Raw genomic sequence first — 111,528 nt, forward strand, 5'->3', positions numbered from 1 at the left:
ATCAAAAAACAACTGCCGGAGATCGTTGATCTTAATCTGCCGGTGGAAGGCGTTTTTCACAATCTGGCGTTTGTCTCGATTGACAAACGTTATCCCGGCCAGGCCCGCAAAGTCATGCATGCCCTGTGGGGCTTGGGCCAGATGATGTTTACCAAAATTATCGTCATTTTCGATAAAGAAGTAGATGTCCAAAATCTGTCGCAGGTGCTCTGGCGGCTGGGGAGTAATATCGACCCGCGGCGGGATCTGGTCCTGGTCGACGGACCGGTGGATGTGCTGGACCATGCCTCGCCCCTGCCCCACTACGGCTCCAAGATGGGCATTGATGCCACCCGCAAATGGCCCGAAGAGGGCTTTACTCGGGAATGGCCGCCAGTCATTACCATGGCCCCTGAGGTGGTCAAGAAGGTGGATGAATTATGGCCCCGCCTCGGACTGGAATAAACCGCTACGCTATCGCCCTGACCGGGGCCAGCGGCATGATCTATGCCCGGGAACTTTTTGCCTATTTCCAGAGCCGCCCTGATTTAGAAGTGCATGCTGTGTGTTCCGCGGCCGGGGAACAGGTCCTCGGTTTGGAATTGGGCCTCAGCCTGCCGGAACTGATCGGCCCGCAGGCTATCCTCCACTCGGTTAAAGACTTCGCTGCCCCTCTGGCCAGCGGTTCCTTTCGCCTTCAGGCTCTGGTAGTGATCCCCTGTACTATGGGTACTCTTGGCGCTATTGCCCAGGGCCAGTCGCAGAACCTGATTCATCGGGCTGCCGAGGTCTGTCTGAAAGAACGGCGGCCGCTGCTGTTGGTGGTGCGGGAAACGCCGCTTAACCTGATCCATCTACGCAATATGACCCAGGCGGCTCAAGCCGGGGCGACGATTTTCCCCGCTATGCCGGGCTTTTATCACCAACCTCGGACGCTGGAGGACTTGGCCCGCAATTTTGTCGGCCGCCTCCTGGATCATCTGGGTCTGGCACATGATCTGACCAGGCGCTGGGGCGAGTAATGGACCGTTCCTTTTCCCCACTACAGAATTTTCTTAAACGAAAACCGAAAACCGAAAACCGAAAACCATTTTTCCCGTCGATCCTCATCCTGCTGCAGATGATCAAGATCGAACACACCGTCTTTGCCCTCCCTTTTGCCTTCATGGGGGCGCTGCTGGCGGCGCGGGGCTTGCCCAGCGCACGGCAGGCGCTGTTCATTCTGTTGGCCATGATAGGAGCCCGGAGTACCGCCATGGCCTTCAATCGCCTGGTGGATGCGCCCTATGACGCCCTCAACCCCCGCACCCAGAAGCGGGCCTTACCCCAAGGTTTGATCAGCCGGGCGGCCACGATCCAATTTATTCTGGTCAGCACCCTGCTGTTTTTCTGGGCCGCGGCGCAACTCAACCGCTTATGCCTGCTGCTCTCGCCCCTGGCCCTGGCCGTGGTCCTGCTCTATTCTTTTACCAAACGCTTTACCTGGGCCTGCCACCTGTTTCTAGGAGCGGCTCTGGCTATAGCTCCCAGTGCTGGCTGGATCGCGGTGCGGGGTGATCTGACCGTAGTGCCGGTGGTCCTCTCCTTGGCGGTACTGCTGTGGGTGGCGGGTTTCGACATCCTCTATGCCCTGCCGGACGAGGAATTTGACCGCCAGGTGGGGCTATATTCCTGTCCAGGCCGGTTTGGCCGGGTCAAGGCTATGCGGTTGGCTGCGGTATTACATCTCGGTGCCGGCGTAGGATTCGTCCTGACCGGCTGGCTGGCCGGGTTGAGTTGGCTTTATTGGGGCATGGCGTTGATAACCGGGGTTTTATTGCTGGCCGAACATATTTTGCTGTCCCCCCATGATCTTTCCCGCCTTAACCATGCCTTTTTCACCCTCAACAGTCTGGTGGGAGTGTTGTTAGGACTGGCAACTCTGTTCAGCCTCTGGCCTTAAGTTGGCCATTAGACAGCCGATATAATATTGAAGCTTTTTTTCCGATTTTTTTTAACTTTGTGCTTGACAATTTTTTCCCACTGGCCTTAAAATTGTGACATTAGAATTATATGGGGTAGGAACTTATATTGGGAGGCTTATAACAGAAAGGGGGTGGGGGAAAAAGTTTCGACTTGTATACAGAGTATTATTCCAATTGTTTAACTACTTTGTTTAAGGGGGGAAATTATGAGAAGTAAGGGGAAAATTATTCTGCTGGCAGCCGTTGCTGCCTTGGTATTGGTCCCAGCTCTCTGCTGGGGCGAAATGTATGTGGAGGGCTATGTCGGCGGTAATTTGGGAGCCAATACTGACATTGACATTACTGCTGGCGCTACTGCAACTGCCAAAGATGCCAAAGTAGACCCTGCGGTCATTGGCGGCGTCAAGTTTGGCTATTGGTTTACCAAAGAGGGTTTTTTAGGCTATGACTACCCAGATTGGATGAAGTATCTGGGCTTTGCTCTCGATCTCAGTTATAATAATCTGGATTTCAAGCGTCAAGAGGTTCAGGTAAATGGTGGCCGGGCTTTTATTTGGGACCAGGGTCGAGCCTTCACCATCGGCTTCATGTTCAACGGCCGTTACGGCTTCCTGCCTGACTCGGAAGTGCCCTTTGGCCGGTTGCAACCTTATGTCGCCGTCGGCCCGGCGTTATTTATCTCCAGCATGGAACTTGAGGGCTTGGGTTCCGACAGTACGACCGAAATCGCTCTGATGGTCGATGCCGGAATGCGTTATATGTGTCTGAAAAATGTCTCCCTGGATCTAGCCTTCCGGTACCGCTATACCCAACCGTCGTACGATTTCAGAAATGTCTCTGTTGAGCCGGATTTCAACCTCTTCAGCTTTTACCTAGGCGCGGCTTACCACTTCTAGACGAGCCACCCAGGAAACCTCGGGGCGGCCTGCGGGCCGCCTTTTTTATTGGCTCAGACCCAAGCTCTCCCAGTAATTTGATTAAGGGGTTTTTTCAAGATCAACAAAAACACGCACGGTTGGATTTCCTCGGGAGTCCAGAATTTCCAATGCACGTATCGCGGAAATAATTGTTCGTTGTGGACACATTGGTGCCAGCGGGTAAAATTCCTGGCGGAACGGCCGGTGCCATGTTCCCGGTCGAGTTTGTCAAATACATGTCTAGGAATAAATTTGAGCAGCAGTGTATCATATTATAAAAATAGCTATTATTAAGCAGTAGATTCCACTATAAAAGACGGCGGGGATAGGTGTTGGATTAGGACAGGCGGCGGGCAGCGACCGCCAGATCGTGCAACCCCGGGCGGTCGATGATCCTGATCCGGGGACCTTCGGCCTCGATCAGCCCTTGTCGGATCATTTTGGCCAGAATGCGCGATAGGGTTTCGGGAATGGTACCCAACAGACTGGCCAGGAGGTTTTTCGGGATATCTAATTTTACCTCATCGGTTCCGCCCTGTTGGTGGCTTAAATATAGCAAATAGGCGGCCAGCCGGCCGGGGACCTCCTTAAGGGACAAATCTTCGATCAACTGGGTAAACTGTCGCAGCCGCCGCGACAGCACCGCCAACATATTCAAGGCCAGGGAGGGATTTCGTTTGATCAGCTCCACGAAGGCGTTCCGGGGAAAAAAGAACAATCGGCAATCGTCCAGGGCCTCGGCGTTGGCTGGAAAGCGCTGACCGGCAAACACCGGCACCTCGCCGAATGGTTCCCCCGCTCCAAAGATGTGTAAAATCTGCTCCTTGCCCTCCAGGGAGAGCTTAAAGATTTTTACCCGGCCGGCCACCACCACGTAAAAGCCATCGCCGTCATCGCCCTCGGAGAAAATCGTCTGCCCGGGGTGGAATACTTTATCCAAAACGATGGCGGCCAGCTCATCGTATTGCTCCTCAGAAAGACCTTCGAATAGGGGAATATTTGCCAGTTCCTGTGGTATTCTCATCGACCAGCCTAAAAAAATGCAGGCGCTTGACCTAAGTCAAGGCATTTTTGAGCCTGGTAATTATATTAAAGGTAAAAAGTCTGGCTGGAAAGTAAAAGTTAGCATGGTGGCCGGCTGATATCATTAAACCGAGGTCAGAGCGTAAAGATGTTTTGTTACCAATGTGAACAGACTGCCAATTGCCAGGGCTGTACGGTATTAGGAGTTTGTGGCAAGTCCCCCGAAGTTGCGGCGCTCCCGGGTTTCCCAGAGGATACCAACGGCCCTTATGTAATGGTGGGGTTTTGCCATCAGTGGGGAGGGTCGGGGGACTGCTGGCCCCCCGCTTCCCCCAAGAACAGTTTTTTTCGGACTACAATTTACCAATTTTATGACCTAAGCATTAAATTCTAAAGGGAGAAAACCATGCAATGTCCGGGACAGGATAGACGCTACTGGAAACCGGGGGCCATCTTTGAGAGCAAATGCCCGGAGTGCGGCGCCGATATCGAGTTTTTCAAAGATGAACCCAGCCGCCGGTGCAAGAATTGCGGTCATCGGGTGTTGAACCCCAAAATCGATTTCGGTTGCGCTTCATATTGCAAATACGCTGAACAATGCCTGGGAGAGCTGTCGCCAGAACTGCTGGCCCAGCGGGATGATCTGCTCAAGGACCGGGTGGCCATTGCCATGAAGCGTTATTTTGGCCAGGATTTCCGCCGCATCAACCATGCCCGGCGGGTGGCCCGCTATGCCGAAGAGATCGGCAAGAATGAGCAGGGCAATATGGCGGTGATTCTGTGCGCTGCTTATCTCCATGACATCGGCATCAAAGAATCGGAAAGAAAATATCGGAGCCCCTCGGCCCGGTACCAGGAGCAGGAAGGGCCGCCGGTGGCCCGACAGATTTTGGAGCAATTAGGTGCTCGGGCTGAGCTGATCTACGAGGTTTGCGACATTATCGGCCATCATCATCACCCCCGGCCTGAGGAAACCGTGAATTTCAAGGCGCTCTATGATGCTGACCTGATCGTCAATCTGGAGGAGCAACAGGAAAAAGCTCCTGTCGACCGGGATCGACTGGCCGCCAGGATTGACAAGGCGTTTTTGACCGACAGCGGCCGGGCGCTAGCCCGGCGGGTGTTACTTAAATAACCGGGCCAGGCAGTTAAGGAGAAAAACATGAAAATCAGGCGTAAAATAATCGAGATCGATGAAGACCTCTGTGACGGCTGCGGCCAGTGCGTGCCGGCCTGTGCGGAGGGCGCGATTCAGGTGATTGACGGCAAGGCCCGATTGGTGGCGGAGAAATTCTGCGACGGCCTGGGGGCCTGCCTGGGAGATTGCCCGACCGGGGCCTTGCACATTGTGGAACGGGATGCCGAAGACTTTGACCCCGAGGCGGTGGAGGCCTACTTGCAGTCCACACCCCCGGCCGAGTCACTGGCTTGTGGCTGCCCCTCGGCTCAGGTGCAGACTTTTCGCCCGCCTCAGCCGGCGCCAAGCCCGGAAGCCCCGGTGGGCTCGGCGCTGTCCCACTGGCCCATCAAGATTAAACTGGTCCCGGTTAAGGCCCCGTTTTTACAAGGGGCTGATCTTCTAGTCCTGGCCGATTGCGCCGGGGTCGTCTATCCCCGGCTGCACCAGGAGCTGCTGTCCGGCAAGGTGGTGCTGCTCGGCTGCCCCAAATTTGATGACCCTCAGGAATATCTAGATAAATTGACCCAGATCTTCCAGAATGCCGACGTCCGGAGCATTACCGTGGCGATTATGGAGGTGCCCTGCTGTTCCGGCCTGACCGGTATAGTGGAAAAGGCCCTGGCCGCGGCGGGCCCAAAAGTTCCCCTGGAGCAAATAGTCATCAGCCGCCAAGGCCAGGTGACCCACCGGCAACAGTTGACCGCGTGATATTACTCCGAGCATTTAAAAGGTTAATATGAGGGGAGGAGTTAGGGGTCTGCGACCCCTAACCCCCCAGTGATTTATCTTATTACCTGTGTAATAAGTCTCCGGGTTGGGTAAATATACCGGTAGGTATATTCGGTAATCTAGATACGGGCGGTGATGGCCTGAGCCGCAAGCAGGCCGCTGACCGAGGCCTGGACCAGACCGCGGGTGATGCCGGCCCCGTCGCCGATGATAAACAGATTGCGTATACTGGATTCCAGTTGCGAGGTCAGTTTGAGGCGGTGGGAATAGAACTTGACTTCGACGCCATAGAGCAGGGTATGGCGGGAATTGATGCCCGGAGCCAGATGGTCCATGGCCTCTAGCATCTCTAATATGTCGAACAGGTACCGATAAGGCAGGACAAAACTCAAATCCCCGGGAGTGGCCTGGGCTAAAGTAGGGGTAGTGATGCAGCGGGCCAGCCGGGTCAGAGTGGAGCGGCGGCCGGATTGCAGGTCGCCCAAACGCTGCACCAGCGCGCCTTTGCCTAGCAGGTTGGCCAGCCGGGCAATATAACGGCCATAGCTGATCGGGTCATCGAAAGGCTCGGTAAAGGTCGAACTGACCAGGATGGCAAAATTGGTGTTCTCTGATCTGCGGTAGGTGTAGCTGTGGCCGTTGACCGTTAGCAGGCCGTCCAGATCCTCCAGCACCACTTCGCCGTAGGGATTCATGCAAAAGGTGCGCACTTTATCATCGAAGGTGCGGGAATAATAGATGAGCTTGGCCTCATAGGCGGCGTCGGTTAAGGGGGCCAACACCGGGGCCGGGGCCTCCACCCTAACGCCGATATCCACCGGACTGGGGATGGAGGGAATGCCCAGACGCCGGGTCTCTTGCCTGATCCATTCGGCCCCTGCCCGTCCCGGGGCCGCAATAACAAAGCGGGCTGAGAGGCTCTCACCGCTGGCTAGTTCGACGCCCTGGACCTCTCGATCATTTGCCAAAATCCGGGTAACGCGACAGTTGGTGCGTATGTCAATATGCCCTTCCAGGTGCTCCCGCAGGCCGGTCAGGACATGCAAGCAATTTTCAGTACCGATATGGCGCAGGCGAGTAGGCACCAGGGTCATCCCGGCGTGGCGGGCCCGGACCTCCAAAAGCTCCAGGGCTTCGGAATCGCCGCCGTAGAGGCGATCCGGGGCCCCGAACTGGACATATATGGCGTCAGCCTCCTGAATCAGCTCCTGGAGGGTCGTCAGGGGCAGCAGTTCGGCTAAAAAACCGCCCACTTCCGGGGTGAGCATGAGTTTGCCGTCGCTGTAGGCCCCGGCTCCACCCCAGCCACAGAGCAGGTCCCCCGGACCCCGGTGCTGGCGAGCCTCAAGGTCTTTGCCCTGCTCTAGCAGCAATATCCGGTAGCGGTTTGGTTTAGCCAGTGTTAGCGCGGCGAACAGACCGGCCGGACCGGCGCCGATGATGACGATGTCATAATCAGGGTTCATCAGGTCAACCAGTCGTCAGATCGATTATGAGGCCAGGGCCTGTTGATTGCCGGGGCCTTCCTTCAACCGGTGTCCACAGGCCGGGCAGAAGGTGAAGTCGTGACTGAGACTCTGGTGGCATTGGGGGCAGACCTGCTCCTGATAATGACTGTGTGGAGAGGGGCTATCAGTCTGCTCGGAGAGCGAGGGTAGGGCGGATTGCAATTCAGCGCTGGCCTGCTTGAATTTTTTGACCATCTGCGCCAGAGTTTGAGCAAATTCCGGCAGTCTCTGGGGACCAAAGAGGATTAAAGCGAGTAGCAGAATGACCAGTAATTCAGGGAATTCAATCCCAAACATGGAGCGCTATCCTTATTTTGGCGGTTCCGCATCCTCCTGGAGGCGATGGCCACAATGCGGACAGAAGGCAAAGCCGGTCAAACTCTCCTGGTGGCATTGAGGGCAGACTTTGGTCTTGGCGGCAGTCTGGTCAGTCTGGCTGTCAGTTGCGGCGGATTGGTTTTCCTTGGGCAAAGGTTCCGGCGCATCTTCGGTGGCCCGCTTGAAGCCGCGGATCGCCTTGCCGATGCTGTCCCCCAACTCCGGTAGCCGCTTGGGGCCGAACAACAGCAGGGCAATGACCAGAATAATGATCAGAGTGGTGAGATTATAACCGAACATGGATAGATATCCCTTTAGGATCATTCTTTTGCTTGCCAGTATATCAGAGAAAAGATAAGATAACAAGCAGTAACCGTGCATGAGAGAATTACCGCAGTCAATGACCGACTGCCAGCGACGAAAAACTCCGACATTCGCAGTTTAGCTTCGATTATGAAAGATTGGAATGTAGTTCTGACCGCCTTCATGAATCAAGGCCGCCGCCTGCTCCGGATGATTGATAGTCTGGGAGAATTTCAGGATTCGGGATTTCATGAAGTATTCTTGGGCAAGGTGCCGGATATGGAAGCCTTTTTAGAAGATTTGCGCCGGCGCTGGGAGGAGGAACCGGAATTTTCAGAGGTTCTCAGTACAGTGGTGCCCATTCGCCAGGTTTTTCCCTTCACCCTGGAAAACCTCCTGTCCCGGCTTCAAGAAGCGACCCAGGTTCTACTTGATGACATCGGCGAATCATCGTTTTATGTGCGGATGAAACGGCGGGGGCACAAGGGCGAGCTCTCCAGTCTGGCCGTGGAGCAACAGTTAGACGCCTTTCTGAAACAGGAGTGTGAGCGCCGGGGCCAGAAATGTCATATCGACTTTGACCAAGCAGAAAAAATCGTGGTCATTGAGACCATTCACAATCAGTGCGGCATTGGGCTGGTCACCCGGGAGATGAAAGCCCGCTATCCTTTTATTAAGGTCAAGTAATATTTTTATCGTAATGCAATATTAAATCCATCCATTCGGTGCTTGAGAAACTGCGATCTGCTCAAATCAGGAGTGCCGAACCCCGGAGGGTTAATAATTCTCAGTAATAAAATTAAAAAACCGGGGAGGTCTTTATCTCCTCCCAACTTATTGCCGGGGGTAGGCCCGGAAACCATGCCCCTGGCGGCCCGGATGCGGCCTCGGAATCTGGAAGAATTTGTCGGCCAGGAGCATCTGGTGGGGCGGGGGCGGTTGCTGCGGCGGGCCATCGAGGTTGATCGCTTATACTCCTCGCTGATCTTTTGGGGGCCGCCGGGTTGCGGCAAGACCACCCTGGCCCAGGTGATCGCCGCGGTTACCCGCAGCCATTTTGAGAGTTTGAGCGCAGTGATGAGCGGGGTCAAAGAGATCCGGCAACTGGTGAGCGAGGTCCAGCAACGCCGCCCCCGCGGAGTGCGGACCTTGGTGTTGATCGATGAAATTCATCGCTTTAATAAGGCCCAACAGGATGCCTTGCTGCCCCATGTGGAAGCAGGGACCTTGACACTTATCGGCGCCACCACCGAAAATCCATATTTTGAAATTATCGGGCCATTACTTTCCCGGGCCCGAATCTTTGTGTTTCAGCCCTTAAGCGAAGCCGACATTCTGGTGCTGCTGCGCCGGGCTTTGCAGGATCAGGAGCGGGGGTTGGGCACCTATCCGGCTGAGGTAGATGACGAGGCCCTGTGCCATCTGGCCCGAATGGCTGGCGGCGATGCCCGGAATGCCTTGAATGCCCTGGAACTGGCGGTGTTGAGCACTTCCCCAGGTTCAGATGGGCGCATCCGGGTAGATCTGGCGGTGGCGGCTGAGTCGATTCAGCAGCGGGCCATCTTTTATGACCGGGATGGCGAGGCCCATTATGACACCATCTCGGCCTTTATCAAAAGCGTGCGCGGCTCCGATGTGGATGCCGCTCTCTATTGGTTGGCCCGCATGGTGCAGGCCGGGGAGGATCCCAAATTTATCGTCCGCCGCCTTTTTATCCTGGCCGCCGAAGATATCGGCCTGGCCGATCCCCAGGCCCTGGTCCAGGTGGCGGCCGCAGCTCAAGCGCTCTCCTGGGTGGGGCTGCCGGAGGCCCAATACCATTTGGCCCAGGCCACCATCTATCTGGCCCTGGCGCCCAAGAGCAATTCCACCCAGGCCTATTTTCGGGCTCTGCAAGTGGTCAGCGAACAGGGGATAACAGAGGTCCCTTTACATTTGCGCGACCCCAAACGGGATGGCCGAGGCTTGGGACACGGCCGGGACTATAAATATCCCCACGATTATCCCGGCCACTACGTGCCGCAAACCTACCTGCCGGAAAGACTGGAGGGGGAACGGTTCTACGAACCGGGGGAAGAAGGGGTGGAAAAAGATTTGAGCGCCCGGTGGAAGCAATTGCGCCAGCCAGATTCTGGGACCTGATAGCCCCGTCCAAGAAAAATTGATCTGTGGCTGGACAAAAATTAAATTCGTAATTATAATTAAAATGATAATTTTTTCATTAGAAAAGATTTTTGTGAAATATTTTTTCCAAGCCCCCTAATTTTTTAAATTTGTCTTATATTTCTGGGAAATCCCTAAAAGTGCAGTTTGTCAAGCACCAGGAACCAAACTTTGCCGAAGTAAACACTTTGCAGGGGAAGGAATGGGGCCGGCCAGCGGTTGGCGAATCTGAGGAACTATCCAGGATTAAGTCCCGGAGCATGCCAACCCAGAGCCGGTTTTATAAGTATCCGATTATCGGTGTTTTATTAAGATTTTTCAGATGGTGGCTGGTCTTTTCGGGAATCTACGCCATGTCCTCGGTATGCCCTTTTTGCGGTCAATTCGGATGTCCTGTGGGAGGTGGTGCTGCCGGTTTAGTGGGCGGATTATTTGCCGTATTAGTTCAACAGGGCAAAGCAATCTCACGTTTCGCTAAAAATTTTTTACTAAAACCATCAAACTAATTAGGCCAGGAACAAACATGGGCTGGTTCTTAAACTGGGACCAACCTTGGTAAGGGAGGACCACATGGCCCGGATTCTGTTTGGTGATAGCGACCCGCATATCCAACTGCTCTGTCAAGAGGAATTTCTTGACGAAGGATATGAGGTGATGGTCGCTTCTGATGGTCAGGAACTAATTCGCCTGATGGATGCGGCGCATCCTGATCTCGTGGTTATGGAGTTGTTATTGCCCGATATGTCAGGGTTGGAGACCATGCGTATTATTAAGGGTACTGCCAAAGAGACCCCGGTGATCTTTTATTCTGCTTATAATCTCTCGCTGCCGGCAAATGCCATTGGGGCCGATGGCTTGGTGTTGAAAAGTTCGGATATGGAGCTCCTGAAGAAAGCAGTCCGCAAATTCATTAAGGTTAAGAAAGTAGCCCAATTTTCAAATGGAAACTCCTGTAACTAGCTCAGGAGGAAATAATGGCGATTATGGAAATCAGTGTAGTTCCCCTGGGGTTGGGGCAGACCAGTGTCGGTGATTACATTGCGGCGGTAGTGCAATACTTGCAGAAAGAGCAAGTTCCTCATTATCTGACGGATATGGGCACCATTGTCGAGGGCAGCATCGAGCAGTTGCTCCAAGTGGCTCAGGCTTTGCACGAACTGCCTTTTAACCGGGGAGTGAAGCGAGTTCTTACTCACCTGACCATTGATGATCGACGCGACAAGGAAGTTCACCTGGATGACAAGATCCGCGCTGTCAAGCAGCGGCTTGTTTAGAAATAAATGGTTCAATTTAATAAAGATTATTATCAGATCCTAGGGGTCCCCAGGGACGCTAAGGAAGAAGACATCAAGAAAAAATACCGGCAACTGGCCCTGAAATATCACCCGGATCGCAATCCCGGTGATAAAGAGGCCGAAGAACGGTTCAAGGAAGCTTCCGAAGCCTATGAGGTGTTGCGAGACCCTCAGAAACGGCGGCTGTACGATCAATACGGCCATGAAGGGCTGCGCGATACTGGCTTTACCGGCTTCCATGATTTTTCCGATATCTTCGGGGCCTTCAGTGATATCTTCGAAGACCTCTTTGGTTTTGGAGGTCCGCAGGCCCGTCGATCTGGCCCCCAGGCCGGTGTTGATCGGCGTTACGATTTAGATCTGGATTTTGTCGACGCGGCCCTGGGAACCGAGATCAACATCGAAATAACCCGAACAGTCAATTGCCGATCATGCCAAGGCAGTGGTGTCCGGCCGGGCACCCGTAAAATTCCTTGTCCCCAGTGTGGCGGTCGGGGACATATTATCCGTAGCCATGGGTTTTTAAGGATTAGCACTACCTGCCCCCGGTGCCAGGGGCGGGGCGAAATCATTGCCGAGCCTTGCCCCAAATGTCGAGGAACCGGCCGGATACCGGAAAAAAAGAAGCTCTCAGTCAGAATTCCACCCGGGGTGGATAACGGTACCCACCTGATCATGTCCGGAGAGGGCGATGAAGGTATTAATGGCGGCCCGCCGGGCGACTTATATATTGTTATGCATGTGCGGCCCCATGAACTCTTTGACCGAGAGGGCTATAACCTGCGCTTAAAACTGCCCATCTCCTTTGTTCAAGCCGCTCTTGGAGATAAAGTTCCCATACCTACCCTCAGCGGCCAAAAGGAAATGATTATTCATCCCGGCACCCAACCGGGGGAAATAATCCGCTTGAAAGGTGAGGGCATCCCCATCTTGAAAGGCTACGGGCGGGGGGATTTGCTGGTTGAAGTCCATGTCGTTATCCCACGCCACCTTAGCCCCAAACAACAAGAGTTGTTGGAAGAATTTGCTGCCTTAGATGATTCCCAGCTAGCAAGTAGTCATCGATCCCTGCCTCAGGAAGGACTCTTAAAAAAATTATGGCGGTCAATTCGGGCCATGGTCTGAGATCAGATGCTGGCTTGGGGTCGGGCTATCTGCCAGATAACTCAATAAATTTAGGCTATCGAATCGAAAAATGCTTTTTTTCTCTTTTTTTGCTAGATTTAATGATATAATTCACAAGACCGCTGATTCTATAAGGTAGCGAAAAATTTTTGAAACACAGGTCACTGGTGCTAGTTAGTTAAGCGGGAAAGGAGTCACAGACGATGGCCACCTTAGCAGATCGTAGCTCTTGGGATATTTTACGCGAGCCCAACCGCATCTTGTTTGAAGAAGATTATGGCTCTCGTATGGAGTTGTTGATCTACTTTCTCACCTTCAGCGTGGAGTTCGGGCTGGCTCTGGTTCTGGCCCTAACTTATTTGCGTCATTGAGTTGGCTTAACGCTTATTCCGGGGTTTTGCCGGTTAGTGGTGACCGAGCATTAAGGAAAGTAAACTGCCGTTTTACTTGAATACCAGGCCCAAAGGGCCGGGGAAGATTATGAAGCCCGGCCCCTAAGAAAAACTATTCACCTTCAGAGTACTGTGCTAAAATCTAAGTTTATCAGGCTGGAACCCAAAGTTGCCATTGGTTCATTAAAAGCAGGTCCCGACGCTTGACTTTTGCGGGATCAAGGTTAAAATATAAAAAGGGAAACCAGGACACTTGTCTGAAATGCACAAGGCCCTAGGTAAAGACAAAACCATATCGGCAAATTTTTGATATGGCAATGTGTGAATTAGAAACCTATGGGAGGCCTTGGGAATGACCAATGAATTATTAGCACCAGGTGGAAACCTGGACATGGTGGACGCGGTCTTTAAAAACGGCGCTGACGCGGTCTATGTCGGGTCCAAGGGTTTTAGCCGGCGAAAGTGTGCTTGGGAATTAGAAGATAGTCAAATCGCTGAAGCAGTGAAAATCGGGAATAAGTATCACCGCAAGGTGCGGGTGGCGTTGAATGCTGAGGTTCCGGAAGAGAAATTAGAGCTGGCACTGAAGAAAGTGGGCAAGTACGCCCACTTTGGGATTGAGGGAGTTATTGTCAAAACCCCGGCCTTGATTAAATTAATCAGCCGGCATTACCCGGAATTGGTTATTCATGCCAGTGTGGGATGTAACATCCGCACCAAGGAAGAGATGGCCCGGTACAAGGCACTGGGAGTCACCCAGATCGTGGCCTCCACCGAGATCAAGACCGTGGAGCAACTGCGGCGCTTCAAGCAGGAGGCCGATACCTTGGGGATCAAAACCGAGGTGCTGATCCATGGCAATCGCTGCATCGGCGGCGTGGGTAACTGTATGTTCCACGAACTGATCGCTGATTCCTACATCCGTAAGGTTTATTACGATGAGGACGGCAATGAAATCGTCGAATACGAGGGTTGGCCGGACCGCAGTGGTAGTTGTTTCCGCCTCTGCCTGCTGTCGGATGAACAGCGGCGCAAAGTTTTATCCCGCCGGGGGGTGAGCGAAGCGCGGATCGCCGAGATCAATGAGCGGGTCCGCCGCGATCCCAACGTCGCTTTCGCCATCATGGGGGACGAATTAAAACAATACATAGATTTAGGCCTGGCTACGCTTAAGGTCCAGGGCCGGGAATACGCCGTCTCCATGATCGGTAAAATGATCTGTTGCTATCGGAAATTAATCGACGGCCATTTGCGCGGCGATGACATCAATGGGCCAATCTATCAACGCATTCAGGACCGGTTAGCCAATCTGGTGGCCGACCGGGATCGGGCCCGCTGGGAAAAAACCAGGGAACTGCACCGCAATATCGTTGGCCTGTAAGGAGGCCAACGAGATAGCTTGGGCCCCCCAAAAGCCTGTCCTCGCTGAGGATAGGCTTTTTGCTTAAGGGAGGATACCACCCCCACGCTTACCCGCAGAAGCTGATCCGGGGACGGTTCAATGAAGTAGTTGAATGGCGATTTTTCGCCTTTCGTAGGCTTCCGGGATTCCCGGCAAAAATGCTCCAACTCCTTATGCCCGTCATCCCAGAAGACCGACATCAGCGTCAGGATGAAATCCGCCTGGCTAAGCGGCGTACCCTTGCTGTTGATGCGAACCAAGACAGCCGAGACATCCTCTCCCAACCCCTTAAAGGGGGGATGGGAGGGGAAGCTTGAGGGGAGGCTGGCGGTCCCCCAGCCCTCCCCTCAGATTAACCTTTTAAATGCTCGGAGTAATAAAAGTTTGAAAAAATGTTTCTTGCCATTAACAGGCAAATGGCCTGATTCCCGGCAGCAATCGGGAGATGGTAAACGGGCTGGACACGCAAGCAGCCGCAAACCCATCCGCAACCGGCCAAAATGCAAAAGGCGTAATCTTAAGAGGTTACGCCTTTTGCATATCATCTGGTGCCGAAGGCGGGATTTGAACCCGCACGGGTCTCCCCACCACCCCCTCAAGATGGCGTGTCTACCAGGTTCCACCACTTCGGCACTAAGGTCTATTTTTGCTGCGGCCCGGATTCACTCTGGGCTGGGGGCGCGGCCGGAGTTGGCTGGCTCTCCACCCCGGTCATCACTGACGGCCCGCCATGGTGGCTCAAGAAGGTCAGCCCCAATGAGGTGAGCATAAAAATAATGGCGGCGGCGGCCGTCACCTTCGCCAGAAAGGGGGCAGCCCCGGAACTGCCGAACACCGTCTGGCTGGTTCCCCCAAATACCGCGCCGATCTCCGAACCTTTGCCTTTCTGGAGCAGGACAAAAAAGATCAGGGCGACACAGACAATTACATGGACGATGATAATTACGGTTGTCATATTTTAATTGTAATCTATAAGCATTAAAAAAATCAAGCCAATTAGCTTGCCGGGCCAATCCTGACGTTAATGGCCCAAAGCAGCAATGCGCAAAAAGGTCTCGGCCTTTAGGGAAGCCCCTCCTACCAGAGCCCCATCGATGTCTGGTTCCCGGATTAGCTCGCTGATGTTTTCCGGGGTAACGCTGCCGCCATAGAGCAAACGCCGATTTTTAGCGACCTCATCTCCGAAGCGGGTCCGTAACTGTTGGCGGATGAAAGCGTGGACCTCTTGGGCTTGCTCGGGGGTGGCGGTGCGGCCGGTGCCAATCGCCCAGATCGGTTCATAGGCTACCACCAGGCGCGCGATCTGATCGGCAGCCAAACCTGCCAGCCCCTCTTCCAGCTGCTTTACCACCCGGGTCAAGGTCTGTCCGGCCTCTCGTTCCTCCAGGGTTTCCCCAATACAGACAATGGGGTTCAGACCGACGCTCAGGGCGGCTTTGATTTTGCGGTTCACCGTGTCATTGGTCTCGCCGAAATACTGCCGCCGCTCCGAGTGGCCGATGATCACATACTGGCAGCCGACATCAGCGAGCATTAAGGGAGAGATCTCGCCGGTAAAGGCCCCTTGCTTTTCCCAAAAGGTGTCCTGGGCGGCCAGCTTAATCTGGGAGCCGGCCAATACCTGGGCCACTGCCGCCAGGGCCGTGAAAGGCGGGGCCAATACCACTTCCGCGGCCAGCGGGGTGGCCATTTTCTCCCGCACCTCTTGGGCTAAAGCGGTGGCCTCCGCCAAGGTCTTGTGCATCTTCCAGTTACCGGCGATGAGCGGGAATCGTTTCGGCAAAGGCATCATCATTATAAATCCGGATGCTTTTTATGCCATTCCTGCAAGGCAACGATGCCGGGGAGTTGTTTGCCCTCCAGCAGTTCCAGGAAGGCCCCACCGCCGGTGGAGATATAAGAAAACTTCTGTATTTCTCCACTCTTATGAATCGCCACGTCGGTATCCCCGCCCCCGACAATGGTCAGGGCAAAGGAATTGGCGACGTTGTGCACCATGGCCTGGGTGCCCCGGCTGAAGGCATCGATTTCAAAGGCTCCCATGGGTCCGTTCCAGACCACGGTCTTGGCATTCTGCAGGGCTTCGTTGAACAGGGTCACGGTAGCCGGACCGATATCGGCGATCACCCACTCATCCGGTACTTCTTGCACCGGGGTGATTTTGGTCTCGGCCCGGGAATCAAAGGCATCAGCCACCACACAATCGACCGGCAGGTAGAATTTTACCCCTTTTTCCAGAGCGGTAGCCATCAATTTTTTGGCCGCGTCGATTAAATTGTCATCCACCAGGGACTTGCCAACATGGTATCCCTTAGCCTTGAGAAAAGTGTTGGCCATGGCCCCACCGACGATCAATTTATCGACGTGGTTTAAGAGATTTATCAAGGCCGTCAGCTTACTGGAAATCTTGGCGCCGCCGATCAGGGCGACCAGGGGCCGGGCCGGATCTTCCATGGACTTATGGAAATAGTGCACTTCATCCCGCATCAAAAAGCCAGCCACGCAGATAGGAGCATAATGGGTGACGGCATCCACGGAAGCATGGGCACGGTGAGCCACGGCAAAGGCGTCGTTAACGTAGATGTCAATGTTTTCCATTAATTGTCGGGCGAACTCGGGGTCGTTTTTTACCTCCCCGGGGTGGAAGCGCAGATTTTCCAGCAAGACCACATCTCCCGGCTTCATGGCCTTAATGATTTTTTGGGTTTCTGGACCGATACAATCCGGGGCAAACTTCACCCGTTTATGAATGAGCCGGGAAAGCCGCCGGGCTACCGGCGCTAAGGAAAGATTTTCATCCGGTCCGTTTTTAGGGCGTCCCAGGTGCGAGGCCAGAACTACCTTGGCATTTTCATCCAGGCAGTAATTAATGGTAGGCAAGACGGCCCGGATGCGGCTGTCATCGGTGATGTTCCGGTTGCGATCCAGGGGAACATTGAAATCAACCCGGATAAATAAGGTCTTGTCTCTGATATCGACTTCATCAATAGACTTCACCGGAGGCTCCTTTGGATTTTTAAGGTTAGCAAGCAAAGGGTTAACTGCCCAGGCGTTGTCCCATATAAACCGCCATATCAATCATGCGGTGTGAAAAACCTGATTCATTATCGTACCAGGCCATGACTTTGACCAGATTGCCGCCCATCACATTAGTTAATTCCGCGTCCACGATCGATGAATAACTGCAGCCGTTATAATCAATGGAGACCAGAGGAACCGTAGAGACATGTAAAACGCCTTTCAGCGCTCCTGCTTGAGCCGTTGCCAGGGCCCGGTTGACCTCTTCCTTGGTGGTGGATTTCTTTACCGTCGCTACCAAATCTACCACAGAAACGTTGGCGGTCGGAACCCGGACGGCCAACCCATCCAGGCGTCCTTTCAGTTCGGTGATGACTTCGGTTACCACCCGGGCGGCCCCGGTGGTGGTCGGCACCATAGATAAAGCTGCAGCCCGGGCCCGCCGCAAGTCCTTATGGGAACCGTCTAACAACCGCTGGTCCATGGTATAGGAGTGAATGGTAGTCATTAAACCGTATTCCAGGCCAAAATTATCGTGGATCACTTTGGCCACCGGCGCCAGACAGTTAGTGGTGCAGGAGGCATTGGAGACGATCTGATGCTGCTGGGGAGCATAGGTCTCGTGGTTGACGCCGTACACAAAAGTGGCGTCAACTTTTTTGCCCGGTGCGCCGATAATCACTTTATGAGCCCCAGATGCCAGATGGCCTTCATTGGAGATGCGGTCCCGGAAGGCTCCGGTCGATTCCAACACGATCTGCACCCCCATATCCTTCCAGGGTAATTGATGCGGATCATCTATCCGGGTAATATGGACTTCTTTGCCATCGATGATCATGCTATCGGCTTTGGCCTCCACCGTGCCCTTAAAGGGGCCGTGGATGGAATCGTAACGCAGCAGGTGGGCCAGAGTCTCGGTATCGCCTCGACTGTTGATGGCTACCAGCTCGACATCTTGGCGTTCCGCCAAGCTGATTCGAGCTAAGTAGCGGCCAATACGGCCAAACCCATTGATAGCAATTCGAACTGGCATAAAGGGCTCCTTTCCTTGAGAACCCTGGCGACGCTGAAGATAAAGGGCTTGGAAATTGCCAAGATTCTTAGTACATAATAAATGTTAAAAAACCTTTCCCCTCCCGTCAAGGTTTTTTCCATTCTGGCTGCCGCCAACCTTGAGGCGCGAGCGGGGGTTAGGCCCAGAGGGTAAGAGGTTTGACCGGGCTGAGTCATTTTATATTTTGTTTGGTTCCAGGTTTGTAGTAAAATCGTAAACTAAGATCAAAATCCATCAATGTTAACAGGGCTGTTTATATGGTCAATCTGATTCGCCAGCTTGGCTGCCGGACGCTGAGTCTGGTTCAGGAAGCTGGTCGGATGCAATTATTTCTGTTGCAAGCCCTGGGGCTGTTTTTTGTCCCGCCCTACCGGTTCCGTAATATTATCAAGCAGCTGCAGTTTATCGGGGTCAAATCGAGCTCGATCATTCTGCTCACCGGTGCCTTTACGGGCATGGTCCTGGGGTTGCAGGGTTATTATACTTTAAGGAAGTATGGCTCCGAGAGCGCCCTGGGATCTGCGGTGGCCTTAAGTCTGGTACGGGAACTGGGGCCGGTATTGACCGCCTTGATGGTCTCAGGTCGGGCCGGTTCCGCCATCACTGCCGAAATCGGCATTATGCGGATCACCGAGCAACTCGATGCGCTGGACACCATGGCCATCAATCCCATGCAATATGTGGTGATGCCCAAGATGATCGCCGGATTGATGGCGGTGCCGCTGTTGACCGCCATCTTCGATGTAATCGGCATCTGGGGCGGTTATCTGGTGGGCGTGGTCTTATTGGGCGTGAGTTCGGGAAGTTACTTTTCAGGCATGGTGCAAAGCGTGGAATCTTTAGATGTTAATGGTGGTATCGTCAAGTCCCTGGTGTTTGGCATTACCATCATGCTGGTCGCCTGTTACAAAGGTTATTATACAGCCCGCGGCGCTGAGGGGGTCGGTCGGGCTACCACTCAAACCGTGGTCCTCTCCGCGGTGCTGGTGCTAGGGTGGGATTATATCCTCACCTCCTTTTTCATGTGAACCATGATCCGAATCATTGATCTGACCCGATCCTTCAATGGCCACGCCGTCCTGGACGGTATCAATCTGGAGGTTCCCCAGGGGGAGATTACCGTCATCATCGGCAAAAGTGGAGTCGGCAAGAGCGTCTTGCTGAAGCATATCATCGGTCTGCTTAAACCGGACCGGGGCCAGGTGTTGATCGATGGGGTGGATATCACCAAAGCCCGGGGGCAGACCCTTAAGGAATTGAAGCAGCGGTTTGCCTATCTCTTCCAGGGCGGAGCTTTATTTGATTCATTGACCGTGTTTGAGAACGTTGCTTTTCCCTTGCGAGAAAAAACCAAGCTGTCGGAAGCGGAAATCAACAGCCGCACCCGGGAACGCTTGGCTCAGGTGGCCCTCACTGCCGAGGTGGAAAACAAGTTTCCCGATGAGTTGAGCGGGGGCATGAAGAAGCGGGTGGCCCTGGCCCGGGCCCTGATTCAGGAGCCGGAGATTATCCTGTTTGATGAGCCGGTAACCGGCCTGGATCCACCCATGACCAATACTGTCTTTCATTTGATTAGCAAGACCCACCAGGAGAGTGGCTACACCGCACTGATCGTCAGCCACGATATTCCCGAGATCTTTGGGATTGCCGATCACGTGGCCATGCTCCACAAAGGCCGCATTATCGCTTACGGTTCCCCAGAGGACATCCAGCGGGAAACCAATCCGGTGGTTCAACATTTCATCCAGGGGGAGCCGGATTTTTTGGAGGAATGAGTCCAGTACTATGAAGAAAGCCAGCCTCGAATTGATCGTCGGCCTGTTTGTCCTGATCGGTCTGGCCTGTTTGATCTATCTGGCCGTTCATTTAGGAGAATGGGAAATGTTTGGCAAGGGTTATCGGGTCAAGGCCGAGTTTGACAACATCTCGGGTTTAAAAGTGGGAGCGCCGGTCGAAATCGCCGGGGTGGAAGTGGGGCGGGTGGAAGCCATCCAGGTCACCAAGGATAATTTGGCTTGTCTGACCCTCAAACTCAATAAGGGGGTGGAAGTTCATGATGACGCCATCGCCTCGATCCGGACCAAAGGGATTATCGGGGATAAGTTTGTCAAGCTGATGCCCGGCAGTTCGGAGCGGCTGATTCCTCCGGGTGGCAAAATTCATGATACTGAGTCAGCCGTGGAATGGGAAGAATTGATCAGTAAATTTATCCATGGTAAGGTCTGAATTACCAGAAGGAATCCGAAGACAAAGTTATGGGGGGTGAATCAGGCTGAGTCGAAAGAAGTAATCAAAAGCCCCGGATGATAATCGGGGTGCCCTGGCGGAGTTAGATGACGCCAGCGGCAATCAGGTGCAATTCTCCCAATAACCTTTAAAGGAGTAAAGTTGTATGCGAGGTCTTATGCGACTGCTGGTAGTTGGCGTCTGCCTTTATCTGGCTATGGTCATGGTAACTCCCGCAGCCTGGGGAAGCTCGGCCATGGATCAACTGCGGTCCACGGTGGATGAGGTGATCAGCATCCTCTCCAATCCCAGTCTGAAAAGACCTGGCCAGGAAAAGCGACGCCTCCAGATGGTGAAACAGGCTATTAATCAGCGCTTTGATTACTCGGAAATGGCCAAGCGAAGCCTCTCCCGCTATTGGAAGCCACTCAGTCCCAGCCAACGGGAGCAGTTCGTCGAGCTGTTCAGCCAACTGCTGGAGCGGTCCTATTCCGGCAAGCTGGAGGCCTATTCGAATGAAAAAGTAATCTATCAGTCAGAACGGCTGGATGGCGACTATGCCGAGATCCGGACAATAGTGGCCCGACCCAATGATCGGATTCCGATGAATTACCGGATGATCAATAAAGGCGGCAAGTGGTGGGTCTATGATATTGTGATCGAAGGGGTCAGTCTGGTCAGCAACTACCGGAACCAGTTCGGCCGCATCATCCGGGAATCATCTTATCAGGAATTGGTGCGGCGGATGCAGACCAAGGTAAAAGCCCAGCAAGGGGTTAAAAGGTTATAAGCTGCAATCCGGCGGGCTGCGGGACGCCGCCCGGCCGGCACTTCCCGTGTTTTGGCAAACCAAAAATATCATTAACAGCAAGGCCTTGGCAGGATAATCGTGAAATAACCCGGGCTAAGTTTTAAGTCTTACAAGTTGCGATATAATTCCGGATACTGGTTTTTCCAACGCTTGTGGAGCCAGAGCCATTGTTCTGGGTAACGGCGCACCCAGGCTTCGATGGCCTGGGTCTGGGCCTGGACCTGGGCCAGGATATCGGCCTTTTCATCCCCTGTTTTGACCAGCGGCAGCGGCGGGTGGATAACCAGCCGGTGGCGGCCGTTGGGCAAGCGTTGCGAGAACACCGGAATTACCGGGGTATCGAAGCGACGGGCTAAAATCGCCGCCATGGGCGTGGTGCGGGCCCGATGGCCGAAAAAATCCACCAATACCCCGCCCTTGGTAGTAGTATTCTGGTCGATTACCACCCCGACAATATGGTTCTGTTTCAAATGTGAAATAATTGCCTTCAGCCCGCCCTGCTTGACAATCATCCAGTTGTGGCCTCGTTCCCTTAAATAACGGATCAGGCGATTGAGCAGGGGATGGTCGTGCTCTCGAGCCACCACTGCCACCGGCTGATAATGCAGGCCATAACCCATAACGGTATATTCCCAGTTACCGGCGTGGGCGGTGATGGCCAGCACCCCCCGGCCCTGGGCCAAGGCAGCTTCAAAGTGCTCCTGGCCAATAATTTCCACCTTGTTTTTGATCCGGGAGAGCGGCAGGATTAGCAGTTCCAATCCTTCCCCGAACAGCCGTATAAACTGTCGAAAGACCTCTTGGGCCAGACGTTGGCGGTGATCGGGGGGCATTTCCGGTCCATAGGCAAATGCCAGATTGCGCATGGTAATCTGGCGATGCCGCCGGTCCAACCGATACCACAGCCGGGCTAGGGCCGAAACTAGAAATTCAGCAATCATACCTCAATTCAAATTAACCTTTTCAATGCCTTGATACCGATTAGCTTTCAAATGAGTTATTTTATCCTTTATCCCCTCTCCCCCGCTGGCGGGGGAGAGGGCGAGGGTGAGGGGGCATTTTAGCTCTTTGATCGCAACTAGGTATTAGTGATAAATAAACTTGCCTTAGATTACCTCATGCTTTTAATTCAGGGGTTTGGCCTCGACAGAACCCGGTCATAAATGGCCTCCACGGCCTCAGCCATGTGGCTGAGAGAAAAGTGGTCCTGCACCAGGGCCAGTCCCTGGCGGCCAAAGGCTCTGGCCTGCTCCGGGTTGCGCCTCAGGGATTGCAGGGCCTGGGCCAGGGCTTCCGGGTCCCGGGGCGGCACCAACAGGCCGTTCACGCCCGACGTAATGATTTCCGGAATGCCGCCACAAGAGGTCCCGATTACCGGTCGGGCCATGGCCATGGCCTGCAACAGGGCCTGGGGAACCCCTTCGTTGGCATAAGAGGACAGCACCACCACATCCATCCGGGCCAGCCAGTCGGCCACCTGTTCCTGATGTCCGGTCATCCACACCCTTTCCGTCAGTCCCAATGACTGAATGCGGTCCCGGATGACTTCCCGATAGGGACCGTCTCCGATGATCAGCAGGTAAGCTGGTTCTTCAGCCGTGGCCAACCGTTTCAGGGCTTCCAGCAGATAAAGATGCCCCTTCCAGGAGCGCAACACCGCGACCACGCCAATGATATAAGCCTCGGATGGCCAGGTTTGGGGTAGGAGCGGCCTGGCCTCCACCGGACGGGGGTGAAATTCCGTCAACCGCACCCCGGTAGGGACAGGGTAGACCCGCTCGGCCGGCACCCGGGCCCGGCTGACAATCAACTCTTTGATGGCCTGGCCGGTAGTAATTACCGCTTCCGGGGCCTGATAAAGCAAACGGGTCGGCCAGGTACCCTGAATGGGCGTAGTTAAATGACGGGTGCGGACCAACCGGGGCCGCTGATGATTGGCCGGCCCCCTCAAATTTGCAGTCGATAACAGCCCGATCCAGCTATCCAGAGAGCTGTGGGTATTGAGAATATCCACTACAGCGGACCGACAAACCTGGCGTAAGGCCCACACTGCTTTTAGATTATTAAACCCTCCGAAATCGAGGTTCACCACTGCGAACCCGGCCCGGCGGGAGCGCTGCCATAACTCTCCTCGGGGATCGGCCCCGATGATCAGCCGATGTCCCCGCTCCCGCATGACTTCGGCTTCGCTCAGGATGCGCCGCTCCTGGCCGCCCCAGCCCCGAGACGATTCGGTATGCAGGATGGTATATGTATGGCGTGGGTGACTCATAACTCCTGTCGTTTGGAGTACAGAGACAGGTAGATCTCTGATAATCGCTGCAACATGGCCTGGATTGAATAGCTCTCGGCGATAGTCTGCCGGGCCTGTTGGCCCCAGGCCTGGCGCAGCTCGGGACGGTAATAAAGCTTGAGGATGGCGTCTGCCAAGGGGCCGGGCTGCCCCGGAGGCACCAAACAGCCATTCTCACTGTCCTTAATGACCTCGCTGGAGCCGCTGACTCGGGTCGCCACCACTGGCAACCCTGCGGCCATGGCTTTCAAGAGCACCAGCGGCAGCCCTTCCCATAGAGAGGGCAGCACAAAGATATCCATGGCCCGGTAGAGTTGCGGCAGATCCCGGCGGGTTCCCAGGAAACGGACCATATCAGCCACTTCCAGGGCTTGGGCCTGGGTCTGCAGCTCAGCTGCCAACCGCCCTTCGCCCACCAACAGCAGGGTCAGGTCAGGGATTTGGCGCCGTAGTTCCGGCAAGGCCGCCAGCAGATATTTCTGCCCTTTCTGCTCCTCCAGTCGGCCAATGGTGCCCAGACAGAACCCGCTCAACCCCAGCCGGGCTTTGGCCGCGGTAGGGCTGTCGGGAATATCCAATTCCTCCATGCGGATACCATAGGGTAGGAGAGTTACCCGGGAAGCCGGGACCCGGTCATATTGCCGGACATCAGCTTCAACCTGAGAGGAACCGACCAACAGGCGATCAGTCAGCGGCCACAGCAGCAAATTCCACAACTGACGATGGAACTTAACCCTAGTATAGGAATTATGCACCGAGGCCACTACCGGCAGATCCAGACCCAGGGCAGCCAGACGGCCATACAGGTTGGGGTGGTAAAGATGGGTGTGCAGGATATCGGGTTTTTCCTTCTGGAGCAAGCGCCTTACCGCCATTATTATCTTCCCGCCCAGGGTGTGTTTGATATCCAGGCCCAGACTGATAACCTGGTGACCGGCACGGGTAAGCTCCATGCCGACCGGACCGGGAGAGCCGATACAAGCGACCTGGACCTGGAACCTGGCGTCATCGAGTCCCCGGACAATAGCGGCCACCAGGTCCTCTGCCCCGCCGACCGGCAGGGTAACCAGCAGATGCAGGACTTTAATTTTCTTGGTAGACATCCTCAGGCCATTTGGTTTTGAGATGGCGGGCGATAGCCCGGACCAACCCGGTCACCCGCTTTTCCCAGGTATGGCGTTGGTTGATCAATTCAACCCCGGCCTGGGAGATTCTGACCATCTCCTCGGGGGCGGCGATCAGGTAGTGTTCCATTTTTTCGATAAAATTATCAGGGTTTACCGCCACAAAATTTTCACCATCCCTGAACCCCAGAGCCTCCAGATCCGGAGTCGGCTCGGCAAAGAGGAGAGTCCCGCAGGCCGGAATTTCAAAATATTTCATCAAGGTATATTGATAAATCGAAGCACAGGTGAAGGAGGCCCGTAACCGGTTCAAGGCCCTGGAGAAAATTACCCCATCATGGCCACAGACCCGGAGCTTTTTGAAAAATTTTAATCGGCGCTGCGCCAGTAAATATTCCCGGACCTGGTTGCGAAAGGGATAGGTCCCCGGGGTATGGGAGCCTAAACAACCGATATCATATCGCCGCCAGCGGCCTTGCGGCCGGAAAATACGGGTGGGAACGGCCCAATAACATCCAACCATCGGCGTCTGGGCACCGTTCATAACCGGCCTGACCAAGCCATTGGCATTAGGATAAGGATTAATTAATATTTCAGGTCGCAAGTAGTGAAAAAAGTCAATCTTCTGCTTAAATCTGGGCTCGGTCCGGATGAAATCATGGGGGTCGCCGACAAAAGCCGCCACCGGCGCTCCCAGCTCCTCCCAGCCGCTCAATTTGGCAGTAAAACTATGGCGGTAATTGACCCAAACCCAATCGATCTGCTGGCTCGGGCTCAGGCGGCCGACGATCTCCTTTAAATCATAACCATATTGGGAAAAGGGGAAAGCTTCGCTGATCCAGATAGTGGAGAATCGGCGGGCCAGTTCCACGTCCCGATAATAATTCTGATTGCGTTTTTCAGAAGTGACCATTAACAGCCAGGGCCGGCCCGGTTTGGCCGAAACCAATTCGGGGCCCTCTGGCTTGCGGTTGAGCCACTTCCGGGTAAAATCAAAACCCATCCGACAAATTCCTCAAGTCTATTACAAGAGCTTGATATACGGTTATGTATCATTCTGAGCAGAACCAGGACCTAGTTTTGTTCTAAACGGGTGAATCCAGTATTGGCCTTCAGGATGACTCTTTAAATTAGTATTCAGCTAGATTTCTGTTGGATGAGTTGATTATAACAAAATCTACTCTCTGAAAAGAAAAAATTAAGACAGCCGCAATCGTTTGTGATAATATGATGATTCAAATAAATATGGAGAGAACCATGCAATTTACCCGCTACCTGCTACTGAGTCTGATCGGTCTATCCCTGATAAACCCTTCTCCGAGTTGGGGTGACAAAGTAAAGGAGGCCATGCAAAGCGCCGCCCGCAATTATTATCGCCATGCTATGATGTTGGGTACCGATGGCAAAGATGCCGAAGCAGTCCGAGCTTTGCAACAGGCAGTCGGTTGCGACGCTGATTTTTATGAGGCCTATAGCATGATGGGCTCTTCGTTGGATCGTCTGGGCCGCTATGGGGAAGCCGAAGAGGCCCTGCGCCGGGCCATCCAGATCAATCCCAATTATGCCGAAGGGTATTATTACCTGGGAATATTTTTAAAGAATCGGGGGCGGACTCAAGAGGCCGAGCAGGCCTTCCAAAAGGCCCGACAACTGCAGCGCTGACAGCTAGCGTCAGTGCTTTTCGGGATTAAAGGGGAAGATATACCACCAGCCGGTTTTTATTGTCTGCGGTTCGGTAATAGACAATTGATTCAGCTAATCTCCTGACCAAACAGATGCCCAAACCGCCGATGGGCCGACTCTCTAAATCCAGATCTTCCGGGGGATAATAATTAAGGAGAAGGTCAAAAGGTCGAGCGTCATCTTCCATAATCAACCGCAATCGGGGTCCTTGCTGCTCTACGGTTACATCAATCTGCCCCGACTGGCCGGGTTCATAACCGTGATTGACGATGTTGATAAACAGTTCTTCCCCGATCAATTCGAGATGGGCCAGGGAGCGCTCCGAAAGCCCCCATTCCAAGGCCTGGGCTTGCAGAGCCTCATTAAGCAGTGCCAGGTTTTCGGGCCGATTGCTAAGGCTCAGATTGACACCCATTAGAGTTCCAAGGCCTCCTCTTGAGAATTATAGATCTGAAATATCTGGGTAAATCCCGCAATATCGAACACTTCTCGCACGGTCTCATTAAGCCCACACAGACGTAACAGCCCTTGATGGCGGTTTACCGCTTTGGCCAGGGACAGCAGCACCCTTAATCCCGCGCTACTGATATAATGGACCCCGGACATATTTACCAGAATCCGGGGTTGATCTTGAACCGTCTGAAATTTTTCCTCCACCGCCTTGGCGGTCATGGAGTCAAACCGACCGTTCAGGGACACAATGACAAAATTCTTTTCCTCGTTTACCTTAATTTTCACTTTTTCCCTCCATTTTCAGGATCATCAGGGTCATATCATCGGCTTGGGCCACCCGGATGGAAAACCCCTTAACCTGGTTCAGGGTTTCTTCCACCAAAGTTTGGGGAAGCTCTTGCTGCCTGGTTTTTAACGTCTCTTCCAATCGGATTAGCCCAAAATCCTCGCCCCCCTGGTTCTGGGCTTCGGTAATGCCGTCAGTATAAAGCACCAGCAGGTCGCCAGGGTTGAGAGTCACCTGCCTCTGTTCGTAACCGGTGGTGGGATCGATTCCCAAGGCCATTCCGGTTCGAGCCAGTCTTTCGACCGAACCTTCGGCCCTCAGCACCAGGGCCGGAAGATGACCGCCATTGGCGTAATCCAGGGTTCCGGTGCGGGTATCCAGAACCCCGAAAAACAGGGTTACGAACATACAGGTGGGATTTTCTTCGGAGAGTTGTTGATTGACCCGGGCCAACATGGTGGCGGGCCGCCAATCTTGGCAGGAGATGCCGCGAATCAGGCTGTGCACCGAGGACATAAACAGTGCCGCCGGCATCCCCTTGTCAGAGACATCAGCTATCACCAGAGCCCACTGGTGGGGGTCGATTTGGAAAAAATCATAAAAATCACCGCTCACCATCTTAGCCGGAATATTGTGGGCGTACAGACAGAAGGTCTCCCCCTGCGGAAATCGAGTCGGCAAGATGCTTTCTTGAATCTGTCGGGTAAACTCCAGTTCTTTGTTGATTACTTCTTGTTTCAGTCTTTGGGCCTGCAGGGCCTTTTTGGCGATCACCACCGCACCCAGGATAAACAGAAAGACAATGGAACCACTAATAATGGTCAGACGCAGGAAAATGGGCGCCACCATATCTTCGGCTTCTTCCAAGGGCATTGATACCAATACTGACCAGTGTTTGTGGTCTATTATCACCGGGGTATAGGCCACCAGATAATCGACTCGCCGCTGGTTACAGACCTTGGTATATTCGCCCCGGCCTTCCTCGCCGCGCAGGATATGGTCTCTTTCCAGGCGACAGAGTTCTTCCGAGTGTTCACAGTCTTGGGATAATTTACCCAGCAGATTAAGCTGGGGATGTCCCAGCAGACGCCCTTGCCCATCCAGCATCCAGGCATAGCCCTGATTTCCCATGCGCACCGGCTTGATGTAAGCTTCATTGATATAACTTAGCCGAACATCGGTGCCCAAAACTCCCAGGAATCGGCCGTGGTCGCCTAGGATGGGGACCGCGATGATCAGAGCTTGAAAACGATCTTTAACATCGCCATAGCGTTGGCCGCCAGCGGTGAGATAATCTGAAATGGTCGGTTTGTGGGTGCGGCGAATTTCCTGAAAATAGGGGCGAAAGGAAAAATCCTTGCCGATCACCCCTTCCAGGGCGGTGGCCGGATTCATATAGGTGCAGATACCGTTGGCGTCCAGGCGAAAAATGGTTACCCGACTTATCCCCATACTTTCCCGCACCATGCTGACTATGTGGTTGCTGACCGGAGTCATCTGTTGTACCGGTTTCAGACGGGCCAGCAGAGTCAACTGTCCTTTCAAAGTGTCAAAAAAATACTGAATGTTCTTGGCGGTCTGCCGGGCCAGGATCATTTCTTGATCCTGAACCACGATTTTTATCTCCTGAAGGGCATGACGGTAAACATTGTAGGCTCCCAACAGGACTAAAGCCATAGCTAGCAGCAGTATCAGCAATACTGTGATTACTGTTTTACGCATCGCTTGGTTACATCACCAAAGGCAATTCCGGGATTACCGGGAGAAGGCTGTTGAACAGCGACATCAGCAAGGCCATTTAACCATATCCAGGATGAAAAAGCAAGCTTGCCAGGTTAGTTTAAACAGGTTTCCCAACGGGTCTGATTAGCTTCTCTCCTTGAACCCGATACTAGCCTTTTCCTGCAAAATGATCATCTAAAAAGATGTTAAACAAGCACAGGCCAGACTTTAAACAATAAAATTCAATAATCCGACCAGGTTTATGCACTAAAGTGATCATAAGGTAACCTTAATTAGTAAGGAAAGTTAGTTAAATATGTTACCTGAAGGTCCAGCCCCAGCCCTGCCGATATATAAAAGCTGATATCCTTATCGGCTTTAACGACTCAATTGTTAAGACCAAAAAAGAGTCAAGCGTCAGTATTATTCCTTTGCCTTGCAGTCTTGACACCTTTTTAGATTTCGCATAAAAGCAAGGCATAACCCCAGCCCCTTCGGGAGGAAGGATAGTTTCGATGTTTTTTATAATCCTGCTTTTTTTGGCTGTCTGCTTGTGGCCTTATGGGTCGGTCGCCACCCACCCAAAGTCAAGCCCCTGGCCCTCAGCCCAGCCTACCGTGCGGATGCCTTACTATGAGCTTCCCAAGCGGTTGACCCTGTGTGGCGAGGTGGTGCCGGTGCATGATCGAGCGGTCTGGGAGGCCATGGACAAAGAATTTATTATCGTGGTCTGGAACCGCATTCAGACCACTCTGTGGCTCAAACGGGCTACCCGCTATTTCCCCGATATTGAAAAAAAATTACGGCAGGCACGTCTCCCGGATGACTTGAAGTATGTCGCCCTGGTAGAGAGTGACTTGCGTCCGGAAGCCCGCTCTCCCCGCGATGCCTGGGGCCCCTGGCAGATTATCAAAGCCACCGCCAACCGCTTCGACCTCAAGACCGAGAAACATCTTGATGAGCGCCTGGATTTCGACGCCGCTACCGAGGCGGCGTTGCAGTACCTGAAGTTTTTACACCGAAAGTTTGGCAACTGGGCCTTGGCGCTTGCGGCTTATAATTGCGGCGAGGGCCGCTTGCAGAAGGAAATCGCTGAACAGGGCGTCCGGGATTACTATCGCCTCAGCCTGCCGGAGGAAACCGAGCGTTATGTCCTGAGGATTATCGCCGCCAAGATCGTGCTGGGTCAACCGGCCCATTATGGTTATGAGATTCCGGCCGATCAACTTTACCCTCCCCTGGAGTATGACCAGGTAAAATTTATTCTGCACCGCCAGGTTCATTTGCGTCAGGTAGCCCAGGCCTGTGGCACTTATTTCAAGGCCATTAAAGGCTTGAATCCCCAGATCCAGGGTTATGTCCTGGTTCCCGGCTTTTATCGCCTTAAAGTGCCCCGGGGGTCGGCTCCTGATTTTTATGAATCGTTAATTAGGGAACACCTTACTATTCCCTGAAGGAGGTTATTTTGTCCGGCTCACCCCAAGTTGCGAGATCCCCGGAAAAAGTTGATGTGCTGCTCCTGGGGGGCCTGGTCCTGACCCTGAATGATAATCGAGAGGAGTTTAACCCGGGAGCCCTCGCGGTCAGGGGCAATCATATTTTAGCAGTGGGTTCCCGGACCGAGATCGAAGCCCGCTATGAGGCCCCCGAGGTTCTTGATTATCCCCATGATTTGATCCTTCCTGGGCTTATCAATGCCCATACCCATGCTGCCATGACCTGCTTCCGGGGGCTGGCTGATGACTTGCCCCTGGCGGAATGGCTGCAAGATTACATTTTCCCGGCGGAACGCCATATCAACCGGGATCTGGTCTATTGGGGCAGCAAACTGGCGGCGGCGGAAATGTTGCTCTCCGGCACTACCACCTTCTGCGACATGTACCTGTTTGCTGATGCCGTGGCTCAGGCCGCTAAACAGGCGGGTATCCGGGCGGTGATCGGTGAGGTGCTTTATGATTTTCCCTCTACCAATTACGGACCGCCCGAGCAGGGGCTGCAGTTCAGCGAGGATTTATGCCGCCACTGGCAAGCTGACCCCCTTATCCAGGTGGCTATTCAGCCCCATGCCATTTATACCTGTTCTCCGGAACTTTTAATCCGCTGTGGCGAGCTGGCGGCCCGGCACGAGGTCCGGCTCATCATCCATCTGGCTGAAACCTGGCAGGAGGTCAAGGATTGTCAGACCCGTTATGGAGCGACTCCGGTGGCTCATCTGCATCGACTAGGGTTGCTCACTCCCCGCCTGGTGGCCGACCATGCTGTGGCCTTAACCGACACCGATGTGGAGCTGCTCGCCCAGCACGGGGCCGCGGTGGTGCATTGCCCGGAAAGCAATATGAAGCTGGCTTCGGGCATTGCACCAGTGGTGCAATTGCTGGCTCAGAGAGTCAAGGTGGCCCTGGGCACGGATGGCTGCGCTTCCAATAATAACCTGGACCTGCTGCAGGAAATGGACACCACTGCCAAAATCCACAAAGTCCATCACCAGGATCCAACCGTCATTCCGGCAACCGTAGTTGTTGATCTGGCCACCCGAGGGGGCGCCCGGGTGCTAAACCTGGATCAGGAGGTCGGTTCCCTGGAGCCGAACAAAAAGGCCGATGTGATCGTCATTGACTGTCAGCAACCTCATATGATACCAATGTATAATCCTTATTCACACTTGGTTTACGTGGCCTCCGGAGCCGATGTGCGCACTGTCCTGGTCAACGGCCGGGTGGTGGTGAAGGATCGCCGGGTGCTGACCTTTGATGTGGGGGAGGCCATGGCCCGGGTGCGAGAAATCGGCCGTCGCATCAAGGCCCCCTGAACTGGGGAACAGTGACGGTGCTGCTAAAGGAATGCAGCACCAAAATGGCTAATTAATCTTATTACGCCGAGCACTTAAAAGTTTAATTTGAGGGAAGCGCGGTTTTTTCTGAGCTGAGTAATATTTCAGATTACAGGTGACCCAGTGGTTAAACTCAAATATTTTAAATGGCTCATCATGGCAGTGGCCAGTTGGGCCCTAGTAGCTTGCTCGGCGCCCCCTACCGACTCGGGCTGGGAGGAGCGTCTGGATCATATTCTTAGGCAAACCTGGGAAGGCTACCGGGTAAATTTTATCTCGCCGGGCGGCCGGGTGATCAGGCCGGAAAACCAGCAGGATAGTATCTCGGAAGGCCAGGCCTATGCCATGTTGCGGGCCGTTTGGAGCCAGGATCAGGCCACCTTTGATCGTTGTTATGCCTGGACCGAAGCCCATCTTTCCCGCCTCAGGGCCAAGGGCGACCACCTCCTGGCCTGGCGCTGGGGACAGACCAGCAATGGTCAATGGCAGGTTTTAGACTGGAACAGCGCCAGCGATGCCGACCTGGATTACGCCCTGGCCTTGATCCTGGCCCACCGGCAATGGGGCCGGCCGTCGCCACCGCTGCCCGGGTATCTGGCTCAGGCCCGCCTGATCCTGGATGACATCCTGGCCCAGGAGACCGCTACCGACGCTTCCAGCCGCCGCTGGCTGACTCCGGGGTGCTGGATAGCACCTAAGTTGCCGCTGCTGCTCAATCCTTCTTATTTCTCCCCAGCGGCCTATCGTCTGTTTTATGGGGTGAGCCAGGACCGCCGCTGGTTAGAACTGATTGATTCAACCTATTATGCCCTGGGAAAAATAAGCCGCCAGCTAGGATCGATGCGGGGGGCAGGGCTATTTCCGGACTGGTGTGTCCTGGCCACTCCGGATAGATTTGACCCCTCGGCCGCGCATAGCTCCAATTTTGGCTGGGAAGCGGTGCGCATTCCCTGGCGCCTTGCTCTGGATCAGCTATGGTTTCAAGAACCGCGGGCCTTAAAATGCCTGCAAGAGTCCTTGCTGCCCTTTTTCTCCCGACAATGGCGTGAGAGGCAGAAACTGGCCGCGGTTTATACCTATCCGGGCCAACCGGCGGTGGATTATGAAAGTCCGGTGATCTATGCCGGGCTGGCGGCCGCGGCGCTGGCCGGAAAAGAGCCAGCTCTGGCCCGGCAATGGACCGAAAAGATTGTCGCCACCTATCAGGAAGGCAGCCAGGGAGGATATTTCAACCGGCCCGATGACTATTATGGCAACAACTGGGCCTGGCTGGGGCTGGCCACCTATCGGGGCTGGGTCAAACCTTTCAATACCTGGCGGTCCAGTAACCGGGCCAGTTCGCCCTCGGCCGGAACAAACCCAAAAACTGCCTGCCAGACGGACGGACTCTCCATGCACAAATAAACCAGGACCTGGGGGGCCCGCCGGGTGATCCACTCTCGCAGGCGAGAATACATCTCAATCCGCAGGGTCTTGAAGTAGCGCAGCTTACCGTCCAGGGCGGTAATGATCTCTTCCTCGGCGATACGGCTGGCGGGCGAAAAACGGGATCAACCGGTGATTAAGGCCCATAAGGTCATCCAGGGCCAGACTGTCGGCGAATTCTCCGGTTTCCAGCCGCCAAACTCGCTCTGGGTCGGACGCCCGCCGGTCCTGTAATTCAGTCATGAGATCGGCAATATTGGTAAAAATGGTGATGGCCGGGTAATTAAGATAACCCTGAAGAATGCAGTAACTACAGTCCATGGGGCAACCAGTGACTACCTGCAGCACCTGATAACCACAGCACAGACAGCCTTTGGTCCCTGGGCAGGGCCGCCCAAACGCCCCCTTCTGGTGGGCCAGAAGCAAGGTGCGCTTGGCTCGGGCAAAATCAGCCGGGCTTCAGGGGGGCCCTGGCCACGCAACTCCCGGGCTTGGGGAATAATCTCTACCGGCAGGTGGGACAGCCGGGAGCGTACCCGGTGAGTAACATCATCCCCCTGGGCCGCCTCTTCAATCAGCAGCCGGTGAAACCGCCAGGGAAGTCGGGGTATGGTCGTCAAATCATTAAACAGGATTATTTAGGAGGAGTTTTTCCATTGGAGTCACATACGGTATAGGTATGGCCGGCGACCGTATAATCATCGGCCTTAAAGCGAATGATCAGGGTGCTGTGCAACACCTTGCTTTTTTTCTTTACCGGCACCTTCTTGACGGTTTTGTCCTGGTCCAGATAAAACGGCACGGTTGACTGGGGATTAATCTCCCTTTCCTTAGCAAATGCTGGCAGGGTGGCATCTTTGTAGCTCTTATAGGTGAATATCAGGCCGGCCGGGGTGCGGTTAACTTCCTGGGGTTCGCCGAACAGCAACATAATCTCGTTTTTGGTGGTCTGGCCATCCTTGATGCGGTTGACGTATTCGGGGTTGATAGTGTTGCCGGATATATCTACCCAGCCCAGCAAAGGTATGATCAGGCTGAGGGTTAATGCCATCATTTTCCAGCCAGATGGTCGAATCATAGGTACTCCTCCCGGGTTGAGTTAAATTGGTCGGCAGACTACAATTTAACTGAGTAATACCGCAATGATGCCGCTCAAAAAAACCCCATCAAAGGTGCCGGCGCCGCCGATCGATGCTACCGGAGCGTTCAGATTACGCAGCTCCTTAATTTTCAGCAGGTCGGCGCCGATCAGCGTTCCCATCGTTCCGGCGATATAGGCGATCGGGGCCCTAATTTCGACCGGAGAGAAAATCAAGGCTCCCACCGCGGCAATAACCGGCGGAATCAAGGCGGGGATGGCAATGCCCATGCCCTGCACCGGCCGTGCCAACCGGTTGGTGACCAGGGCGACGATGCCGGTTACCAAAACCGGCAGCAACAAGCTGTGTATTTTAAATATCAGGTATATCGAGATCAACAAGGGGATTAAGGCTCCACCGACATTAATGGCCAGAATGGTTTTTTGGGGCTTGATAACCTTGGGGACCCGATAGCGCATACCGAAATAGCTTACCACCTCATCGTGGATCAATTGGTTGCTTTCTAGATGACCGATGGGAATATTTACCATGCTGCCTAACAAGGTGGCCAGCAAGATACCGAAAAGATGTTGCGGCGGCAACCCTAGTTTGGCAAAAGCCAACCCGATCACCCCCACCTGTAAAAAGGCAAAAAGAAAGATGGCCAGAACAAAAAAAACCAGCATGAAAATCATCAGCAACGGTGGATAAAACATTTTCTGAGTCTCCTTAATGACTCCTGGTTCCCAGCGCAGCCTGGAGCTGCAAGGTTAACCGCCATAGGCCTTTAATTTCAGATTTAATTCCTCCATCGAGATTCCCAGAATAACCGCGGCTTGCTGGCGATCACCGCCCACCTTATCCAGGGTCCGTAGGATCAGTTCCCGTTCCAACTCCACCAGGCTGGGCTCCGCGTCCCGGCGAGGGATTTGATAATCGACCCCAGGATGGCCCTTCAGCTCTTGCAGGGCAGGTGGAAGCTCTTTAAGGGAAAGGATTTCCGCCGGACACAGGATTACGCCCCGCTCTATAACATTTTCCAGTTCCCGGACATTACCCGGCCAGGAATACTTGCGGAAAACGCTCAGCACCTCTGGGTCGATGCTCTTGATCTGCCGGGCATTTTTTTTATTATAATAACTCAAGAAATATTGGGCCAGCAAAACGATATCCTCACCCCGTTCCCGCAGCGGCGGGAGGGCGATGGAAACTACATTGAGGCGATAGTACAGATCCTCCCGAAAACGTCCTTCCCGGACCTCGACCTCCAACTGTCGGTTAGTGGCGGCAATGATGCGGACATCAACTTTAAGGGTCCGGTTGCTCCCCAGAGGCTCGAACTCACGGCTTTGCAAAACCCGCAGGATCTTGGCCTGGGTGGTGAAGGAAAGCTCCCCGATCTCATCCAAGAATAAGGTTCCCTGATGAGCCAGGAAAAAGCGGCCCTGTTTGCGAGCAACAGCCCCGGTAAAGGCTCCTCGTTCATGACCGAACAGCTCACTCTCCAGGAGAGTTTCGGGCAGGGCGGCACAATTGACCACCACAAAGGGGCCTTGCCGCCGCCGGCTGTGGCTATGGATGGCGTGCGCGACGATCTCTTTCCCGGTGCCGGTTTCTCCGAGCAGCAGGATGTTGGCATCGGAAGGCGCGACCAGGCTGAGCAGCTTAAAAATTTCTTGCATGCATGGAGATTGACCGATAATGCTGGAAAAATCAAACGCCACCTATCCCTCCGTCATCCTTGTTTGCTAAGACCATGAACTACCCCATGGCAACGACAGGCCGTGGCAATCAATAGCTTACCGGAAGCAGCTTGGACCTGATCCCACAATTGCCATAAGTCAGCGGGCGGATAACCGCCGACCCCGGGAGCCAGTTGCTCACTGTGCACTACCAGCGACTCAAAACCAGGCAACACCAGATCTTCCAGGGCTTCGTACAGGGTGCCGACCCGCGGCAGGCCGGTAACCCGGCACTGGTCGTCCGGTTCCGGACAATCATCCGGGCAGATAAAATCTGCCAAGCTGAGGAGCACCTCCCCTTGCTGGCCTCGAAAAACCCAGACGGCCAGTTTCTCTACCTCTGGTGGCACCGGTATCAATTGCCAACCTGACGCGGGTGGACGTTGGCGCCAGACCCACTCAAAGGCCACATGACAGGGGATGGCCGGGATGATCCAATCATAGGTCGAGTCGTCTCGGAGGTGGGAGATTAGAAAGTCCACTCCCTCATCGTGTTCCAGGCGCAAGTTAGATAACCCGGGCAGACGGCAATCCATTAATGACTCCGGGTTCTGATCAACCACCGTGAAGTAGCTGCCGGGTTCCTGTTGGGCCAGGCGACTAAGCGCCAGATAGCCGAAATGTCCGGCTCCGAGGATCAGGTATCGTTTCATAGATTCTATTGTGGACGGGGAAAGACCCCAATCACCGTCGGTAACAGGACCATCCGGGGGGCAATCAATTCCCTAGCCTGGCGCTCCAAAAAAGAAGGTGAGGAAAAACTAAATGCTGAAGTCTTGACCAAGAGTTGAGCCATGGAACCACCGTCGAGGTTAAGGGCGGTATCGATCTCAAACTCACTGCTTTTAAGGAAGCAGGCCAGCTCATAAAGCGTAAAATACTTATCTGGACTATTAAATACCAGGATATTACCCTTGCGGTCGGTGCAGATCACGGTGCGCGGGGCTACCAGTGAGGTCTTTTTAACTCGAATGCGGCCCCTGGAGTCCAATAAAAGTGGGAAAGATTGCACCCCTTGGGTCCAAGGCAAATCTTGGGGCTGGATTTTTGTAACCGTCAGATCCAGGATAGTGGCCCGCGGCAAGTCCGGTGACATGCCTTTCGGCTCAGACACAAACATGCCTCGCATGGCTGAATTATGAAGGGGTCCGGAAATCTCCCCATCAGCAATAATAAGCCCGCATGGTTCATCATTGGGGCGAAAATAACTGGCGTTAAACAACACCAGCGCGCCGGTACATTCTTGCCATTCCATGATGGTCCGCGGATTGCCGTGGAAAATGCGAAAGGCATTAAAATTGGGATCAATGCGAACCACGAATAAAAACCCTAATCCCTGGTTTCTCTCCGAAACCGTAACCCTGGCAAAACCGAGACCTTTGTCCAGTTCCTGCCATTCTAATGGCCCATGGCTCCATTCCTGGGCTCGGACCGGGAGGACGGCGGTGGTCCAGTTCCAACCAAAAACAATCAAGACAGCAATCAGCCGTAACACAATATAACCTTGCCAGGTCACGAAATATGGTTTATCTTAGCATATTAACCGGCTTTAGTCTATAGGCCAAGGGATAATGACTGACATCCGCCTCGCTGATTCTCATGCTCATCTGGATCTGCCGGAATACCAGGCCGATCAGTCCCAGGTGATCCAACGCGCCTGGGAGGCCGGTGTGGAGCTGATTATCAACATCGGCATCAGTCTGGACAACTCCGTCCAGGTCCTGGCCACCACCCAAAAATATAATCAGCTCTACTGTACGGTGGGCGTCCATCCGCATGGGGTGGGCAATCTTCAGGAACCTATAATTGACGACTTGAGCCGTTTGGCGATTCAGCCCAAGGTAGTGGCCCTAGGGGAGATCGGCCTCGATTTCTACCGTCGTTACGCCCCACAGGAGGTGCAGAAATATTGGTTCCGACGTCAGTTGGAGCTGGCTCATGCCCTGGGAAAGCCGGTGGTCATTCATACCCGGGAGGCCACCGCCGACACTCTGGCCATCCTCCAAGAATATGCCCCCCGCTTATGTGGTGGGGTGATGCACTGTTTTGGCGGCTCCTATCCGGAAGCTCGGGCCTTTCTTGATCTGGGGCTGGTATTGTCGCTGTCCGGGGTCTTGACTTATCCGAAAGCCGACCCATTACGGGAGGTGGTAAAGAAATTGCCCTTAGAAGGTTTATTGATTGAAACTGATTCTCCTTATCTGGCCCCCCAACCCCGCCGGGGCAAAAGGAATGAACCCGCCTATCTGCTCTATACCGCCCAAACCCTGGCCGACCTCAAGGGGGTGGAGCTGGCTACCGTGGCTCAACATACCTGGAATAATACCCGCCGGGTGTTCGGGCTGGAGGCCACGCCATGAATTCCATTGCTGATAATTTGCGTCACATATTAGACCAAATTGCTGCTGCGGCCCAGCGGGTGGGTCGGCAGCCCGATGAGGTTAAGCTGGTGGCGGTCAGCAAGACCGTCGACCTGGAACGCATCCGCCAGGCCATTGCCGCCGGGGTGACGATCTTAGGAGAGAATTATCTCCAAGAAGCTCAACGCAAGATGGCCGCGCTTGGGAATCCGGTAAGCTGGCATTTTATCGGCACCCTGCAGACCAAAAAGGCGTCTGGGGCGGTGGCCGGATTTGATCTGATCCACTCCGTTGATCGCCCCAAACTGGCCCAAGCCTTGGAGCGGGCCGCCCAAAAATTGGGGAAAGTCCAGGAAATTTTGATTGAGGTCAATCTGGCCGGGGAGGCCAGTAAGGCCGGAGTGGCTCCGGAAGACGCCGCATTCCTGCTCGAGACCGTCCTCTCCCTTCCACATCTTCGGGTCCGGGGGCTGATGACCATGCCGCCGTGGTTTAATGATCCGCAAGCCGTCCGGCCCTATTTTAAACAATTGCGAGAATTACGAGATCGTCTGAACCGATCTTTCCCGGAAATCAAACTGACGGAGCTGTCCATGGGCATGTCTGGCGACTTTGAGGCGGCCATTGAGGAAGGCGCCACCTTGGTACGGATCGGCACCGCCATCTTTGGAGCCCGACCCAAAGCCTAAAAGCCTATTGTTGGAAGCTATCGCTAGCTGAGCCATAGTCGCGGTATTGTTCTAAGGGGTAGACCAGCCTGTCGGCCCCTTTTTTTGATATAATATTATACTAAGATCAATCCGATATTAATCACAAGGGCTTTAACCAGTATGCCTGGGACAAAATACCGCCCCGGTACCAAAGTCGGCCTGACCACCACCATTCCGGTGGAGATCATCTTAGCCGCGGGGTTGGTGCCGGTCGATCTTAATAACCTGTTCATCACTTCGGATCAGGCCTACCGTTGGGTGGCCCAGGCCGAAGAGGCTGGATTTCCTCGCACCGTCTGTGCCTGGATCAAGGGCATTTATGCCACCTTATTGGACCACCCTGAAATTCCTGTAGTGGTCGCCGTGACGCAGGGGGATTGCTCCAATACCCACGCCCTGATGGAGCTATTGCAGAATCAGGGCCGCGACCTAGTCACTTTTGAATTCCCCTTTTCCCGGGACCGGCGGTTGCTGGCCCAGCAGATCGAGCAGTTAATGGCCCGCTTCGGGGTCGAGTGGCCGCAGGTCCGGCAGTTCCAGGCTACGTTAACCCCGGTGCGCCAGGATTTGCATACCCTAGATCGACTTACCTGGCAGGAGGGCGTGGTCAGCGGCCGGGAGAATTTTCAATTCTTGATTGCCAGTTCGGATTTTAACTCGGATGTTGCCGGATTTGCCGAGCAATTGACTACCTTCCTGGAGGAGGCCCGCCGTCGGCCGCGGCGATCGGCTCTGGTCCGGTTGGGGTTAATCGGCATTCCACCGATCTTTAATGATCTTTTTGAGTATCTCTCAAGTCTGGGGGCCGAAGTGGTGTTTAACGAAATCCCCCGGCAGTTCAGCATGCCGTTTGCCGAGGGGGATCTGGTTGAACAATACTTGGCTTATACTTATCCATATGATGTGTTTGCCCGTATAAATGATATTGCCGAGGCCATTAAAGTGCGGCAACTGGATGGCCTGATCCACTACACCCAGAATTTCTGTTTCCGGCAGACCCAGGACCTGTTGCTCCGCCAGCGTCTGGCGGTGCCGATGCTGACCATTGAAGGCGACCGGCCCACCGCCCTGGACCACCGCACCCGCATGCGCTTGGAGGGCTTTGTTGATGTCCTGCGCCGCTGAGATATTAACACGCGCCCCGCTGGTGGGTCTGGATTTTGGCAGCCGCTTTGTCAAGCTGGCCTGTACCACTGATATGGTAACCTTTGTCAAGCGTAAGTTGGATACCCTTACCTTTTATCGGGATTATTTTCGCCGGACCCCGGAGCAGGTGGAAATAGACTGGCCGCGTCTGGGGCTGGAGCCTCCGGCCTGCCTGGTAGCCACCGGTTATGGCAAGCATCTATTGCAGGCTTATCTCCCCACCATTACTGAAATCCGGGCCCATTTTCTGGGGGCTAGGAAGCAGACCGGTCGCAATGATTTTATTTTACTGGAAATCGGCGGCCAAGACACCAAAGTGCTCTATGTTAAGGAAGGGCGGGTCTTTGATTTTCTCAGTAATGACCGCTGTGCCGCCGGCACCGGCCGTTATCTGGAAAATATGGCCCGCTTTCTAAAAATGTCGTGGCAGGAATTCACCTCTTACAGCCAGGAACCGGTAACCATCTCCAATACCTGTGCCATTTTTGGCGAGACCGAGTTGATCGGCCATCTGCTGGATGGGGTGCCGCTGCCCCGCATCGCCGCCGGAGTCAACGATTCAGTGGCCCGGCGGGCCCTGGCCATGCTCCGCCGCTATCCCTGTCGCACTCTGGTTTTTGTCGGCGGGGTAGCCCGCAACCATGCGGTGGTCAACTGCCTGCGCCAGCGGGGCGACTATCAGGTGATCATTCCGCCGGATCCCCAGTTTAACGGCGCCCTGGGCTGTTGCCTGGAGGCCCGCAAAAGTATGGAGCGCGTCGGCGAGACCAAAAACTTTAGTTACCTAGCCAAATAACCGCATGGAAATTCAAATATTAAATGATCTGATCGTCGTTCTTGCCCTGTCCATTGCGGTGCTGTTCGTCTGCACTCAGATCGGGGTGCCGGTAATTATCGGCTTTGTCCTCACCGGCATCTTGTCCGGACCGCACGTTTTAGGGTTGGTCAAAGCAGTATCCGAAGTAGAAATTCTAGCCGAGATCGGGGTGATTTTATTACTGTTCGCTATTGGCGTGGAGTTTTCCTTTGCCAATCTGCTGCAAATCCGCAAATCGGTGCTGCTGGCCGGTCCCTTGCAGGTGGCGGCTACTGCCCTGGCCGGTCTGGCCCTAGCCCTGCAGATGGGCAAGTCCCTGGGCGAAGCCATTTTTATCGGCTTTTTATTATCCCTGAGCAGCACCGCCATTGTCCTCAAGATCTTCCAGGAACGGGCCGAAATCGATAGTCCGCACGGCCGCACCAGTCTGGGCATGTTGATTTTCCAGGACATCATCATCGTGCCGATGATGTTGTTAACCCCATTACTGGCCGGACAGACACAACATTTGAGTGCCGATCTGCTGACGCTGGGAGTGAAAAGCTTAGTCATCATCCTGTTGGTGATCGTCAGCGCCAAATTTATTGTTCCGCAAGTATTATACCAGATTGCCCGGACCCGCAGTCGGGAGCTTTTCCTCTTGGTGATAGTAGTGATTTGCTTTGCGGTAGCCTGGTTAACCGCCAACGCCGGCCTTTCTCTGGCCTTAGGGGCTTTTTTGGCCGGACTGATCATCTCCGAAACCGAATACAGCCATCAGGCCCTGGGCAATATTCTGCCGTTCCGCGACGTTTTTTCCAGTTTCTTTTTTATCTCCATTGGCATGCTCCTGGACGTTGGTTTTCTCCTCCAGCACCCAGGGCTGATCGCTTTGCTCACCATAGGGGCTTTAACCTTAAAATCGCTGGTTTCGGCCTTAACCGCCATTGTCCTGAGATTTCCCCTGCGGACCGCCATCTTAATCGGTCTGGCGCTTAGTCAGGTGGGAGAATTTTCTTTTATCTTATCCAAGGTCGGCATCCAGCAAGGTATTTTTTCCAGCGACACTTATCAACTTTTCCTGGATGTGGCCATCCTTACCATGGTGACCACCCCGGTCATTATGGCTTTCGCGCCACGGATTGCCGAATTACTCTTGCGGCTGCCCTGGCCCCCCAGGTTAAGGTCCGGTTCTTATTTTGTAAAAAAGGTCGGGGAGCCGGAAAAGAGAGACCATCTGATTATTATCGGTTTCGGCATCAATGGCCGAAATCTGGCCCGCGCCGCCAATGTGGGCGGGGTGCCCTATGTGATTATTGAAATGAACCCGGAAACCGTCAAAACTGAAAGAGCCCGGGGCGAACCGATCTATTTCGGCGATGCCACCCAGGAAGAAATACTCCGGTTGGCCAATATTAAAGAGGCCCGAATCGTAGTAGTGGCGATCAACGACCCGGCCGCCACCCGGCGCATCACCACAATCGCCCGCCAGCTCAATGCCAACGTGCATATCATCGTCCGGACCCGCTATATCCAAGAAGTCCAGCCGTTATATGAGCTAGGGGCCAATGAAGTGGTCCCCGAAGAATTTGAAACATCATTAGAAATCTTCGTGCTGGTGTTGAAGAAATATCTGGTGCCGCGCGAACAGATTGAAAAACTCATCACCGAGGTGCGGGCTAATGGTTATAAAGTCTTGCGCGGCTTTACCGATGACCTGGCCGCTTTTGTCAATCTAAAACATTATCTGCATGATTATGAAATTAATACCGTCAGCCTGGAGGAGAGGTCACCTTTGGCGGGAAAATCGTTGGCGCAGGTGGAATTGCGCAAGAAATATGGCATTACTGTGCTGGCGGTGCGACGCGATGGCCAGATGCTGGCCAATCCCGAGCCGGACATGGAGCTGGAGGGCAATGATCTGTTGATCATCTTGGGCTCCCCGCGTGATATTGCCCACTATAATTATTTATTTAAAAATCCGGACGGAAAAGTGGAAAATTAATATTATGAACCCATTCCTAGCCATGCTGAGTGTGATTCTGGGTCTGAAACGCACCTGTCCCCAATGCCACCGGGATCAGATTGTGCCCGCCCGGGATAGACCTAAAGCAGTGAAATGTAAATTTTGCGGAGCCGCCATCCCACCACGCCGGTCTTAAGGTTACTCTATTGAGTTTTTACCATCTGGAGAGGGAAGGATCAAATTGGGGAGCAGAGCATAAGCACCGAGATAAAAAAAATGGAGCCAGGAAAACCTGACTTGGGAGAGGGGGGCCGTCGGTCCCCCGGCCCTCCTTCCAAATTAACTGGGATAGGGGCGGGGTAACCCGCCCCTACGCAAGCGGGACGGGTCTGTTCCTTTGATTAATAAATAAAGAATAAGATTATGAAAAATGTGATGATCATTGCCGGTTCAGATCCCAGTGCCGGGGCCGGGGTGCAGCAGGACCTGAAGGTGGCCACCCTATTGGGCGCCTATGGCCTGACCGTGGTGACCGCCCTTACCGTGCAGAACACCATGGGGCTGCAGGCCATGCATCCGGTGGCGGCCTTGGTGGTCGCCGACCAACTGGAGGCAGTCCTGGGAGATATTCGGGTGGACGCGGTAAAAATCGGGATGCTGGCTAATGAGGATATTGTCCGGGTGGTCGCCGCCAAACTGCGGGAAGCAGAGGTACCCATCGTTATCTTAGACCCGGTGCTGGCAGCCACTGACGGCAGCCCCTTGCTGGCACCGGTCGGGGTAGAGGTCCTCAAAGAGGAATTGCTGCCTTTGGCCACCCTGGTCACCCCCAATTTGGCCGAAGCCGCCAGCCTTACCGGGCTCGAGGTCCATGATGTGGCCGGGATGGAGGCCGCGGCCCAAGCTTTGCACCAACAGGGTGCCCAATGGGTGCTGGTCACCGGCGGGCATTTGCCGGGGGAGCCGGTGGATGTCCTCTTTGATGGGGTTAATTGTTACCGCTTACCGGGCGTGCGTCAGTCCCAAACGCATACCCATGGCAGTGGCTGCGCCCTCGCCACGGCTTTGGCCACTATGCTGGCCCAAGGACTGGCCTTGCCGGAGGCGGTAAATCAGGCCCGTGAGCTGGTGGCGCAGGCCATTATCTATGGACTGTCTTTGGGGCGGGGCCGGGGGCCGGTCAATCCCTACGCGCCCTTTGCCCGGGAGTTGGACCGTTATCGCGTGCTGCAGCAACTGGCGGCCGCGGCCTCGTGGCTCCAGGCCGGGGGCATCGAAACCCTGATTCCCGAGGTCCAGAGCAATTTAGGTTACGCCACGCTTTTCGCTGCAGGCCCTTCAGATGTCGCCGCCTTTCCAGGACGCATCCTAAAAGGCCCCCAGGGACTGATCATTCCCCGCGCGCCTGAGTTCGGGGCCTCCCGTCATATTGCTGCGGTGATCCTGACCGCGCTCCGCACCCATCCCCAGCTCCGGGCCGCCATGAATATCCGTTTTTTTGAAGAAGTGGAGCGGCTAGCGCCGTTGCTCCATTTTAAGGTGGCCAGCTTTGACCGGTCCCACGAACCGCCTGATATTAAAGCCAAAGAAGGCAGTACCCTGGCCTGGGGGGTGGCCTCGGTACTGAAGCCGGGGGAACCGGCCGCAGATCTCATTTATGACCGAGGCGAGTGGGGCAAGGAACCGATGATTCGGGTCTTAGGTCCAGATCCAATCAGCGTCGCCGAAAAGGTCCTTGCCCTCAACCAGGCTCTGCAGGCCGCGGGGATGGCCGGTTAAAGCCAGTAAATTAGACCTGCAATATGCCCTTCACCTTTTCAGCGACTTAACGAAGATCGGCTTCGTGGGGCCGGCCGCGAATATCGCCTAGTCGCCCTCTGATTGACATCTCTTTATACTTGTCGGGATGATATTCGCCTACTAGGTACCACTCCCCTACGATATCAAAACCGAGGTGCTCAAATAATTGCCCCATGTACTTGACCGCCGGGATGGCTTCGTTGATGCCGGTGTGACAACCGCCGTAGGTACAATAGACCACCACTTTCTTCCCGGCCCGACGCGGGGCCGCGGGTTTGATCTCCCCCTGTTCGGCGTAGCCGCGGCGGAGTTTGGTAAACAGATCGATCAGCGGCTGTCCGGGCAGCCATTCATAGACTCCCGAGCCCACTAAGATAAAATCATAAGCCAGCACATCCAAATCCATGTCCTTGGTGATTTTTGCTGTTTCCACCTGGTGCCCGGCTTGTTGGAGGGTATCTGTTATGGTCTGGGCCACTTTGGCGGTGTTGCCGGTAGCTGAAAAAAAGAGATTGAGAATCTTCATGAGGTACTCCCTGGTTTTAAGTCTTGAGGTCATTAATTATTTGGAAAGCTGGTCGATCTGGGCCATCAGGGTCTGGGTCAGCTCTCGGGCCTGGGCCGGGCCGGGAGCGTAAACAGGAGGGCCAAGCTGCACCCGGACCCGATAACCGGGCGGTTGGGGCTGATAAGCGATACCCACCGGCAGGAAGGGTAATGGCGAGAGGCCGTCGCGGTTCTGCAATCTTAGCAGCAGTTGGATCAGCCGGTGTTTGCCCGGTCCCACCCGGCCCTTGATATAGGTACCTTCCGGGAATAGCACTAGGTATTGCCGCTGATGGAGAAGATATTCCAGATAGCGGAACGAGGAGAGTGTGGCCTGAGGTCGGGTGCGATCCAGCGGCACTCCGCCCAGGGCCAACATCAGTCGCCGCAGCCCGGGATGTCGGAACAACTCTACTTTGGCGATATAGTAAAGCGGTGAGGAAAAGGCCAGTCCCACAACGGGAATGTCTTCCCAGCGCTGGTGTTTGGGGCACAAGATGGCCGGCCCGGTGGGAAGCCAGTGTTGCTGGCCAGTGATTTCGAGACGATAGAATCGCCCAAAGGTAAAATCAGCCAGCTGGCGGCTCAGGTTGTAGAAAGGGGTCGAAAGCTGATTCAGCAAAGGCAAACTTATTACTCCGGTCCGGTGGTGCCTTCTCGGTGTCTCAGTGGTTAAAATTTTGCCCGATCAAGACCCAAATCAGCAACCCCGAGTACTGCCAACTCTCTCAGCCAGTTGGGAATCCGTCAGGGAGTAATCCCCAGTTCTTTTTCCTTCTTGGCGATCTCTAGCTTGGTCTTGACCACAGTGTCAGGGGTGAGGCTGATGGAATCAATGCCGCATTCCACCAGGAAGGTAGCGAATTCCGGGTAATCGCTAGGGGCCTGACCGCAGATGCCGATTTTACGGTCGTATTTGTGGGCCATTTCAATAACCTGGGCCACCATGCGTTTGACTGCCGGATGCCGTTCATCAAACAGGTGGCTGATCAGATCGGAATCCCGATCTAACCCTAGCACCAGCTGGGTGAGGTCATTAGAGCCGATGGAGAAGCCATCAAAGACCTGGGCAAATTCCTCGGCCAGGATGACATTACTGGGAATCTCGCACATGACATAGATTTCCAGATTATTTTCGCCCTGTACCAGGCCATATTCACGCATCACCTCAATAACCCGGCGACCCTCTTCCGGGGTCCGACAGAAAGGCACCATTACTTTAATATTGGTGAGCCCCATATCTTCCCGAGCCCGGAGAAAGGCCTGGCACTCCAGACCGAAGGCAGGTTTATATTTTTCATCATAGTAACGCGAGGCGCCGCGCCAGCCGATCATCGGGTTGCTTTCTTCCGGTTCGAACAAATAGCCCCCGATCAGATTGGCATATTCATTGGTTTTGAAATCCGACAAGCGAACAATGACATCATTGGGATAAAAGGCCGCGCCGATGCGACCGATTCCCTGGGAGAGGCGATCGATGAAAAACTCTGCCTTGTCTTCGTACATTTTGGTCCGTTCATCGATCTTGGCAATTTCTTGGGCTAGCCGGGTATCGTTTTCGGCCTGTTCTTTCAATCGATTATAGTGGATCAGAGCTAGCGGATGAATACCGATATGGGAGTTGATGATGAATTCTAGCCTGGCCAGACCGACCCCGTCGTTGGGGATTTGCCCGTCCATGAAGGCCTTCTCGGGAATACCGACATTCATCATGATCTTGGTCCGGGTAGGAGGCAGAGCTTTTAAATCCAGACGTTCGACCTCGTAAGGCAACAAGCCCTCATAAACATAGCCGGTTTCGCCTTCGGAGCAGGATACCGTAATTTCCGCCCCTTCCGCAATAACCCGGGAACCGTTGTCAGTGCCGATCACACAAGGAATGCCTAACTCGCGCGAAACAATGGCAGCATGGCAGGTGCGGCCGCCCCGGTTGGTGACAATGGCCGCCGCTATTTTCATGATCGGTTCCCAATCCGGGTCGGTCATATCGGTAACCAGGACTTCGCCTTTGCGAAACTGGGCGATATGGGCGGCGGTTTCGATAATGTGGGCTTTACCCTGGCCTATCTTGGAACCAACAGCCTGGCCTGAAGTGATTATCGGGCCGCGTTCTTTTAAGGCATAGGTTTCCAGGACACTAAAATCCCGTTGGGCATGCACGGTCTCCGGGCGGGCCTGGACAATAAAGAGCTGTCCCGAGCCGACTAATTTGCCGTCCCCATCTTTGGCCCACTCAATGTCCATCGGCCGGTAGACCCCGGTCTGCTGAGTATAGTGGTCTTCAATGATACAGGCCCAGCGGGCCAAAGTAAGAATTTCATCATCTGTCAGGACATAGCGGTTGCGTTCTTCCTCGGTAGTGGCAATGGTGCGCACCGGCCGGGTCTCATCCGTGGTATAGACCATTTTAATGTTGTGGTCTCCCAACTTTTTACTGACAATGGCCCGCTTACCCATTTTGAGGGTTGGTTTGAAAACATAAAATTCATCCGGGGTGACCTGCCCCTGAACTACGGTTTCGCCCAAACCATAGCTGCCGGTAATATAGACGGTATCTTTAAACCCGGTTTCGGTATCAATGGAGAATATCACCCCCGAGCAGGCGGAGTCGGAGCGGACCATCTTTTGCACGGCGACTGAGAGAGCCACGTCAAACTGATCAAAACTCTTATCGTGACGGTAACTGATGGCTCGGTTGGTAAACAGCGAAGCAAAGCATTTCTTCACCGCCTGGATTAAGGAGACCTTGCCCCGCACATTGAGAAACGTTTCTTGCTGGCCCGCGAAAGAAGCATCCGGTAAATCCTCCGCGGTAGCCGAGGACCGCACGGCCACATCCACATCCGCTCCGGACTGGCCGTAAAGGTCTTCCAACTCCTCGTAAGCCTTACCGATCTCGGCGACCAAAGCCGAAGGTAAGTTGGCGGCTAAAATCACGTCCCGCACCCGCTTACCCCGGCGGATGAGATCGTTCATGTCGCTGGTATCCAGACCGTCCAGAATCTGGCGGATGCTCTTCTCAATACCCGCGGTTTTCAGAAAGTAACGATAGGCCTCGGCGGTAATGGCAAAACCATTGGGCACCAGGATATTTTTGGCCGACAGGTTTTTGATCATCTCGCCCAAGGAGGCATTTTTCCCTCCGACCAGCGGTACGTCATTGATACCGATCTCATCAAACCAGAGAATAAATTTTTCTTCCTTTACCACCATGAAGGCCTCCCTCCCGATACCAGCTGTAATCGCCGAGATTATTTAACAGTAACTTCAAAATTATCATAAACTGATTTATAGTGTCAATAAATTACCCCTGTGGGTGCACCATGATCTATTTAGATAACAACGCCACCACGCCCATCGCCCCGGAAGTGACGGCGGGGCTTAAAAAGTATATCACAGAATTCGGCAATCCCAGCAGTGCCTATGCCCTCGGCCAACGGGCCCGGGGTGCTGTAGAACAGGCTCGCCAGCAGGTGGCCAACCTGTTAGGTTGCCAGCCCCAGGAACTGGTCTTTTTAAGCTGTGCCAGCGAAGCCAACAATACCGTGCTCAAAGGGGTGGCGCACCATTTGGCTGCTCGGGGCAACCATCTGATCACCACCCAGATTGAGCATCCCGCGGTATTGAACCCTTGCCTGTTTTTACTGGAGCAGGGTTTTGAAGTTACCTTTGTGCCAGTAGACAGCCGGGGGCTGGTGGATCCGGATGACATCCGCCGGGCCTTGACCGCCCGGACCATTCTAATCAGTGTGATGCATGCCAATAACGAAACCGGTGCCATTCAGCCGCTGGCCGAGATCAGCGCGGTGGCCCGCGAGGCCGGAGTCTGGTGCCACACCGACGCGGCCCAAAGCGTCGGCAAGATTCCCGTCCGCGTCGATGACCTGGGGGTCGATTTTCTTACCCTGGCGGGCCACAAATTTTATGCCCCCAAAGGCATCGGTGCTTTGTATATCCGAACCGGTTGCCACTTCACTCCCTTGATTCACGGTGGCGGCCAGGAGGGCGGGCGGCGTTCGGGCACGGAGAATGTCATCTTTGCCGTGGCCTTGGGAATTGCCGCTGAGTTGGTTCAAACTCGCCTGGGTCAGGATCAGACCCACCTCAAGCATCTGCGGGACCGACTCCATCAGCGACTGCAGGAGGAGTTCCCCAAACTGGTGCTGAACGGGCCGGGGACGGAACGGCTGCCCAACACCCTCAATGTCTCATTTCCAGGGTTAAATGGAGCCGAGATCCTGTCCGGCCTGTCGGAACTGGCGGCTTCCACCGGGGCCGCCTGCCATGGCCCGGAAGTCAAACTGTCGCATGTCTTGGCTGCCATGGGGGTCAGCCCGGAAGTCGGCCGGGGGGCGCTGCGCCTCAGCGTCGGCCGCTACACCACTGAATCCGAGGTGGACCAGGCCGCGATGATGATTGGGCAAAGGGTGCGGGATATTTAAAAGTATAGTCATTAACCCCCTCTCCCTATAGGGAGAGGGGGTTAATGACATCACTCAGTAGAGGATTAACGTGCGCAGCTGCTACAGCTGGTGGCGGTGCAGCCGGCACAGGAACCGCCGCTCGTGGAGGTAGAGGTAAATTTGAAGCCGACCTTGGCGGCGCAGGCGCTCATCAGTTTTTCGACATCAGTCAGATGGCATTCAGGACATTCGACGGCGGGGTCATTACCAAACACCAGTTGCTCAAAGACCTTGCCACAGTTACGGCAGCGATATTCAAAGATAGGCATTTTTTATTGGTTCTCCTTTGATTTATGAGATCAGATTCAATTAATTGACCATGCTTAATTTCATCCAACTTTATCAACTTTTATTATAATACCGGCTTGCACCTGTTTCAAGCTGTGGATCCCACCAAACATCCGGCCGACCCGATTAACGGCGCTAGCCGGGCGGATTTCCCCCGGTCCGCTGATCGGCGTGGGGCCAAAAAACAGGCACAAGGCCCGGCCCTGGGGCCAGTATCCCAGATCGCCCCTTTCCACCAGCTCGACCGCAGTATCATCCAGCTCCGCCATTACCGGTATGGCGAAATAGATTTCCTCCCCCCAAGTCAGGGCAGTGCCTTGCAGGGGCAGGACGCTGGCAATGGCCTGGGCCGTGGGGGAGTCGTTTAACTCGCCATTCAGTTGGAGTTCTCCAGCAGTGATGCTGATCTTTTGGGGCATGTCAGTCTCCCCACTCCTCCACTACCAAAGCGGCCAGCAATGGAAACATGATCTCATGGTGTCCGGTCAGGGCATAACCTTTGCCGTGCGCTTGGGTGGGCCGGCGGACCACGTTGATCAGCGGCCGGTAATGCTGGATAAAGTCGAGGTTGGCGGTGGTCAGCGGCTCCACCAGGTGGCCCAGGTTGCGGGCCAGGGACAGAGCCTTGAGAAAGACCTCCGGCAGCACCACCGCCGACCCCAGATTGAGGTATAGTCCTCCTGACAGGCGGCTGACCAGAGCTGCGAACAGGCGGAAATCCCGGTGACTGGCGGCTCCTACCGCGGCCCCGTCAACTGAGGGATGCATATGAATGATATCGGTTCCCAGGGCCACATGCACGGTTACCGGCACCTCGATTTCGGCGGCACAGGCCAGCACGCTGAGATGGTTGAAGGGCCAGCCGGCCTCCAGCAGCCTCTGGCCCACGGCCTCTCCCAGACCCAGGCCCTGGGCCGCGCCCCAGTTAATGGCGGCGTTGAGGAAGTTGGCGGTCTCTTCGGCCATGCCAAAGCGGCCGGTCCCCAATTCCTGCCCGACATCTTCAGAGGTGCGGCCCACCATGGCGATTTCCGCATCGTGAATAATGCCGGCGCCATTGAGGGCCAGCCCCGACAGAAGATTGCGGTGCATCAGATCAATGACCACCGGGCTTAAACCCACCTTGAGGACGTGGGCGCCGAAGCCTAATAGCACCAGGTTATCCTGGCGACGGGCCTGCACCCAGCTAGCGGCTAACTCCCGGAGTTCTTGGGCGGCCAGAAGGTGCGGCAGTTTTTCAATAAAATCCTTAAATGATTGACCCCGGCTCCAGGGCTGGCCGAAGTCCTGCTGACTGACCTTGGAGGGCCGCTCTTTCAGACTGTAAGTCTCAATGCCTTCCAGAGATAGAGGAGATATTTTTTCCGCCACTTTTATCCTGCCGCACAATGATTAGGAAACATTAATTGATCCACCAGTTCGCACAGCACGTGGCCGATGGTGAGATGCACCTCCTGGATGCGGGGGGTATCATTAGAATGCACTATCAGGGCCACATCGGCCAGGGGGGCCAGGGGGCCACCGTCCCGGCCGGTAACCGCAATGGTCTTCAAGCCCTGTTGCCGGGCTACTTCCAAGGCGGCCACGACATTAGGGGAGAAGCCACTGGTGCTGATCCCCCAGGCTACGTCTCCGGGCTGGCCCAGGGCCATGATCTGTTTGACAAAAATGTCGTTGAAATGGTAATCGTTGCCGATGCTGGTCAGGATCGAGCTATCGGTAGTCAGCGCCAGGGCGGCCAGTGGGGGGCGTTCAATCCGAAAGCGGTTGACAAATTCGGCCGCCAGATGCTGGGCATCGGCAGCGCTGCCCCCATTGCCAAAAATCAGGATTTTATGCCCTGCCTGCAAGGCGGCAGCCAACAACTGAGCAGCCTCGACCACCAGATGGGCCTGTTCTTCGACAAAGCGGGTTTTCAACCGCACCGAGTCGGCGAAAAACTCTTTAACTCGGGCCTCCAGTAACATAATTTTATCCTACTCAATTAAGCTTTGTGATCATGCCATCAGCCTGGCAAGATCTGGAGAGGACTACAAACCTTAGTCGAGCCTTGTCTATGATCAGATCAAGATTTTTTACCATACCTGTTTTCCGGCCAACGGTCAACAATCTAATCGTTTTTGCAGAGATTTCCAGTTGCCCGCGGCCCCGCTTCCGACTTGCCATTACCGGTTTGACAATTCCTTTATTGATTGATAAAACCTCAAACGGAGATAATCAGGCTTTTGCAAGGTGGTTCAGGAGGCTGACAATGGGAAAAAAGATTGTCATTATCGGAGCGGTGGCCGCTGGACCCAAGGCTGCTTGCCGGGCCAAGCGCCTCGATCCTGAGGCTCAAGTAATCATGGTAGACCAGGCCGAACTGATTTCTTACGGCGGCTGTGGCCTGCCTTATTATATTTCCGGAGATGTATCGGATATAAAAGAGTTGATGTCCACCAGTTTTCATCTGGTGCGGGATGCCAGATTTTTCGCGGGATGCAAGGGGGTTGAGGTCCGCACCCGGACCCGGGCCCTGGCCATTGACCGGGCCCAGAAAACGGTGTGTCTCCAGAATTTGGCCTCAGAGGAAACTTATCATCAGGACTACGATCAGTTGGTGTTGGCCACCGGCAGTTTCCCGGTGCGTTTACCTATTGCTGGAGCAGACTTAGCTGGGGTGTTCACCGTGGCCAATCCCAGGGATGGAGAGGCCATCCGGGAGCCGGTATCCCGGGGGGAAGTCGAGCGGGTGGTGATCATCGGCGGCGGCGCCATCGGGCTGGAACTGGCCGAGGCCTTCACCGAACTCTGGGGTCTGGAGACCGCAGTAGTGGAACTTCAGGAGCACCTGTTGCCGGGCCTGATCGATTCGCCCCTGGCCCGGATGGTCCAAAACCACATCGAGTCTCAGGGAGTAAAAGTATATTGTGGCGAGCAGGTTCAACGTCTGGAGGCCGACAACGGCCGGGTGGCCCGGGTGGTGACCTCGGAGCGTACACTGCCGGCGGACCTAGTAGTGATGGCGGTGGGAGTCCGGCCAAATTCCCGGCTGGCCCAGGAAGCCGGGTTGCTGGTCGGCCCGACCGGCGGCATTGTAGTCAATCAACGCCTTCAGACTTCCGATCCCTGCATCTATGCCGGTGGGGATTGCATTGAAAATTACCATTTGCTTACCGGTAAAAGGGTTCACTATCCTTCCGGGTCGATTGCCAACCGCCAAGGACGGGTGATTGGCACCAACCTGAACGGCGGTCACGAAATTTTTGAGGGGGTGGTGGGCACCTATATCATGAAGCTATTTGAGCTCAGCGTCGGCTGCACCGGCCTGACCCTGGGGGTGGCCCGGAGCGAAGGTTTTGACGCCTTCGAGACCCTGGTTTCGCAGGCCGACCGGGCCCATTTCTACCCCGGCCAGGAGTTGATGTATCTGCAGTTGGTGGTTGATCGCCCCACCCAGCGGATTTTAGGGCTGCAGGCAGTGGGTCCCATGGGACAAGGGGTAAAAGCCCGGATCGACGCGGTGGCGGCCATGTTGAAGTTCAGGCCGACCCTGGATGATCTGTCCAACCTGGAGCTCGCCTATGCCCCACCCTTTGCCGCGGCCATGGATATCTTAAATGCCGCTGCCAATACCGCCAAAAACATCCTGGCCGGTAAAAACCATCCGCTAAAAATGGATGACTTCCTGTCAATCTGGAAAAATCGGTCAGAGGCCGGGGTGACTTTCCTGGATATCCGGGAACCGGATAATGCTAATCCTCTGGTAGAAAAGTGGGGGCCGCAGTGGGTCAATATCCCCCAGGGACAGTTGCGGGATCGCCTGGCCGAGGTGCCCCGGGATCAAAAATTGATTCTGATCTGTAATGCGGGGATGCGCTCTTATGAATCTCAGATTATTCTGGACCATGCCGGGATTACGGGTAGTGAGAATCTGCAGGGGGGTATGGCAGCCCTGAAAAAGGCCGGGATCGATCTGCTGGCCGAGGAATGATTATTTACAGTTGTTAGTTCTTAGTTTTAGTTGTTTGTTTTAATAAATGCTGGGGGCTGATAATACCAGGTTTAGTTTCGGGTGGCCCCGGAATCAAAACTAATCTGTGGATATTGTTAATATTTATTAGGAAGAAACCGAAAACCGAATACTATCTTTGTCCTGGCAACTTTCCTCAGGCGGATTAGCCGTCTCCAGGCCGGAACCAGCCGGGCTGGGCTAGGCGACGGTTATTCACTTGCCAGGTCGGATAACACCGCCAGATATCAGAAAAGTCAGTTTTTGTTTCAAGTTTAGTGCCTGGGCATATACAATATTAACTCAAAACTTATAACTCACAACACGAAACTATGCAGAGGATTCCCATGGATGATCGGGAAGACCAGCAAAAACCCCGGTTAGGCTGGACCGTCCGCCTCAAAGCCTGGTTCAGCAAATTATTCAGTGGTAAGGAATATCACTTTTACGGTTATCTCCCCAGTCGCCCCGGAATCTTGTTGCGATTTACCCTGGACCCGTTTTTCAGCCGGGTAAAGCTTAATCAACGGCAGGTGGAGCGGCTTCGCGAGTTGGGCCAACGGGGCGCGGTGGTTTATGCTTTAAAATATCGCAGTCATCTGGATTTCCTTTTTTTTAACCGGCGTTATCGGCAAACTGGAGCCCCCCACCCCGAAGTGGCTTTCAACCTCAACCTGTGGATCTGGCAGCCGCTTTCTCACCTTATTCAGATTATCTCGGCAGCCCTCAATTATTTTACTAAACGCCATGCCTGGCCTAATCCCTATCGGGATGGTTACTACAAATGGATTTTGGAACAACGGATGTCGGCGCTTTTGTTCTTAGTAGACCAAGTCGGCTTTCGGCAGCGGTTTTTTAAACCCAAGGAAGATCCTCTGCGTCATCTTCTGGAACTTCAGCAAGAGCTGTCCTTTCCGATCTTCCTGATTCCCCAGATGATATTATACGGCCGCGAACCGAGCCGCGAATCCAAGGGACTGATGCAACTATTTTTTGGCGACAGTGAGAATCCGGGCAAGCTCCGTAAACTGGGTCTTTTTTTCCTGCGGGCCCGAAAAGCGGTAGTCGAGGTGGCCGACCCGATAAATCTTCAGGACGTCCTGGCCTTGCCGGCCAACCAGGTTCTGCCTCTCAGCGAGATTGCCCAGGGTATCCGTCGGCAATTGATCGACCGCATCGATCGGAAACGGCGGGTAATCACCGGTCCGGTGATCAGGTCATCCGAGGAGTTAATGGAACTCACGCTGACCGACTCGTGTCTGAACAAATTTATGGAACATATGGCCGAAGTAGAGAACAAGAAGCTCTCCAAAATAAAGAAGACCGCCCGGAGTTATTTTCGCGAGATTGCTTCTGATTACAACCTTTTTTACATCCATCTGATGGATCGTCTGCTTACCTGGGTCTGGCAAAACATCTTTGACGGTATCTCCCTGGATCAGGAAAGCTTGGAAAAGATTCGCGAAATTTCTCAGCATGGCACCTTGGTCTATGTCCCCTGTCACAAAAGTCATGCTGATTATTTGATTCTCAACCATCTGCTCTATCAGAACAATATTCACCCCCCCCGCACTGCCGCGGGGAAAAATCTGGCTTTCTGGCCCATGGGGACCATTTTCCGGAAATCCGGGGCCTTTTTTATTCGGCGCCGCTTCCACGGCGCTAAGCTCTACGCCAAAGTCTTCAGCACTTATCTCAAGACCTTGGTCAAAGAAGGCTACAATCTGGAATTCTTTATTGAGGGGGGGCGCAGCCGCACCGGCAAATTAGTCTTGCCGCAGTTGGGATTGTTGAACATGATCCTCCAGACTGCCCAGGAGGGGGCTACCCAGGACCTGATTTTTCTTCCCACCTTCATCGGTTATGACCAGGTCATCGAAGAGAAGGCCTATCTTAAGGAGCTGAGCGGCTCTCAGAAAAAAACCGAATCGGTTCGCCAACTGTTGGGTATGGGTAAATTGCTCAAAAAACGCTATGGCCGGGTCTACATCCAATTCAGCGACCCCCTCTCCTTCAAAGACTATCTGGCCCAGCGCCAGTTGTGCGACCGGATGCTCACCGATGACGAACGCCGGGCCATCAGTCAGGACCTGGCCTTTACCATTATCCAGTCCATCAATCGCATCTCCGTGGTTACCCCCTTCTCCCTGGTCTGTGCGGCGTTGCTGACTTATCCCCGCAAAGGAGTCTATCGTCGCGAACTGCTTCGGATTATTGAGGTTTTCCATGATTATTTGGTTGATCAAGACATTCCCCTGGCTGAGACCCTGACCAATCTCCCCCAGGCCGTCGAAGATACCCTGGCTTTGTGCGAATCTCGCAAGCTGATTACGCCTATTGAAAAAGAGGAGGAATTGGCTGACGAATTGGGGCTGGGAGGCTATAGCATCGACGAAAGCAAACGGCCGCTGTTAGAGTATTATAAGAATAATATCATTCATTTTTTCCTGCCAGCCTCTCTGGTGGCCATGTCCATTCTGGCTACCCAGGGATTTGAGTTTACCCGTGATCAAATTATCGAGGATTACTGCTTCTTGATGGACTTTTTCAAATATGAATTTGTCTACGACGGTGGTAGTCCGGAGGCCAATGTCGACCGCATGCTGGCCTATTTTTCCCAGCGGGGGGTAATTGCCAGCATCCCCCGGGAAAGCTCGCCCTACACCCTGTCCGCTCCCGGCCTCAAGGAACTGGCCTATTTTGCCAATCTGCTGCATAACTATCTGGAATCGTATTGGATCGTATTGCGGTCGATCAAATATCTCAAAAAACGGCCCCGCAACGAACGCGAGTTCTTGAAGCGCATCCATTCCATCGGCAACAAATTGAGTAAGGTCGGCGAAGTCGAACGGGCAGAGGCCCTGTCTGATGTTAATTTCCGTAACTCTCTGAAACTTTTCGGGGAAAAAGGGGTCATCCTCAAAAAGGCCCGGGAAGGCAAGAAGCTGCCAACATTCAGCCGCCCGGAGGACGAGGACGCCAAAGAATACTACGGCCGCCAACTGGCCCGGTTCTTAAAGCGTTGAACCTGGCCCGGATAGTGGATTTGAGGCGACTGGGGCTTTATGGCTTGACCGGGGTGATTAACCACGTCCAGACCCAGATTAAAAAATCCTCCAAACTTTTTTCTTTACCTGACTACCGATATCGTTTATTATTAAATTGATTAAGAAAATGGTTCCGATGGGCTAGATCTGAGTAGTCCTTTGGATCTGGAAACAGGCAAACGTAATCAGGCTGATTTTTTCCGGTGGGAGTAATGGTCGTATGAATAAGTCGCAACTCATCGAGGGACTGGCAAAAGCCGAGGGGCTGACCCTTAAAAAGGCCGAGATGGTGGTCAATACCCTGTTTGAAAATATGACCGAAGCTCTGGTAGAAAACGAACGCATTGAAATCCGCGGCTTCGGCAGTTTTAAAGTCAAGAGCTACGAGGGCTATCAAGGCCGCAATCCCAAAACCGGTGAGATCATCGAAGTAGGTGAAAAGAAACTACCTTTCTTCAAGGTGGGCAAAGAACTGAAAGAACGGGTTGACAGCCCGGATAAGTAACCGGTAGTGGTTAAAGTCTGGCCGTGCTAGACGGGGAGCTAGCGGTGCCCTGTAACCCGAAAACCGCTTTAGCGGGGTTGAATCCCCTCTCAGAGGATTGCAGCGTTGTTCGGCATCTGTGGACAAAGGCGGGGGGTTGGACCCCACGCAACGGACGCTTGTGAACCCCGTCAGGTCCGGGAGGAAGCAGCGGTAAGCAAGGCAGTGCGTGTCGTGGCGGATGCTAATCCGAAACCCCTTTGCCACAGCCCGAGCAATGGCGAGTTCGATGGAGGGTGCACGGCCAGTTAATTTTCGCAAACCTTTTCAAACCAACATTTGCTTTACCCCCCAGAAGGTTGGACCGAAAACTGCCAGCATATTTTCAAAAATAATTAACCTTCCTTATTGGTTGATCAATTGGGCGGATGAATCCGCCTTGATTTACTATTACCGCTGGGGATGAGGAGAGTCTACACTGAGACCCTGGTTTTTTGATCGTAAAAAGGCAGGAAGTTCAGTATCTTGACATTTGGACCAAGCGCAGTATACTAAAGCAGCTTTGGACTCCGGGACAATGATTGCAGCCCGGAGGTCAGACAGAGTTCTTGCAATGAAGACCAAGTTTATTTTTATCACCGGTGGGGTGTTATCCTCTTTGGGAAAAGGGGTGGCGGCCGCGGCCATCGGGGCCTTGCTGGAAAGCCGGGGCCTCAAGGTCAGTTTTCAGAAGCTTGATCCCTATATCAACGTTGACCCGGGAACCATGAACCCCTTCCAACACGGCGAAGTCTTTGTTACTGAGGATGGGGCCGAAACCGACCTGGATCTGGGTCATTATGAGCGCTATACCACGGTCACCATGTGCCAGGAGAATAACTATACCACCGGGAAGATCTATTATAACGTGATCAATAAGGAACGGCGGGGCGACTATTTGGGCGGCACGGTCCAGGTCATCCCTCACATTACTGATGAAATCAAGCAGGCCATTCTGAGTTTTGCCACCAATGTTGATGTTGCTATTGTTGAGATCGGTGGCACCGTCGGAGACATTGAAAGCCTGCCTTTTTTAGAGGCCATCCGCCAATTCAAGAATGACATTGGCAAGCAGAATGTCTGCTATATACATCTGACCCTGGTGCCCTATATCAAAACCGCGGGCGAAGTCAAAACCAAACCGACCCAGCACAGCGTCAAGGAACTGCGCAGCATCGGTATCCAGCCGGACATCATTCTGTGCCGCACGGAAAAGGTTCTGTCCAAGGAGATCAAGGCCAAGATCGCCCTGTTCTGCAACGTCGAGCCCGATTCGGTCATCACTGCTCAGGATGTTGACAGCATCTATGAAATCCCTCTGAACCTGAACCAGGAAGGCCTGGATGAACGGATTGTCGAGACCCTGAATATCTGGACCCGAGCCCCCCGCTTAGAGACTTGGCAGGAGTTGGTGGATCGGATCAAAAACCCTACGGATACAGTAGAGGTGGGCATTATTGGCAAATATGTCAATCTCCAGGAATCTTATAAGAGCCTGCATGAGGCCTTGGTGCATGGTGGCCTGGCCCACCAGGCGGCCACCCACCTGAACTATATTGATGCCGAGACCCTGGAGCGGGAGGGACCGGAAGCCCTGCTGGGCCATCTGCATGGCATCCTGGTGCCGGGGGGCTTTGGCTACCGCGGGGTCGAAGGCAAAATCAGCGCCATCCGGTATGCCCGGGAACAGCGGGTGCCGTTTCTGGGCATCTGTCTGGGTATGCAGTTGGCGGTGATCGAATTCGCCCGCCACGTCAATGGCCTGGCCGGAGCCCAGAGCGAGGAGTTCGACCCCCAGTCGCCCTATCCCGTCATCTATCTGATGCGCGAGTGGTTTGATTATCGACGCCAGGCCATCTGTCGTCGTGATCCCTCCTGCGACAAAGGTGGCACTATGAGGCTGGGGGCCTATCCTTGCATCCTGAAAAACGGCAATCTAGCCGCCCGGGCCTATGGGGCGGCAGAGGTGCTGGAACGCCACCGCCACCGATATGAGTTTAATAATCAATTTAAGCAGATGTTAGTGGAAAAGGGCCTGGTGATCAGCGGCACTTCCCCTAACGGCGAACTGGTCGAGATCATTGAGCTCAAGGATCATCCCTGGTTTCTCGGATGTCAATTCCACCCGGAATTCAAATCCCGGCCGATGCATCCCCATCCGTTGTTTAGCGATTTCATCCGGGCCTGTCTGGAATTCAAGCACCGGCAGGCTTCCGCCGAGAGTTTTATCTGAGCTATGGGTCATTGCGTGCCGGTCGCGGATTTTCTGGTGGGCAACGGTGACCTGGTTCTGATCGCCGGTCCCTGCGTCATTGAATCCGCTGCGCTGACTCTGGAGATCGCCTGGACGCTTAAAGACTATGCCCAACGATTGTCTCTCCCTTTAATCTTCAAGGCCTCCTTTGACAAGGCTAACCGGACCTCCGCATCATCCTACCGCGGGCCGGGGTTGGCCGTTGGTCTGGAACTCCTGGCCCGGGTGCAAGAAGAGGTAGGCCTGCCGGTGATTTCCGATGTGCATGAAGTATGGCAGGTGGAGCCGGCTGCTCAGGTCCTGGATGTACTCCAAATCCCGGCCTTCTTATGCCGGCAGACCGATCTCCTGCAGGCCGCGGCTGGGACCGGCAAACCCCTCAATATCAAAAAAGGCCAGTTCCTGGCCCCCTGGGACATGGCCCCGGTGGTAGAGAAAATCACTGCTCTTCGCCATCACCACCTGATGCTTACCGAACGGGGCACCCTGTTCGGCTATAATAATTTGGTGGTGGATTTTCGCAGTCTGCCCATTTTGCGTACCCTGGGCTATCCGGTGGTGATGGATGTTACCCATAGCGTGCAGTTACCCGGCGGGCAAGGTAGCGCTTCAGGCGGCCAGCGGGAATTCATCCCTTACCTGGCCCAGGCCGCGGTGGCGGTCGGAGTCGATGCCCTGTTTATGGAAGTGCACCCCCACCCGGAGCAGGCCCGCTGCGACGGCCCCAACTCCCTGCCTCTGAACCAGGTGTTCCGCCTGTGGCGGCATCTCCAAGAACTGCATAATTTTCAACAGCAACAGAGAAAAGAGTCAGAATGAAGCCCCTGGAGTACCCCACCGCGGTTTGGGAGCAGGCCCGCCATATTCGCCTGCTGCTGCTGGATGTGGATGGGGTGCTCACCGATGGGCGGATCATTTATACTGACTCGGGCCAGGAGATCAAGTTCTTCCATGTCCGGGATGGCCACGGCATCAAACTGGCCCAGCGGATGGGAATTGAAGTGGCCCTGATCACCGGCCGGCACTCTGAGGTGGTCAACCATCGGGCCCGGGATCTGGGTATCACCCGGATTTTCCAGGCGGTGCGGGACAAAATCGCCATTCTCCAAGAACTCCTGGAATTGCTCAAACTAGAGCCGCAACAGGTGGCGGCGATGGGCGATGATCTGGTTGACCTGGCCCTGTTCCGGCGGGTGGGCCTGGCCATCGCTGTAGCCGACGCGGTGCCGGAAGTCCAGACCGCGGCCCACTGGGTGACCTCCTTCCCGGGAGGTCGGGGCGCGGTCCGGGAGGTCTGCGAATTGCTCCTCAAAGCCCAGGGTTTCTGGAATCAATTAATCGACTAAGCCTATTGCCGGTGGTCCCCTGGCCCTCCCCTCAAATTACCCTTTTAAATTCTCGGAGTAATATCTTGGGACAAGGACAGGAAAGGCCACAGGTCCACTTACTCCCGGTTCAACATCTCCAGATTATCCTTTACAGAGCTGGTCAGAAGACAATATAATAACCCTAACCGATATGATATTTTATTAAAAATGGACAAAAACAAGTGGCTGGCCAGGAAAGGGATCAGACGAGCCATATTATTGATTATGGTGGGGGGGTTGGCATTGGGTTGGTGGACCCTGATCAGGCCCCAACCAGGGGAAAAAACCGTGACGTCGCCCACCTCTGCTCTGAAACAGCCGTCCCATATGGAAGCAATCCGGCTTACCGAAATCGAAGAGGGGGACAAGAAATGGACCCTGGTAGCCAAACAGGCTGATTACTTAAAAGACCAGAATTTGATCCGCTTGACCGACGTCCGAGTTGAGGTTTTCTGGAAAGAGGGCGGCAATATTACCTTAATCGGCAATATCGGCTATATTAATACCAAAACTCGGCAGTTGACCCTGGAAGGGGAAGTTCAAGTCCGGTTGGCAGATTATCGGTTCACTGCGCCTGAAGTGAGCTATATCCCGAAAAAGCGAGTTTTGCTCGCCACCGGCGCGGTAGACATTGAAGGGCCCCAGATAGAGGTGAAGGGTAGGGATCTCAGAGTTGAACTAGATAACAAGAAGTTGGTATTAACGGAGCACTTATTAACCCGATGTCGTTTTCCCGAAAAAATAGGGAGGCGCTAGCCCGACGCTGTTGGTGGATTATTCTGGGCCTGGTTCTGGGTCTAGCTGCAGCCGGCGCGGTAGACGCTCAAAAATCTCCCGAGCCGGAAGGGGACTTTCCCCTCAACATCACCGCGGCGCGGCTGGAAGCCGACCACCCTCGCCAGGAAGTTACCTTTATGGGTGAGGTAGTGGCTCGCTATAAGGATATGATTCTTTATAGCGATGTGCTGAAAATTTTTTATGAGACCAAAGACAAGCCAGCGGCCCCGGTAACCCGAGCTACTTCTGAAAAGCCCGCCGCGGCGGAGGGGGAATCTCCGCTTGACGCGGTCGGGATCGAAAAGATCTCCAGAATTGAGGCTCGGGGTCATGTCCGTATGGTCCAAGAGGATAAAGTGGCCACCGGCGACCAGGCGATTTATTACAAAGATGAAGAAAAGGTGGTGCTGTTGGGGCATCCCCAACTCTGGCAGGGAGAAAACCACCTGAAAGGGGAAAAGATTACTTTTTATCTGAAAGAAAATAGAGCGGTGGTCGAAGGAGCCCCCCAAAAGCGGGTCGAGGCTATCGTCTATCCCTCAGCGAAAACCACTTTACCCGGGAAACCCAAACCTTAATCCAGATCCGAAAATGGCCGAAATAAGAGAGCGGCATCAACTGTATACCCAGAAACTGACCAAAAGTTTTGGCAGCCGGACTGTAGTTAACGAGGTCTCCATCCAGGTCAAGAGTGGAGAGATTGTCGGGCTTTTGGGTCCTAACGGGGCTGGTAAGACCACCACTTTTTATATGATCGTCGGCATCCTCAAACCCGATAGTGGGGGGATCTTTTTGGATGAGGAAGACCTGTCGTCTTTGCCCATCTATCTCCGGGCCCGCAAAGGGGTCCAGTATCTCCCCCAGGAGCCTTCGGTATTTCGGAAGTTGACCGTGGCCGAGAACATCATGGCCATTCTGGAGACCCTGGAGATGGATAACGATGTCCGTCAACACCGTCTGCAGGAATTGTTGGGCGAGTTAAAAATTACCCATCTGGCTCAGAACCGGGCAGATTCCCTCTCTGGCGGTGAACGGCGGCGGGTGGAGATTACCCGGGCCCTGGTAACCTCACCCCGGTTCATTCTGTTAGACGAACCTTTTGCTGGCATTGACCCGGTGGTCTTAAACGACATCAAAAACATCATTGTCCAGCTCAAGGCGCGGGGCCTGGGGATCCTGGTTTCAGATCACAATGTCCGCGAGACCCTGGGAATCTGTGATCGGGCTTATATTCTCCATGAAGGTGTAATTCTGGAAGAAGGTCCCCCCGAGGACATTGTGGCAAGTGAGTTGGCTAAAAAGATTTACTTAGGAGAATCTTTTAGGTTATAATAAATTTGATGGCTTACAGGAACCTTAGCCAATCGGCCAGGGAGAACATCGCTCTGATAGTTATCTATGAGGAAGTGGGATAAATGGCGCTGGAGATCAAACAGAGTCTGAAACTCACCCAGCAACTGATCATGACCCCCCAGTTGCAGCAGGCCATAAAATTGCTGCAACTTTCTCGCCTGGAATTACTGGCCGCCATCAATCAAGAACTGGAGACCAATCCCATATTAGAAGAAGTCTTGTCTGAGGAAGATCAAGGATCAAAATCTTGGGAATTAGGGGAAGAAAATGTTCCTGAGAAGGGCAGCAATAATAATGAAGAGGTCCCACTTCCGGAAGTGACCGTAGAGAATCGGGTGCGGGAAGATTTTGAATGGGGAGCTTACCTGGAGGATAAAATCTCGCCTCCCATGCGGCACGAATACGAAGAGCGTGAAACCCCGTCCTTTGAAAATGTTTACCGGCAAGAAATTTCCCTGAAATCACATCTCTTGTCGCAATTACAATTGGCCGAATTTAGCGATCAGGAGAAATATCTGGGGACCCTGATTATTGGCAACCTGGACGAAGATGGTTACCTGAGGGCTACCGTAGAAGATCTTGCCCGGGAAGCTCAAGCCGACCCCGAGGAAGTGGAAGCAGTCTTAAGAGAAGTGCAGGAGTTCGATCCGGTGGGGGTGGCTGCCCGGGATCTGAAAGAGTGTCTGTTGATTCAGGTCCGCGTTCACGATTTCCAAAATCCTTTGATCGAGCCGATCATTGTCCATCACCTGCGGCACCTGGAGAATAAAAATTACCTGGCCATTGCCCAGGACTTAAAAACCACCCTGGAGGAGGTGTCCCAGGCGGTGGAACTCATTACCCAACTCGAACCCAAGCCTGGTCGCAGTTTTGATCATGCTGAGAGTCGCCATATTAATCCCGATATCTTTGTGTATAAAATGGGCGATGATTATGTGGTAACTTTAAATGATGACGGACTGCCTCGACTGCGGGTAAGTTCCTTTTATCAAGCGGCGCTGACTGGCCAGCCGGATATTCCCGAGACCACCAGGAATTACATTCAGAGCCGTCTCAAATCCGCAGTCTGGTTTATCAAAAGCATCCAGCAACGGCAAAGAACCATCTATCGGGTGAGTAAAAGTATTGTCAATTTCCAACGCCAATTTTTAGACCAAGGGATCGCCCATCTCAAACCATTAACCCTCCGCCAGGTGGCGGAAGATGTCCAATTGCATGAATCCACTATCAGTCGGGTGACTACCAATAAATACATGCATACTCCCCAGGGGGTATTTGAGCTGAAATTCTTCTTTAACAGCGGCATTACCCGAACCCACGGAGATCAGGTGGCCTCAGAAAGTGTCAAGGAGAAGATTCGCCAGATCGTCCAGTCTGAGGATGGGGAACGTCCTTATAGCGATCAAGATATTGCTGATATGCTGAAGGATTCCAATATCTTGATCGCCCGACGGACCGTGGCCAAATATCGAGAGATGTTGGGACTGCTCTCTTCCAACAAACGCAAAAAACCGACCTGGCGCAAGAATAGCGAGCCCCGGAATCCTCTATCCTGAAACACAGTCCCGGGTGGTTCTGCAGGCATTCAAAAACGGAATCTTAATTACTTGAGAAGTAATTTGTAATGGAGACAGCTTATGCAAATTTCGGTTACCTTCCGGCATGTTGACCCCTCAGAGGCCTTGAAAAATTATGCTATCAAGAAGGTCGGCAAGCTCAAAAAGTACTTGGATGGTCCGGTTGAAGCCCATGTGGTGTTGGGAACCGAGAAATTTCGCCACCAGGCAGATATTACCATTACCAGTAATAGCCTGAAAATTAAAGGCAAAGAAGAAACTGCTGATATGTACTCGGCCATCGATATGGCCATGGAGAAAATCGAAAAGCAGGTCCGACGGTTACGGGATAAGCCACGCCACAACAAGTCTTATCCGAATATCAAGACCATGGCCGCGCTGTCCGATATGCTCCCGGGGGAGATGGCTGCCGAGGACCTCCCTCCGGTGGTTCACATCGAGCAGGTCGAAGCCAAACCCATGGACCTGGAAGAGGCCATTTTGCAGCTAAATCAGGTTAATGAAGATATCCTGGTTTTCAGCAACATCCAGACCGCGGCGATAAATATTCTCTACCGCCGTCGGGATGGCAGTTATGGACTGATTGAACCCGGATTAGGCTGAGGAATTAGGCGGTTCCTGAATGAAAGTTATTGATCTATTGGATAAAAACCGCATTATCGCAGACTTGCAAGCCAGAGATAAACGGGGGGCAGTGGAGGAACTGGCGGCCACTTTAGTAACCCAAGATAAAACCTTATCCCAGGCCAAAGTGGTCGAAGTGCTGCTGGAGCGAGAACGGTTGGGGAGCACTGGTATCGGCGATAATATCGCCATTCCCCATGGCAAATTAAAAAATCTATCGCAACTGATCATCAGTTTCGGGCGCAGCCGGGAAGGCGTCAACTTTGATTCCATGGATGGCAAGCCGACCCATCTTTTTTTCCTGTTGATTGCCCCGGAAAACTCGGTAGGTGTTCATCTCCGGGCCTTAGCCAAGATTTCCCGGATGTTAAAAAACCCTAGCTTTCGGCAGAAGCTGATGGACGCCCCGGGCCCTGAAGAGATCTACCAGTTAATTGCCGAAGAGGATGCATTGCTGGGGTAGCCGATTCACCAACCAATAACCGTCAACGACAGGGCAAGCCCTCAACTAGGTTTCCCCAGGGGGTCTCTGGGCAATAAACCCACAGTTTCAGCTGGTGGTTTTTGACTCCGCAACCCATTGACATTCAGATCGAACATCCAGTGGTGATTATTACCGGCCTCTCGGGGTCGGGAAAGAGTACTGCATTGCGGGCCTTGGAGGACATCGGCTTCTTCTGTGTCGACAATCTGCCCCTGCGGCTTTTGCCTAAATTTTTACAACTACAATCCCGCGTTCACCAGGATGATTTAAAAGTGGCGCTGGTGATGGATGTTCGCACCGAGGATTTTCTTTCCCACCATGAGTCCGTCTTCCGCCGCTTGCGGGATAAAGGCTTCCATCTTTATCTAATCTTCCTCGAGGCTTCTGATGAGGTCTTGATCCGCCGTTTCAGTCAGACCCGGCGACAACATCCCCTGGCGGAACAAGAGCCCATCGTCAAGGCCTTAGAAGAAGAACGGCAGAAACTAAGCAGCTTGCGGGAAACCGCTACCCGGGTGATCGACACTTCCTTTCTCACCAGTCACCAATTGCGCGAACTGATGACCCAGGAATTTAAACACATGCCGTCCAGTCCGCGGCTGCACCTCCACCTCATCTCTTTCGGCTTCAAATATGGCCTGCCGCCCGAGGCGGACATCGTTATGGATGTCCGTTTCTTGCCCAATCCCTATTTTGTTAAGGAACTCAGTGAAATGACGGGTAATCATCCCCCGGTCCAGGACTTTGTCCTGAATAAGGAAGAGACCCGCACTTTCATAGAACGTTTTTTCCCGTTGCTGGACTATCTTCTGCCTCACTATCATAAAGAAGGCAAAACCCATCTGACCATCGCCTTAGGATGCTCTGGAGGACAACATCGGTCGGTGGTCATCACCAACGCCCTTAAAGAACATTTGAGTCAACATAATTTTCTGATTACCATAAATCACCGTGACATCTCTCGAGGATAGGAAGCTGTTGCTATGATCGGAGTTCTGATCGTTACTCATCATCCCCTGGCGGAGGCGTTGTTATCAACCTGTGATCTGATCCTGGGCCATCTGGACAGAGTCTTGGCCGTTTCTCTAGATCCCGGTGCTGCCCCAGAAAATTCCCGCCGACAGATAGCCGAGGCCATGGCCCAGATTAATGATGGTCAGGGTGTTCTGATACTTACCGACATGTTTGGCGGGACTCCGTCCAATCTAAGCCTGTCGTTTCTCAAAAATGGTCAGATAGAGGTAGTTACCGGAGTCAATCTGCCCATGCTGATGCAATTGGCCCAGATTCGTCAGGCTGCCAATCTGAACCTGCATGAGGCCGCGCTGGCCCTGAAGCAATCCGGTCAGCGAGGCATCTCGGTAGCCAGCGAAGTGCTTTCCCAGAAATGACCGGAGTCATTCCGGTAGCCTTTCGACCAGCCACAGCCTCAGATGTGGACGCCATCTGGGCGATCGAACAGGTATCCTTTCCCAGTCCCTGGCCACGTTTTAGCTTTTGGGAAGAACTGCGGAACCCTATTTCTCATGTCTTGGTAGCCGGTTCGCCGCCTTATTCAGAGGAGATCTGGGGTTATGTGGTTTACTGGCTGGTGGCGGATGAAATGCATATCCTTAACCTGGCGGTCCACCCGGCATACCGCCGTCAAGGCATTGCCCGCCGCTTGCTCCAGGAGGCATTGCATCGGGCCCGGGGCCTGGGGGCCAGGCAGGCCTGGCTGGAGGTGCGTCCCTCGAACCAGGCAGCCCAGTCACTCTATCATTCCCTCGGTTTCAAGCCCGTAGCCACCCGCAAACGTTATTATCACAATACCGGAGAAGATGCCCTTATTCTGGCTTTAATCTGGGAATAAGCGATTCTGATTATTTCTCTTTGGCGCCGATTAAAAAACTGGAATTTTCGTTGATCCGCCTGAGCTCGGGAGGACTGAAGCCAGCTGCTTGCATCCAGTCAGCCACTTCGGAATGTTTATAGGCCCGGCCCGCCGCGGTTACCGCCAGCATATGGACCCCGAACAGGGCGGCGCTCAACGGGGAATAGCCATCATCATTAAGGAAAAAGTCCACTACCGCTAGCTGGCCCCCCGGCATCAGGGCCTTGGCCGCCTTGCCGATCAGGAACTGACACTGGGCCTCACTGTGGCTGTGGAGAATGTTGGCCATCCAGATGAAGTCGTAGCCCTGGCCGATGTCGTCTTTAAGGAAGTTCCCCGCTCTGGTCTGGATCCGCTCATCGACCCCATGACGGCGAATGTTCTCTTGGGCAATGGTAATGGGCCGGGGAAGGTCGAACACGGTAGCCCGGAGGTGGGGGTAGCGCTGGACAAAGGCAATAGCATAAGTGCCTGGACCGCCGCCCAGATCCAGCAGATTGGCCACCTGGGAAAGATCCAGTTGGGCCAGCGCCGCCGGTACCTGATCGCGAGCCACCGCCTCCATCCCCCAGATGAAATCGTCAATTTCCTCCTCGCGGGCCTCATCATGAACCTCGACCCATCGGGCCGGATCAATATCCCGGGGCGAACCGGTGACCACCACTGGCCCCAGGTCAGACCAGCCTTCCCAGGTATGGTGCAGATGCTTGAAAATTGCCCCGCGATAGTTTTCGTGACCGGCCACCAGGTAACGCTCGGCCAATTCGCCATTGCGGAAGGCTTCGCCCTCTTTGACCAAAATGCCCAAGCCGGTCAGGGCATTGAGCACCATCTCCAGAGCCCGGGCATTGACCTTTAACCGTTCCGCCAGATCCTGAACCACGGCCGGAAACGACAGATGACTGAAGACCTCCAGATCACAGGCCACCATGAATATTTTCGAGGCCTGGAAGCCCCGGGCTAGGCGCATCAGCTCCTCAAATCCCCTGCAGCGCTCATCTACCATTATTTTTGTCCTGGTCAGACTTGATTTGCTCTATCCGGCAGCTCCCGGCGCCGGTTTTACCGCTCAGTCAGGTGCGGAACCCCAATTTGGGGAGAATCACGGCATTGAGAATAACCCACCCGCCGATGATGATCGGTAATATAATGATACTTTTCATTCCATTCATCCCTTGCTTAGGTTAGTTCATGATCTTATCAAAATTTGGCCGCGGCTATTTTTCCCGATCATGATTGATTGATTTTGCAATGTTTTTATGCTAGCTATTTTCATTCCAAAGTCAAGCCCCGATGAGTGGAATTTTACCCACCGCGCTGCTGGGCCTTCTGAACCTTGGCCCAGGTATCCCGCAAGGTCACCGTCCGATTGAATATGGGGGCACCGGCGGTGGCATCAACCGGATCCACGCAGAAATAGCCCAATCGCTCGAACTGATAGAAACTTCCAGGGGTAGCGGCGGCCAGACTCGGTTCCAGCTGGGCTGCGGCGATGATCTCCAACGAATTCGGGTTTAAACAGGCCCTAAAATCGCCATCCTGAACCTCGCCCGGGTTGGGTTTGGAAAACAGCCGATCATAGAGACGGACTTCGGCCGGAAAGGCGTGGGCCACCGACACCCAGTGCAAGGTAGCCTTGACCGGCCGCCCATCCGGGGCATAACCACCACGGGTTTGCGGATCATAGGTACAGCGCAATTCGATGATTTCCCCGGTTCGCTCATCTTTAATCACCTCTGTACATTTAATGAAATAAGCGTATCTCAGGCGGACTTCCCGTCCCGGGGCCAGCCGGTAGAACTTTTTCGGGGGGTCTTCCATAAAATCATCGCGTTCGATGTAAAGCACCCGGGAAAAGGGCACCCGCCGGGTCCCCATGCTGGGATCCTCGGGGTTGTTGATGGCCTCTAATTCTTCCACCCGGTCCGCGGGATAGTTGTCGATGACCACCCGCAAGGGCCGCAGGACTACCATCACCCGCGGGGCCCGTTTGTTCAAATCCTCCCGAACGCAGTATTCCAAAAGTTCCAGGTCCACCAGATTTTCCCTTTTGCCGACGCCGATGCGCTCACAAAAGTTGCGGATGGATTCAGGGCTGAAGCCCCGTCGGCGCATCCCCGCCAGGGTGGGCATGCGGGGGTCGTTCCAGCCACTGACATAACCCTCGTTCACCAGTTGTAGCAGCTTGCGCTTACTCAGCACCGTGTAAGTGAGATTGAGACGGGCGAACTCGATCTGCTGCGGATGACATTCGACTTCCAGTTCATCCAGAATCCAGTCATACAGGATGCGGTTGTCTTCAAATTCCAGGGTGCAGAGCGAATGGGTGATGCCTTCCAGGGAATCTGACAGGCAATGGGCAAAATCATACAGGGGATAAATACACCACCTATCGCCGGTACGGTGATGGGAGGCATGTAATATCCGATACAGCACCGGGTCCCGCATATGGAGATTGGGATGGCTCATGTCAATTTTGGCGCGCAGCACATGGGTTCCCTCTGGGAATTCCCCGGCCCGCATGCGCTCCAATAAATTCAGATTTTCCGCAATCGTACGGTTCCGATAGGGGCTGTCCCGCCCCGGCTCGGTCAAGGTGCCGCGGTACCGTCGGATCTGCTCCGGGCTCAAGCTGCAAACATAGGCCTTGCCAGCTTTGACTAACTGCACGGCATATTGATAGAGCTGCTCAAAGTAATCCGAGGCGTAAAACAGCCGATCCCCCCAATCGAATCCCAGCCAGCGGACGTCCGCCTTAATTGATTCCACATATTCCATTTCCTCTTTGCTGGGGTTGGTATCGTCAAATCGCAGGTTGCAGACCCCGCCGAATTCCTTTGCCAGACCGAAGTTCAGGCAGATGGATTTGGCGTGCCCGATATGCAGGTAGCCGTTCGGTTCCGGGGGAAATCGGGTTACCACCCGGCCCTGATTCTTATTGGCCTTCAGATCTGCGGCAATGATCTGGCGAATAAAGTTGGTGGGTGGATTTTGATCGGGGGTGGTCATTTCGCCATATTCCTCTGAAGACGATTTATTATTGCCATTGCTGGGCCTGGGGCTGGTTAGCCCCTTATTATCTCTTGGTCTTAATTAATCGAGTAAATATTTCTTTATTAATATTTTAACAAACTAGCCTTGTTGCCGCCAGCCCCGGGAAAAGGCTGGCCTTGTCAGAGCTAACCATAGAATATGTTGCCGATCCCCTAAAGCACCACAAGCTGATCAACTTTCGGTGAGAAGGATCAGGAACTTACCCCATTATCCCCGCCCCCGCGCCGGGGGAGAAAAATATCGGATTTTCGGATGGAAAGCCTCTGGCTGCCGTGGGGAGGTGATGCAGTCCAGCAGCCCTAAACACTTGCAGGCCGTGTTAAAAATCACTGGCTGGGTTACTCCCGAAACCGATTGACCAGGTGGACGGGCACCGGGGAGTTTTTGATCACCTTTTCGGCGCTGGGATAGCTGCCATAGGCCGGGAAAAGGAACATTAATTGACCCCGAATTAAGCAAGATTCATTGTCTCCGGGTAGAAAAAAAACTGTCTCAGAAGATAACACATTCCTCCGGTTATGGAAGTTTTTTGTCTAGCGATTAATTTTTTTAGGCTGGGTATCAGGCCGAACCCAGGTTATAATCTCCAATCATGTCTAAGCAATTAAGCTTTTAGGGATTTTATCACTGTTTGCCGGAAATTCCATGGCGTATCGATTCCTCGCCGAGGTCATTGTCATAATCCACTTGGCCTTTGTGGTTTTCGTCCTTCTGGGTGGATTTCTGGTCCTTAAATCAAAGCGAGCCGCCTGGCTGCACTTGCCCGCGGTGCTGTGGGCGGCGGCAGTTGAATTTACCGGTTGGGTCTGTCCGCTCACGCCCCTGGAGAACTGGCTGCGCCAGCAGGCTGGGGGGGCGGCGTACCATTCCGGCTTTGTGGCCCACTATCTGCTTCCCTGCCTGTATCCGACCTTTTTGACCCGTCACCTACAGATCCTTCTTGGCTGTATGGTCTTGGCGCTCAACTTGGTTATCTATGGCTGGGTGACAAAAAAGGCGGCCTGAGATCAGCATCTTGATCCCCTTAGGATCGCCTTGCCATATATCGGGCAATGGGGTAAAATCCATATATGAAAATACTTTTTGGTTTTTCTCTGCGACTGTTCATCGCCTTTATCACCGCCAAGCTAGTTCTGCGGCTCATCGGGCAGGACGATACCACCTATCTGGTTGGATTAACTATATTTTTTATTGGCAATACCTATCTCTTTGATCTTTTGGAATATAAAAGCAAACTTCCCATCGACCTGATGGGATATAAAAACAAGCCGCGGGCTGGCCGCCGCCGTGACCAAGATCAACCGGACCAAGGGTCGACTTCCGGATCCGAATCCAGTTCCTCATATCTATCTCCTCCCGAGGGCAGGCAGTGACCGAAGCGCAAATGCCGTTTCTGCAGCATCTGGAGGAGTTGCGCCGTCGACTGATCATTTCGCTGATCGCCCTAATTATTGGCATGGCCGTGGCTTGGCCCTTTTCGCTTTCCGCTCTGCGGGTCATCCAACGTCCCCTAACCCAGCCCTCCCTGATCAAGCAGGTGCACCATTCCCTGACCACCCTGGTAAAGGAGAAATTTCCGGACCTTGCCGAGCGTTTTAATATCGACCCCCCGGAACTGGCCGTCGCCTCTCGTAAGCTTAATTATATGGCCCCCTTAGAGCCTTTTTTTGTCCAGATGAAGATTGCTCTGATCCTGGGAATTGTGCTCTCTTTGCCAGTCATTCTCTACCAGGTCTGGCTGTTCATTTCCCCCGGCTTGCATGCCCATGAGAAAAGATATGTCTACCTCTTTGTACCCATCGGGACCTTGGCCTTTATTCTGGGTGACCTGTTTTTCCTCTATCTGGTTTGGCCGGTAATCGTCGCTTTCTCATTGGCTTATGAAAGTGAGACGCTCTTTGCCATGCTCAATCTGAGCCAGTATGTCAACTTCAGTCTGCGCCTGCTATTGCTTTTCGGTCTGGTCTTCGAATTGCCCCTGATCCTGCTGGTGTTGGCCCGCATTGGCCTGGTGAGGGCGGAGTTTCTGGCCAGACATCGGCGGGTGGCGATTCTGCTCAGTGCCGTAGTGGCGGCCTTCCATGCCGATGTCATGACCATGATCATGATAGCCCTGCCGCTTTATGGCATGTATGAGCTCAGTATTGTGGTGGTGCGGCTCTTAGGCGGCCCCCATAGCCGGGCGGCGGGTATCGAAAACCCCCCGGAGTCAACCTCCAAGCATTCTTGAGCCAGCAACCCCCGCGGCTTTACCTTAGTTCTTTAAATTACAATATCTTGGATTGACCCTAAATCGGCTCAGGTTTAGGGAAGAACCCGGAGACCGGGCAACACTTTATTTTTATTGTTTATCTTTAGGAGTTGAGTTAAGGATGACCATGTTTTCCATGGCTGGCCTGCCCCCATGATTTTTTTCTTGACACAGAGTTTGAGAATTTTGTAACATTCACCTTCAGTTGATATTTAGAGAGTATCGGACATGAAGTTAAAAGAATTCTTAATTCAACATGAAGTGGCCATCGTGAAAAGGTGGGCTGACTTCATCTTTGGAACTTACCCTGCGGAAACCACCCAGTTTCTAAAGAAGGAGAAGAACCGCTTTGATAATCCCGTAGCCTATCAGGTCAACGAAGGGTTAAAGGGCCTATATAAAGCCCTGGTTCACGACATGGAGGCGGAGGAATTAAATAAACATCTGGACGAAATCATCCGCATCCGGGCTATCCAAGATTTTTCTCCGGCTCAGGCCGTGGCCTTTATCTTTTTGCTCAAAAATGTGATACGGGAGCAGTTCCAGGAGCATTTTAAGGGAGAAGTTCGTATCGATCAGCTCTCCCAGGACTGTTTTGAATTTGAATCCCGTATAGATGGCTTGGCCCTGCTCGGCTTTAACGTCTATATGAACCGCCGGGAGCAGTTACACAAGATTAGATTGGAAGAGGTGAGGAATAAGGTAAGCGGTTTATTACGCAGAACCGGGATGACCATCGACTATCATTAGCCCAAACGTCTAACCATAGAAGTTTTCATGGAAACGAGGTGACGATTAATGACCGATTTCTTTAAGCTTCATTTCTTTATCCCGCTTGGCATAGTGCTAGCATTGGTGATAATCCCTTATGTGGGATATCTAGCCAACCAGCAACTGGTTTTAGGGGTGGTGGTGCCCTATCTGGCCGTGCTGATTTTCTTAGAAGGCTTGATTTATCGGGTCATCAAGTGGGCCCGCTCACCGGTGCCTTTCCGTATCCCTACCACCTGCGCCCAGAACCGTACTCTTCCCTGGATCAAAAAAAATCTGGGAGAGAAATTGGATAATCCAGAGACTACCTTGCATGTTATTGGTCGGATGGCCCTCGAAGTCCTACTGTTCCGCAGTCTTTTCAGGAACCTGACCACTAAATTATTAAGGCCGGCCGATCATCCGGAGGATGCCAGGTTATTTTATTGGTCCAACAAATGGCTCTGGCTGGGAGCCATCGCCTTTCACTACACCTTCCTGATCGTCCTGCTCCGTCACCTCAGGTTTTTCACTGCTCAGCCCCCGGGTTTTGTCCAAACTATTGAAAGTGTGGACGGCTGGTTCCAGATCTACCAACCCACGGTCTATCTGACCGGCATCATCCTGTTGGTGGCTTTGAGTTATCTACTGCTTCGCCGGGTATTTAATCCCAGTATGCGTTATATCTCCTTGGCCAGCGACTATTTCCCATTATTTCTGATCCTGGCCATCGGTACTACCGGGATCCTGATGCGCTATTTTTTCAAGGTGGATATTACTGCGGTGAAGCAATTGGCACTAGGGTTGGTAACTTTTAAACCCGTGGTGCCGGCCGGTATCGGGGTGATATTTTATATCCATCTATTTCTGGTTAGCGTGCTATTTGCCTACTTCCCGTACAGCAAACTGTTACATATGGCCGGGGTTTTTCTCAGCCCGACGCGCAACCTGGCCAGTAATAACCGCTGGGTCCGACATATCAATCCTTGGAATTACCCGGTAAAATACCATCCTTATATTGAGCACGAAGATAAATACCGTGAAGCTATGAAAGAGGTTGGCTTGCCGGTGGAAAAGGAGTAACAATGGCCAAGATCCCGACACCAGAAGAACTATCCAATATAAGTTTCCAACCGCCTGCCAAGGGGTGGATGGATACCAGGCCTGAATTTAAAGAGGGTTGCTATTGCAATGCTGCCAGTCCCAAGTGGCTGGAATGGCTTGATTACCCTTATCCAAGACAATGGTCGGTTCCCGATGAGGATTGGCATCTGCCCCCTAACTGGAAAGAGATTATCTTAGAAGGCTTTGAGGACCGCCTTAACCGGTTCCGGAGTTTTAAGTTGTTTATGGACATCTGTGTCCGGTGTGGTGCCTGTGCCGACAAATGTCAGTTCTTCATCGGTTCCGGAGACCCCAAGAATATGCCAGTACTTCGGGCCGAGCTGATGAGATCTATCTACCGCCGCTACTTCACTCAAGCCGGGAAGGCCCTGGGACGCCTGGCCGGGGCCAGACCCCTGAGCGAAGATGTCATCAAAGAGTGGTATTACTATCTGTACCAATGCAGTGAATGTCGGCGGTGCTCGGTATTCTGTCCTTACGGCATTGATATGGCCGACCTGACCATATTGGGCCGGGAGCTGCTTAGCTCCATAGGCCTCAACATCGAGTGGGCCATGGCCTCGGTGGGAAGCTGTTATGAAACCGTAGGCCATATTGGCGCTACCCCCCAGGCCTATAAGGATATGATTGATTTCTTCTGCGAGGAAAATGAGCGGGTGACAGGTATCCTGACCAATGTCACCTATAACCGGAAAGGTGCGGAGATTCTCTTCATTGCCCCTTCCGGCGATTATTTTGCTGACCCTGGCACTTTTAATTACATGGGATATTTGCTGCTCTTCGAATATCTGGGACTCGACTATACCATAAGCACCTATGCTGCGGAGGGCGGCAACTTTGGTTATTTCATCTCCCATGAGATGGGCAAACGGCTCAATGCCAAGTTCTACGAAGAGGCCAAACGTTTGGGGGTGAAATGGATCCTGGGCGGCGAATGTGGTCATATGTGGCGGGTGTGCAATCAGTACATGGACACCTGGAACGGCCCGGCGGATTTCCTAGAGGAACCGGTGTCGCCCATTACCGGGACCAAATTTGAAAACGCCAAAAGCCACAAGATGGTCCACATCTCTGAATTTACCGCCGACCTGATCAGACATGGGAAATTGAATCTGGACCCCAGCAGGAATGCCCATATCAAACTTACCTACCATGATTCCTGTAACCCCGCTAGAGCTATGGGGCTGTTTGAAGAGCCACGTTATATTATCAAGAATGTCCTACCGGAGGGTCATTTCTTTGAAATGCCGCCCAATACCATTCGGGAGAAAACCTTCTGCTGCGGCAGTGGCAGCGGCTTTAACGGCGATGAATATTTGGAAATGCGGTTTAGAGGGGGGTTCCCGCGGGCCAACGCGGTCCGATATGTCCGGGACAAGTACGGGGTCAACCATTTAGGCTGTATCTGTGCCATTGATCGAGCGGTGTTCCCCCCGCTCATGGATTACTGGGTACCCGGAATGGAAGTCACTGGCATCAGCGAACTGGTGGGCAATGCCTTGGTATTTCCTAATGAAATAGAACGAACTACCGATCTGCGGGATCGCCCCTTGGTGGGCTATGAGGAAACCGAGGAGGAAGAAGGGGGGGAGACTGAATAATTATGAAAGAGCCAGTTAAGTCAGAATTTGGGACCTATGGAGAGCGCCCCAAGGTAGAGAAAAAACTCTACAATAAAAATATCATCATGGCCGGCATTATTGTCTTCGTGGCCCTGATCACCTTCCCTATCTGGAACCTCCAGGGAAGGTCCATTCCTCCACCTGAGCCCAAGATTGACACCCCGGTCATCCAAAAAATGCCGGAGAAAGACCGGAAGTGTATCGAAGATAAATCTTACATGCGGAACTATCACATGCAGATGTTGGATGAGTGGCGAACCCAGGTAGTCCGCAACGGCCAAAGAGATTATATCAGCCTCAGTGGGAAAAGATATACTGCCAGTCTTCAGAATACCTGCTTGGAATGTCACTCAAACAAAAGTCAATTCTGCGATCAATGCCACAATTATGTGGGCGTTGCCCCTTACTGTTGGGGGTGCCATCTGGACCGAGAGAAGAAGCTGGCGGAGGCGAAGTGATGAGTATCAGTAGAAGAGATTTTTTAAGGATAGCGGGATTCTCCACGTTATTTGGACTGGGAGCCAAGGCGGCATTTGAAATGCTGGCCCCGGGGGAACTGGAGGCCAAATTAGCCCCCAATCCCAAGGCCCTGACCGCACAAAGATGGGCTATGGTGGTAGATATGCGCAAGCTGGATGACCAGACCGCCCAACGGTGCATCGAAGCCTGCCATCGCATCCACAATGTTCCTGATTTTGGCAATCCGGTTAATCCCGAGGACCAAGTTAACCCTCAGGACCAGAACAGGTGGGAAATTAAATGGCTCTGGAAGGAAAAGTTTGAGCATGCCTTTCCAGGCCAGGAACAGCCTTATGTGGCCGAACGGTTGCATAAATTGAATTTTCTTTTGCTGTGCAACCACTGTAATAATCCTCCTTGTGTGCGCGTCTGTCCGACCAAGGCCACCTGGAAACGGGAAGACGGGGTGGTCATGATGGACCAGCATCGCTGCATCGGCTGCCGCTACTGCATGGCGGCCTGCCCTTACGGAGCCCGCAGCTTTAACTGGCGCAACCCCCGGCCGTTCATTAAAAATGAAAATCAAACCTATCCGACCCGGGAGATCGGAGTGGTGGAGAAGTGCACTCTCTGCGCCGAAAGGCTCGCCAAGGGGCAATTGCCAGCCTGCGTGGAGGTATCTAACGGGGCCTTGACTGTAGGTGACCTTAATGATGCCAAATCCAAAGTCAGGGAACTGCTCCGGGCCAATTTTACCATCCGGCGGAAACCGCAGCTTGGTTCAAACCCCCAGGTTTACTATATAGTGTGAGGTGGCTATGTTTGAAAAGGCTTTAGTTGGAACTAAAAGGTACTACGGAGTACTAGGGTTTCTCCTACTCCTGATTGGGATAGGTTTCTTCATCTACCTCAAACAATTGGATTTCGGCCTGGGAATCACCGGTATGAGTCGGGATGTCTCCTGGGGCTTTTATATTGCCCAATTTACCTATCTGGTCGGAGTAGCCGCTTCGGCAGTGATGGTAGTCTTGCCTCTTTATTTGCACGACTATAAAGCTTTTGGTCGGATTGCCATCTTAGGAGAGTTTTTGGCCGTGGCGGCGGTCACTATGTGCATCTTGTTCATCGTGGTTGACTTGGGCAAACCGAGCCGGCTCTTCAATGTCTTGTTGCACCCAACCCCCAATTCTGTCCTGTTTTGGGACATGATCGTCCTCAACGGCTATCTCTTGCTGAACCTGATCTGTGGCTGGACCGTGCTGCAGGCCGAGCGCAATGAGGTGCCGCCGCCGAAATGGGTCAAGCCCTTTATCTATATTGCCATTCCCTGGGCACCCAGTATTCATACGGTAACCGCCTTCTTATACGCTGGTTTGCCGGGCCGGGGCTACTGGTTGACCGCCATTATGGCCCCCCGCTTTCTGTCCTCGGCTTTTGCCGCCGGGCCCGCTTTGCTGGTGCTGCTTTGTCTGTTGGTCAGAAAATATACCAAGTTTGACCCGGGGCGGGAGCAGATTCAAACCCTGGGCAAAATCGTCACCTATGCCATCCTCATCAATGTGTTTTTCTTCTTCTGTGAAATTTTCACCGTCTTTTACAGCCAAATTCCCGATCATATGATGCACTTTAAATACCTCTTCGCCGGCCTGGAAGGCAAAGGCCAGCTGGTGCCCTGGATGTGGGTGTCCATCGTCGGCATGACCTTGACCGCTATCTTTTTAGTCATCCCTAGTGTTCGGAAGAATGAAAACACCTTGGCGTTGGCTTGCGGCTTGGTAGTGATTACTACCTGGATTGATAAGGGGCTGGGCCTGATTACCGGTGGTTTTGTTCCCAACCCGTTTGATACCATCACTGAGTATTGGCCGACCATCCCAGAGGCTTTTATCACCTTGGGAGTTTGGGCCGTTGGATTCCTGATCCTTACCATGCTCTACAAAGTGGCGGTCTCCGTCAAAGAGGAGATCAGGGCCTAAATATCGCCTTAACCGTTCCAAGCAACTTCAATTTAAAGACAAAGCCCGAGCTGAGCTCGGGCTTTGTTTTTTTCTGGTCCATATCGTTTCTCAAAAATAATTTCACCTGCGAAAGTCCTCTGAAAGAAAGTTTAAAGTATAGGCAAAAACTAGTTCAACATATTGATAAGACGTGGTAATCTGCGATCAACGTCCAATGTTGGAGGTCGCCGCTGCTGGGCAAAAGGTCGGGGCAAATGGGCATTGGGGACCTGGAGGCTCCATGGCGGTTGGCGGGGGGGGCACTTTTTGAAGCAGATCGATGACCAGATTGACTGGCATCCACTTGAAAAATGGTTGGAACTTCTTTATCATGCCAAGCTTTTGCGTCCCAACCATCACTTTTGAAAATGTTCAAGGCCCGGTTTTTGCGGCAATGGGACGGCTCATCCGATCCCGGACTGGAAGAAGCCATCTGCGACCGCTTGTCGTTTCAGCGGTTTTTGCATCTGTCTCTTACTGACCCGGTTCCAGATGCAACCAAGACTGGTCGGTTCCGTAACATGTTGGCCCAGACGGGGTTGGGAGAACGGCTGTCTGCCCTGTTGGCGGAAACGCTTTATGCCCCAGGGCTGATCGTGCGGCGCGGTTCCTTGATTGACGCCGCCTTGATCAAGGCCCAGCCCCGCCCTCCGCGTCGGGAGGAGCCCAGCCCAGCCCCCGAGGCTGCTTGGCGCCGCCAGGGAAGCGTCTGGCCCTGACGCGGCCAACGTTTCTGAGTCGCATCTGTGGGAAGAGACCAATGACACCTTGAAATGCCCCCTTGATTTGGAGCGCTGTCGCTATCTCGGACGGGATTGCAACCACAATCATCCCTGACTTAAAGGAATGTGCTACAACCTGAACCAAACGTCGGTATTGTCAGGAGCAACCTAAAACTCTTTTAGCTAACCATGAGTCATCGGGATTACGCAGAGCCTCAAAGGGCCTGCGGGGGCCTGCTCCGGATAATCTCTAAACGGGCTCAAACAAGTAATCAACCTCCTAAATTCGCAAAAATAACCATGAATGTAAGGGGGCAATTCATTGCGCCCAAAAGTGCTTGATAAATCAAGCCTCTACAGAATTATCCATTTGATTGTGATTTATTATCAGAGGTAATCAATGCCATGTTCCGGGTAATGACTCGGAGTAAACACTTTTGCCGTTAAGAACTTGCATTCTTGCCCCAGATCTGACAAATTTGTTAAGCGCAAGCTTACAATGAGGAATCTATTTTAAATGGTCCAGAGTGAGGCTGTATCCTGCCTTTATGAAATCACCCGCGCCCTCAATGCTGCTGGTCCGTTGGAAAAGGGGCTGCAGAAGATTCTGTCCATCCTGGCTCAACGGGTGGGCATGAACCGCGGCACCATCACCATTTTGAACCCGGAGAATCAAGAACTGCAGATCGAGATCGCCCATGGGCTGACCGCCGAAGCCCGGCTCCGGGGCCGTTATAAATTGGGGGAGGGGATTACCGGCCGGGTGGTCGAAAACGGGGAACCGGCGGTGGTCCCCCGGGTGAGCCAGGAACCCCTGTTCCTCAACCGCACCCGGTCCCGCGGTGACCTCCAGAAACAGGATATTGCCTTTATTTGTGTCCCGATTAAGATCGGTCCGCAGACCATCGGGGCCTTAAGCGTGGACCGATTCTCGGACGTAGACATCCATTTGGATCACGACCTGAAGTTCCTGACCATCATCGCCTCTATCATTGCCCAGGCGGTCAACAATCTGATGCTCATCGACCGGGAGAAACAGCAACTGCGTAACCAGAACCTGGAGCTCCAGGGAAGGTTGCAGGAAAGATATCAGCTCGGAAATATTATCGGCAATTCCAGCAAGATGCGTCAGGTGTTCGAAATGATCGAACGGGTGGCCAAGAGTAACGCCACGGTATTGATCCGGGGGGAGAGCGGCACCGGCAAGGAGCTGGTGGCCAGCGCCATCCACTATAATAGCCTGCGGGCCGACAAACCCTTTTTCAAGGTCAACCTGGCGGCACTGCCGGAGACCTTGGTGGAAAGCGAACTTTTCGGCCATGAGCGCGGATCTTTCACCGGGGCTTTGAAGCGCAAACAGGGGTGCTTTGAGCTGGTCGCTGGTGGAACTATTTTCTTGGATGAAATCGGTGACTTAAGTCCCAACATACAACTCAAGCTGCTGCGGGTGATTCAGGAGCGGGAGTTTATGCGTTTAGGCGGCAGTCATATTCTCAAGGCGGAGGTGCGAATCATCGCGGCCACCCATAGAGATCTGGAAAGGGCCGTGGCCGATGGCCATTTTCGTGAAGATCTATATTACCGGCTCAATGTTTTCCCCATTTATCTACCGCCGTTAAGAGAACGGCAGGCCGACATCCCCATGCTGGCCGAGCATTTCTTAAACAAAATGGCCGCTGAGTATCACAAACCGGTTAAACGCCTGTCAACCTTGGCGATGAATCTATTAATGCACTACCACTGGCCCGGCAATGTGCGGGAATTGGAAAATGTCATCGAGCGGGCGGTACTGGTCTGTGATGAAGACACCATCCGGAGCGTCCATCTACCCTCCAGCCTCCAGGTCCGGGAGCGCCTGCCCGGACAAAATTCCCCGTCATTGGCGGCTGCCGTCGAAAACCTGGAGAAAATGATGATTATCGAGGCCTTGCGGGCTACTAAGGGCAATCAGAGCCAGGCCGCGGGTTATCTCGACACCAGCCTGCGCATCCTGGGCTATAAAATTAAACGCTATGGCCTGAATCCCCGCCAATATCGGGAGCAAAAAGGTCAGCCGGGTTAAGCTCCCCTCACCCATATTCCTAAATCGGCTGGAAAGAATAGATTTGAGCCCGAAGGGTCAGGGGACGGCCGCCTTAAACTCTGCCCCAGACCCCCCGCCCAGGACGAATATTTAGTGATCCGCAGGTAAGGAACAAAATTTGCAAAACTACTCATGGTTAAGCTGACTGCCAGGCTTCGGAGGGCAATTCTCACTCTCTGAGTGGAATAAGGCCCTATAGTGCACTTTGAAAGCTATCCGGAGGCACAGTTGCTCAGGCCCTAAGGTTACATTTTTGTCAGCAATGATCAACAGATTAACAATTATGTAATTAGATTCCCCGGAATTTACGCTTGCTAAATATAACACCCTGTTTTTCATGATAATTTACATGGTGAAGTTGGGCTTTGCCCCATCCGGACCGAATAAGGAGGCGGAGGGGGTCTTTATAAATTAAATAACGATATCGAGTTATTAAGCGTATTTAGGGACTGGCCCCTCCAGCCACCGGTGGTTGACCAAAATCACAAATTTGTAAAACAACTGCAAGTGGGATAACGGCGCGATTAAGATTAATTATTAGTAGTCACAGTAGGTTGGCTTCCACCGAGGGCTCGCCCTCTCGTGCCGGTCTAAAGATCTCATAATCAGAAAGGAAGTAGGAGGATAACTAAATGACGTTGAGCAAACCGAATCGCAGTGCTGCTACTATCACCTGCAATAGGGTCGACCCTTCCCCGGTCTCCGGAATCTGCGTCACCTGTCTGGATGGCTGTGAAGGGCCTTGTGAAATCGGGCGTTCTGCTCTGAAGGGCCGGGAGATGATCTATCCTCAGCCGTTCGGCAAGATTACCGCGGGGTCGGAAAAGGATTACCCTATCGACTTCTCCCACTTTAATATCCAGGGCACCTGTGTCGGGGCCCTGGGGGTGGAGGCCGATCCCGATAAGGCGGTCTTTCCGGTGGTGGATTGTACTACCGCGGTGGGCGCCAACGGCGACCTCGTATTAGATTTTCCGGTATTTACCGGGGCGGTCGGTTCGACTGAAATCGCCCGGGTCAATTGGGAAGAGATGGCTGTGGGAGCAGCCATCTCCGGGGTGATCGTGGTCGCCGGGGAAAATATCTGCGGTATGGACCCTCAGGCGGAGATCAAAAATAACCGGATTGTGCGTTCTCCGGAAATGGAGCGTCGCATCAATTCATACCGACAGTGGTATAACGGCAAGGGCGGCGTCATTATTCAGGCCAATGTCGAAGATACCAAACTGGGGGTGCCGGAATACGTGGTTGACAAATTGGGAGTGGAGATCCTGGAACTGAAGTGGGGGCAGGGAGCCAAAGATATCGGCGGCGAGGTCAAGTTGCCCAGTCTCGAGCGAGCCCTGCAGCTTAAGGAGCGGGGCTATATCGTGCTTCCAGATCCCAGCCATCCGGCCTCACAGGATGCCTTTAAGCATGGCGGCATCAGTGAATTCGAACGCCATTCCCGTTTGGGGATGGTGACCGAGGAAAGCTTTTATAAAGAAGTAGAACGCCTGCGCCGGATCGGCGCCAAATATGTGACTCTGAAGACCGGCGCCTACCGGCCCGCTGACTTGGCCCGGGCGATCAAATTTTCCTCAGAAGCCCGGCTCGATATGTTAACCATTGACGGTGCCGGCGGCGGCACCGGCATGAGCCCCTGGCGGATGATGAATGAGTGGGGTATCCCGACCCTGGAACTGGAGTGTCTCACCTACCGCATGTGTGAACGCCTGCGGGCCCAAGGCGCATACATTCCACCCATCGCCATTGCCGGTGGTTTATCCTTGGAAGATCATATTTTCAAGGCCCTGGCCCTGGCCGCCCCCTATGTCAAGGCCATCTGCCTGGGACGGGCGATAATGACGGCAGCCATGGTGGGCAAGACTCACGGCGCACTTATGGCCCGGAAAATGGAGCAGGAAGGCCAGGACGTGGCGGAAGGCTACTTGCGCCTATTTGCCGTAGGGGCCCAGCTCAAAGAAAAATTTGGCAATGACTTCGCCAAACTACCCCCCGGGGCAATCGGCATGTACTCTTATATCGACCGGCTGCGTCAGGGACTGCAACAACTGATGGCCGGAGCCCGCAAGTTTGCCCTGAAATATATCGACCGCCATGACCTGGTGGCCTTAACCCGGGAAGCCGCTGAAATTTCTGGCATCCCCTATGTGATGGATGCTGATCAGGAAGAGATTGATCGGATTCTTGGCTGACACTCGTGGATTACATTTAACCATTAGCCTATGATCAAGGAGTTAAAGTATGTTAAATGCCATCTGTCCCATAAATTGTAAGGATTGTTATGCCCTGCGGGTCTGTGCTGTGCATGCGATCACGGCTGAGCAGGGCGTTATCTATGTAGATACGGAAAAGTGTATCGGCTGCGGCTGCTGTAAAACCGCCTGTGTCACTTTCGGTTACAAAGCCCTGGAAGATAAAACCGAGGCCTGGTTGAGAGGCGCGGCCTGATTAACCTCTGGACTCCTATCCCTGATCTCCGAGGGATGGGAGTTCAGATGATTTTTTAGTCTTTCTATTTTTAATAACAATCATTTATACTCTCTTAAAACCCGTAATCCAGGTTAGGGTGATTAGGGAGGAAAAAGCCCTCGCATAAACTAAAGAGCCACACTCTCAGGTTGAGCTTTTCCAGTCTTCGGTGGCTACAACCGCCACGACAATCCTATTTAATACAAATTTGTAAATTTGCCCCGCTTAAAAAACACTTATGTAAAATTAAATGACCGGCTTAAACAGATATTCTTTTGATTTTATTAATGATTTAATTCAGGCACTATTGTTGCGGAACATACAATTTCTAAGAGAAGAACAACTCTGAAAGGAGAATCTATGAATTGCCAGACCATTGAAGAAGTTTTCCAGGTGGTTAAAGACAAGGGGATCAGTTTTATCCAACTCTGGTTTGCCGATGTCTTGGGAATGATCAAGAGTTTTTCCATCCGCCCCTCCGAACTGGAGGAGGCCATGACCGAGGGCATGGGGTTTGACGGCTCTTCTATCATGGGCTTTGCGCGGATCGAGGAAAGCGATATGGTTGCTAAACCGGACCCCGCAACCTTTCAGGTCTTGCCCTGGCGGCCGGAGGAAAACCAGGTGGCCCGCATGTTCTGTGATATTCTACAGCCGGACGGCTCCCCATTTCCGGGCGATCCCCGTTATGCCTTCAAACGCATGCTGGCCCGGGCCGCGGAAAAGGGCTATGTTTATTACATCGGGCCGGAACTGGAATATTTTTACTTTGCCAAACACAACAGTCCGGAAGTCCTGGATCAGGGAGGCTATTTTGATACCGCGCCCCTGGATTACGCCGCCGACCTGCGGCGCCAGACGATCTTTGCCCTGGAGCAGATGGGCATCCGGGTAGAATACAGTCACCATGAAGTAGCCCACTCCCAGCATGAGATTGACATGCGTTACGATGAAGGGTTGCGGATGGCCGACAAGGTAATGACTTTCCGGCTGACGGTGAAAGAAATCGCCCGACAAAACGGCGTCTATGCCACCTTTATGCCCAAGCCAATTTTTGGCATTAATGGTAGCGGTATGCACACCCACCAATCCCTGTTCAAGGATGGCCGCAATGCCTTCTATGACCCCAAAGATCCTTTCCATCTGTCCGAGATCGCCAAAGAATACATTGCCGGCATCCTGAAACATGCCCGGGAGATTACCGCCATTTGCAATCAGTGGGTCAATTCTTACAAACGACTGGTGCCGGGCTATGAAGCGCCGGTCTATATTGCCTGGGCCCGGCGGAACCGCTCCACCATGGTTCGGGTGCCGATGTATAAACCCGGTAAAGAAATGGCCACCCGCATTGAATACCGCGCCCCGGATCCGGCCTGCAACCCTTATCTGGCCTTTGCCGTGATGCTGGCCGCCGGTCTCAAAGGAGTGGAGAACAAGTATCCCCTGCCGGATCCGGTGGAAGAGGATGTTTACCATTTACCGGCCGTTGACCGGGAGCGGATGGGCATCCAATCCTTGCCGGGCAACCTGTTTGAGGCCATCGAGGAAACCGCCAAAAGCGAGTTGGTGCGGGAAGCCCTGGGGGAGCATATCTTTACTAAATTTATCGAAAATAAACGGATCGAATGGGATAATTACCGCATCCATGTCAGCACCTATGAGGTTGATCGGTATCTCCCCGTTTTGTAGATGATAAGAATTTCCTAACCTTAAGGGAAAAATCTGACAATGAGATGCCACAACTGCGAAAGTGGTCGCGGTTGCCCCCGCGGCATAGCTACTACTGACCCGGAGCTGGCCGAGATGATGTCGATTTCTTGGGCCAGCAATCGGATAAGCAACCTGTATCTGGCCTGGTCCTGGCAGTTAAAAGAGATCTTACGCCGCCTGGGGCTGCGCGGGAGCAACGAATTGGTAGGCCGGACTGACTTCCTGGTTCACCTGGACTACTATGACTGGCCGGTGGAAGATGACCTTAGGCGGGGGGTGTAGTTTAGTTCAAAGTTCAAGAGTTATGGAAGATATCCTTAATTTTACTCATCCCAGACTCCGCCTCTGAGCTACCCGTCGCGAGCTTACCCCTGCTTATTCGCCGGGTCACGCTTTACCGGTGGAAGCCGAAGGGGGTTGCGGGGTCACCGGCTTCGCCGCCGGCGTGCCGGTCTCGGGCCGCCATATTTTTGCACCCTCAATGGTGGGACTGGACCCGGAGGCGCTGGGGGTGACGCCGGAGATTCTGGAGGAGGATTATCTGCTCCAGATCGCCTATTTGGATCCGGAGGTCCGGCTCGCCGTGGAAGAGCGCTTTATCACCTACGGTCATAAAGGTCAGCGGTTTTTAGGTTGCGGTTTGGGGCTGAATACCGACGCGGTGCACTTCGAGGTCTATGGCAGTTCGGGAGATTATCTGGCCTCCGGGATTGATGGGATGGCCATCTATGTCCATGGCCATGCTCAGGATCAGTTGGGACAGATTATGAAACGGGGCAGGCTGGTGGTTTATGGCAATGTCAGCATGACTTTTATGTACGGCGCTAAGGGTAGCGAGTTCTATGTTTTGGGCAATGCCGCCGGGCGGCCTTTGATTAATGCCGTGGGCCGCCCCGGGTGGTGATCAACGGCACCGCCCTGGACTTTCTGGCTGAATCCTTTATGGCCGGAGATCCGCTTAAAGGCGGCGGTTTTGTGATCGTCAATGGCCTGGAGTTCGACAGCCAGGGGCAGATTCACATGCAATAAACCCCGTATCCGGGGGCCAATCTGTTTTCCCTGGCTTCCGGCGGCGCCATCTATATCCGCGACCATTATAACCAGATAATGCCGGAGCAACTGAACGGCGGAGAAATTGTGCCGATAACCAAGGCCGATTGGAAATTAATCCATCCAACTAAAAGAAAATCAGCGTCTTTTCGGTATTTCTATTAAAGCACATCTGTTAACCGTGGACGGGATAAGGCGTTCCCCTCACCAGGTTTACCGCAAGATTCAACCGATCGAATTGACAATCCTTACCGGCGCGGAGGAATCCTGGGATTAAGTTTCTCCGGTTCAACCCTATTTCTTTAGATTTTATGGCAATATTAATGTCTGATACTTCCAAATTATCCCAAACAGGTTTTTCTACTATTGCCTTTCGGCGATCAACCTGTTAAATTTGGAAAAAAAAATTACAAGGAGGAAAGGGAGATGAAAAAAAATTTGATGACATTTCTGGTCCTAGTGGCCACCTTAGTCTTGGTAACCGCCGCCATTGCCAAAGCCAAACCCAAGGCTAAAGCTGAAGCCCCAGCCCCAAAGCAAGCCGCGGAAGCGAAGGAAACCGTAAAACCAGGGGTATTGAGTTACTTTGGCAAGGTTGAAGCTGTCAATGCGGCTAAGAAAAGCATGGTAGTGGAAGTGAGCGTGGCGGGGGAATTAACCCTTGAGGAGAAAAATTTGGTTTTTAATGAATTTTTAGTAGATCAAGAAAAGATAACCTTTGATGTATCTGGTGCCAAATTTCAAGGGTACGCCAGCCTCAACGATGTCAAAAAAGACGATATAGTCAGGGTAGAATATCAGAAGAAGGGTAATGACTTCATTGCTAAGGAAGTTAAAAAGATTGAAAAACAAGAAAAGCAGGAAAAGAAGGGATAATTCTCGGGGCCAGGCCGGTGATTGGCGGCCACCCGGGTTGAACTAAAGGACAAGTTTCCTAAATCAAAAAAATTTAAAATCCCAATCTTAACCCGTCAGGATTTGCAAAAATCCTGGCGTTTTTTTTGTGAGGGAAAATGACTTCTTGGCCAGCCTAGCGCTTCCGGGGGTTATGCCGATTAGCTTCCAAGTGAGTAATTTTATCCTTATATCCCCTCTCCCCCGCTGGCGGGGAGAGGGCGAGGGTGAGGGGGCATTTTAGCTCTTTGATCGCAACTTGGTATTACTGATTAGAAAATCATGGAAATGTTTATCCCAAATAAATATTAGACTGGTTTCCGTCCGGAAAGGTTGAAATTCCCTCTCTCCGCCAGCGGCGAGAGGGTTAGGATGAGGGGAAATAATTTTATCTTACCCTGACCCTTCGCCTCAAGTGGAAGGAAAATATAAGGTTTCCGAATGAACACTAAACTAAACCCCGCGCCAAGCGTTTCAGGTAACGCTGGCAGCCATCCCATGAAAACTCCCGGCGGCCTAATAATCCCTGACGGGCAAAAATGATCACCAAGAGCAGGGCTAATGAAAAAATCACCATGCGCATCCCCGGAATCCCGGGCAGTTCCAGGCCCCAGAGATTGATGGGCTCCTCCACGGCCCGCAGGGCTTCGCCGCCATAAGTAAACAGGACGGCGGCCAGCACCGCGCCGGTATTGCTTCCCAAACCGCCGATGACAATGATAATCAGTAGATTAAAGGTTAGAAAAAAAGTAAAAAGATTAGGGGAGATAGTCGTGATCAGGTGGGCCAGTAAGCCGCCCGCTACTCCGAAGAAGAAGGCGCTGACTAGAAAGGCCAGCATCAGATGCCGGAAGGGATCGACGCCGATGGCCCGGGCTGCGGTTTCATCTTCCCGGATGGCCTTCATGGCCCGGCCATAGCCGGAATTAACCAGGCCGGTGATTACTACCAGGGCCAGGACCGCCACTCCCCATGACCACCACAGGTTGGTGTACGGATACAACCCTTTGAGACCCAAGGGGCCATTGGTCAGCCCCTGGAGGTTATTGGCCAGAACCCGCACTACTTCTCCGAATCCCAGTGTTACGATAGCCAGGTAATCGCCCCGCACCCGCAAGACCGGAAACCCGGTGAGAAAGGCGAAAATCGCGGCCATCAGTCCCCCGGCCAGTAATGCGATCGGGAAAGAAGTGCAGAACTGGTTCAGGGGCCAGATCAGCGGGGCGATAATAAAGGAAAGAGCCTTTTCCGCCGGGGTCAGGGTCAGCAGTGCCGAGGTATAAGCGCCAATGGTCACGAAGGCATTGGGGCCGAGATGGAGTTGGCCGCAGATGCCGTTGATCAGGTTATAACTTAGGGCCAGGGTGATAAAAATGGCGGCGTTATTCAGCAGCCGGATCTGATATTCGCTGGCCTGCTGATCGGCCCAGAACAGCAATAAGGCCAGCAGGCTCACAACCGCCAGGTTGAGGAGGGCATGGCGCAGCCGCCCGGAGGTGACCACTTAAAGTTTTTCCTCCATCAGAATCTCGCCCAACAGCCCGGTAGGTCGAAACAGCAGTACCACAATAAGCAATCCAAAGGCCAGGGCGTCGCGATAACCGGCCCAAGCCGGGAAAAAAGCAACTATCAGGATTTCTGATACCCCTAACAGCAGTCCTCCCAAGACCGCCCCGGCCAGATTGCCGATTCCTCCCAAGACGGCAGCGATAAAGGCCTTCAGTCCCGGCAGAATGCCCATATAAGGGTTGACCTGGGGATAACGCATGGCCCATAACAGCCCGCCGGCCCCGGCCAGCACCGAGCCGATCAGGAAGGTCAGGGTAATCAGCCGATCGACGTTGATTCCCATCAACCGGGTAGTCTCCAGATCTCGGGCAATGGCTCGCATGGCAATCCCTATCCGGGTGCGATACACCATCAGAAACAGCGCTGCCAACAGGACCGCGGTGATCGCCGGAGTATAGAAACTGAGCCGGGAAATAAATAATCCGTTAAGGGTAATGGCTCCGGCCAGGAAGGGGGGGACCGGAAACGGCTGAGGACGGCCGCCGAGCATTACCAGGGCCAGATTTTCCAGGAAAAATGAGGCAGCAATGGCTGAGATCAACAACGAAATACGGGGAGCGCGGCGCAACGGGCGATAGGCGCCTCTTTCCAACAGCACTCCCATCAGTCCGGTAAGCATCAGGGCCAGAGGGAAAGCCAGTTCCCAGGGCAGGGAAAACATGCCGACGCCGAACAGCCCGGCATAGGCCGCAACCATTAACAGATCCCCATGGGCGAAATTGATCAGGCGCAAAATGCCATATACCATGGTATAGCCAATGGCAATGAGAGCATACAGACTGCCCAGGGACAGGCCGTTAATCAGTTGCTGTAAAAACGTATTTAGATCCACTGATTCTGACTGAGACTGAGCCCGAAGCCGGGCTAATCTGCCTTCCCGGTGGATTTGGCCTTGCTTTATTGGCTAATAACCGATAACCAAAAACTTCTCTCAGAAGCCGCCCTGGGCAAGAGGCCAATTTCTCTATACCCTCCGGGCTGGATAAACCTCAATTTTGAGGACGAGGGGCCTTAGACCCAAGGCCCTCTCTTTACGATGGGATAGTGGTTGTGTTATCCAGACCTAGTGGAAGGTTAGTCCTTTCAGGCCTAGATAACCCGGATTGGATCACCAAAGAATGCTTTTGATGCCGAAAAAGAACTTTTGCAGTTTTTTTAACAAATGCCTGAGTTGGGGACCAGGCCAATTAGGGACATAAGCCTGTACCTGGTTGGAAAAAGGGCTATCCATAAGCTGTTTCCATCAGTCGGCACAGCTAGCCGCAAAGTAATACAGCACGCCGTATTCTAAATCAGTTACCGTGAAAGATATGGTCTGGCCAGCCATTTCAGGGTTAACCTCTTGAACCAGATGCGGAGTTCCCGCATTACGTTCCTCTTCCGGGGAGGAACCGGCAAATGAAGAAGTTTTATAGAACAAGGTGCAACTGGACAGCCCGGTCAGTGGGCCGCCGTCGACATCGGTAGTGGGTAAAGTGACATTGACCTTAACGACCCGACCTTCAAATGTTGGTTCAGCTAAGGTAGGTGCGGCGGGAGGAAAATTCTCCATGGAGGCCCGGCCTTCATTAGATAACGGACTTTCGGACATAGTCGATCTCCTTTCGTACGATAATTCTTTCACTTTCTATTTTTAAGGGTGCCATAATGTTCTGTCCCTGTCAACTTTTTGATAAATATCTGGTTGACGTCGCAGTTCGGTTTGAGTAGAAGAATATCATTATGCAATGGTTCTCAAGAGGTTAACATGGGGAAACATAAAAAAATTGAACGCCGACGGGAATTGGAACGCCGCCGGCGTCGCCGGAAAAAGCGGAAAAAATTGGAGGCCAAGGGAGCCTTATCTAAAGAGTAGCCCCCCTTTACAGGCCGGACAGTTGGGGTTGACTTCTAGTTGTTGTTCCGTAAAGCTTAAGTGCTGGCCATCGAATCGTAACATCCGTCCTAATAAGGCCGGACCCAGGCCGCCCAGAATGCGTAAGGCTTCCATGGCCTGCAAGCTTCCCAGGATCCCTGGCAGGGGTCCCAACAGTCCAGAAGGGTTTATTGGTGGCGGGTCGGGAAAGGCGCAGATTAGGCAAGGGCCTTGCCCGGGCCACAAAGTGGTCAAATGGCCGCTTAGCCCCTTGACCGCAGCGTGGACCAGAGGCAGGCGATGTTTGATGGCGGCCCGATTGAGAAGCTTCTGGGCCCAAAAATTGTTCAGCGTATCCAGCAGCAGGTTATAACCCTCGGTTAACCGGAGGACATTGTACTCGGTGATCTTCCGGGGCAGGGCTTCCACCTCTGAAAAGGGATTAATCTCCCGGAGACGTTGTTCCGCAATGGCCGCTTTGAAGCGGTCCAAGTCCCTTTCGCGATAGAATAATTGGTCGTGGAGCTTATCGAGGCTTACCCGCTGGCTATCCACGATCCGGACCCGACCGACTCCGGCCGCCAGCAGATACACTGCCAGAGCGGAAGCTAAACCACCGGCTCCGGCCACGAAGACCCGAGCGGCCTTGAGACGCTCTTGGGCTTGCGGACTCCAGTCCGGTAGTTGGAGTTGTCGGGCGTACCTGGTTAATTCAGCCGGACTAAGCATTAGGGCTGACTTCTATGCCTTGGTTTAAAATATTCCAGGGTGATGGATATTGACCTGGTCAAGCGGAAGTGGCCTTGGCTACCTTCGGCTGGTAAAATATATCCTGAACGCAGCCCCGGTAGCTAATGAACTTTCCTTTATCTAGAATCTTTATCGGCTTGCTCAGAGCAAACCATTAATCAAACCGAGTGCTTCCAATTGAAAAAGAGGGCAGGGTAATTTTTATTGGTAGTGGTTATTCTTGTTTGAAAATAATTAATTAGCCTCACTGAAATTTCTGGATTCCATCCCTTCAGCCCACCGCAATCTAATCGGGGATAACTTTTACCCCCGGACCAGTGACAGAAGGCCAAAGAGGCATTATAATATCTATTAAATCATCCGACTGCGGAGGAAACATCCATGGCCGAGGAATCCAAACCCAAATGTGACGTAGACCCTGTCTGTGGCATTGATCTGACCGCCGAGCACGGCAAGTTTGCCTATGACTTTGAAGATAGGACCTTTTACTTCTGTTCGGAACTGTGCCGGGATCAATTCGCCGCCGAACCCGAAAAGTTCATTAAGGAAAAAAAATCCTGAAAGTCATTCGGGAGCTGATGGTCAACCAGTGGCCCGGTTGATAATGATTCTGGCTGGAGATGATGATTAACTTATCGGGGGTAAGTAAAATTTATCAGCGGGGGCCGGAAGAAATCCATGCCTTACAAGGAATCGATCTGACCATTGAGTCGGGAGAATTTATCGCCATCACCGGCAAAAGCGGCTGTGGCAAGAGCACCCTGCTGCATATCATCGGCGGTTTAGAAGTCCCTACCACTGGTCAGGTCAGCATCAACGGCCAGAACCTGAATGGGTTGAGTGATGCCGAGTTAACCCTCTTTCGCCGCGACCAGGTGGGCATGGTCTTCCAAAGCTTCAACCTTTTGCCTCTGCTGACTGTGCAAGAAAATGTCGCCTTACCTCGGATCCTCCAGGGCTATCCCTACAGTCAGGCCCTGGAGCAGGCCGCGGTCTGGTTGGCGGAAGTGGAGTTGACGGCGCGGCGCCAACACAAACCCCATCAAATTTCCGGGGGTGAGATGCAAAGGGCGGCGATCGCCCGGGCCCTGATCAATGATCCCTTGGTGATCATTGCCGATGAACCTACCGGCAACCTGGATACCCGATTGGGCACCCAGGTGATGGAAATTTTCGCCCGCCTCCAGGCGCGGTGGCAGAAGACGGTGATCCTGGCCACCCATGCTCTGGAGGCGGCCCGGTTCGGCAACCGCATTTTACAATTAAACGACGGCCGATTAGTTTCCTGAATTTCAATGGCCATGCCAGCCTTTCTCTTTTCTCTACCGCTGCGTCACCTCCGCAACCATTTTGGACGGACATTGCTTACCGTCCTGGGAATTGCCCTGGGCGCGGCGGTCTTTCTAAGCATTGCCCTAGCGGAAGTCAGCGCCCTGACGGCCTTCAAAGACAGTGTCGATGCCGTGGCTGGCAAGGCCAACCTGCGCCTGCGGGCCGCGGGTGCCCCCCTAAATGAACAGCTTTTGGTCAAGGCCCTTCAGGTTTCCGGGGTGCAAGCCGCGGCGCCGATCATCGAAACCGTGGCGGAAATGACCCAGGCAGGGAATGAACCGCTGCTGTTATTGGGAGTCGATCTTTTTTCCGAGCGCCCCTTTCGGACCTATGAATTCAATCAGAATCAGGACCAGGGTTCCGAAAGACTGGTCAATTTCCTCATACAGCCATACTCTATCCTGATCACTGACCGCCTGGCGGCTCGTTATGACTTGGCGGTGGGCGATCGACTCCCCGTAGTCCTGGGTTCGCAACGCCGGGAACTTCTGGTCCAGGGAATTTTTCGCCCGGCCAGCGGGGTCTATGCCTTAAACGGGTCCTATGCTCTGATCGATCTGGGGCAGGCTCAAGAACTGCTGGACCGTGTCGGAAAGCTGGACTATATCGACCTTTTGGTGGCTGAACCAGTGGACCAGGTGGCGGCCCGACTACAGACGCAGATGCCGGCCGGGATCATCGTGGAGCGCCCTCAGAATCGCAGCCGCCAGGTCGACCGGATGGTGGCGGCTTACCGGCTCAATCTCCTGGTCCTGAGCCTCATCGCCTTATTTGTCGGCATGTTCCTGATCTTTAACGCGGTCTCATTATCGGTAGTGCGGCGGCGGCGGGAAATCGGCCTGCTCCGTACCCTGGGGACTTCCCGGGGCCAGATTCTGGCCCTGTTTCTGTGCGAAGGGGCGGTCAGCGGGGTGATCGGCGGGCTGTTGGGCATCGGCCTTGGCCTCTGGTTGGCTAAGGCCACCCTGAAGGTGGTGACCCAGAATCTGACCGCCCTGTTTATCCTGGTCAAAGCTGAAAATCTGCAACTGTCCTGGACCTTGATGGGGCAGACACTGCTGTTGGCGGTAGGGGTGTCGCTGATCGCCGCCTTCTTCCCGGCCTGGGAAGCCTCCCGGACCCAGCCCCGAGAGGTCTGGCATCGCGAGGAATTGGAAGAAAGAATAAAAAAACGGGCCTGGCCCTGCTTCGGGCTGGGCCTGGTAATACTGCTGGGGGCGGGCCTCTGTGCCTTACAAGGACCGGTGGCTGGCAGGCCCATTTTTGGCTTCCTGGCCGCTTTTCTGATCCTGATCGGCTTTGCCCTTTTGACCCCGCAAGGCGCCGTAGGGCTGGGAAGGCTACTCCAGCCCGTTATGCGACGTTGGCTAGGTCCCCCCGGGGAACTGGGGTGTTGTTATCTCCAGGGCTCCTTGAGCCGCACCGCGGTATCCATCGGCGCTTTGCTGGCCGCTCTGGCCATGCTGATCAGTGCCGCCATCATGATCAAAAGCTTCCGCCAGACCGTGGACCACTGGATCTCCCAATCAATCAGTGGTGATATCTTTCTGGGACCCAATATCTTCTCCACTGCGGCCTACGATGCCTATCTGCCGCCGGAGGTGCTGGGCGAAGTACAGAGTAGGCCGGAGCTGGCCGATGTCTATCTTTACCGCTGCGTGCGCTCCGCTTTTAACCAACGGCCGATCTTGGTGATCGGCGGCAGCATGGCGGTGCTGGATCGCCATGGGGGGATGCTGTTTCGCCGCGGCCGGTCCCCGGAAATCTTTGCCAGACTTCAGACCGAAGGCAATGTCATTGTTTCCGAGAGCTTTGCCGAACTCAATGACTTGCAGGAAGGGGAAAGTTTCCGGCTTCCCACTCCCAGTGGCCCCCACCGGGTTAAGATCGTCGGAGTATTCTACGATTACCGCACTGATGGCCACACAGTGTGGATGGATATTAAATTTATGCACCGCTACTGGAGGGACCACCTAGTCAACGCGGTCCGCCTCTACCTCAAAGACCCGGCGGATCTGGAACCGCTGCGGCAACAACTCCTACAGGATTACAGCTCCCGCTATCGCCTGATCGCCTTGTCGCACCGGGAGCTGCGGGCCGGCATCATGGAGATCTTCGATCAGAGTTTTGCCCTGACCTATGCCCTGGAGGCCATTGCCGTAGTAGTGGCGGTGTTCGGCATCATCACCACCTTCCTGGTGTTGATCATAGAGCGGGAGCGGGAATTAGCCCTCCTCAAGGCGATCGGCGCCAGCCGGAGCCAAGTCTTCCGGATGATCCTGGTGGAGAGCGGCCTGTTGGGCCTGATCAGCCACCTGTTAGGCGCAATAGCGGGAACCCTGCTGTCCCTGGTGTTGATCTATGTAATCAATAAGCAATCCTTTGGCTGGACCATCCAGTTCAAATGGATCCCGGAGATTTATGTGCAGTCGTTGGCCTTGGTCCTGGCGGTCGGCCTGGCCGCCGGGGTCTACCCGGCCTGGCGGGCCTTGCAATATAATCTGGCGGCGATTTTGAAAGAAGAGTAAGCTGCATGGACAAAGGTCTTGCTGCACCGGAACATTTTGTTATAGATTTAACCCAGTTAATGGCGTTATTGGCTGACCCTCGTAACCAAGCCGGGTTTCTTTTATAGGAAGGCTAAATGGGCAAATATGCGGTGTTATATAGTGAAAAAATCAAGGAATACGACCTGGGACACGTTCTGACCCAGGATCGCTATCAGAATTTTATCGACCTGTACCAGGAAAAACTCGGCTGTCGGGCAGATTTCAACATTGTCGCCCCGCCTTATGCCACTGATGAGGATCTCCAACTGATCCATACCCCAGAATATATTCAACGCATCGAACAGTTACGAGGTCTGGACCCCTTTGACACGCCGCTATCCCCTGGTCTGGTTCGAGCCGCCAAGCTCCTGGCCGGAGCCGGGAAGCTGGCCGGGGAACTGGTATTTTCCGGGAAATATCAAAAGGCCTTTGTGGTCGGCGGCGGCGTGCAACATGCCACCCGGACCCGGGAAAAAGGCTTTGGAGTTTTCAGCGATATCGGCATCTGTGCCGAAAACTTAAAACAAACCTTCGGGGTTAAAAGGATTCTGATGATTGATACCGATGCCCATGCCGGGGAAGGTCTATATGAAATCTTTGCCGCAGATCCTCAGGTGTTGTTTCTCTCCCTGCATCAGGACCCCCGGACCCTTTATCCGGGTAAAGGCTTCATCCAGGAGATCGGCAGCGGTGAGGGTAGGGGTTATTCGGTCAACATCCCTTTGCCCCCCAAATCCGGAGATCGGGTCTATGAATTGGCTCTCAAGGAAATTTTCCTTCCTGTGGCTGAGGAATTTCAGCCCCAGATTATCCTCATGATAGATGGCAGCGATCCGCATTACACGGATCGCATCACCCGCATGGGGCTTACCCTGGCGGGGATTAAGCTGGTCGGCCAGATTATCAGTGCCCAGGCTGACAAGCTTTGTGAGGGTAAGATAGTTGATTTTATCGGCTCGGGCTACAGCTCCGATCCCCGGATCGTCTCTCTGGGTTGGCTGGCTTCGATAGCCGGGGTTACTGGAATCGATCTGGAGGTATCCGAACCGCAGCCGATTCCGGCCGAGTTTAAATCAGATTATGGATTGACCGAAGTCCAAAAAGTGGTTGGATTGATTCGAGACCAACTGTCTCCGTACTGGAAGTGTTTTGCGCCATAAACATTGGCTATCCACGTTAAGAGGTTGAGATACGTTGAAATGAGGCAAGGAGCGACAGCATTCTGTTGTTGGAGTGGCGGGAAGGAAAGCGCCTTATCTTTTTACCAGGCCCAAGCAAAGGGAATCAATATTTGTAGTTTGCTCAATATGGTCAGCCGTGACGGCCGACGTTCATGTTCCCATGGCATTGACACCGGCTGTTTGCGATTGCAAGCTGAGGCTATCGGGGTTCCCATCATTCAGGCAAGGACATCTTGGTCGAACTACGAAGACGATTTTAAGAAGCAGGTTTTGGAGCTGAAGGATAAAGGTCTTCAAATGGGGGTCTTTGGAGATATCGACCTTCAGGAGCACCGAGATTGGATAGAAAGGGTTTGTGGTGAAGTGGGTATTAATCCGGTCTTACCATTATGGCAACAAAGCCGGGAGCAATTACTCGCAGAATTCATTCAGATCGGCTTTAAGGCTATTGTTATCGCTACTCAGGCCAAGTTTTTGGGTAAAGCATGGCTGGGCCGCCGGATAGATCACGATTTTATCGAAGATTTAAAATCACGGCCTGAGCTGGACCTATGTGGAGAACAGGGAGAATATCACACCTTTGTGTTCGATGGCCCGATTTTTACAAAACCAGTAGATTTCCGGGTTTCTGAAAAGCTATTACGAGATGCGCATTGGTTCTTGGAACTCATCCCAGGTATCCCGGAGTAATTTAACCGGGTTGAAGGACCCGGCGAGGTGCGTGCTTTTCAGTTTTTATGCACGACCCGGATTAATTTAATTTGGTCAATCCATGCTGAAACGGACCTTCATCCATCTGCCGGGAGTGGGAGAGCGCACTGAGGCCCATTTCTGGCGTCAGGGGGTGCAGACCTGGGAGGATTTCCTGGCCGTTACCCGGGTGTATGGCCTCAGTCGGGAACGTCTGGCCTGGCTGCAGACCGAAGTACGCCAGTCGCTGGCCCGGATCGCGGACGTGGTCTATTTTGCCGACCGGCTGCCCGGCGCCCAATACTGGCGCTTGTTTAAGGATTTTCGGCAACAAGCTGCATATCTGGATATTGAGACCACCGGGGCCAACTGGCCGGCGCTGACCGTCACTGTGATCGGCCTCTACGACGGCTTCCGCTTTCAGCAGTTCGTCCAGGGGGAGAATCTCCATCAGTTTCCTAAGGTAATCCGATCTTATGCCGTTCTGGTCACCTACAATGGCACCCAGTTTGACTTGCCGGTGTTGCGGGCTAATTTCCCAGATCTGGACCTGCCTCCGGTGCACATCGACTTACGCTTTGTCTTGGCCCGGCTGGGATATCGCGGCGGTCTGAAAAGGATCGAACCCCAATTGGGGGTGCACCGCCCGTCCGCCCTGGAAGATCTGGACGGCTATATGGCGGTGCTCCTTTGGAACCGTTATCAGCGGGGGGATGCTACCGCTCGGGACCTTTTACTGCGTTATAACCGGGAAGATGTCATCAACCTGGAACCTCTGATGATCCAGTCCTATGAGCTTTCCCAGACCCGGCTCCTGTCTACCGCCAGCCGCACAAAAACCTAATTCCCCTCAGCCCCAAAATCGGTTATATTTAAATAGAGTTATGACTGCTGCTGGGTTGAATTCTAAAATCAGGAATCAAAGGAGGACTGATGCGCTATTCCAAGATGCTGATTCCCACTTTAAAAGAGGTTCCTGCTGAGGCCGAAACTATATCGCATCAGTTGCTGCTGCGGGCTGGGATGATCCGTAAACTGGCGGCGGGTATTTATGATTATCTGCCCTTGGCCTTGCGGGTGATTCGCAAGGTAGAAAAGATTGTTCGGGAGGAGATGAACCGGGCCGGGGCGCAGGAAGTTTTGCTGCCAGCGGTACAACCTGCCGAACTGTGGAAAGAGTCAGGCCGGTGGGAGATTTATGGCAAAGAACTGCTGCGCTTTCAAGATCGCCACGACCGGGATTGCTGCCTGGGACCGACCCACGAGGAGGTAATCACTGACTTGGTGCGTCGGGATGTGCATTCCTACCGGCAATTACCTCTCAATCTCTACCAGATTCAGACTAAGTTCCGGGATGAAATCCGGCCCCGCTTTGGCCTGATCCGGGGGCGGGAATTTATCATGAAAGATGGCTATAGCTTTGATCTGGACGAAGCCGGCGCTGATCAGAGCTACGAAGCCATGTATCAGGCCTATGATCGCATCTTTCAACGCTGTGGCCTGCACTTCAAAATCGTTGAAGCCGACACCGGCCCCATTGGCGGCAGTTTCTCCCATGAGTTCATGGTATTGGCCGACACCGGAGAAGATACCGTGGTCTCTTGTCGTCGATGTGCTTATGCGGCCAATCTGGAAAAGGCCGAAATTTTGGCGCCGGAGGGCTCCAGCCCTAGGGAAGAACCCCAAGCCTTGGTTAGGATCCATACTCCCGATGTCCGTACCGTGGACGAGGTGGCCGACTTTTTACAGATAACCCCGGCCCAGATTGTCAAGACCCTGATCTATGACACCGAGCGCGGCGTGGTGGCGGTTTTGATCCGCGGCGATCATGAAGTTAATGAGGTGAAATTAAAGAATTATCTAAAAGTTAATGACTTGACCCTGGCCTCGGAATCTTTGATCCGCAAAGCGACCGGCGCTCAGGTCGGGTTTGCCGGGCCCGTGGGGCTGGACCTGCCCATTTATGCCGATCATGCCTTAAAACCTTTGGCGAATCTGGTGTCCGGAGCCAATCAGGATGATTATCATTATTCCAACGTCAATCTGGGGCGGGACGTCAAAGTCAGCCATTATGCCGACTTACGGCAGATAACCCCGGAAGACCGTTGTCCTCGCTGTGGGGCAGAGCTGGAATTTTTAAAGGGCATCGAAGTAGGCCACGTCTTCAAGCTGGGCCACAAATACTCACGCGCCTTAAAGGCTACTTACCTCGATGCCCACGGTCAGGAGCAGTATATGTTCATGGGCTGTTACGGTATCGGCGTCAGCCGGATTGTTGCCGCTGCCATCGAACAGAACCATGATGCCGATGGGATCATTTTTCCTATGTCACTGGCCCCTTTTCAGGTGCTGTTGACCCCGGTGGCAACCAATGATGAGCTTACCATTAAAACCGCGGAACGATTGTACCAGGAAATGATCGCCGCCGGGATTGAGGTGTTGTATGATGACCGGGAGGAACGTCCCGGGGTGAAATTCAAGGACGGGGATCTGTTGGGAATTCCACTGCGGGTGGTAGTGGGACCCCGTACCCTGTCCCAGCACCAGGCTGAAGTCCGTCACCGCTACACCCGCGAAATGGAAATGGTCCCTTTGGCCGAATTGCTTTCTCACTTGCAGAAATGCATCGCACAGGAGCGCGATGGGCCGTATTATCCGCATCAATGACATCGTTAACGAGGTGCTGAAGCACCATCCGGAGGCCGAGACCGCGTTAATTGAGAAGGCCTACGTCTTCGCGGCCCGGGCCCACGAAGGTCAGTCGCGCCTCACCGGTGAGCCTTATCTGTCACATCCCCTGGAAGTAGCCTTTATTCTGGCCCAGATGGGTCTGGGGCCGGTAACCGTCGCCTGTGGGCTGTTGCACGATACCGTCGAGGATACCGACACCTCCCTGGATGATTTGGATGAGTATTTTGGCGAGGAAGTAGCCGATATAGTCAATGGGGTGACCAAGCTGAGCCAGATCAGCTTCAGCAATCGAGAGGCCCAGCAGGCGGAATATATCCGCAAAATGCTGTTGGCCATGGCTCATGATATCCGTGTCATCCTGGTCAAACTGGCTGATCGGGTGCATAACATGCGCACTTTGGGATATATGAAGCCAGCCAGCCAACGCCGCATTGCCCAGGAGACCCTGGATATCTTTGCTCCTATTGCCAGCCGTCTGGGTATGGGACGGCTGCGGGTGGAATTAGAAGAGCTGGCCTTTTTTTACCTGGAGCCGGAACTTTACCAGCAAATACAGGAGGGCATGGCCCGCAAGCGAGGGGAACGGCAAGCCTATATCCAGGAAATCACCCAGATCATCACCCAAAAGCTGGCCGAGCATAATCTGCAAGGGGAAGTTTCGGGGCGTCCCAAGCATTTTTATAGCATCTATCGCAAAATGCAGCACCAACAGATCAGTCTCGACCAGGTTTACGATCTGCTGGCCTTTCGGATTATCCTCAAGACTATTCCGGAATGTTACGCGGCTCTGGGGTTGATTCACTCCCTCTGGAAACCGGTACCGGGGCGCTTCAAAGATTATATCGGTCATCCCAAGGCCAACAACTATCAATCGCTGCATACCGCGGTGATCGGCCCTTACGGCGAGCGCATGGAAATTCAGATCCGTACCGAGGAGATGCATCAGATCGCCGAAGAGGGGATTGCTGCCCATTGGTGCTACAAAGAGCACCGCAAATTTCAAAAAGAAGAAGACCAGCTTTTTGCCTGGCTGCGGCGTTTGGTGGATTGGCAAAGGGATTACCAGAACCCGGCGGATTTTTTAAAAACTGTGCGCCTGGAGCTCTACCCCGAGCAGGTATTTGTCTATACTCCCCGGGGCGATGTCAAGGAATTGCCGCGGGGCGCGACCCCGGTCGATTTTGCCTACGCAATCCACACCGAGGTCGGTCATACCTGTACCGGTGCCCGGGTTAATGGCCGCATGGTCTCCTTGAAACATAAACTGCAAAACGGTGATACCGTAGAAATCATCACCTCGCCTACCCATGTGCCCAGCCGGGACTGGTTGCAATTTGTTCGCACCCCCCGGGCCCGGAGCAAGATCAAACAATGGCTGAAAACCGCCGAACGGGAACGGAGTTTCACCCTGGGCAAGGAGATTCTCGAAAAGGAATTGCGCAAGGCCGGGTTGTCTCTGACCAAGCTATTAAAATCAGGGGAAGAGTTACAGAAGACAGCCCAAGCATTGTCTTTTGTGCGAATTGATGACCTGATCGCCGCGGTGGGTTATGGCAAGATTTCCGCTGGCCAGATAATCGGCCGATTAACTCCGCGACCGGAGTTGCCGCCGTTGGAGGAAGGCTTGTCCCCTACACCTACCGAACCGGAGCGGCCCCGCGAGCGCGGCGGCATTACCGTCAAAGGGGTGGACGATATTCTGATCCACCTGGCCAAGTGTTGTAATCCTATTCCCGGTGATGAGATCATGGGTTATATCACTAAGGGCAAAGGCATTACCATTCATCGCGCCGACTGCCCTTATCTGGCCCGGACCGAATCTATCCGCCATATCGTCGCCGAATGGGATGGTCTCCAGGCCGGCCGTCACCCGGTGCGCATCCAGGTAGTGTCGATCGATAAACCCGGCCTGTTGGCCGACATCACCGCGGCTTTAAAAACCGCTGAGGCCAACGTCATTAAAGCCAATATTGAAACTACGGTAGATCAAAAAGGGGTGTGCTGGTTTACCATCGAGGTCAGCGATACCACTCATCTGAACCAGGTGTTCAACGCCATCAAACGGGTGAAAGACATTATCTCAGTTTCCCGGGTTACTACTTAACCCGGACCGCCGCTTTCAGGCCGGTTTGGTTACCAATCCGGAACGCAGACAGCGGGTACAGACCCGAAGATAACGTACCCGACCATTCTGCAGGGCGCGCACCCGCTGCAAGTTGGGGTTCCAGCGCCGCTTGGTCTTATTATTAGCATGACTAACATTATGTCCCACCTGCGGCTTTTTGCCACAGATTTCGCAGACTCGAGCCATAATAGAATCCTCCTGAAATTTCAAATTTAAAATATTACAGGAAAATTCTCTTTAAAGCAAGAATTTATTCTGGATAATTTTAGGTGTTTTAGAAACAGACTACTTTATCGCTGTTTTTTACCAGGTCATAAAGGGCTTGCATGGTAACGGTTTCCGCATGAGCATCAGCTCCCAGACCCCGGGAGCGCAGACAGGAGCCTCAGGCCAACATTACCCCATCACTCAACACAAAGGTTTTGACCAGGTCCTCCAGCTTATATTGGGGGGAATCATATTTGTAATATTCCACCGCCTTGGCATTAAGAAACAAGGTGACCTCATCATCTTGTTCCAGGCAAAAATTGGCAAATCGGATGCCATTATAAAGGACTTCGGGATCACCGCTCGAAATAATCACGCCCACTTTCATGTCTGGGATTCTCCTTTGCTGTTATCAAGTCTTTTATATGCCGCTACCGCCAGAAAAGCTGCCAGGGAAGGGTATAATGTTTTCCCCAGAGATTCGATATAGGGATAATAATATACCAGTCGAGGGGATTTCAAGGGCGGGAAATATATCGCCCGCTCCCAGCGGGGTTTTGTCAATTCCGGCTGGCGTTGCAGCAGCCGCTCCAAGTCCCGGCGGCTCAGGAAGTGGACCTGGCGCCACAGGCTGGGAATGAACCAGGCCCGGATAGTGCGCTTTAAGGTCCAGAGACTGTAACGGTTGAGTATGGCAATCAGCAAAAATCCGCCGGGGCGGAGCACCCGGACCATCTCCTGGAGCGCCGCCTGCCGCTCGGCCACAAAGTCCAGCGCCAGGATACATACCACCCCGTCAAAGGTGGCCGCGGCAAAAGGCAGGCGGCTGAGATGACCCCGCACCCAGAGCAAATCCTGGCCTTCTTTCCGGGCCTTCTGGCGAGCGGTGAACTGCATCGCCGCGGCACGGTCCAGCCCCACGACCCGGGCTCCTCGGCGAGCCAGAGCCAGAGAAAAGTTGCCGGTGCCGCAGCCCGCGTCCAGCACTCGGCGCCCGGTCAGGTCGGGGAGCAGGGCAAAGACCGCCTGCTTTTCCACCTGATCGGCCAGTTGCCCCAGGGGCGTGGTGTACCAGCGCTCATAGGCTGCAACCTGCTTGTCAAAATATTCAGCCATTTTTATTTATCTCCCGCCAAGAAGCCCAGATCGCCAAGATTATTGGGCGTCTTTGCGTGAAATCTAGTGTTTAAAAGCCCGCTGGCCGGTGAAGACCATAGTCACCGGCGGGTCGGCTTCGTTGCAGGCCTGAATCGACTCAAAGTCTCTAAGGGAGCCGCCGGGATGGGCAATGGCCCGGATGCCCTGACGGATGGCCACGTCGACCCCGTCGCGGAAGGGGAAGAAGGCATCGGAAATCATGGCCGCGCCGATCAGCCCGCCTTTATCCGCCTGAGTCTGGGCATCGATCTCTTCCTGTTGCGCTTGGGGGCGCTTCCCGGCCAGAACCTCCAGTTCCAAATTTTTATAAGGCAAACCATAGTGCCGGAAACACAGGGCATCGGCATACTTGGTATAGGCTTTATAAATAGCGATTTCCGCTACTCCGACCCGATCCTGCTCGCCGGTGCCAATGCCCACGGTGACGCCATCTTTAACATAAAGCACGGAATTAGACGTCACTCCTTGCTCCACCTGCCAGCCAAAGAGCAGATCTTCCAATTCGTCGTGGCTGGGCGGCCGTTTGATGCGATATTCTTGCCCCTGATAAATGGTTACTGCGGGTTTGAAATCGCTCGTGCTTAAAATGGCGTTCAGGGGCGATTGCTGGACGATCAGACCGCCGTCAACCAGGCTTTTGAAATCTACAAAACGGCGGCTGACCAACTCCGCCAGCCGGTCAAAACGGGCAATCCGGATGATCCTTAAGTCCTTGGACTTTTTGAGAAGATCTACAGCCCCCGGATCGAATTCCGGCGCCGCCAGGACCTCCAGATAGTTCTGAGTTACCAGTTCGGCGGTGGCTCGATCTACCGGCCGGTTAAATACCGCGGCCCCCCCAAAGGCGGCGATGCGGTCGGCCATATTGGCCCGGTCATAGGCTGCGGCCAAAGACTCCCCATAGGCCACCCCGCAGGGATTATTATGCTTGACGATCACGACCGCGGGTTTGGCGGTCAAAAATTTAATGATATTCAGGGCATTATCGATATCAGTAAGGTTGATTTTGCCCGGATGTTTCCCGGCCTGGATCATCGCCGCCTCATCAATGGCGCTTACCAAGCCCAGATGGGGTTCGATAAAGCGGCAGTCGCCCAGCACCAGATTGCCGTTGACCAGTTCATAGAGGGCGGCCTCCTGGCCCGGATTTTCGCCATAGCGCAGGCCCTTTTCGATCAATTCGCCGGTTTTCTCATCCGCCAGTTTCCAGGTCCGTTTGCGGTAGAGCAGTTGCTGGTCGCCGAAGCTGATGGTCAGGTTCTCGGGAAAATGGTCCTCCATCACGGTACGATACATCACCTTGAGTTCGCTCATATCGATCTCCTCAGGCAGGTTGAGTTTTCCCCTATCATAGCATTTATTGACCGGATTGATAAGCTGGATTGATCAGGTTCCAATAAACAAAAAGGCCCCCCACAGTTGCCTAAAACTAAGGACTGCAGGGGGCCCGAAGAGGTCTGGATTATTTATGCCGGGAAGGGACAGTCTTACTGGAAGACGAATCTCAAGCCCCCGATGATATTGAACCGAGGGGAAGAATATCCTAGAGCCTCGTTATATTTTTTGTCAAACAAGTTATTGATATGTGCCATTACCTGCACTTTTTTGACATGGTTCCAGTTGCGTAGGATGTCATAGGAAGCAGCCAGGTTGCAAATGAAGTATCCGCCATTGGTCACCCGCGCCGCCCAATAGGGGGGAGCGTTATCCGGTCGACGATCCGCCCGGGGACCCACGTAAAGGCCGTTCAAATGAGTCTCCAGACGACGCCAGGTGTAGCCCAGATCAACGCTGAAAGTTTGGCGGGGTCGCCGCAGGAGATTCTGCCCGCTGATGATATTGATGTTGACTAAACCACCGTCATCCAATACTTTAAGCTCCGTCAGGTAGGTATAGGCCGCGCGGGCGGTCAACCCTGCCATGGGGTGAGCTTGTAAGGCGAGCTCAAACCCTTTGGTGCGGGCTTTGGCAATATTAAACCAGCTTCCAGTAGTCCAGGAAGTTTGGGACCATTGAATGAGGTCGGTAAAATGATTCTCAAAGTAGGTCGCCCCCAATTGTATCCGGTTGTCCCATAACCATTGATCGATCCCCACTTCCCAGCTGGTATTTTTTTCTGGCATCAGGTCCGGGTTGCCCAGGAAAAAGGGATCTAGAGAATTGGTGGCAATAAAGCTTGGCGCTTTAACCGCCCGGCCGCCCGCTGCCCGGATAGTGGTATCGGTTTCAGGAAAGCGCAGGGCGGCGGAAGCCCGGGGGCAAAACTCTAACTTGTTGAAGACTCTATTGTCCTCTATCCGACACCCGGCGGTAAGAAACAAACGATTCCATAATGATAGCTGCTCCTGACCATACCAGGCGGTACTGCCCCGGCGAGCTTTATTATGCTTGGAGTTCATGGCGAACAGACCCCAATCAAAGCCATAGCTCCAGCCCTTCCACTGATCGCCGCGTAATTCCAACCCCAAAGTGGTAATCGAACCGATTCTGGCCTGATCCCCAAACCGGAAATTGGAACGATAGTTCAAGGTATAGTGATTTTCTAGGTCTCGACTAAAATAGTCGGTGTTTTGGAACATCACCTCTCCCGGATTAGCCGGATTATTATAATTGGAGTCCAGGCGGACAAAGGACAGGGTAAGTTCGTTCTCCCACCATTCCATTGGCCAATAATTGCCGGTGAGGCCGAAGACCAGATTCAGGTTGGTATTGTTCTGGTTCGGGTCCATCCCGCGTCCTCCCAGGCTTTTGGGGTCAAACCGGTCCCCGCTACTGGTGGGAAAATCAAAATAGGAATCCACCACTAGATTGGTGAAAGTGAAGGAAAGATTTTCCAGCGGCTCAAAGTCAAGGCGGGTGTTCAAGACATGGCTGGCAAAGTGGTTATTGATCGGCAGAATACCGGTGTCGTCGATGCGACTGTAAGCCGCGGAATAGGCGAATTGCTTATAAGAACCTTCTAAACACGCCTTTTGTTCCATGATCAGGTTGTGTTCACTGTGTCCTTCTGCATGCCCACCCCAGAGGCTGGTAAGGCTAAGTTTAGGTTTCCCCTTGCCTTTTCGGGTCATTAGATTGACCACCCCGGTCATGGCGTCATTGCCGTAAAGCGCACTCATGGGACCTCGGATGATTTCAATGCGCTCCACATTATCTACCGTCAGGTTACTGAAATCAAAAAACCCGCCGACCTGATTCATTTTGATGCCGTTGAGCAGCACCTGATTCATATCGCTATTGCCACCCCGGATAAACAGGGAGGTGGTCGCACCCCGGCTACCCGTCTGGTTGACCACCGCCCCCGGGACGGTGCGCAACATCTCCTCCACTCGGGTAACCTGCCGTGCTTCGATCTGTTGATCGGTAATGACCGTAGAGGAAACACTGGTCTCTTTGGTGGGCACCTCAGTGCCGGTAGCAGTGATCACCACTTCTTCCAGGACTGCCTCTTCTCCGGTGACGGCCTCTTCTCCAGGAACTTGCTCCTGACTCCAGGCCCAAGGCACCGGCAACCAGATGACCACCAAGAAGAACGCGAGCCATTTCTTCATTTTTTATCTCCCCCTTTTATTTTAAATCAGAACCCAAGATCCTCATTTGCGAGCCGAAGGTCTCCACTTATCCCCCCCTTCGGTCTGGAGGTTAACCAATGAGGCGAACCGGTGGTTTCAAGGGATGTAGCCGATCACTCCCTTCGGCCTGTGCCACTACCAGGCTGACCCGACCGCAACCCTTGACCATCATGGAGAAAAAGGCCTCATGGACGTCAAAGTAACCCTCTTTCGCAGAGACGATCCCCATCTGGTCCCCCTGATAATCAATATTGGCCAGGGCCTTCTGGAAATCAAAATTTTCAGCGAGATTGTCGCTGTCGGCAATGTAGATGATAACTCCTCTTTTCATCTGACTACCTCCTGGGATTTTTTTTTACTGGTTCCGATGCTTGGTGCATTCCTACCGGCCTCCCGAGAGATCAAAAAAAATCCCTGAGTCCGGTAGGACCCAAGGATTGCACCCAGTTTACTTGATCCTCAGGGGGGCTTCGAAAAGCATCTTCCTTCCGAAGCCGCTGCCTTCTTCATACCTCGTGAAGGAAGGTCAGAGCAGTTACAGGCAGGTCTTCTGACTCCCGGATCATCCTAATCCCTGCCCCTTCCCATCCTCCTAACTAAAGGACAGTGGTCAATTTGCAGGTTTCGTCCCCGGTTACAGCGGCGGGACCGCGCCGGAATCGCACCGGCTTCCCTATCAAGCCCCTTACGGAGCACCTGTAACTTCTGTATTTCAAGTACCAATTTAAAATAAAACCTGATTCCCTGTCAAGGAAAATCTCCATTTAAAATTTGTTGACTATTGCCGAACCGAGTTGACATCTGGCCCTTGATAATTATATCTTATTTAGCATAAAAGGCCCTGGCTTGGATCGAGACCATGAAAGACGGTTTTAATCGTGATATTAACTACTTAAGGATGTCGATTACCGATCGCTGCAATCTGCGCTGCTTCTATTGCACCCCGGTGCAGGGCTTGCTAAAGCTGGCCCACCATGAGATTCTGCGTTATGAAGAACTGCTCCGCCTGGCCCGCGTCGGCGCTGATCTGGGTCTCAGCAAGCTTCGGGTGACCGGCGGAGAGCCTTTGGTGCGGCGGGGCGTGGCCGGGTTTATTCATGGTTTGAGCAAAATCCCGGGGGTGCGAGAAATCTGTCTGACTACTAACGGGGTGCGGCTGGTCGAGCTGGCTGAGGCGCTGTGGGATGCGGGCTTGCGGCGGCTCAATATCAGCCTGGACTCGCTTCAGCCCCAACGCTATCGCCAATTGACCGGTGGCGATTATTTCTATCAGGTCTGGGAAGGCTTGCGGCTGGCCCAGACCCTGGGGTTTGCCCCCCTCAAGCTTAATTGTGTGGTCATGCGCGGTCTCAATGATGGCGAATTGTTGGATTTCGCCCGGCTGTCGCTCGAATATCCCTATCAGATCAGATTCATTGAATATATGCCCATCGGGATTCAGAGCCACTGGCACCGCCACTATTATCTCTCCACCGAGGCGATTAAGGCTTGCCTTAGGCCGCTGGGGCAGCTTGAGGAAATCCCGGCTGAGTCCGGGGCTGGACCGGCGCAGCGCTACCGCCTCCCCGGGGCCCCGGGGGAGATCGGTTTTATCAGCCCTATCAGTCAACACTTCTGCCCGACCTGCAATCGTCTGCGGCTGACTGCGGCTGGCCGTCTGCGCCCCTGTCTGCTCTCTGATCAGGAAATTGATATCAAAACGCCTTTGCGACAGGGGGCTGCGGATGACACTCTGAAGGAACTTTTTTGCACTGCCATTCAACGCAAACCCCAACGCCACCCTCTCATTGGCCTCAAATCATTTAACTGTCAGCGACCCATGGCCAGTATCGGCGGTTAGCTTTAATTCCAGCGGGGGGGTAAAAAGCTTGAAAAGCTGGGTTAAGTCAGATAAACTTCAAAAATTATGAATGATCAGTTATTGGGTTTAGAGCAGGTCTGGGCCGATTATCCCTTCCCGTCGCCTTTTATTTTTAAGGTCATTGCCCATGCCGGGTCTGAGTCTTTGGTGACCCGCTTGATGGCCGCGGCGGCCAGTATTTTAGGGGAGATCGACGCCTCGCAGGCCTGCATCGGTGAAAGACGGAGTTCACAGGGGAAGTATCGGTCATTGACTTTACAATTGACGGTGCATTCGGTGGGGCAGATAAAGGCTCTCTACCAGTCGTTGGCCCGCCAGCCCGGCGTTTTAATGGTTATGTAATAATCTCAAACAGTTGGAAAAGTTATGAATCGGCGGGAATTCCTGAAACAGGTAGCAGCCCTGGGAGTATTGGCAGGAGCGGGCCGGATAATGACCATGCCGGCCGAACTATGGGCAATGGCTCCCAAGGAGAAGCCGGCGCCGATTTTGGCCCGTGCCACCGGCACCAACTATGCCCATCTGGTCGGGGATGCCGTCCAGGCCCTGGGGGGGATGAAGAAATTCGTCAATCCCGGCGAGGTCGTAGTGGTCAAACCTAACATGGCTTTTGACCGTCCTCCGGAGATGGCTGCTACTACCCATCCGGTGGTGGTCCGCAAGGTGGTGGAACTATGCCTGGAGGCCGGAGCCAAAAAGGTCAAGGTGCTGGACCGCACCTGCCACGATGCCCGGCGAACCTATGTCAACAGCGGCATCAAAGGGGCTGTCGAGGGCATCAAGGATTCCCGGGTGGTGGTGGAATTTGTCGATGAACGGCGGTTTGTGGAGCTCAACATCGAAAATGCCAAGGCCTTGAAACGCTGGTCCTTTTATCAAGATATTCTCGAGGCTGACCGCTTTATCAATATTCCGGTGGCCAAGACTCACTCCGAAGCCCGGCTGAGCCTGTGCATGAAAAACATGATGGGGGCCATCGGTGGTTGGCGGGGTCGCATCCACGTCGGCCTGCAACAGAACATTGCCGACATGAACCTGGTGTTGCGGCCTGATCTGCATATCCTCGATGCAACCCGGATCCTGACCCAGAACGGCCCGACCGGCGGCAAACTGGAATATGTCCAGATCAAAAACCAGATCATCGCCGGGACCGACCCGGTGGCCCTGGATGCGTATGGCACTACCCTTTTTGACCTTAAGCCTGCGGATATCGGCCACATCGTCAAGGGTCATGAATTGGGTCTGGGAGAAATTGACTTAAAGAAGATCAAATTTCTGGGTGCCTGAGCCCATTTTAGCATAATTACCAGGGTAACAACCCACCTTAGGGGCCTGGTTCCGGTTTAGGGCCAGGCCCTTCTAACACCGTAATGTCACATCAAGAACCGCTAAGTTCAACCCGTAACTCCCGGCGTTGGTGGCTAGTGATGCGCCGGGCCAGTCAACTACTATTCTTCCTGCTGTTTCTGCTCCTGTTTCTCAAGACCGCATATGTTGGTCAGGAGGTCCTGGCCTGGCCGGTGGACTTGTTTTTCCGGCTCGACCCCCTGCTGTTGGCAGTGCACCTGCTCACCCGCAGTCCGCTGGTCTATGGCCTGTTGTGGTCCCTCTTAGTTGTGGCCATGACCCTGATACTGGGACGGTTTTTCTGTGGCTGGGTCTGTCCTTTGGGAACGGCCCTGGACGGCTGCCGCCATTTGCTGTTTAAGGATCGCCTGGATCAGGGCGTTGCCCAGCGGTGGCGCCGGGTGAAATATTACCTGTTACTGCTGCTGCTGGCCGGAGCCTTGTTCTCCGTTAATCTGGC

At 53.6% G+C, this 111,528-nt stretch carries 113 protein-coding genes, 1 tRNA gene, 1 other RNA gene, 2 pseudogenes and 1 riboswitch; of the genes and pseudogenes, 74 read left to right on the forward strand and 43 right to left on the reverse strand.

Annotation, left to right across the window (positions count from 1 at the left end):
• The 4 genes from JRG72_00630 to JRG72_00645 form a co-directional block, all read left to right on the forward strand.
• A partial coding sequence (locus tag JRG72_00630; protein MBW2133727.1) for a UbiD family decarboxylase occupies window positions 1–444 on the forward strand: 444 nt, incomplete at its 5' end.
• Window positions 441–1,001 carry a UbiX family flavin prenyltransferase gene (locus JRG72_00635; protein MBW2133728.1) on the forward strand — a complete coding sequence of 187 codons (561 nt, stop codon included), beginning with the start codon at window positions 441–443 and terminating at the stop codon, window positions 999–1,001. The genes JRG72_00630 and JRG72_00635, both read left to right, overlap by 4 nt.
• Window positions 1,001–1,921 (forward strand): UbiA family prenyltransferase, encoded by a 921-nt coding sequence (locus tag JRG72_00640; GenBank protein ID MBW2133729.1) that lies wholly within the window; start codon window positions 1,001–1,003, stop codon window positions 1,919–1,921. Before JRG72_00635 ends, JRG72_00640 begins: the two co-directional genes overlap by 1 nt.
• A gap of 228 nt (window positions 1,922–2,149) precedes the next feature.
• Window positions 2,150–2,839, forward strand: coding sequence for an outer membrane beta-barrel protein (locus JRG72_00645; GenBank protein MBW2133730.1), 690 nt, complete (start codon window positions 2,150–2,152; stop codon window positions 2,837–2,839).
• A gap of 179 nt (window positions 2,840–3,018) precedes the next feature.
• Here the strand turns inward: JRG72_00645 and JRG72_00650 are convergent.
• A pseudogene (locus JRG72_00650) lies at window positions 3,019–3,123 on the reverse strand (DUF4372 domain-containing protein).
• Between the two features lie 74 nt (window positions 3,124–3,197).
• Entirely contained in the window at window positions 3,198–3,884 is a 687-nt protein-coding gene (locus JRG72_00655) for a Crp/Fnr family transcriptional regulator (protein ID MBW2133731.1), read from the reverse strand.
• A 405-nt stretch (window positions 3,885–4,289) separates the two neighbouring features.
• Between JRG72_00655 and JRG72_00660 the strand changes: the two genes are divergently transcribed.
• Together JRG72_00660 and JRG72_00665 are read left to right on the forward strand one after the other, a co-directional pair.
• Window positions 4,290–5,018 carry an HD domain-containing protein gene (locus JRG72_00660; GenBank protein MBW2133732.1) on the forward strand — a complete coding sequence of 243 codons (729 nt, stop codon included), beginning with the start codon at window positions 4,290–4,292 and terminating at the stop codon, window positions 5,016–5,018.
• Window positions 5,019–5,045: 27 nt separating this feature from the next.
• Window positions 5,046–5,771: a 4Fe-4S binding protein gene (locus tag JRG72_00665; protein MBW2133733.1), complete on the forward strand. Its 726-nt coding sequence runs from the start codon at window positions 5,046–5,048 to the stop codon at window positions 5,769–5,771.
• Window positions 5,772–5,911: 140 nt separating this feature from the next.
• Here JRG72_00665 and JRG72_00670 read toward each other — a convergent pair whose 3' ends face one another.
• The 3 genes from JRG72_00670 to tatA are packed head-to-tail and all read right to left on the reverse strand — an operon-like array spanning window position 5,912 to window position 7,918.
• A complete protein-coding gene (locus JRG72_00670; protein MBW2133734.1) occupies window positions 5,912–7,258 on the reverse strand; it encodes an FAD-dependent oxidoreductase in 1,347 nt (448 codons plus the stop codon).
• 24 nt (window positions 7,259–7,282) lie between these two features.
• Complete coding sequence (locus JRG72_00675) at window positions 7,283–7,597, reverse strand: twin-arginine translocase TatA/TatE family subunit (GenBank protein ID MBW2133735.1); 315 nt, start codon at window positions 7,595–7,597, stop codon at window positions 7,283–7,285.
• Between the two features lie 12 nt (window positions 7,598–7,609).
• A complete protein-coding gene (tatA, locus tag JRG72_00680) occupies window positions 7,610–7,918 on the reverse strand; it encodes a twin-arginine translocase TatA/TatE family subunit (protein ID MBW2133736.1) in 309 nt (102 codons plus the stop codon).
• A gap of 75 nt (window positions 7,919–7,993) precedes the next feature.
• Here tatA and JRG72_00685 point away from each other — a divergent pair, with 75 nt between their 5' ends.
• From JRG72_00685 to JRG72_00715, 7 genes are all read left to right on the forward strand, one after another.
• Window positions 7,994–8,608: a hypothetical protein gene (locus tag JRG72_00685; GenBank protein MBW2133737.1), complete on the forward strand. Its 615-nt coding sequence runs from the start codon at window positions 7,994–7,996 to the stop codon at window positions 8,606–8,608.
• Between the two features lie 174 nt (window positions 8,609–8,782).
• Complete coding sequence (locus JRG72_00690) at window positions 8,783–10,063, forward strand: replication-associated recombination protein A (GenBank protein MBW2133738.1); 1,281 nt, start codon at window positions 8,783–8,785, stop codon at window positions 10,061–10,063.
• Between the two features lie 591 nt (window positions 10,064–10,654).
• On the forward strand, window positions 10,655–11,044 hold the full coding sequence (locus JRG72_00695; GenBank protein MBW2133739.1) for a response regulator: 390 nt from the start codon (window positions 10,655–10,657) through the stop codon (window positions 11,042–11,044).
• A gap of 14 nt (window positions 11,045–11,058) precedes the next feature.
• Window positions 11,059–11,358 carry an MTH1187 family thiamine-binding protein gene (locus JRG72_00700; protein ID MBW2133740.1) on the forward strand — a complete coding sequence of 100 codons (300 nt, stop codon included), beginning with the start codon at window positions 11,059–11,061 and terminating at the stop codon, window positions 11,356–11,358.
• Between the two features lie 6 nt (window positions 11,359–11,364).
• Window positions 11,365–12,504 (forward strand): molecular chaperone DnaJ, encoded by a 1,140-nt coding sequence (gene dnaJ, locus JRG72_00705; protein ID MBW2133741.1) that lies wholly within the window; start codon window positions 11,365–11,367, stop codon window positions 12,502–12,504.
• A gap of 203 nt (window positions 12,505–12,707) precedes the next feature.
• On the forward strand, window positions 12,708–12,875 hold the full coding sequence (locus JRG72_00710) for a hypothetical protein (protein MBW2133742.1): 168 nt from the start codon (window positions 12,708–12,710) through the stop codon (window positions 12,873–12,875).
• A 373-nt stretch (window positions 12,876–13,248) separates the two neighbouring features.
• Entirely contained in the window at window positions 13,249–14,277 is a 1,029-nt protein-coding gene (locus tag JRG72_00715; protein ID MBW2133743.1) for a U32 family peptidase, read from the forward strand.
• 567 nt (window positions 14,278–14,844) lie between these two features.
• Here the strand turns inward: JRG72_00715 and JRG72_00720 are convergent.
• The 5 genes from JRG72_00720 to gap all read right to left on the reverse strand — a co-directional run bounded on the left by JRG72_00720 (window position 14,845) and on the right by gap (window position 18,349).
• Window positions 14,845–14,930, reverse strand: a tRNA-Leu gene (locus JRG72_00720).
• An 8-nt stretch (window positions 14,931–14,938) separates the two neighbouring features.
• The gene (gene secG / locus JRG72_00725; GenBank protein ID MBW2133744.1) at window positions 14,939–15,253 is read right to left on the reverse strand and encodes a preprotein translocase subunit SecG; all 315 of its coding nucleotides are present in this window, start codon (window positions 15,251–15,253) and stop codon (window positions 14,939–14,941) included.
• A gap of 66 nt (window positions 15,254–15,319) precedes the next feature.
• Window positions 15,320–16,087 carry a triose-phosphate isomerase gene (locus tag JRG72_00730; GenBank protein ID MBW2133745.1) on the reverse strand — a complete coding sequence of 256 codons (768 nt, stop codon included), beginning with the start codon at window positions 16,085–16,087 and terminating at the stop codon, window positions 15,320–15,322.
• 5 nt (window positions 16,088–16,092) lie between these two features.
• Window positions 16,093–17,295: a phosphoglycerate kinase gene (locus JRG72_00735; protein ID MBW2133746.1), complete on the reverse strand. Its 1,203-nt coding sequence runs from the start codon at window positions 17,293–17,295 to the stop codon at window positions 16,093–16,095.
• Between the two features lie 40 nt (window positions 17,296–17,335).
• Window positions 17,336–18,349, reverse strand: a complete 1,014-nt coding sequence (gene gap / locus JRG72_00740) for a type I glyceraldehyde-3-phosphate dehydrogenase (GenBank protein ID MBW2133747.1) — start codon at window positions 18,347–18,349, stop codon at window positions 17,336–17,338.
• 278 nt (window positions 18,350–18,627) lie between these two features.
• Here gap and JRG72_00745 point away from each other — a divergent pair, with 278 nt between their 5' ends.
• From JRG72_00745 to JRG72_00760, 4 genes are all read left to right on the forward strand, one after another.
• The gene (locus JRG72_00745) at window positions 18,628–19,398 is read left to right on the forward strand and encodes an ABC transporter permease (GenBank protein MBW2133748.1); all 771 of its coding nucleotides are present in this window, start codon (window positions 18,628–18,630) and stop codon (window positions 19,396–19,398) included.
• Between the two features lie 3 nt (window positions 19,399–19,401).
• The gene (locus tag JRG72_00750) at window positions 19,402–20,145 is read left to right on the forward strand and encodes an ABC transporter ATP-binding protein (protein MBW2133749.1); all 744 of its coding nucleotides are present in this window, start codon (window positions 19,402–19,404) and stop codon (window positions 20,143–20,145) included.
• A gap of 10 nt (window positions 20,146–20,155) precedes the next feature.
• A complete protein-coding gene (gene mlaD, locus JRG72_00755; GenBank protein MBW2133750.1) occupies window positions 20,156–20,596 on the forward strand; it encodes an outer membrane lipid asymmetry maintenance protein MlaD in 441 nt (146 codons plus the stop codon).
• A gap of 178 nt (window positions 20,597–20,774) precedes the next feature.
• Window positions 20,775–21,386: an ABC transporter substrate-binding protein gene (locus JRG72_00760; protein MBW2133751.1), complete on the forward strand. Its 612-nt coding sequence runs from the start codon at window positions 20,775–20,777 to the stop codon at window positions 21,384–21,386.
• Between the two features lie 128 nt (window positions 21,387–21,514).
• Here JRG72_00760 and JRG72_00765 read toward each other — a convergent pair whose 3' ends face one another.
• The 4 genes from JRG72_00765 to JRG72_00780 form a co-directional block, all read right to left on the reverse strand.
• Window positions 21,515–22,348 carry a lysophospholipid acyltransferase family protein gene (locus JRG72_00765; GenBank protein ID MBW2133752.1) on the reverse strand — a complete coding sequence of 278 codons (834 nt, stop codon included), beginning with the start codon at window positions 22,346–22,348 and terminating at the stop codon, window positions 21,515–21,517.
• A gap of 188 nt (window positions 22,349–22,536) precedes the next feature.
• A complete protein-coding gene (locus JRG72_00770; GenBank protein MBW2133753.1) occupies window positions 22,537–23,679 on the reverse strand; it encodes a glycosyltransferase family 4 protein in 1,143 nt (380 codons plus the stop codon).
• Complete coding sequence (locus JRG72_00775) at window positions 23,676–24,803, reverse strand: glycosyltransferase (protein MBW2133754.1); 1,128 nt, start codon at window positions 24,801–24,803, stop codon at window positions 23,676–23,678. The genes JRG72_00770 and JRG72_00775 overlap by 4 nt, the downstream gene beginning before the upstream one ends.
• Window positions 24,784–25,827 carry a glycosyltransferase family 1 protein gene (locus JRG72_00780; protein MBW2133755.1) on the reverse strand — a complete coding sequence of 348 codons (1,044 nt, stop codon included), beginning with the start codon at window positions 25,825–25,827 and terminating at the stop codon, window positions 24,784–24,786. The genes JRG72_00775 and JRG72_00780 overlap by 20 nt, the downstream gene beginning before the upstream one ends.
• A gap of 254 nt (window positions 25,828–26,081) precedes the next feature.
• Between JRG72_00780 and JRG72_00785 the strand changes: the two genes are divergently transcribed.
• A complete protein-coding gene (locus tag JRG72_00785; protein ID MBW2133756.1) occupies window positions 26,082–26,486 on the forward strand; it encodes a tetratricopeptide repeat protein in 405 nt (134 codons plus the stop codon).
• 25 nt (window positions 26,487–26,511) lie between these two features.
• Here JRG72_00785 and JRG72_00790 read toward each other — a convergent pair whose 3' ends face one another.
• From JRG72_00790 to JRG72_00800, 3 genes are read right to left on the reverse strand one after another with little or no spacing between them, the layout of a single operon-like run.
• Window positions 26,512–26,922 (reverse strand): ATP-binding protein, encoded by a 411-nt coding sequence (locus JRG72_00790; GenBank protein MBW2133757.1) that lies wholly within the window; start codon window positions 26,920–26,922, stop codon window positions 26,512–26,514.
• On the reverse strand, window positions 26,922–27,245 hold the full coding sequence (locus JRG72_00795; GenBank protein MBW2133758.1) for an STAS domain-containing protein: 324 nt from the start codon (window positions 27,243–27,245) through the stop codon (window positions 26,922–26,924). Before JRG72_00795 ends, JRG72_00790 begins: the two co-directional genes overlap by 1 nt.
• Window positions 27,235–28,968, reverse strand: coding sequence for a SpoIIE family protein phosphatase (locus JRG72_00800; GenBank protein ID MBW2133759.1), 1,734 nt, complete (start codon window positions 28,966–28,968; stop codon window positions 27,235–27,237). Before JRG72_00800 ends, JRG72_00795 begins: the two co-directional genes overlap by 11 nt.
• A gap of 515 nt (window positions 28,969–29,483) precedes the next feature.
• Here JRG72_00800 and JRG72_00805 point away from each other — a divergent pair.
• From JRG72_00805 to JRG72_00815, 3 genes are all read left to right on the forward strand, one after another.
• Window positions 29,484–30,422 carry a lytic transglycosylase domain-containing protein gene (locus tag JRG72_00805; GenBank protein ID MBW2133760.1) on the forward strand — a complete coding sequence of 313 codons (939 nt, stop codon included), beginning with the start codon at window positions 29,484–29,486 and terminating at the stop codon, window positions 30,420–30,422.
• An 11-nt stretch (window positions 30,423–30,433) separates the two neighbouring features.
• Complete coding sequence (locus tag JRG72_00810; protein ID MBW2133761.1) at window positions 30,434–31,777, forward strand: amidohydrolase; 1,344 nt, start codon at window positions 30,434–30,436, stop codon at window positions 31,775–31,777.
• Between the two features lie 144 nt (window positions 31,778–31,921).
• The gene (locus JRG72_00815; GenBank protein MBW2133762.1) at window positions 31,922–33,202 is read left to right on the forward strand and encodes a cellulase; all 1,281 of its coding nucleotides are present in this window, start codon (window positions 31,922–31,924) and stop codon (window positions 33,200–33,202) included.
• 84 nt (window positions 33,203–33,286) lie between these two features.
• Here JRG72_00815 and JRG72_00820 read toward each other — a convergent pair whose 3' ends face one another.
• Genes JRG72_00820 through JRG72_00850 form a run of 7 tightly spaced genes read right to left on the reverse strand, consistent with a single transcriptional unit; the run spans window position 33,287 to window position 37,539 of the window.
• Window positions 33,287–33,544 (reverse strand): hypothetical protein, encoded by a 258-nt coding sequence (locus tag JRG72_00820; GenBank protein MBW2133763.1) that lies wholly within the window; start codon window positions 33,542–33,544, stop codon window positions 33,287–33,289.
• Window positions 33,545–33,558: 14 nt separating this feature from the next.
• Entirely contained in the window at window positions 33,559–33,843 is a 285-nt protein-coding gene (locus JRG72_00825) for a hypothetical protein (GenBank protein ID MBW2133764.1), read from the reverse strand.
• A gap of 14 nt (window positions 33,844–33,857) precedes the next feature.
• On the reverse strand, window positions 33,858–34,301 hold the full coding sequence (locus tag JRG72_00830) for a hypothetical protein (GenBank protein ID MBW2133765.1): 444 nt from the start codon (window positions 34,299–34,301) through the stop codon (window positions 33,858–33,860).
• A 45-nt stretch (window positions 34,302–34,346) separates the two neighbouring features.
• A complete protein-coding gene (locus JRG72_00835; protein MBW2133766.1) occupies window positions 34,347–35,018 on the reverse strand; it encodes a DUF1614 domain-containing protein in 672 nt (223 codons plus the stop codon).
• A 54-nt stretch (window positions 35,019–35,072) separates the two neighbouring features.
• Window positions 35,073–36,026, reverse strand: coding sequence for a sigma-54-dependent Fis family transcriptional regulator (locus JRG72_00840; protein MBW2133767.1), 954 nt, complete (start codon window positions 36,024–36,026; stop codon window positions 35,073–35,075).
• An 11-nt stretch (window positions 36,027–36,037) separates the two neighbouring features.
• A complete protein-coding gene (locus JRG72_00845; GenBank protein MBW2133768.1) occupies window positions 36,038–36,697 on the reverse strand; it encodes a hypothetical protein in 660 nt (219 codons plus the stop codon).
• 5 nt (window positions 36,698–36,702) lie between these two features.
• The gene (locus JRG72_00850) at window positions 36,703–37,539 is read right to left on the reverse strand and encodes a phosphodiester glycosidase family protein (protein MBW2133769.1); all 837 of its coding nucleotides are present in this window, start codon (window positions 37,537–37,539) and stop codon (window positions 36,703–36,705) included.
• A gap of 76 nt (window positions 37,540–37,615) precedes the next feature.
• On the opposite strand from JRG72_00850, the gene JRG72_00855 reads away from it, so the two are divergent.
• The 7 genes from JRG72_00855 to thiD all read left to right on the forward strand — a co-directional run bounded on the left by JRG72_00855 (window position 37,616) and on the right by thiD (window position 44,801).
• Window positions 37,616–38,404, forward strand: coding sequence for a TatD family hydrolase (locus tag JRG72_00855; protein MBW2133770.1), 789 nt, complete (start codon window positions 37,616–37,618; stop codon window positions 38,402–38,404).
• Window positions 38,401–39,093, forward strand: coding sequence for a YggS family pyridoxal phosphate-dependent enzyme (locus JRG72_00860; GenBank protein ID MBW2133771.1), 693 nt, complete (start codon window positions 38,401–38,403; stop codon window positions 39,091–39,093). Before JRG72_00855 ends, JRG72_00860 begins: the two co-directional genes overlap by 4 nt.
• Before the next feature lie 141 nt (window positions 39,094–39,234).
• Window positions 39,235–40,239, forward strand: coding sequence for a 2-hydroxyacyl-CoA dehydratase (locus JRG72_00865; GenBank protein MBW2133772.1), 1,005 nt, complete (start codon window positions 39,235–39,237; stop codon window positions 40,237–40,239).
• Window positions 40,223–41,056: a 2-hydroxyglutaryl-CoA dehydratase gene (locus tag JRG72_00870; GenBank protein MBW2133773.1), complete on the forward strand. Its 834-nt coding sequence runs from the start codon at window positions 40,223–40,225 to the stop codon at window positions 41,054–41,056. The genes JRG72_00865 and JRG72_00870 overlap by 17 nt, the downstream gene beginning before the upstream one ends.
• Before the next feature lie 4 nt (window positions 41,057–41,060).
• A complete protein-coding gene (locus tag JRG72_00875; GenBank protein MBW2133774.1) occupies window positions 41,061–43,061 on the forward strand; it encodes a cation:proton antiporter in 2,001 nt (666 codons plus the stop codon).
• A gap of 4 nt (window positions 43,062–43,065) precedes the next feature.
• The gene (locus JRG72_00880) at window positions 43,066–43,218 is read left to right on the forward strand and encodes a hypothetical protein (GenBank protein MBW2133775.1); all 153 of its coding nucleotides are present in this window, start codon (window positions 43,066–43,068) and stop codon (window positions 43,216–43,218) included.
• A 227-nt stretch (window positions 43,219–43,445) separates the two neighbouring features.
• Complete coding sequence (gene thiD / locus JRG72_00885) at window positions 43,446–44,801, forward strand: bifunctional hydroxymethylpyrimidine kinase/phosphomethylpyrimidine kinase (protein MBW2133776.1); 1,356 nt, start codon at window positions 43,446–43,448, stop codon at window positions 44,799–44,801.
• A gap of 46 nt (window positions 44,802–44,847) precedes the next feature.
• Here the strand turns inward: thiD and JRG72_00890 are convergent, their stop codons facing one another.
• The 3 genes from JRG72_00890 to ppsA all read right to left on the reverse strand — a co-directional run bounded on the left by JRG72_00890 (window position 44,848) and on the right by ppsA (window position 48,581).
• Window positions 44,848–45,348, reverse strand: a complete 501-nt coding sequence (locus JRG72_00890) for a flavodoxin (protein MBW2133777.1) — start codon at window positions 45,346–45,348, stop codon at window positions 44,848–44,850.
• Between the two features lie 36 nt (window positions 45,349–45,384).
• Window positions 45,385–45,996, reverse strand: coding sequence for a 1-acyl-sn-glycerol-3-phosphate acyltransferase (locus JRG72_00895; GenBank protein ID MBW2133778.1), 612 nt, complete (start codon window positions 45,994–45,996; stop codon window positions 45,385–45,387).
• Between the two features lie 119 nt (window positions 45,997–46,115).
• Complete coding sequence (ppsA, locus tag JRG72_00900) at window positions 46,116–48,581, reverse strand: phosphoenolpyruvate synthase (GenBank protein MBW2133779.1); 2,466 nt, start codon at window positions 48,579–48,581, stop codon at window positions 46,116–46,118.
• Window positions 48,582–48,691: 110 nt separating this feature from the next.
• Here ppsA and JRG72_00905 point away from each other — a divergent pair, with 110 nt between their 5' ends.
• Window positions 48,692–49,810, forward strand: a complete 1,119-nt coding sequence (locus JRG72_00905) for a cysteine desulfurase (protein MBW2133780.1) — start codon at window positions 48,692–48,694, stop codon at window positions 49,808–49,810.
• A 65-nt stretch (window positions 49,811–49,875) separates the two neighbouring features.
• Here the strand turns inward: JRG72_00905 and JRG72_00910 are convergent, their stop codons facing one another.
• From JRG72_00910 to JRG72_00925, 4 genes are read right to left on the reverse strand one after another with little or no spacing between them, the layout of a single operon-like run.
• The gene (locus tag JRG72_00910) at window positions 49,876–50,100 is read right to left on the reverse strand and encodes a zinc ribbon domain-containing protein (protein ID MBW2133781.1); all 225 of its coding nucleotides are present in this window, start codon (window positions 50,098–50,100) and stop codon (window positions 49,876–49,878) included.
• Between the two features lie 60 nt (window positions 50,101–50,160).
• Window positions 50,161–50,538: a hypothetical protein gene (locus JRG72_00915; GenBank protein ID MBW2133782.1), complete on the reverse strand. Its 378-nt coding sequence runs from the start codon at window positions 50,536–50,538 to the stop codon at window positions 50,161–50,163.
• A 1-nt stretch (window position 50,539) separates the two neighbouring features.
• Window positions 50,540–51,496 (reverse strand): hypothetical protein, encoded by a 957-nt coding sequence (locus JRG72_00920; protein MBW2133783.1) that lies wholly within the window; start codon window positions 51,494–51,496, stop codon window positions 50,540–50,542.
• On the reverse strand, window positions 51,493–52,086 hold the full coding sequence (locus JRG72_00925) for a D-sedoheptulose 7-phosphate isomerase (GenBank protein MBW2133784.1): 594 nt from the start codon (window positions 52,084–52,086) through the stop codon (window positions 51,493–51,495). The genes JRG72_00920 and JRG72_00925 overlap by 4 nt, the downstream gene beginning before the upstream one ends.
• Before the next feature lie 284 nt (window positions 52,087–52,370).
• Here JRG72_00925 and JRG72_00930 point away from each other — a divergent pair, with 284 nt between their 5' ends.
• From JRG72_00930 to rimI, 16 genes are all read left to right on the forward strand, one after another.
• Window positions 52,371–54,092, forward strand: coding sequence for an FAD-dependent oxidoreductase (locus JRG72_00930; protein MBW2133785.1), 1,722 nt, complete (start codon window positions 52,371–52,373; stop codon window positions 54,090–54,092).
• Window positions 54,093–54,457: 365 nt separating this feature from the next.
• Window positions 54,458–57,136 (forward strand): 1-acyl-sn-glycerol-3-phosphate acyltransferase, encoded by a 2,679-nt coding sequence (locus tag JRG72_00935; protein ID MBW2133786.1) that lies wholly within the window; start codon window positions 54,458–54,460, stop codon window positions 57,134–57,136.
• A gap of 241 nt (window positions 57,137–57,377) precedes the next feature.
• Window positions 57,378–57,662 carry an integration host factor subunit beta gene (locus tag JRG72_00940; protein ID MBW2133787.1) on the forward strand — a complete coding sequence of 95 codons (285 nt, stop codon included), beginning with the start codon at window positions 57,378–57,380 and terminating at the stop codon, window positions 57,660–57,662.
• A gap of 21 nt (window positions 57,663–57,683) precedes the next feature.
• Window positions 57,684–57,945: signal recognition particle sRNA large type (gene ffs, locus JRG72_00945), an RNA gene on the forward strand.
• A gap of 309 nt (window positions 57,946–58,254) precedes the next feature.
• Window positions 58,255–59,913 (forward strand): CTP synthase, encoded by a 1,659-nt coding sequence (locus tag JRG72_00950; GenBank protein MBW2133788.1) that lies wholly within the window; start codon window positions 58,255–58,257, stop codon window positions 59,911–59,913.
• A gap of 3 nt (window positions 59,914–59,916) precedes the next feature.
• Window positions 59,917–60,753 (forward strand): 3-deoxy-8-phosphooctulonate synthase, encoded by an 837-nt coding sequence (kdsA, locus tag JRG72_00955; GenBank protein MBW2133789.1) that lies wholly within the window; start codon window positions 59,917–59,919, stop codon window positions 60,751–60,753.
• Window positions 60,750–61,280 carry an HAD-IIIA family hydrolase gene (locus tag JRG72_00960; protein MBW2133790.1) on the forward strand — a complete coding sequence of 177 codons (531 nt, stop codon included), beginning with the start codon at window positions 60,750–60,752 and terminating at the stop codon, window positions 61,278–61,280. The genes kdsA and JRG72_00960 overlap by 4 nt, the downstream gene beginning before the upstream one ends.
• 189 nt (window positions 61,281–61,469) lie before the next feature.
• Window positions 61,470–62,057 carry an LPS export ABC transporter periplasmic protein LptC gene (gene lptC / locus JRG72_00965; protein ID MBW2133791.1) on the forward strand — a complete coding sequence of 196 codons (588 nt, stop codon included), beginning with the start codon at window positions 61,470–61,472 and terminating at the stop codon, window positions 62,055–62,057.
• Window positions 62,024–62,656, forward strand: coding sequence for a hypothetical protein (locus JRG72_00970; protein MBW2133792.1), 633 nt, complete (start codon window positions 62,024–62,026; stop codon window positions 62,654–62,656). The genes lptC and JRG72_00970 overlap by 34 nt, the downstream gene beginning before the upstream one ends.
• A gap of 13 nt (window positions 62,657–62,669) precedes the next feature.
• Window positions 62,670–63,410 (forward strand): LPS export ABC transporter ATP-binding protein, encoded by a 741-nt coding sequence (lptB, locus tag JRG72_00975; protein MBW2133793.1) that lies wholly within the window; start codon window positions 62,670–62,672, stop codon window positions 63,408–63,410.
• Between the two features lie 83 nt (window positions 63,411–63,493).
• Window positions 63,494–64,987, forward strand: a complete 1,494-nt coding sequence (gene rpoN, locus JRG72_00980) for an RNA polymerase factor sigma-54 (protein ID MBW2133794.1) — start codon at window positions 63,494–63,496, stop codon at window positions 64,985–64,987.
• Window positions 64,988–65,068: 81 nt separating this feature from the next.
• Entirely contained in the window at window positions 65,069–65,611 is a 543-nt protein-coding gene (raiA, locus tag JRG72_00985) for a ribosome-associated translation inhibitor RaiA (protein ID MBW2133795.1), read from the forward strand.
• 19 nt (window positions 65,612–65,630) lie between these two features.
• Window positions 65,631–66,095, forward strand: coding sequence for a PTS sugar transporter subunit IIA (locus JRG72_00990; protein MBW2133796.1), 465 nt, complete (start codon window positions 65,631–65,633; stop codon window positions 66,093–66,095).
• 116 nt (window positions 66,096–66,211) lie between these two features.
• On the forward strand, window positions 66,212–67,087 hold the full coding sequence (gene rapZ / locus JRG72_00995) for an RNase adapter RapZ (GenBank protein ID MBW2133797.1): 876 nt from the start codon (window positions 66,212–66,214) through the stop codon (window positions 67,085–67,087).
• A gap of 12 nt (window positions 67,088–67,099) precedes the next feature.
• On the forward strand, window positions 67,100–67,507 hold the full coding sequence (locus JRG72_01000) for a PTS fructose transporter subunit IIA (GenBank protein ID MBW2133798.1): 408 nt from the start codon (window positions 67,100–67,102) through the stop codon (window positions 67,505–67,507).
• The gene (gene rimI / locus JRG72_01005) at window positions 67,504–67,968 is read left to right on the forward strand and encodes a ribosomal protein S18-alanine N-acetyltransferase (protein ID MBW2133799.1); all 465 of its coding nucleotides are present in this window, start codon (window positions 67,504–67,506) and stop codon (window positions 67,966–67,968) included. The genes JRG72_01000 and rimI overlap by 4 nt, the downstream gene beginning before the upstream one ends.
• A gap of 10 nt (window positions 67,969–67,978) precedes the next feature.
• On the opposite strand, the gene JRG72_01010 is transcribed toward rimI, so the two are convergent.
• Window positions 67,979–68,995, reverse strand: a complete 1,017-nt coding sequence (locus tag JRG72_01010; protein MBW2133800.1) for a methyltransferase — start codon at window positions 68,993–68,995, stop codon at window positions 67,979–67,981.
• Window positions 68,996–69,294: 299 nt separating this feature from the next.
• Entirely contained in the window at window positions 69,295–70,998 is a 1,704-nt protein-coding gene (locus JRG72_01015) for a glutamine--tRNA ligase/YqeY domain fusion protein (GenBank protein MBW2133801.1), read from the reverse strand.
• A 690-nt stretch (window positions 70,999–71,688) separates the two neighbouring features.
• On the opposite strand from JRG72_01015, the gene JRG72_01020 reads away from it, so the two are divergent.
• The 17 genes and pseudogenes from JRG72_01020 (at window position 71,689) to JRG72_01100 (ending at window position 88,163) form a co-directional block, all read left to right on the forward strand.
• Window positions 71,689–72,048, forward strand: coding sequence for a DUF2784 domain-containing protein (locus tag JRG72_01020; protein MBW2133802.1), 360 nt, complete (start codon window positions 71,689–71,691; stop codon window positions 72,046–72,048).
• Between the two features lie 65 nt (window positions 72,049–72,113).
• Complete coding sequence (locus JRG72_01025; GenBank protein MBW2133803.1) at window positions 72,114–72,416, forward strand: hypothetical protein; 303 nt, start codon at window positions 72,114–72,116, stop codon at window positions 72,414–72,416.
• 11 nt (window positions 72,417–72,427) lie between these two features.
• Window positions 72,428–73,273: a twin-arginine translocase subunit TatC gene (gene tatC, locus JRG72_01030; GenBank protein ID MBW2133804.1), complete on the forward strand. Its 846-nt coding sequence runs from the start codon at window positions 72,428–72,430 to the stop codon at window positions 73,271–73,273.
• Between the two features lie 249 nt (window positions 73,274–73,522).
• A complete protein-coding gene (locus tag JRG72_01035) occupies window positions 73,523–74,044 on the forward strand; it encodes an RsbRD N-terminal domain-containing protein (protein MBW2133805.1) in 522 nt (173 codons plus the stop codon).
• Between the two features lie 48 nt (window positions 74,045–74,092).
• Complete coding sequence (gene dsrM / locus JRG72_01040; GenBank protein MBW2133806.1) at window positions 74,093–75,127, forward strand: sulfate reduction electron transfer complex DsrMKJOP subunit DsrM; 1,035 nt, start codon at window positions 74,093–74,095, stop codon at window positions 75,125–75,127.
• Window positions 75,128–75,129: 2 nt separating this feature from the next.
• Window positions 75,130–76,770, forward strand: coding sequence for a (Fe-S)-binding protein (locus tag JRG72_01045; GenBank protein MBW2133807.1), 1,641 nt, complete (start codon window positions 75,130–75,132; stop codon window positions 76,768–76,770).
• Between the two features lie 2 nt (window positions 76,771–76,772).
• Window positions 76,773–77,249 carry a sulfate reduction electron transfer complex DsrMKJOP subunit DsrJ gene (dsrJ, locus tag JRG72_01050; GenBank protein MBW2133808.1) on the forward strand — a complete coding sequence of 159 codons (477 nt, stop codon included), beginning with the start codon at window positions 76,773–76,775 and terminating at the stop codon, window positions 77,247–77,249.
• Window positions 77,249–78,061 carry a 4Fe-4S dicluster domain-containing protein gene (locus JRG72_01055; GenBank protein ID MBW2133809.1) on the forward strand — a complete coding sequence of 271 codons (813 nt, stop codon included), beginning with the start codon at window positions 77,249–77,251 and terminating at the stop codon, window positions 78,059–78,061. The genes dsrJ and JRG72_01055 overlap by 1 nt, the downstream gene beginning before the upstream one ends.
• Before the next feature lie 7 nt (window positions 78,062–78,068).
• Window positions 78,069–79,226 (forward strand): polysulfide reductase NrfD, encoded by a 1,158-nt coding sequence (gene nrfD / locus JRG72_01060; protein MBW2133810.1) that lies wholly within the window; start codon window positions 78,069–78,071, stop codon window positions 79,224–79,226.
• A gap of 389 nt (window positions 79,227–79,615) precedes the next feature.
• Window positions 79,616–79,966, forward strand: a complete 351-nt coding sequence (locus tag JRG72_01065) for a transposase (GenBank protein ID MBW2133811.1) — start codon at window positions 79,616–79,618, stop codon at window positions 79,964–79,966.
• Window positions 79,967–80,486: 520 nt separating this feature from the next.
• Window positions 80,487–82,031, forward strand: a complete 1,545-nt coding sequence (locus JRG72_01070) for a sigma 54-interacting transcriptional regulator (protein MBW2133812.1) — start codon at window positions 80,487–80,489, stop codon at window positions 82,029–82,031.
• Window positions 82,032–82,684: 653 nt separating this feature from the next.
• Window positions 82,685–84,250, forward strand: a complete 1,566-nt coding sequence (locus JRG72_01075) for an FMN-binding glutamate synthase family protein (protein ID MBW2133813.1) — start codon at window positions 82,685–82,687, stop codon at window positions 84,248–84,250.
• A 49-nt stretch (window positions 84,251–84,299) separates the two neighbouring features.
• The gene (locus tag JRG72_01080; GenBank protein ID MBW2133814.1) at window positions 84,300–84,506 is read left to right on the forward strand and encodes a hypothetical protein; all 207 of its coding nucleotides are present in this window, start codon (window positions 84,300–84,302) and stop codon (window positions 84,504–84,506) included.
• A gap of 381 nt (window positions 84,507–84,887) precedes the next feature.
• Window positions 84,888–86,216 (forward strand): glutamine synthetase, encoded by a 1,329-nt coding sequence (locus JRG72_01085; GenBank protein ID MBW2133815.1) that lies wholly within the window; start codon window positions 84,888–84,890, stop codon window positions 86,214–86,216.
• A 39-nt stretch (window positions 86,217–86,255) separates the two neighbouring features.
• A complete protein-coding gene (locus JRG72_01090) occupies window positions 86,256–86,519 on the forward strand; it encodes a hypothetical protein (GenBank protein ID MBW2133816.1) in 264 nt (87 codons plus the stop codon).
• A gap of 199 nt (window positions 86,520–86,718) precedes the next feature.
• Window positions 86,719–87,564, forward strand: a pseudogene (locus tag JRG72_01095) (hypothetical protein).
• Between the two features lie 149 nt (window positions 87,565–87,713).
• Complete coding sequence (locus tag JRG72_01100; protein ID MBW2133817.1) at window positions 87,714–88,163, forward strand: hypothetical protein; 450 nt, start codon at window positions 87,714–87,716, stop codon at window positions 88,161–88,163.
• Between the two features lie 466 nt (window positions 88,164–88,629).
• Here JRG72_01100 and JRG72_01105 read toward each other — a convergent pair whose 3' ends face one another.
• The 4 genes from JRG72_01105 to JRG72_01120 all read right to left on the reverse strand — a co-directional run bounded on the left by JRG72_01105 (window position 88,630) and on the right by JRG72_01120 (window position 92,334).
• Complete coding sequence (locus tag JRG72_01105; GenBank protein ID MBW2133818.1) at window positions 88,630–89,667, reverse strand: branched-chain amino acid ABC transporter permease; 1,038 nt, start codon at window positions 89,665–89,667, stop codon at window positions 88,630–88,632.
• 18 nt (window positions 89,668–89,685) lie between these two features.
• A complete protein-coding gene (locus JRG72_01110; protein MBW2133819.1) occupies window positions 89,686–90,582 on the reverse strand; it encodes a branched-chain amino acid ABC transporter permease in 897 nt (298 codons plus the stop codon).
• Window positions 90,583–90,993: 411 nt separating this feature from the next.
• On the reverse strand, window positions 90,994–91,341 hold the full coding sequence (locus tag JRG72_01115) for a hypothetical protein (protein MBW2133820.1): 348 nt from the start codon (window positions 91,339–91,341) through the stop codon (window positions 90,994–90,996).
• A 249-nt stretch (window positions 91,342–91,590) separates the two neighbouring features.
• Window positions 91,591–92,334, reverse strand: coding sequence for a HesA/MoeB/ThiF family protein (locus JRG72_01120; GenBank protein MBW2133821.1), 744 nt, complete (start codon window positions 92,332–92,334; stop codon window positions 91,591–91,593).
• 402 nt (window positions 92,335–92,736) lie between these two features.
• Here JRG72_01120 and JRG72_01125 point away from each other — a divergent pair, with 402 nt between their 5' ends.
• The 8 genes from JRG72_01125 to JRG72_01160 all read left to right on the forward strand — a co-directional run bounded on the left by JRG72_01125 (window position 92,737) and on the right by JRG72_01160 (window position 102,902).
• Window positions 92,737–92,916, forward strand: coding sequence for a YHS domain-containing protein (locus JRG72_01125; protein MBW2133822.1), 180 nt, complete (start codon window positions 92,737–92,739; stop codon window positions 92,914–92,916).
• A gap of 59 nt (window positions 92,917–92,975) precedes the next feature.
• Complete coding sequence (locus tag JRG72_01130; GenBank protein ID MBW2133823.1) at window positions 92,976–93,644, forward strand: ABC transporter ATP-binding protein; 669 nt, start codon at window positions 92,976–92,978, stop codon at window positions 93,642–93,644.
• 6 nt (window positions 93,645–93,650) lie between these two features.
• Window positions 93,651–96,215: an FtsX-like permease family protein gene (locus JRG72_01135; protein MBW2133824.1), complete on the forward strand. Its 2,565-nt coding sequence runs from the start codon at window positions 93,651–93,653 to the stop codon at window positions 96,213–96,215.
• Window positions 96,216–96,331: 116 nt separating this feature from the next.
• The gene (locus tag JRG72_01140) at window positions 96,332–97,396 is read left to right on the forward strand and encodes a hypothetical protein (GenBank protein ID MBW2133825.1); all 1,065 of its coding nucleotides are present in this window, start codon (window positions 96,332–96,334) and stop codon (window positions 97,394–97,396) included.
• A 39-nt stretch (window positions 97,397–97,435) separates the two neighbouring features.
• Entirely contained in the window at window positions 97,436–98,107 is a 672-nt protein-coding gene (locus tag JRG72_01145) for a diphthine--ammonia ligase (GenBank protein MBW2133826.1), read from the forward strand.
• 82 nt (window positions 98,108–98,189) lie between these two features.
• Entirely contained in the window at window positions 98,190–98,951 is a 762-nt protein-coding gene (locus tag JRG72_01150) for a ribonuclease H-like domain-containing protein (GenBank protein ID MBW2133827.1), read from the forward strand.
• Window positions 98,952–99,040: 89 nt separating this feature from the next.
• A complete protein-coding gene (locus tag JRG72_01155; GenBank protein MBW2133828.1) occupies window positions 99,041–100,774 on the forward strand; it encodes a proline--tRNA ligase in 1,734 nt (577 codons plus the stop codon).
• On the forward strand, window positions 100,758–102,902 hold the full coding sequence (locus JRG72_01160; GenBank protein MBW2133829.1) for a bifunctional (p)ppGpp synthetase/guanosine-3',5'-bis(diphosphate) 3'-pyrophosphohydrolase: 2,145 nt from the start codon (window positions 100,758–100,760) through the stop codon (window positions 102,900–102,902). Before JRG72_01155 ends, JRG72_01160 begins: the two co-directional genes overlap by 17 nt.
• 15 nt (window positions 102,903–102,917) lie before the next feature.
• On the opposite strand, the gene JRG72_01165 is transcribed toward JRG72_01160, so the two are convergent.
• From JRG72_01165 to JRG72_01190, 6 genes are all read right to left on the reverse strand, one after another.
• Window positions 102,918–103,109: a 50S ribosomal protein L28 gene (locus tag JRG72_01165; GenBank protein ID MBW2133830.1), complete on the reverse strand. Its 192-nt coding sequence runs from the start codon at window positions 103,107–103,109 to the stop codon at window positions 102,918–102,920.
• 199 nt (window positions 103,110–103,308) lie between these two features.
• Window positions 103,309–103,518, reverse strand: coding sequence for a sulfur reduction protein DsrE (locus JRG72_01170; GenBank protein MBW2133831.1), 210 nt, complete (start codon window positions 103,516–103,518; stop codon window positions 103,309–103,311).
• On the reverse strand, window positions 103,515–104,246 hold the full coding sequence (locus JRG72_01175; protein ID MBW2133832.1) for a class I SAM-dependent methyltransferase: 732 nt from the start codon (window positions 104,244–104,246) through the stop codon (window positions 103,515–103,517). Before JRG72_01175 ends, JRG72_01170 begins: the two co-directional genes overlap by 4 nt.
• Before the next feature lie 63 nt (window positions 104,247–104,309).
• Window positions 104,310–105,602 (reverse strand): IMP cyclohydrolase, encoded by a 1,293-nt coding sequence (locus JRG72_01180; GenBank protein MBW2133833.1) that lies wholly within the window; start codon window positions 105,600–105,602, stop codon window positions 104,310–104,312.
• A 173-nt stretch (window positions 105,603–105,775) separates the two neighbouring features.
• A complete protein-coding gene (locus JRG72_01185) occupies window positions 105,776–107,839 on the reverse strand; it encodes a TonB-dependent receptor (protein ID MBW2133834.1) in 2,064 nt (687 codons plus the stop codon).
• 91 nt (window positions 107,840–107,930) lie between these two features.
• Entirely contained in the window at window positions 107,931–108,191 is a 261-nt protein-coding gene (locus JRG72_01190) for a hypothetical protein (protein MBW2133835.1), read from the reverse strand.
• 191 nt (window positions 108,192–108,382) lie between these two features.
• Window positions 108,383–108,575, reverse strand: a riboswitch (cobalamin riboswitch).
• 144 nt (window positions 108,576–108,719) lie between these two features.
• On the opposite strand from JRG72_01190, the gene moaA reads away from it, so the two are divergent.
• The 4 genes from moaA to JRG72_01210 form a co-directional block, all read left to right on the forward strand.
• A complete protein-coding gene (gene moaA / locus JRG72_01195; protein ID MBW2133836.1) occupies window positions 108,720–109,700 on the forward strand; it encodes a GTP 3',8-cyclase MoaA in 981 nt (326 codons plus the stop codon).
• Window positions 109,701–109,766: 66 nt separating this feature from the next.
• Window positions 109,767–110,063 (forward strand): DUF493 domain-containing protein, encoded by a 297-nt coding sequence (locus tag JRG72_01200; protein MBW2133837.1) that lies wholly within the window; start codon window positions 109,767–109,769, stop codon window positions 110,061–110,063.
• Between the two features lie 24 nt (window positions 110,064–110,087).
• Window positions 110,088–111,008: a DUF362 domain-containing protein gene (locus JRG72_01205; protein ID MBW2133838.1), complete on the forward strand. Its 921-nt coding sequence runs from the start codon at window positions 110,088–110,090 to the stop codon at window positions 111,006–111,008.
• Window positions 111,009–111,091: 83 nt separating this feature from the next.
• On the forward strand, window positions 111,092–111,528 hold a 437-nt coding region (locus JRG72_01210; GenBank protein ID MBW2133839.1), incomplete at its 3' end, for a 4Fe-4S binding protein.

The organism is Deltaproteobacteria bacterium (assembly GCA_019309545.1).
Taxonomy (GTDB): Bacteria; Desulfobacterota; Desulfobaccia; order Desulfobaccales; family Desulfobaccaceae; genus Desulfobacca_B.

Excerpts from the sequence above, each read along its gene's own strand:
- rimI (MBW2133799.1), top strand. The coding sequence starts at position 67,504 with ATGACCGGAGTCATTCCGGTAGCCTTTCGACCAGCCACAGCCTCAGAT.
- JRG72_00830 (MBW2133765.1), bottom strand. The coding sequence starts at position 34,301 with ATGATTCGACCATCTGGCTGGAAAATGATGGCATTAACCCTCAGCCTG.
- JRG72_00805 (MBW2133760.1), top strand. The coding sequence starts at position 29,484 with ATGTTTTTTATAATCCTGCTTTTTTTGGCTGTCTGCTTGTGGCCTTAT.
- dsrJ (MBW2133808.1), top strand. The coding sequence starts at position 76,773 with ATGAAAGAGCCAGTTAAGTCAGAATTTGGGACCTATGGAGAGCGCCCC.
- JRG72_00835 (MBW2133766.1), bottom strand. The coding sequence starts at position 35,018 with ATGTTTTATCCACCGTTGCTGATGATTTTCATGCTGGTTTTTTTTGTT.
- thiD (MBW2133776.1), top strand. The coding sequence starts at position 43,446 with ATGAAAAATGTGATGATCATTGCCGGTTCAGATCCCAGTGCCGGGGCC.
- JRG72_00745 (MBW2133748.1), top strand. The coding sequence starts at position 18,628 with ATGGTCAATCTGATTCGCCAGCTTGGCTGCCGGACGCTGAGTCTGGTT.
- JRG72_01090 (MBW2133816.1), top strand. The coding sequence starts at position 86,256 with ATGAGATGCCACAACTGCGAAAGTGGTCGCGGTTGCCCCCGCGGCATA.
- JRG72_01175 (MBW2133832.1), bottom strand. The coding sequence starts at position 104,246 with ATGGCTGAATATTTTGACAAGCAGGTTGCAGCCTATGAGCGCTGGTAC.
- JRG72_01000 (MBW2133798.1), top strand. The coding sequence starts at position 67,100 with ATGATCGGAGTTCTGATCGTTACTCATCATCCCCTGGCGGAGGCGTTG.
- JRG72_00800 (MBW2133759.1), bottom strand. The coding sequence starts at position 28,968 with ATGCGTAAAACAGTAATCACAGTATTGCTGATACTGCTGCTAGCTATG.
- JRG72_01070 (MBW2133812.1), top strand. The coding sequence starts at position 80,487 with ATGGTCCAGAGTGAGGCTGTATCCTGCCTTTATGAAATCACCCGCGCC.
- JRG72_01145 (MBW2133826.1), top strand. The coding sequence starts at position 97,436 with ATGAGGCAAGGAGCGACAGCATTCTGTTGTTGGAGTGGCGGGAAGGAA.
- JRG72_00640 (MBW2133729.1), top strand. The coding sequence starts at position 1,001 with ATGGACCGTTCCTTTTCCCCACTACAGAATTTTCTTAAACGAAAACCG.
- ppsA (MBW2133779.1), bottom strand. The coding sequence starts at position 48,581 with ATGGTGGTAAAGGAAGAAAAATTTATTCTCTGGTTTGATGAGATCGGT.
- JRG72_01115 (MBW2133820.1), bottom strand. The coding sequence starts at position 91,341 with ATGTCCGAAAGTCCGTTATCTAATGAAGGCCGGGCCTCCATGGAGAAT.
- JRG72_00655 (MBW2133731.1), bottom strand. The coding sequence starts at position 3,884 with ATGAGAATACCACAGGAACTGGCAAATATTCCCCTATTCGAAGGTCTT.
- JRG72_00700 (MBW2133740.1), top strand. The coding sequence starts at position 11,059 with ATGGCGATTATGGAAATCAGTGTAGTTCCCCTGGGGTTGGGGCAGACC.
- JRG72_00660 (MBW2133732.1), top strand. The coding sequence starts at position 4,290 with ATGCAATGTCCGGGACAGGATAGACGCTACTGGAAACCGGGGGCCATC.
- JRG72_00925 (MBW2133784.1), bottom strand. The coding sequence starts at position 52,086 with ATGTTACTGGAGGCCCGAGTTAAAGAGTTTTTCGCCGACTCGGTGCGG.
- JRG72_01020 (MBW2133802.1), top strand. The coding sequence starts at position 71,689 with ATGGCGTATCGATTCCTCGCCGAGGTCATTGTCATAATCCACTTGGCC.
- JRG72_00715 (MBW2133743.1), top strand. The coding sequence starts at position 13,249 with ATGACCAATGAATTATTAGCACCAGGTGGAAACCTGGACATGGTGGAC.
- JRG72_01190 (MBW2133835.1), bottom strand. The coding sequence starts at position 108,191 with ATGAAAAGAGGAGTTATCATCTACATTGCCGACAGCGACAATCTCGCT.
- JRG72_01155 (MBW2133828.1), top strand. The coding sequence starts at position 99,041 with ATGCGCTATTCCAAGATGCTGATTCCCACTTTAAAAGAGGTTCCTGCT.
- JRG72_01120 (MBW2133821.1), bottom strand. The coding sequence starts at position 92,334 with ATGCTTAGTCCGGCTGAATTAACCAGGTACGCCCGACAACTCCAACTA.
- JRG72_01035 (MBW2133805.1), top strand. The coding sequence starts at position 73,523 with ATGAAGTTAAAAGAATTCTTAATTCAACATGAAGTGGCCATCGTGAAA.
- gap (MBW2133747.1), bottom strand. The coding sequence starts at position 18,349 with ATGCCAGTTCGAATTGCTATCAATGGGTTTGGCCGTATTGGCCGCTAC.
- JRG72_01065 (MBW2133811.1), top strand. The coding sequence starts at position 79,616 with ATGTTCAAGGCCCGGTTTTTGCGGCAATGGGACGGCTCATCCGATCCC.
- JRG72_00785 (MBW2133756.1), top strand. The coding sequence starts at position 26,082 with ATGCAATTTACCCGCTACCTGCTACTGAGTCTGATCGGTCTATCCCTG.
- JRG72_00710 (MBW2133742.1), top strand. The coding sequence starts at position 12,708 with ATGGCCACCTTAGCAGATCGTAGCTCTTGGGATATTTTACGCGAGCCC.
- JRG72_00930 (MBW2133785.1), top strand. The coding sequence starts at position 52,371 with ATGGGAAAAAAGATTGTCATTATCGGAGCGGTGGCCGCTGGACCCAAG.
- JRG72_01025 (MBW2133803.1), top strand. The coding sequence starts at position 72,114 with ATGAAAATACTTTTTGGTTTTTCTCTGCGACTGTTCATCGCCTTTATC.
- lptB (MBW2133793.1), top strand. The coding sequence starts at position 62,670 with ATGGCCGAAATAAGAGAGCGGCATCAACTGTATACCCAGAAACTGACC.
- JRG72_00890 (MBW2133777.1), bottom strand. The coding sequence starts at position 45,348 with ATGAAGATTCTCAATCTCTTTTTTTCAGCTACCGGCAACACCGCCAAA.
- JRG72_00905 (MBW2133780.1), top strand. The coding sequence starts at position 48,692 with ATGATCTATTTAGATAACAACGCCACCACGCCCATCGCCCCGGAAGTG.
- JRG72_00675 (MBW2133735.1), bottom strand. The coding sequence starts at position 7,597 with ATGTTTGGGATTGAATTCCCTGAATTACTGGTCATTCTGCTACTCGCT.
- JRG72_01125 (MBW2133822.1), top strand. The coding sequence starts at position 92,737 with ATGGCCGAGGAATCCAAACCCAAATGTGACGTAGACCCTGTCTGTGGC.
- JRG72_00765 (MBW2133752.1), bottom strand. The coding sequence starts at position 22,348 with ATGATTGCTGAATTTCTAGTTTCGGCCCTAGCCCGGCTGTGGTATCGG.
- JRG72_01085 (MBW2133815.1), top strand. The coding sequence starts at position 84,888 with ATGAATTGCCAGACCATTGAAGAAGTTTTCCAGGTGGTTAAAGACAAG.
- JRG72_00960 (MBW2133790.1), top strand. The coding sequence starts at position 60,750 with ATGAAGCCCCTGGAGTACCCCACCGCGGTTTGGGAGCAGGCCCGCCAT.
- JRG72_00645 (MBW2133730.1), top strand. The coding sequence starts at position 2,150 with ATGAGAAGTAAGGGGAAAATTATTCTGCTGGCAGCCGTTGCTGCCTTG.
- JRG72_01150 (MBW2133827.1), top strand. The coding sequence starts at position 98,190 with ATGCTGAAACGGACCTTCATCCATCTGCCGGGAGTGGGAGAGCGCACT.
- JRG72_01205 (MBW2133838.1), top strand. The coding sequence starts at position 110,088 with ATGAATCGGCGGGAATTCCTGAAACAGGTAGCAGCCCTGGGAGTATTG.
- tatC (MBW2133804.1), top strand. The coding sequence starts at position 72,428 with ATGCCGTTTCTGCAGCATCTGGAGGAGTTGCGCCGTCGACTGATCATT.
- JRG72_01045 (MBW2133807.1), top strand. The coding sequence starts at position 75,130 with ATGGCCAAGATCCCGACACCAGAAGAACTATCCAATATAAGTTTCCAA.
- secG (MBW2133744.1), bottom strand. The coding sequence starts at position 15,253 with ATGACAACCGTAATTATCATCGTCCATGTAATTGTCTGTGTCGCCCTG.
- JRG72_00935 (MBW2133786.1), top strand. The coding sequence starts at position 54,458 with ATGGATGATCGGGAAGACCAGCAAAAACCCCGGTTAGGCTGGACCGTC.
- JRG72_00695 (MBW2133739.1), top strand. The coding sequence starts at position 10,655 with ATGGCCCGGATTCTGTTTGGTGATAGCGACCCGCATATCCAACTGCTC.
- lptC (MBW2133791.1), top strand. The coding sequence starts at position 61,470 with ATGGACAAAAACAAGTGGCTGGCCAGGAAAGGGATCAGACGAGCCATA.
- JRG72_00940 (MBW2133787.1), top strand. The coding sequence starts at position 57,378 with ATGAATAAGTCGCAACTCATCGAGGGACTGGCAAAAGCCGAGGGGCTG.
- JRG72_01185 (MBW2133834.1), bottom strand. The coding sequence starts at position 107,839 with ATGAAGAAATGGCTCGCGTTCTTCTTGGTGGTCATCTGGTTGCCGGTG.
- JRG72_00915 (MBW2133782.1), bottom strand. The coding sequence starts at position 50,538 with ATGCCCCAAAAGATCAGCATCACTGCTGGAGAACTCCAACTGAATGGC.
- JRG72_00670 (MBW2133734.1), bottom strand. The coding sequence starts at position 7,258 with ATGAACCCTGATTATGACATCGTCATCATCGGCGCCGGTCCGGCCGGT.
- JRG72_00855 (MBW2133770.1), top strand. The coding sequence starts at position 37,616 with ATGACTGACATCCGCCTCGCTGATTCTCATGCTCATCTGGATCTGCCG.
- tatA (MBW2133736.1), bottom strand. The coding sequence starts at position 7,918 with ATGTTCGGTTATAATCTCACCACTCTGATCATTATTCTGGTCATTGCC.
- JRG72_01100 (MBW2133817.1), top strand. The coding sequence starts at position 87,714 with ATGAAAAAAAATTTGATGACATTTCTGGTCCTAGTGGCCACCTTAGTC.
- JRG72_01055 (MBW2133809.1), top strand. The coding sequence starts at position 77,249 with ATGAGTATCAGTAGAAGAGATTTTTTAAGGATAGCGGGATTCTCCACG.
- kdsA (MBW2133789.1), top strand. The coding sequence starts at position 59,917 with ATGGGTCATTGCGTGCCGGTCGCGGATTTTCTGGTGGGCAACGGTGAC.
- JRG72_00780 (MBW2133755.1), bottom strand. The coding sequence starts at position 25,827 with ATGGGTTTTGATTTTACCCGGAAGTGGCTCAACCGCAAGCCAGAGGGC.
- JRG72_00820 (MBW2133763.1), bottom strand. The coding sequence starts at position 33,544 with ATGGACTGTAGTTACTGCATTCTTCAGGGTTATCTTAATTACCCGGCC.
- JRG72_01140 (MBW2133825.1), top strand. The coding sequence starts at position 96,332 with ATGGGCAAATATGCGGTGTTATATAGTGAAAAAATCAAGGAATACGAC.
- JRG72_01180 (MBW2133833.1), bottom strand. The coding sequence starts at position 105,602 with ATGAGCGAACTCAAGGTGATGTATCGTACCGTGATGGAGGACCATTTT.
- JRG72_00775 (MBW2133754.1), bottom strand. The coding sequence starts at position 24,803 with ATGTCTACCAAGAAAATTAAAGTCCTGCATCTGCTGGTTACCCTGCCG.
- JRG72_00690 (MBW2133738.1), top strand. The coding sequence starts at position 8,783 with ATGCCCCTGGCGGCCCGGATGCGGCCTCGGAATCTGGAAGAATTTGTC.
- JRG72_00870 (MBW2133773.1), top strand. The coding sequence starts at position 40,223 with ATGTCCTGCGCCGCTGAGATATTAACACGCGCCCCGCTGGTGGGTCTG.
- JRG72_01075 (MBW2133813.1), top strand. The coding sequence starts at position 82,685 with ATGACGTTGAGCAAACCGAATCGCAGTGCTGCTACTATCACCTGCAAT.
- JRG72_00760 (MBW2133751.1), top strand. The coding sequence starts at position 20,775 with ATGCGACTGCTGGTAGTTGGCGTCTGCCTTTATCTGGCTATGGTCATG.
- nrfD (MBW2133810.1), top strand. The coding sequence starts at position 78,069 with ATGTTTGAAAAGGCTTTAGTTGGAACTAAAAGGTACTACGGAGTACTA.
- JRG72_00865 (MBW2133772.1), top strand. The coding sequence starts at position 39,235 with ATGCCTGGGACAAAATACCGCCCCGGTACCAAAGTCGGCCTGACCACC.
- JRG72_01015 (MBW2133801.1), bottom strand. The coding sequence starts at position 70,998 with ATGACCACCCCCGATCAAAATCCACCCACCAACTTTATTCGCCAGATC.
- JRG72_01010 (MBW2133800.1), bottom strand. The coding sequence starts at position 68,995 with ATGGTAGATGAGCGCTGCAGGGGATTTGAGGAGCTGATGCGCCTAGCC.
- JRG72_00880 (MBW2133775.1), top strand. The coding sequence starts at position 43,066 with ATGAACCCATTCCTAGCCATGCTGAGTGTGATTCTGGGTCTGAAACGC.
- JRG72_00910 (MBW2133781.1), bottom strand. The coding sequence starts at position 50,100 with ATGCCTATCTTTGAATATCGCTGCCGTAACTGTGGCAAGGTCTTTGAG.
- JRG72_00770 (MBW2133753.1), bottom strand. The coding sequence starts at position 23,679 with ATGAGTCACCCACGCCATACATATACCATCCTGCATACCGAATCGTCT.
- mlaD (MBW2133750.1), top strand. The coding sequence starts at position 20,156 with ATGAAGAAAGCCAGCCTCGAATTGATCGTCGGCCTGTTTGTCCTGATC.
- JRG72_00875 (MBW2133774.1), top strand. The coding sequence starts at position 41,061 with ATGGAAATTCAAATATTAAATGATCTGATCGTCGTTCTTGCCCTGTCC.
- rpoN (MBW2133794.1), top strand. The coding sequence starts at position 63,494 with ATGGCGCTGGAGATCAAACAGAGTCTGAAACTCACCCAGCAACTGATC.
- moaA (MBW2133836.1), top strand. The coding sequence starts at position 108,720 with ATGAAAGACGGTTTTAATCGTGATATTAACTACTTAAGGATGTCGATT.
- JRG72_00730 (MBW2133745.1), bottom strand. The coding sequence starts at position 16,087 with ATGCCTTTGCCGAAACGATTCCCGCTCATCGCCGGTAACTGGAAGATG.
- JRG72_00790 (MBW2133757.1), bottom strand. The coding sequence starts at position 26,922 with ATGGGTGTCAATCTGAGCCTTAGCAATCGGCCCGAAAACCTGGCACTG.
- dnaJ (MBW2133741.1), top strand. The coding sequence starts at position 11,365 with ATGGTTCAATTTAATAAAGATTATTATCAGATCCTAGGGGTCCCCAGG.
- raiA (MBW2133795.1), top strand. The coding sequence starts at position 65,069 with ATGCAAATTTCGGTTACCTTCCGGCATGTTGACCCCTCAGAGGCCTTG.
- JRG72_01200 (MBW2133837.1), top strand. The coding sequence starts at position 109,767 with ATGAATGATCAGTTATTGGGTTTAGAGCAGGTCTGGGCCGATTATCCC.
- JRG72_00750 (MBW2133749.1), top strand. The coding sequence starts at position 19,402 with ATGATCCGAATCATTGATCTGACCCGATCCTTCAATGGCCACGCCGTC.
- JRG72_00860 (MBW2133771.1), top strand. The coding sequence starts at position 38,401 with ATGAATTCCATTGCTGATAATTTGCGTCACATATTAGACCAAATTGCT.
- JRG72_00950 (MBW2133788.1), top strand. The coding sequence starts at position 58,255 with ATGAAGACCAAGTTTATTTTTATCACCGGTGGGGTGTTATCCTCTTTG.
- JRG72_00970 (MBW2133792.1), top strand. The coding sequence starts at position 62,024 with ATGTCGTTTTCCCGAAAAAATAGGGAGGCGCTAGCCCGACGCTGTTGG.
- dsrM (MBW2133806.1), top strand. The coding sequence starts at position 74,093 with ATGACCGATTTCTTTAAGCTTCATTTCTTTATCCCGCTTGGCATAGTG.
- JRG72_01170 (MBW2133831.1), bottom strand. The coding sequence starts at position 103,518 with ATGAAAGTGGGCGTGATTATTTCGAGCGGTGATCCCGAAGTCCTTTAT.
- JRG72_00990 (MBW2133796.1), top strand. The coding sequence starts at position 65,631 with ATGAAAGTTATTGATCTATTGGATAAAAACCGCATTATCGCAGACTTG.
- JRG72_01080 (MBW2133814.1), top strand. The coding sequence starts at position 84,300 with ATGTTAAATGCCATCTGTCCCATAAATTGTAAGGATTGTTATGCCCTG.
- JRG72_00845 (MBW2133768.1), bottom strand. The coding sequence starts at position 36,697 with ATGAAACGATACCTGATCCTCGGAGCCGGACATTTCGGCTATCTGGCG.
- JRG72_01130 (MBW2133823.1), top strand. The coding sequence starts at position 92,976 with ATGATGATTAACTTATCGGGGGTAAGTAAAATTTATCAGCGGGGGCCG.
- JRG72_01135 (MBW2133824.1), top strand. The coding sequence starts at position 93,651 with ATGGCCATGCCAGCCTTTCTCTTTTCTCTACCGCTGCGTCACCTCCGC.
- JRG72_00665 (MBW2133733.1), top strand. The coding sequence starts at position 5,046 with ATGAAAATCAGGCGTAAAATAATCGAGATCGATGAAGACCTCTGTGAC.
- JRG72_01165 (MBW2133830.1), bottom strand. The coding sequence starts at position 103,109 with ATGGCTCGAGTCTGCGAAATCTGTGGCAAAAAGCCGCAGGTGGGACAT.